General features: G+C 75.4%; 76 protein-coding genes and 2 pseudogenes (1 of these 78 running past the window's edge). 34 read left to right on the top strand and 44 right to left on the bottom strand.

The window, feature by feature from the left end:
* From ACWEFJ_RS09445 to ACWEFJ_RS09405, 9 genes are all read left to right on the top strand, one after another.
* Positions 1-10,756, top strand: partial view of an amino acid adenylation domain-containing protein gene (locus ACWEFJ_RS09445; protein ID WP_449713436.1) — the 3' portion only. Its footprint begins 428 nt before the window's first position; only the last 10,756 of its 11,184 coding nucleotides appear in the window; the start codon falls outside the window, past its left edge; its stop codon occupies positions 10,754-10,756.
* Entirely contained in the window at positions 10,753-21,894 is an 11,142-nt protein-coding gene (locus tag ACWEFJ_RS09440; protein ID WP_449713435.1) for an amino acid adenylation domain-containing protein, read from the top strand. The genes ACWEFJ_RS09445 and ACWEFJ_RS09440 overlap by 4 nt, the downstream gene beginning before the upstream one ends.
* Positions 21,891-25,790: an amino acid adenylation domain-containing protein gene (locus ACWEFJ_RS09435; protein ID WP_449713434.1), complete on the top strand. Its 3,900-nt coding sequence runs from the start codon at positions 21,891-21,893 to the stop codon at positions 25,788-25,790. The genes ACWEFJ_RS09440 and ACWEFJ_RS09435 overlap by 4 nt, the downstream gene beginning before the upstream one ends.
* Positions 25,787-25,999 carry an MbtH family protein gene (locus tag ACWEFJ_RS09430; protein WP_378087360.1) on the top strand — a complete coding sequence of 71 codons (213 nt, stop codon included), beginning with the start codon at positions 25,787-25,789 and terminating at the stop codon, positions 25,997-25,999. Before ACWEFJ_RS09435 ends, ACWEFJ_RS09430 begins: the two co-directional genes overlap by 4 nt.
* 29 nt (positions 26,000-26,028) lie before the next feature.
* Positions 26,029-26,802 carry a thioesterase II family protein gene (locus tag ACWEFJ_RS09425; RefSeq protein ID WP_449713433.1) on the top strand — a complete coding sequence of 258 codons (774 nt, stop codon included), beginning with the start codon at positions 26,029-26,031 and terminating at the stop codon, positions 26,800-26,802.
* 11 nt (positions 26,803-26,813) lie between these two features.
* Positions 26,814-27,794: a TauD/TfdA family dioxygenase gene (locus tag ACWEFJ_RS09420; protein ID WP_449713432.1), complete on the top strand. Its 981-nt coding sequence runs from the start codon at positions 26,814-26,816 to the stop codon at positions 27,792-27,794.
* A gap of 3 nt (positions 27,795-27,797) precedes the next feature.
* On the top strand, positions 27,798-28,619 hold the full coding sequence (gene fabI, locus ACWEFJ_RS09415; protein WP_378087366.1) for an enoyl-ACP reductase FabI: 822 nt from the start codon (positions 27,798-27,800) through the stop codon (positions 28,617-28,619).
* 119 nt (positions 28,620-28,738) lie between these two features.
* Entirely contained in the window at positions 28,739-29,695 is a 957-nt protein-coding gene (locus tag ACWEFJ_RS09410; protein ID WP_378087368.1) for an ATP-binding cassette domain-containing protein, read from the top strand.
* Positions 29,692-30,492 carry an ABC transporter permease gene (locus ACWEFJ_RS09405; RefSeq protein WP_378087370.1) on the top strand — a complete coding sequence of 267 codons (801 nt, stop codon included), beginning with the start codon at positions 29,692-29,694 and terminating at the stop codon, positions 30,490-30,492. Before ACWEFJ_RS09410 ends, ACWEFJ_RS09405 begins: the two co-directional genes overlap by 4 nt.
* A gap of 76 nt (positions 30,493-30,568) precedes the next feature.
* Here ACWEFJ_RS09405 and ACWEFJ_RS09400 read toward each other — a convergent pair whose 3' ends face one another.
* A complete protein-coding gene (locus ACWEFJ_RS09400; protein ID WP_378087372.1) occupies positions 30,569-30,778 on the bottom strand; it encodes a hypothetical protein in 210 nt (69 codons plus the stop codon).
* 30 nt (positions 30,779-30,808) lie between these two features.
* Positions 30,809-31,270, bottom strand: coding sequence for a hypothetical protein (locus ACWEFJ_RS09395; RefSeq protein ID WP_449713431.1), 462 nt, complete (start codon positions 31,268-31,270; stop codon positions 30,809-30,811).
* A gap of 46 nt (positions 31,271-31,316) precedes the next feature.
* Between ACWEFJ_RS09395 and ACWEFJ_RS09390 the strand changes: the two genes are divergently transcribed.
* Entirely contained in the window at positions 31,317-32,492 is a 1,176-nt protein-coding gene (locus ACWEFJ_RS09390; protein WP_449713430.1) for a sensor histidine kinase, read from the top strand.
* Entirely contained in the window at positions 32,489-33,136 is a 648-nt protein-coding gene (locus ACWEFJ_RS09385; RefSeq protein ID WP_449713429.1) for a response regulator, read from the top strand. The genes ACWEFJ_RS09390 and ACWEFJ_RS09385 overlap by 4 nt, the downstream gene beginning before the upstream one ends.
* Positions 33,137-33,140: 4 nt before the next feature.
* On the opposite strand, the gene ACWEFJ_RS09380 is transcribed toward ACWEFJ_RS09385, so the two are convergent.
* The 10 genes from ACWEFJ_RS09380 to ACWEFJ_RS09335 all read right to left on the bottom strand — a co-directional run bounded on the left by ACWEFJ_RS09380 (position 33,141) and on the right by ACWEFJ_RS09335 (position 44,867).
* Positions 33,141-33,851, bottom strand: coding sequence for an SDR family oxidoreductase (locus ACWEFJ_RS09380; protein ID WP_449713428.1), 711 nt, complete (start codon positions 33,849-33,851; stop codon positions 33,141-33,143).
* A gap of 121 nt (positions 33,852-33,972) precedes the next feature.
* Positions 33,973-34,380, bottom strand: a complete 408-nt coding sequence (locus ACWEFJ_RS09375; RefSeq protein ID WP_378087382.1) for a MaoC/PaaZ C-terminal domain-containing protein — start codon at positions 34,378-34,380, stop codon at positions 33,973-33,975.
* On the bottom strand, positions 34,377-34,823 hold the full coding sequence (locus tag ACWEFJ_RS09370) for an FAS1-like dehydratase domain-containing protein (RefSeq protein WP_449713427.1): 447 nt from the start codon (positions 34,821-34,823) through the stop codon (positions 34,377-34,379). Before ACWEFJ_RS09370 ends, ACWEFJ_RS09375 begins: the two co-directional genes overlap by 4 nt.
* A 102-nt stretch (positions 34,824-34,925) precedes the next feature.
* Positions 34,926-36,491, bottom strand: a complete 1,566-nt coding sequence (locus ACWEFJ_RS09365) for a thiopeptide-type bacteriocin biosynthesis protein (protein WP_449713426.1) — start codon at positions 36,489-36,491, stop codon at positions 34,926-34,928.
* Entirely contained in the window at positions 36,488-37,600 is a 1,113-nt protein-coding gene (locus tag ACWEFJ_RS09360) for a hypothetical protein (protein WP_449713425.1), read from the bottom strand. The genes ACWEFJ_RS09365 and ACWEFJ_RS09360 overlap by 4 nt, the downstream gene beginning before the upstream one ends.
* A gap of 296 nt (positions 37,601-37,896) precedes the next feature.
* Entirely contained in the window at positions 37,897-39,579 is a 1,683-nt protein-coding gene (locus ACWEFJ_RS09355; protein WP_449713424.1) for a TOMM precursor leader peptide-binding protein, read from the bottom strand.
* Entirely contained in the window at positions 39,576-41,123 is a 1,548-nt protein-coding gene (locus ACWEFJ_RS09350; protein WP_449713423.1) for a hypothetical protein, read from the bottom strand. The genes ACWEFJ_RS09355 and ACWEFJ_RS09350 overlap by 4 nt, the downstream gene beginning before the upstream one ends.
* Positions 41,120-42,196 (bottom strand): lantibiotic dehydratase C-terminal domain-containing protein, encoded by a 1,077-nt coding sequence (locus ACWEFJ_RS09345; RefSeq protein WP_449713422.1) that lies wholly within the window; start codon positions 42,194-42,196, stop codon positions 41,120-41,122. Before ACWEFJ_RS09345 ends, ACWEFJ_RS09350 begins: the two co-directional genes overlap by 4 nt.
* Positions 42,193-44,634: a lantibiotic dehydratase gene (locus ACWEFJ_RS09340; RefSeq protein WP_449713421.1), complete on the bottom strand. Its 2,442-nt coding sequence runs from the start codon at positions 44,632-44,634 to the stop codon at positions 42,193-42,195. The genes ACWEFJ_RS09345 and ACWEFJ_RS09340 overlap by 4 nt, the downstream gene beginning before the upstream one ends.
* Positions 44,635-44,699: 65 nt before the next feature.
* Entirely contained in the window at positions 44,700-44,867 is a 168-nt protein-coding gene (locus ACWEFJ_RS09335; RefSeq protein WP_449713420.1) for a thiazolylpeptide-type bacteriocin, read from the bottom strand.
* Positions 44,868-45,179: 312 nt separating this feature from the next.
* On the opposite strand from ACWEFJ_RS09335, the gene ACWEFJ_RS09330 reads away from it, so the two are divergent.
* Positions 45,180-45,965, top strand: a complete 786-nt coding sequence (locus tag ACWEFJ_RS09330) for an AfsR/SARP family transcriptional regulator (RefSeq protein ID WP_378097721.1) — start codon at positions 45,180-45,182, stop codon at positions 45,963-45,965.
* Position 45,966: 1 nt separating this feature from the next.
* Here ACWEFJ_RS09330 and ACWEFJ_RS09325 read toward each other — a convergent pair whose 3' ends face one another.
* Positions 45,967-47,106, bottom strand: coding sequence for an ROK family transcriptional regulator (locus tag ACWEFJ_RS09325; protein WP_378097718.1), 1,140 nt, complete (start codon positions 47,104-47,106; stop codon positions 45,967-45,969).
* Between the two features lie 210 nt (positions 47,107-47,316).
* Here ACWEFJ_RS09325 and ACWEFJ_RS09320 point away from each other — a divergent pair, with 210 nt between their 5' ends.
* The gene (locus ACWEFJ_RS09320; protein WP_449713419.1) at positions 47,317-48,657 is read left to right on the top strand and encodes a cellulase family glycosylhydrolase; all 1,341 of its coding nucleotides are present in this window, start codon (positions 47,317-47,319) and stop codon (positions 48,655-48,657) included.
* A gap of 22 nt (positions 48,658-48,679) precedes the next feature.
* Here the strand turns inward: ACWEFJ_RS09320 and ACWEFJ_RS09315 are convergent, their stop codons facing one another.
* The gene (locus ACWEFJ_RS09315) at positions 48,680-49,522 is read right to left on the bottom strand and encodes an NYN domain-containing protein (RefSeq protein WP_449713418.1); all 843 of its coding nucleotides are present in this window, start codon (positions 49,520-49,522) and stop codon (positions 48,680-48,682) included.
* Between the two features lie 49 nt (positions 49,523-49,571).
* Here ACWEFJ_RS09315 and ACWEFJ_RS09310 point away from each other — a divergent pair, with 49 nt between their 5' ends.
* Complete coding sequence (locus ACWEFJ_RS09310) at positions 49,572-49,748, top strand: hypothetical protein (RefSeq protein WP_378097710.1); 177 nt, start codon at positions 49,572-49,574, stop codon at positions 49,746-49,748.
* Between the two features lie 219 nt (positions 49,749-49,967).
* On the opposite strand, the gene ACWEFJ_RS09305 is transcribed toward ACWEFJ_RS09310, so the two are convergent.
* Positions 49,968-50,813, bottom strand: a complete 846-nt coding sequence (locus tag ACWEFJ_RS09305; protein ID WP_449713417.1) for a hypothetical protein — start codon at positions 50,811-50,813, stop codon at positions 49,968-49,970.
* 132 nt (positions 50,814-50,945) lie between these two features.
* Here ACWEFJ_RS09305 and ACWEFJ_RS09300 point away from each other — a divergent pair, with 132 nt between their 5' ends.
* The gene (locus tag ACWEFJ_RS09300) at positions 50,946-51,842 is read left to right on the top strand and encodes a S1 family peptidase (protein WP_449713416.1); all 897 of its coding nucleotides are present in this window, start codon (positions 50,946-50,948) and stop codon (positions 51,840-51,842) included.
* A gap of 111 nt (positions 51,843-51,953) precedes the next feature.
* Here ACWEFJ_RS09300 and ACWEFJ_RS09295 read toward each other — a convergent pair whose 3' ends face one another.
* Both ACWEFJ_RS09295 and ACWEFJ_RS09290 read right to left on the bottom strand, forming a co-directional pair.
* On the bottom strand, positions 51,954-53,021 hold the full coding sequence (locus tag ACWEFJ_RS09295; protein WP_449713415.1) for a cellulose binding domain-containing protein: 1,068 nt from the start codon (positions 53,019-53,021) through the stop codon (positions 51,954-51,956).
* A gap of 535 nt (positions 53,022-53,556) precedes the next feature.
* Entirely contained in the window at positions 53,557-54,057 is a 501-nt protein-coding gene (locus ACWEFJ_RS09290) for a flavin reductase family protein (RefSeq protein WP_449713414.1), read from the bottom strand.
* A gap of 1,141 nt (positions 54,058-55,198) precedes the next feature.
* On the opposite strand from ACWEFJ_RS09290, the gene ACWEFJ_RS09285 reads away from it, so the two are divergent.
* Together ACWEFJ_RS09285 and ACWEFJ_RS09280 are read left to right on the top strand one after the other, a co-directional pair.
* On the top strand, positions 55,199-55,909 hold the full coding sequence (locus ACWEFJ_RS09285) for a hypothetical protein (protein ID WP_449713413.1): 711 nt from the start codon (positions 55,199-55,201) through the stop codon (positions 55,907-55,909).
* Positions 55,910-56,017: 108 nt separating this feature from the next.
* Positions 56,018-58,933 (top strand): tetratricopeptide repeat protein, encoded by a 2,916-nt coding sequence (locus ACWEFJ_RS09280; protein ID WP_449713412.1) that lies wholly within the window; start codon positions 56,018-56,020, stop codon positions 58,931-58,933.
* Between the two features lie 141 nt (positions 58,934-59,074).
* On the opposite strand, the gene ACWEFJ_RS09275 is transcribed toward ACWEFJ_RS09280, so the two are convergent.
* Together ACWEFJ_RS09275 and ACWEFJ_RS09270 are read right to left on the bottom strand one after the other, a co-directional pair.
* A complete protein-coding gene (locus ACWEFJ_RS09275; RefSeq protein WP_449713411.1) occupies positions 59,075-59,827 on the bottom strand; it encodes a class I SAM-dependent methyltransferase in 753 nt (250 codons plus the stop codon).
* Positions 59,731-60,039 (bottom strand): annotated as a pseudogene (locus ACWEFJ_RS09270) (transposase); the annotation flags it as partial. The gene ACWEFJ_RS09275 and the pseudogene ACWEFJ_RS09270, both read right to left, overlap by 97 nt.
* Before the next feature lie 103 nt (positions 60,040-60,142).
* Here ACWEFJ_RS09270 and ACWEFJ_RS09265 point away from each other — a divergent pair.
* On the top strand, positions 60,143-61,492 hold the full coding sequence (locus tag ACWEFJ_RS09265) for an alpha/beta hydrolase (RefSeq protein ID WP_449713410.1): 1,350 nt from the start codon (positions 60,143-60,145) through the stop codon (positions 61,490-61,492).
* A gap of 6 nt (positions 61,493-61,498) precedes the next feature.
* On the opposite strand, the gene ACWEFJ_RS09260 is transcribed toward ACWEFJ_RS09265, so the two are convergent.
* From ACWEFJ_RS09260 to ACWEFJ_RS09230, 7 genes are all read right to left on the bottom strand, one after another.
* A complete protein-coding gene (locus ACWEFJ_RS09260) occupies positions 61,499-61,732 on the bottom strand; it encodes a hypothetical protein (RefSeq protein ID WP_449713409.1) in 234 nt (77 codons plus the stop codon).
* Between the two features lie 119 nt (positions 61,733-61,851).
* On the bottom strand, positions 61,852-63,138 hold the full coding sequence (locus ACWEFJ_RS09255) for a cation:proton antiporter domain-containing protein (protein WP_449713408.1): 1,287 nt from the start codon (positions 63,136-63,138) through the stop codon (positions 61,852-61,854).
* Positions 63,135-64,529, bottom strand: coding sequence for a cytochrome P450 (locus ACWEFJ_RS09250; protein WP_449713407.1), 1,395 nt, complete (start codon positions 64,527-64,529; stop codon positions 63,135-63,137). Before ACWEFJ_RS09250 ends, ACWEFJ_RS09255 begins: the two co-directional genes overlap by 4 nt.
* Entirely contained in the window at positions 64,526-65,617 is a 1,092-nt protein-coding gene (locus ACWEFJ_RS09245; RefSeq protein WP_449713406.1) for an alpha-hydroxy acid oxidase, read from the bottom strand. The genes ACWEFJ_RS09250 and ACWEFJ_RS09245 overlap by 4 nt, the downstream gene beginning before the upstream one ends.
* Positions 65,614-67,197: an NAD(P)-binding domain-containing protein gene (locus ACWEFJ_RS09240; RefSeq protein ID WP_378093330.1), complete on the bottom strand. Its 1,584-nt coding sequence runs from the start codon at positions 67,195-67,197 to the stop codon at positions 65,614-65,616. Before ACWEFJ_RS09240 ends, ACWEFJ_RS09245 begins: the two co-directional genes overlap by 4 nt.
* 16 nt (positions 67,198-67,213) lie before the next feature.
* Complete coding sequence (locus ACWEFJ_RS09235; RefSeq protein WP_449713405.1) at positions 67,214-68,662, bottom strand: class I adenylate-forming enzyme family protein; 1,449 nt, start codon at positions 68,660-68,662, stop codon at positions 67,214-67,216.
* Complete coding sequence (locus ACWEFJ_RS09230) at positions 68,649-70,199, bottom strand: NAD(P)-binding domain-containing protein (protein ID WP_449713404.1); 1,551 nt, start codon at positions 70,197-70,199, stop codon at positions 68,649-68,651. Before ACWEFJ_RS09230 ends, ACWEFJ_RS09235 begins: the two co-directional genes overlap by 14 nt.
* Positions 70,200-70,262: 63 nt before the next feature.
* On the opposite strand from ACWEFJ_RS09230, the gene ACWEFJ_RS09225 reads away from it, so the two are divergent.
* The gene (locus ACWEFJ_RS09225) at positions 70,263-71,741 is read left to right on the top strand and encodes an aromatic amino acid ammonia-lyase (RefSeq protein ID WP_449713403.1); all 1,479 of its coding nucleotides are present in this window, start codon (positions 70,263-70,265) and stop codon (positions 71,739-71,741) included.
* Positions 71,742-71,939: 198 nt separating this feature from the next.
* Here ACWEFJ_RS09225 and ACWEFJ_RS09220 read toward each other — a convergent pair whose 3' ends face one another.
* Together ACWEFJ_RS09220 and ACWEFJ_RS09215 are read right to left on the bottom strand one after the other, a co-directional pair.
* Complete coding sequence (locus ACWEFJ_RS09220) at positions 71,940-73,214, bottom strand: sensor histidine kinase (RefSeq protein ID WP_378093338.1); 1,275 nt, start codon at positions 73,212-73,214, stop codon at positions 71,940-71,942.
* Positions 73,211-73,900, bottom strand: coding sequence for a response regulator transcription factor (locus tag ACWEFJ_RS09215; protein ID WP_449713402.1), 690 nt, complete (start codon positions 73,898-73,900; stop codon positions 73,211-73,213). Before ACWEFJ_RS09215 ends, ACWEFJ_RS09220 begins: the two co-directional genes overlap by 4 nt.
* A 269-nt stretch (positions 73,901-74,169) precedes the next feature.
* Between ACWEFJ_RS09215 and ACWEFJ_RS09210 the strand changes: the two genes are divergently transcribed.
* The 7 genes from ACWEFJ_RS09210 (at position 74,170) to ACWEFJ_RS09180 (ending at position 85,079) form a co-directional block, all read left to right on the top strand.
* Entirely contained in the window at positions 74,170-75,972 is a 1,803-nt protein-coding gene (locus tag ACWEFJ_RS09210) for a hypothetical protein (RefSeq protein WP_449713401.1), read from the top strand.
* Between the two features lie 436 nt (positions 75,973-76,408).
* The gene (locus ACWEFJ_RS09205) at positions 76,409-78,244 is read left to right on the top strand and encodes a TOMM precursor leader peptide-binding protein (RefSeq protein ID WP_449713400.1); all 1,836 of its coding nucleotides are present in this window, start codon (positions 76,409-76,411) and stop codon (positions 78,242-78,244) included.
* Between the two features lie 16 nt (positions 78,245-78,260).
* Positions 78,261-79,718, top strand: coding sequence for a SagB family peptide dehydrogenase (locus tag ACWEFJ_RS09200; protein WP_449713399.1), 1,458 nt, complete (start codon positions 78,261-78,263; stop codon positions 79,716-79,718).
* A gap of 222 nt (positions 79,719-79,940) precedes the next feature.
* On the top strand, positions 79,941-80,120 hold the full coding sequence (locus ACWEFJ_RS09195) for a hypothetical protein (protein WP_378093350.1): 180 nt from the start codon (positions 79,941-79,943) through the stop codon (positions 80,118-80,120).
* 81 nt (positions 80,121-80,201) lie between these two features.
* Complete coding sequence (locus ACWEFJ_RS09190; RefSeq protein WP_449713398.1) at positions 80,202-82,682, top strand: lantibiotic dehydratase; 2,481 nt, start codon at positions 80,202-80,204, stop codon at positions 82,680-82,682.
* Entirely contained in the window at positions 82,675-83,955 is a 1,281-nt protein-coding gene (locus tag ACWEFJ_RS09185; RefSeq protein WP_449713397.1) for a lantibiotic dehydratase C-terminal domain-containing protein, read from the top strand. Before ACWEFJ_RS09190 ends, ACWEFJ_RS09185 begins: the two co-directional genes overlap by 8 nt.
* Positions 83,952-85,079, top strand: a complete 1,128-nt coding sequence (locus ACWEFJ_RS09180) for a thiopeptide maturation pyridine synthase (RefSeq protein WP_449713396.1) — start codon at positions 83,952-83,954, stop codon at positions 85,077-85,079. Before ACWEFJ_RS09185 ends, ACWEFJ_RS09180 begins: the two co-directional genes overlap by 4 nt.
* 79 nt (positions 85,080-85,158) lie before the next feature.
* On the opposite strand, the gene ACWEFJ_RS09175 is transcribed toward ACWEFJ_RS09180, so the two are convergent.
* Positions 85,159-85,920: a zf-HC2 domain-containing protein gene (locus ACWEFJ_RS09175; RefSeq protein ID WP_449713395.1), complete on the bottom strand. Its 762-nt coding sequence runs from the start codon at positions 85,918-85,920 to the stop codon at positions 85,159-85,161.
* Positions 85,921-86,263: 343 nt separating this feature from the next.
* The gene (locus ACWEFJ_RS09170) at positions 86,264-86,818 is read right to left on the bottom strand and encodes a sigma-70 family RNA polymerase sigma factor (protein WP_378093362.1); all 555 of its coding nucleotides are present in this window, start codon (positions 86,816-86,818) and stop codon (positions 86,264-86,266) included.
* Between the two features lie 197 nt (positions 86,819-87,015).
* On the opposite strand from ACWEFJ_RS09170, the gene ACWEFJ_RS09165 reads away from it, so the two are divergent.
* Complete coding sequence (locus tag ACWEFJ_RS09165; protein WP_449713394.1) at positions 87,016-87,753, top strand: DsbA family protein; 738 nt, start codon at positions 87,016-87,018, stop codon at positions 87,751-87,753.
* Complete coding sequence (locus ACWEFJ_RS09160; protein WP_378093366.1) at positions 87,750-88,295, top strand: vitamin K epoxide reductase family protein; 546 nt, start codon at positions 87,750-87,752, stop codon at positions 88,293-88,295. The genes ACWEFJ_RS09165 and ACWEFJ_RS09160 overlap by 4 nt, the downstream gene beginning before the upstream one ends.
* Here the strand turns inward: ACWEFJ_RS09160 and ACWEFJ_RS09155 are convergent.
* The 13 genes from ACWEFJ_RS09155 to ACWEFJ_RS09095 all read right to left on the bottom strand — a co-directional run bounded on the left by ACWEFJ_RS09155 (position 88,274) and on the right by ACWEFJ_RS09095 (position 103,635).
* Positions 88,274-89,350: a pyridoxal-phosphate dependent enzyme gene (locus ACWEFJ_RS09155; protein ID WP_449713393.1), complete on the bottom strand. Its 1,077-nt coding sequence runs from the start codon at positions 89,348-89,350 to the stop codon at positions 88,274-88,276. The two genes, ACWEFJ_RS09160 and ACWEFJ_RS09155, sit on opposite strands and share 22 nt — an antisense overlap.
* 437 nt (positions 89,351-89,787) lie before the next feature.
* A complete protein-coding gene (locus ACWEFJ_RS09150) occupies positions 89,788-90,450 on the bottom strand; it encodes an ABC transporter ATP-binding protein (RefSeq protein WP_449713392.1) in 663 nt (220 codons plus the stop codon).
* Positions 90,432-91,370: an ABC transporter ATP-binding protein gene (locus ACWEFJ_RS09145; protein WP_449713391.1), complete on the bottom strand. Its 939-nt coding sequence runs from the start codon at positions 91,368-91,370 to the stop codon at positions 90,432-90,434. Before ACWEFJ_RS09145 ends, ACWEFJ_RS09150 begins: the two co-directional genes overlap by 19 nt.
* Positions 91,364-92,251, bottom strand: a complete 888-nt coding sequence (locus ACWEFJ_RS09140) for an ABC transporter permease (protein ID WP_378097303.1) — start codon at positions 92,249-92,251, stop codon at positions 91,364-91,366. Before ACWEFJ_RS09140 ends, ACWEFJ_RS09145 begins: the two co-directional genes overlap by 7 nt.
* Positions 92,244-93,272: an ABC transporter permease gene (locus ACWEFJ_RS09135; RefSeq protein ID WP_378097300.1), complete on the bottom strand. Its 1,029-nt coding sequence runs from the start codon at positions 93,270-93,272 to the stop codon at positions 92,244-92,246. The genes ACWEFJ_RS09140 and ACWEFJ_RS09135 overlap by 8 nt, the downstream gene beginning before the upstream one ends.
* Positions 93,269-94,846: an ABC transporter substrate-binding protein gene (locus ACWEFJ_RS09130; protein WP_449713390.1), complete on the bottom strand. Its 1,578-nt coding sequence runs from the start codon at positions 94,844-94,846 to the stop codon at positions 93,269-93,271. The genes ACWEFJ_RS09135 and ACWEFJ_RS09130 overlap by 4 nt, the downstream gene beginning before the upstream one ends.
* Before the next feature lie 304 nt (positions 94,847-95,150).
* A complete protein-coding gene (locus tag ACWEFJ_RS09125; protein WP_449713389.1) occupies positions 95,151-96,260 on the bottom strand; it encodes a glycoside hydrolase family 53 protein in 1,110 nt (369 codons plus the stop codon).
* Positions 96,261-96,417: 157 nt separating this feature from the next.
* Complete coding sequence (locus tag ACWEFJ_RS09120) at positions 96,418-97,650, bottom strand: MFS transporter (protein ID WP_378097291.1); 1,233 nt, start codon at positions 97,648-97,650, stop codon at positions 96,418-96,420.
* Positions 97,651-97,655: 5 nt separating this feature from the next.
* A complete protein-coding gene (locus ACWEFJ_RS09115; protein ID WP_378097288.1) occupies positions 97,656-98,915 on the bottom strand; it encodes a GGDEF domain-containing protein in 1,260 nt (419 codons plus the stop codon).
* A 431-nt stretch (positions 98,916-99,346) separates the two neighbouring features.
* Positions 99,347-99,634, bottom strand: coding sequence for a chorismate mutase (locus tag ACWEFJ_RS09110; protein WP_449713388.1), 288 nt, complete (start codon positions 99,632-99,634; stop codon positions 99,347-99,349).
* A gap of 71 nt (positions 99,635-99,705) precedes the next feature.
* A complete protein-coding gene (locus ACWEFJ_RS09105) occupies positions 99,706-100,476 on the bottom strand; it encodes an AfsA-related hotdog domain-containing protein (protein WP_449713387.1) in 771 nt (256 codons plus the stop codon).
* 296 nt (positions 100,477-100,772) lie between these two features.
* Positions 100,773-102,224: a glycoside hydrolase family 43 protein gene (locus ACWEFJ_RS09100; protein ID WP_449713386.1), complete on the bottom strand. Its 1,452-nt coding sequence runs from the start codon at positions 102,222-102,224 to the stop codon at positions 100,773-100,775.
* Between the two features lie 16 nt (positions 102,225-102,240).
* Positions 102,241-103,635, bottom strand: coding sequence for a family 43 glycosylhydrolase (locus ACWEFJ_RS09095; protein ID WP_449713385.1), 1,395 nt, complete (start codon positions 103,633-103,635; stop codon positions 102,241-102,243).
* Between the two features lie 517 nt (positions 103,636-104,152).
* Between ACWEFJ_RS09095 and ACWEFJ_RS09090 the strand changes: the two genes are divergently transcribed.
* Together ACWEFJ_RS09090 and ACWEFJ_RS09085 are read left to right on the top strand one after the other, a co-directional pair.
* Positions 104,153-104,527 carry a PadR family transcriptional regulator gene (locus ACWEFJ_RS09090; protein ID WP_378095707.1) on the top strand — a complete coding sequence of 125 codons (375 nt, stop codon included), beginning with the start codon at positions 104,153-104,155 and terminating at the stop codon, positions 104,525-104,527.
* Entirely contained in the window at positions 104,524-105,888 is a 1,365-nt protein-coding gene (locus ACWEFJ_RS09085; protein ID WP_449713384.1) for a permease prefix domain 1-containing protein, read from the top strand. The genes ACWEFJ_RS09090 and ACWEFJ_RS09085 overlap by 4 nt, the downstream gene beginning before the upstream one ends.
* Before the next feature lie 4,253 nt (positions 105,889-110,141).
* On the opposite strand, the pseudogene ACWEFJ_RS09080 reads toward ACWEFJ_RS09085, so the two are convergent.
* Positions 110,142-110,666: pseudogene (locus tag ACWEFJ_RS09080) on the bottom strand (NACHT domain-containing protein); the annotation flags it as partial.
* A 619-nt stretch (positions 110,667-111,285) separates the two neighbouring features.
* On the opposite strand from ACWEFJ_RS09080, the gene ACWEFJ_RS09075 reads away from it, so the two are divergent.
* From ACWEFJ_RS09075 to ACWEFJ_RS09060, 4 genes are all read left to right on the top strand, one after another.
* Positions 111,286-112,413 (top strand): inositol-3-phosphate synthase, encoded by a 1,128-nt coding sequence (locus ACWEFJ_RS09075; RefSeq protein WP_449713383.1) that lies wholly within the window; start codon positions 111,286-111,288, stop codon positions 112,411-112,413.
* Entirely contained in the window at positions 112,410-113,558 is a 1,149-nt protein-coding gene (locus ACWEFJ_RS09070; RefSeq protein ID WP_449713382.1) for an SCO3242 family prenyltransferase, read from the top strand. Before ACWEFJ_RS09075 ends, ACWEFJ_RS09070 begins: the two co-directional genes overlap by 4 nt.
* A complete protein-coding gene (locus ACWEFJ_RS09065) occupies positions 113,555-114,940 on the top strand; it encodes an EboA domain-containing protein (RefSeq protein ID WP_449713381.1) in 1,386 nt (461 codons plus the stop codon). Before ACWEFJ_RS09070 ends, ACWEFJ_RS09065 begins: the two co-directional genes overlap by 4 nt.
* Positions 114,937-115,343, top strand: a 407-nt coding sequence (locus ACWEFJ_RS09060) for a TatD family hydrolase (protein WP_449713380.1), incomplete at its 3' end; no start/stop codon positions are given. The genes ACWEFJ_RS09065 and ACWEFJ_RS09060, both read left to right, overlap by 4 nt.

Genomic DNA, 115,343 nt, shown 5'->3' with positions numbered 1-115,343 from the left:
CGGGCGCATCTTCACCGACCGCCTGGCCGCGGTGTACTCGGCGCTCGTCGCGGGCGAGGAGCCGCCGCCCACCCCGTTCGCCACCCTCCAGCAGTACCTCGACGACGACGCCGCCTACCGCGCGTCCGACGCCTACCGGCGCGACCGGGAGCACTGGCGGACCCGCCTGGCCGACCGGCCCGCGCCCGTCGGCCTCACCTCCGGCGTCGCGCCCGCCAGCGCCCGGCCCGCCCGCGCCACCGCGCACGTCGACCCGGCGCTGATGGACCGGATGAAGGAGCTGACCCGGGCCAACGCCTCCACCTGGCCGATGGCGCTCACCGCCGCCACCGCCGTCTACCTGCACCTGGTCACCGGGGCCCGCACCACGCCCGTCGGCTTCCCGGTGATGGCGCGCAAGAGCAAGCTGCTGCGCGAGACGCCCGGCATGGTCAGCAACATCCTCGCGCTGTTCGTGGACCTCGACCCGGCCGCCACGTTCCTCGACGTGCTGCGCCGCACCACCGCGGAAGCCCGCGCCACGCTCAAGCACCAGCGGTACCGGCAGGAGGACGTGCTGCGCGACCTCGGCCTGGTGCGCGGCGCGGGCCAGCTCGCCAACGTCGTGGTCAACATCATGCCGTTCGACTACAACGTCACCTTCGGCGGGCACCGCGTCACCGCGCACAACCTGTCCAACGGCGTGATCGACGACGTGGAGATCACCGCCTACGACCGGTCCGACGGCAAGCCCGTGCGGATCGACCTGGACGGCAACGAGTTCCTCTACACCGAGCCCGAGGTGGCCGGGCACCTGGACCGGCTGCTGCGGCTGCTGGACCGGCTGCTGGCCGACCCGGAGGCCCCGCTGGCGTCGTTCGACCTGCTCGACGCCGCCGAACGGGAGCAGGCGCTGGTCGGGTGGAACCGCACCGACGCGCCGCTGGACGACGCCGACGGCGTGGTGCGCCGGGTGCGGGAGCACGCCCGCCTCACGCCGGACGCGGTGGCCGTGGTGGACGACGACGGACCGACCACCTACGCCGAGCTGGCCGGGCGCGCGGGCGCGTTGACCCGCCGGCTGTGGGACGCCGGTGTCGGCCGCGGGGACCTGGTGGCGCTGCCCACCGCGCCCGGCCGCGACTTCGTGGTGTCCGTGCTGGCGGTGTTCGGCGCGGGCGCGGCCTACGTGCCGGTGGACTCCGACGCGCCGATCGCCCGCGGTCGCGCGCTGCTGGCCGACAGCGGCGCGCGGTTGGTGCTCGCCTCGCCCGCCGTCGCGCCCTTCGCGACGGCGCTGGCCGGGGGCGTGGACCTGCCGGTGGGCGGTGCGGTGGGCGACGAGCCGGCCGCAGCCACCGCCTTGCCGGTGGTGGGCGGCGACGTGCGTGAATCCGCCGGAGGCGCGGCCGTGCCGGTGGGCGACGAGCCGAGCGGAGCCACCGCCTTGCCTGCGGTGGGTGGCGACGTGCGCGAGTCCGCCGGAGGCGCGGCCGTGCCGGCGGGCGACGAGCGGCACGGGCCGGCCGGGAGCGTGGGCCTGCTCCTGGTCGGCGACGAGGTGGCCGACGAGCTGCCCGAGCCGGTGGGCGCGGGGGACGACCTGGCGTACGTGCTGTTCACGTCCGGGTCCACCGGCAAGCCCAAGGGGGCCATGGTCACCCACCGGGGCATGGTCAACCACCTGCTGGCCAAGGTGGAGGACTGCGTCCTGTCCGAAGAGGACACGGTGGTGCAGAACGCGCCGCTGACGTTCGACATCTCCATCTGGCAGATGCTCGCCCCGCTGGTGGCGGGCGGCACGGCGCGCGTGGTCACCCGCGAGCTGGCCGCCGACCCGCGCGGCCTGTTCGACCGGACCGACGCCGAGCGCGTGGCCGTGCTGGAGGTCGTGCCGTCGCTGCTGCGCGCCGCGCTGGACCTGTGGGACGCCGACGGCGGCCGCCCGGCGCTGCGCTCGCTGCGGCTGCTCGTCGCCACGGGGGAGGCGCTGCCCGCCGACCTGTGCGAGCGGTGGCTGGCCGCGTTCCCCGGCATCCCGCTGATGAACGCCTACGGCCCCACCGAGTGCGCCGACGACGTGACCCACGCGTTCATCACCGCGCCCGAGGACGTGGCCGACGGCGTGCCGATCGGCAGCGCGCTGCGCAACACCCGCCTGTACGTGCTGGACGACCGGCTGCGGCCGGTGCCCGTCGGCACGCCCGGCGAGCTGTACGTGGGCGGCGAGGGCGTCGGCCGCGGCTACCTCGACGACCCGCGCCGCACGGCCGTCGTGTTCGTCGCCGACCCGTTCGCGCCGCGTCCGGGCCGCCGCATGTACCGCACCGGCGACTACGTGGTGCGCCGCGCGGACGGCTCGCTGGTGTTCCTGGAGCGCCGCGACCACCAGGTGAAGGTCCGCGGCCACCGCATCGAGCTGGGCGAGGTCGAAGCCGCCCTCGCGGGGCACGGCGGTGTCGGCGCGCTCGCCGTCGTCGTCCGCGAGGACCGGCCCGGCGACAAGCGGCTCGTCGCGTACGTGACGCCCGCCGACGTGGACCTGGCCGCGCTGCGGGCGTCGGCCGAGTCCCGGTTGCCGGGCTACATGGTGCCGTCGGCGTTCGTGGCCCTCGACGCGCTGCCGTTGACGCCCAACGGGAAGCTCGACCGGCACGCCCTGCCCGCACCCGAGGCGGGCGCGGCCGGACGCGCGCCGCGCAACCCGCTGGAGGAGCTGCTCGTCGCCGTGTTCGCCGACGTGCTCGGCGTCGAGCGGGTCGGCGTGGACGAGGGCTTCTTCGACCTCGGCGGGCACTCCCTGCTCGCCACCCGCCTGATCAGCAAGGTGCGGGCCGCGCTCGGCGTGGAGCTGTCGCTGCGGTCGGTGTTCGACCACCCCACGCCCGCCGGGCTCGCGCTCGTCGTGGCCGGCGCGGACGCCGCGCGCTCCCGGCCCACCGCCCGCCCGCGCCCCGACGTCGTGCCCCTGTCGTCCGCCCAGCGCCGGCTGTGGTTCCTGCACGGCCTGGACGAGACCGGCGGCACCTACAACGTGCCGCTGCCGCTGCGCCTGACCGGACCGCTCGACCGCGCCGCGCTGCTGGCCGCGCTCGGCGACGTGGTGACCCGCCACGAGCCGCTGCGCACCCGCTACCCCGAGGTCGACGGCGAACCGTCCCAGCTCGTCCTGGACCCCGCCGAGGCGCTGCGCCTGCTGCCCGACCAGGTGGAGACCGCGGCCGTCGCCGACCCGGCGGAGGAGCTGACCGCCGCCACCGGCCACCGGTTCGACCTGACCCACGGCCTGCCGTGGCGGTTGTGGCTGTTCGAGACCGCGCCGGACGAGCACGTGCTGCTGCTGGTCGTGCACCACATCGCCGCCGACGGTTGGTCGCTCGCGCCCCTGCTGCGCGACCTGGGGGCCGCCTACCGGGCGCGGCACGCGGGCGTCGCGCCGGAGTTCGCGCCGCTGCCGCTGCAGTACGCGGACTTCGCGCTGTGGCAGCGCGACGCGCTCGGCGACGAGGACGACCCGGACGGCGCGCTCGCCCGCCAGGTCCGGTTCTGGCGCGACCGGCTCGCCGGGCTGCCCGAGGTGCTGGAGCTGCCCGCGGACCGGCCGCGACCCGCCGTGCCGTCGCACCGGGGCGCACGCGTGCCGCTGACCGTGGACGGCGAGCTGTACGCGCGGCTGGCCGACCTCGCCCGCGAGACCCGCACCAGCGTGTTCATGGTCCTGCACGCCGCCGTCGCCGCGCTGCTGACGCGGTTGGGCGCGGGTACGGACGTCCCGCTGGGCACGGCGGTGGCCGGGCGTTCGGACGAGGTGCTGGACGACCTGGTCGGGTTCTTCGTGAACACGTTGGTGCTGCGGACCGACACGTCCGGGGATCCGACGTTCAAGGAGCTGCTGGAGCGGGTGCGGCAGACGGACCTGGCCGCGCTGGCGCACCAGGACGTGCCGTTCGAGCGCCTGGTGGAGGAGCTGAACCCGCGCCGTTCGTTGGCGCGGCACCCGCTGTTCCAGGTCATGCTCGTGCTCCAGAACACGCCCGACCCGGACGTGGCGCTGCCCGGCCTCGACGTCGCCGTGGCGGACCTGCGCACCGCCGTCGCCAAGTTCGACCTGTGGTTCGACCTGTACGAGACCCGGGACGACGGCGGCGCGGTGACCGGCGTGGCCGGCGCGCTGGAGTACGCCCTCGACCTGTTCGACGAGGCCACCGCGCGCCACCTGGTCACCCGCCTGGGCACGCTGCTCGCCGCCGTCGCGGCCGACCCCGGCACGCCGGTCGCCCGCCTCGACCTGCTCACCCCCGAGGAGCGGCACGCCGAGCTGGTCACCTGGAACGACACCGCCCGCCGCGTCGGCGGCACGTCCCTGGCCGCCCGCTTCGAGGCCCAGGCCGCCGCCACGCCCGACGCGCCCGCCGTGGCGTTCGACGGCGGCACGCTCACCTACGGCCGGCTCGACGCCGAGGCGAACCGGTGGGCGCACCGCCTCGCCGCCGCGGGCGTCACCACCGAGACGCCCGTCGCGCTGCTGCTGGACCGGTCGCCCGACCTGGTCGTGCTGATCCTCGCGGTGCTCAAGGCGGGCGGCTACTACGTGCCGCTGCACGAGTCGTACCCGGTGGAGCGCCTGGACTTCGTGCTCGCCGACCTCGGCGCGCCCGTCCTGGTCACCGACCGCGCGGAGCTGCCCGAGGGCCTGACCGCGCCGGTGCACGTGGTGCGCACCGACGAGCGGCCGCCCGCCGCGGGCCCGCTGCACCGGCGGGCGCACCCCGACCAGCTCGCCTACGTCATGCACACCTCCGGCTCCACGGGCGTGCCCAAGGGCGTCGCGGTGACCCACGCCAACGTCGTGGAGCTGGCCACCGACCGGCTGTTCACCACGCCCGCGCACGCCCGCGTGCTGCTGCACTCCTCGCACGCCTTCGACGCGGCCACCTACGAGCTGTGGGCGCCGCTGCTGTCCGGCGGCACGGTCGTCGTCGCCCCGGCCGGCGTGCTGGACATCGCCACCCTCGGCCGGGTCGTCGCGGACCACCGCGTCACCGCGCTGTGGCTCACGGCCGGGTTGTTCCGGCTGGTCGCCGAGGAGGCGCCGGCCTGCCTGGCGGGCGTGCGGGAGGTGTGGACCGGCGGTGACGTGGTGCCGGCCGCCGCAGTGGCGCGGGTCCGCGCGCACTGCCCGGACCTGACCGTGGTGGACGGCTACGGCCCGACCGAGACCACGACGTTCGCCACCCGCCACCCCCTCCGGCCCGGCGAACCCGACCCGGAGGTCATGCCCATCGGCCTGCCGATGGACAACACCCGCGTGCACGTGCTCGACGCCGACCTGAACCTCACCCCGCCCGGCGCGGTCGGCGAGCTGTACGTGGCGGGCGCCGGCCTGGCCCGCGGCTACCTCGGTCGCCCCGGGCTCACCGCGGAGCGGTTCGTGGCGAACCCGTACGGGCCTCCCGGCGACCGCATGTACCGCACCGGCGACCTGGTCCGCCGCCGCCCGGACGGCCGGCTCGCGTTCCACGGCCGGGCCGACGACCAGGTGAAGCTGCGCGGGTTCCGGATCGAGCCCGGCGAGATCGAGGCCGTGCTGGCCCGGCGCCCCGACGTCGCGCACGCGGTGGTCGCCGTCCGCGCCGACCACCGCGGCGAACGCCGCCTCGTGGCCTACGTCGTGCCCGCCGAGGGCGCGACCGCGGACCCGGCGGCGTTGCGCGCCCACGTCGGCGAGGCGCTGCCCGCGTACATGGTGCCGTCGGTGGTGGTGGAGCTGGACGCGTTGCCGCTCAACGGCAACGGCAAGGTCGACCGGCACGCCCTGCCCGCGCCCGCCACCCCCGTCACGTCCGCGGCCCGTGCGGCGCACGGCGCGGAGCAGGTGCTGTGCGGCCTGTTCGCCGACGTGCTCGGGGTCGGCGAGGTCGGCGTGGACGACGGCTTCTTCGACCTCGGCGGCCACTCGCTGCTCGCGATGCGGCTGATCAGCCGGGTGCGCGCGGTGCTGGGCGTGGAGGCGCCCATCCGCGCGGTGTTCGAGCACCCGACCCCCGCCGGGCTGGCCCGCGCCCTGCGCGACGCAGCGCCCGCCCGCGCCCGGGTGACCGCGCGCCCCCGACCCGACGTGGTGCCGCTGTCCGCCGCCCAGCAACGCCTGTGGTTCCTGGACCGGCTCGACGAGGCCGGCGGCATGTACTCGGTGCCGGTGGCGGTGCGGCTCACCGGCGCGCTGGACGACGCGGCGCTGCTCGCCGCTGTGGCCGACGTGGTCGGCCGGCACGAGGTGCTGCGGACCGTGTTCCCCGAGGTCGACGGCGCGCCGCGACAGGCGGTGCTGGACCCGGCCGCGGCCGCGGCCCTGCTCAGCGCCGCCACCCGGCGGGTCGACACGACCGGGGACGCGCTGACCGCCGAGCTAGCCGAGGCGGTGCGGCACAAGTTCGCCCTCGCCGACGACCTGCCCGTGGCCGTCCGCCTGTACCGGCTCGCCGACGACCACCACGTGCTGCTCCTGCTGCTGCACCACGTCGCCGCCGACGGCTGGTCGCTCGCGCCGCTGCTGCGCGACCTCGGCGTGGCCTACCGCGCCCGGCACGCGGGCGTCGCACCGGAGTTCACGCCGCTGCCCGTGCAGTACGCGGACTACACGGTGTGGCAGCACGACGTGCTCGGCTCGGACGACGACGAGCGCAGCGCGTTGCGGGCCCAGCTCGGCTACTGGCGCGCGCGCCTGGCCGACCTGCCCGACGCGCTGGACCTGCCGACCGACCGGCCGCGCCCGAGCCGGCCGGAGAACGCGGGCGGCTCCGTGCCGCTGAGCCTGGACGCCGACGTGCACGCCCGCGTGGCGCGGCTGGCCGCCGAGCACGGCGCGAGCCCGTTCATGGTGCTGCACGCCGCGCTCGCCGCGCTGCTGACGCGGCTCGGCGCGGGGTCGGACATCCCGGTCGGCACGCCCGTGGCGGGCCGGCGGGACGAGGCGCTGGACGACCTGGTCGGGTTCTTCGTCAACACGCTCGTGCTGCGGGTGGACACGTCCGGCGAGCCCGCGTTCGCCGACCTGCTCGACCGGGTCCGCGACGTGGACCTGGCCGCGTTCGCCAACCAGGACGTGCCGTTCGACCGGCTGGTGGAGGAGCTGGCGCCGCAGCGGTCGCTGGCCCGGCACCCGCTGTTCCAGGTGCTGCTGGCGCTGCAGAACAACGCCGACCCGGACCTGGACCTGCCCGGCGTGACGCCCGAGGTGGTGGACCTGCCCGCCGGCCCGGCCAAGTTCGACCTGTCGTTCACCCTGGCCGAGCGGCACGACGCCGACGGCGCGCCGGCGGGCCTGCACGGCGAGCTGGAGTACAGCCGGGACCTGTTCGACGCCGACACCGCGCACCGCGTGGCCGGCTGGTTCGCCCGCGTCCTCGACCAGGCCACGGCCGAGCCGTCCCGGCGGGTCGGCGAGCTGGACCTGCTCGCCCCCGGCGAGGCCGAGCACCTGGCCCGCGGCGCGGTCGGACCCGTCGGCCCGGTGCCGGACCCGACCGTGCTCGCCGAGTTCGAGCGGTTCGCCGCGATCCGCTGCGACCAGCGCGTCCTGGTGGCGGGCGACGTGCGGCTCACCGCGGCCGAGGTGGAGCGGCGCGCCAACCGGCTCGCGCACTCCCTGCTGCGCCGCGGCACGGCGGTCGGCGACGTGGTGGCCGTGGAGCTGCCCCGCTCGGTCGACACGGTCGTGGCGCTGCTGGCCGTGCTCAAGGCGGGCGCGGTGTACCTGCCGCTGGACCCCGACCACCCGGCGGAACGCCTGCGCGCCATCCTCGCCGACGCCCGCCCGGCCCTGGTGATCCGGGACTCGGTCGCCGACCACACCGACCCCGACGCCCCGGACACCGCGCCCGTCGACGCTGACCGCACCCGGCCCCTGACCGCCCGGGACGCGGCCTACGTCATCTACACCTCCGGCTCGACCGGGCAGCCCAAGGGCGTGGTGGTCGAGCACGGCTCGCTGGCGAACCTGCTGCGCCACCACCAGGAGCACGTGTTCTCGGTCGTCGCCCGACGCCTCGGCCAGGACCGGCTGCGCGCCGCGCTGACCGCGCCCGTGGCGTTCGACGCGTCCTGGGACCCGGTGCTGTGGATGCTCGCCGGCCACGAGCTGCACGTCATCGGCGACGACGCCCGCCGCGACCCGGACGCCCTCGTCGCGCACCTGCGCCGGGAGCGGATCGACGTCGTCGAGACGACGCCGTCCTACGTGGACCACCTGGTCGCGCACGGCCTGCTGGACGGCGACGAGCGCTTCCCGGCCGTCGTCCTGCTCGGCGGCGAGGCGGTGCCCGCGCACCTGTGGGAGCGGCTGCGCGGCACGCCCGGCCTGGTGGCGTTCAACTTCTACGGCCCCACCGAGTCCACCGTGGACTCGATGATCGCCGACCTGGCCGACCACCCGGCGCCGGTCATCGGCACGCCGGTGCTCAACAGCCGGGCCCACGTGCTCGACGCCTGGCTGCGGCCGGCGCCCGTCGGCGTGCCGGGCGAGCTGTACCTGGCCGGCCCGAACGTCGCGCGCGGTTACCTCGACCGGCCCGCGCTCACCGCGCACCGGTTCGTCCCGGACCCGTACGGCGCGCCCGGCGAGCGCATGTACCGCACCGGCGACCTTGCCCGCCGCCTGCCCGACGGGCACGTGGAGTTCCTGGGCCGGGTCGACAGCCAGGTCAAGGTGCGCGGCTTCCGGGTCGAGCCCGGCGAGGTGGAGGCCGCGTTGCGCCGCCACGACGGCGTGGACGCCTGCACCGTGCTGCTGCGCGCCGACCACGCCGGCACGCCGCGCCTGGTCGCCTACGTCACCGCGGCGGCGGGCGCGGAGCTGGACACCGCGGCCCTGCGGTCCGCGCTGCGCGCCGAGCTGCCCGACTACATGGTGCCGTCCGCGGTGGTGGTGCTGGACGAGCTGCCGCTGAGCCGCAACGGCAAGCTCGACCACGCCGGGCTGCCCGCGCCCGCCGCGCCCGACCCGACCCCGCACGCCGGCGGCGCCCGCACGGCCCGCGAGGCGGTGCTGTGCGGCGTGTTCGCGGACGTGCTCGGCCTGCCCGACGTGGGCGTGGAGGACAGCTTCTTCGACCTCGGCGGCGACAGTATTGGCTCGATCCAGCTCGTCAGCCGCGCCCGCCGGGCCGGCCTGGTGTTCACCCCGCGCGACGTGTTCGAGCGCAAGACCGTCGCCGAGCTGGCCCTGGTGGCGGTCGAACCCGCCGACGCGCGGCTCGTGCCCGACGCCACCGGCAGCGGCCCCGCCGTGCTCACGCCGGTCGTGCGCTGGTTCCTCGACAGCGGCGGCACGCTCGACGGGTTCAACCAGGCGCAGCTCGTCGCCGTGCCGGCCGAACTCGGCCGGGACCGGCTGCTGGGCGCGCTGGACGCGCTGCTGGACCACCACGACGCGCTGCGCTCGCGCCTGGCCCGCGACGACGAGGGGGAGTGGGTCTACGAGATCGCCGAACGCGGGTCCGTCCGCGCCGCCGACCTCACCCGCCGCGTCGACGTGACGGGGCTGGCCGAGGCCGAGCGCGCCGCGGTCGTCCGGGCCGAGGCCGACACCGCGTGGCGACGCCTCGACCCGGCCCGCGGCCTGCTCGTGCAGGCGGTGTGGTTCGACGCGGGTCCCGCGCACCCCGGCGACCTGCTCCTGGTCGTGCACCACCTGGCCGTGGACGGCGTGTCGTGGCGCATCCTGCTGCCCGACCTGGCCCAGGCGTGGCACGCCCTGGCGGCCGGCCGCGAGCCGGAGCTGGAACCGGTGTGGACGTCGTGGCGGCGCTGGTCGCATCTGCTGCACGACGCCGCGCACGACCCGACCCGCGCCGACCAGCTGCCGTACTGGACCGCCGTGCTCGACGGACCGGACCCGCTGCTGGGCGCGCGTCCGCTCGACCCGGCCCGGGACACGGTCGGCGTCGCCCGCACCGCCGAGGTGGTCCTCACCCCGGAGGAGACGACGCCGCTGCTCACCGAGGTGCCGGCGGCGTTCCACGCGGGCGTGGACGACGTGCTGCTGACCGCGCTGGCCCTGGCCGTCGCCCGGTGGCGGGAACGGCGCGGGCGCGGCGCGGAGACCTCCGTGCTGCTCCAGGTCGAGGGCCACGGCCGCGAGGACGTGGTGCCGGACGTCGAGCTGTCCCGCACGGTGGGCTGGTTCACCAGCGTGCACCCGGTGCGGCTGGACCCCGGTCGCGTCGGCTGGCCCGAGCTGCTGGCCGGCGGACCGGCCGCGGGCGCCGCCCTCAAGCGGGTCAAGGAGCAGCTGCGCGAGCTGCCGGAGAAGGGCGTCGGCTACGGCCTGCTGCGCCACCTCAACGCCGACACCGCGGGCAAGCTCGCGGGCCTGGGCGCGCCGCAGATCGCGTTCAACTACCTCGGCCGCGTCGACACCGCCGCACCCGGCGGCGACCGGCTGTGGCTGCCCGCGCCCGGATTCACCGCGCCCGTCGGGCACGACGACCTGCCGTTCGTGCACGCCGTGGAGATCACGGCGGTCACCGAGGACACCGCCGACGGCCCGCGCCTGGCCGCCACCCTCGCGTGGCCCGCGGACCTGCTCGCCGACGCCGAGGCGGCCGACCTCGGCACGGCGTGGCGCGAGGCGCTGCGCGGGCTGGTCGAGCACGTCCGGACCACCGCGTCCGGCGGGCTCACCCCGTCCGACGTGGACCTGGTCCCGCTCAGCCAGGACGAGCTGGACCTGCTGGAAGACGACGAGTTCGACGAGAGCGAGGACCTGGACCGATGAGCAAGAAGTCCGCAGTCGAGGACGTCCTGCCGCTGTCGTCGTTGCAGGAGGGGTTCCTCTTCCACGCCCTGTACGACCGCGACGGCCTGGACGTCTACACCGTCCAGATGGCCACCGAGCTGACCGGCCCGGTGGACGTGGTCGCGCTGCGCGCCGCCGCCGACGCGCTGCTGCGCCGCCACGCCAACCTGCGCGTCGGCTTCCGGCACAAGGGCCTCGACCGCCCGGTGCAGGTGGTGCGCCGCGAGGTGCGCGCGCCGTGGCGGGACGTCGACCTGACCGGCAGCGCCGACCCCGAGGCCGAGTACGCGGCGCTGGTGGACGAGGAACGCGCCCGCCGGTTCGACATGGCCCGCGCGCCGCTGCTGCGGTTCGTGCTGGTCGTGCTGCCCGGCCGGGTGCACCGGCTGCTGCTGACCATGCACCACATCCTGATGGACGGCTGGTCCACGCCGGTGTTCCTGGACGAGCTGTTCACCCTCTACGAGCACGCGGGCGACGACTCGGCGATGCCCCGCGTCACCCCCTACCGCGACTACCTGGGCTGGCTCAACCGCCAGGACACCGAGGGCGCGCTGGCCGCCTACGACGAGGTGCTCGCCGGCCTGGACGGGCCGACGCTCGTCGGGGCCGCCGCCGACAACGCCTCCGTCGTGCCGGACGGGGTGCTGGTCGAGCTGGACGACGAGCTGACCGACGCCCTCACCCGCACCTCTCGCGCCCGCGGCTGGACCATGAACACCCTCGCCCAGGGCGCGTGGGGCGTGGTGCTCGGCCGCTACCTCGGCCGCCGCGACGTGGTGTTCGGCGGCACGGTGTCCGGCCGGCCCGCCGAGCTGCCCGGCGTGGAGACCATGCTGGGCCTGTTCATCAACACGCTGCCGGTGCGCGTCACGTGGCACGCCGGGCAGTCGCTGGGCGACCTGCTGGCCGCCGTGCAGGACCGCCAGGCCGGGCTCATCGCGCACCAGCACGTCGGCCTCGCCGACGTGCAGCGCCGCACCGGCCACGGCGAGCTGTTCGACACCACGATGGTGTTCGAGAACTACCCCGTCGACATCGACACCGCGCCCGTGCTGGGCAACGGCGTGCGGATCACCGACTTCCAGGCCCGCGACGCCACGCACTACCCGATCAGCCTTGTCGGCCTGCCCGGCGAGCGGCTGGCGTTCCGCCTCGACTACCGGCCCGACGTGCTCACCCGCGCCACCGTGGCGCGGATGGGGGAGTGGCTGCGGACCGTGCTGCGGGCCATCGCGGCCGACCCGGACCGGCCGGTCAACGCGGTCGACCTGCTCGACGCCGACGAGCGCGACCGCATCCTGGTCGACTGGAACGCCACCGACCACCCGGTGGAACCGGTGCACCTGACCGCCCTGCTCGACCGCCAGGCCGCCGCTACCCCCGACGCGACCGCCGTGGTGCACGGCGCGGACCACCGCACCTACGCGGAGCTGCACGCCGACGCCAACCGCCTGGCCCGCCTGCTGGTCGAGCACGGCGCGGGACCGGAGAGCCTGGTCGCGGTGGCGCTCCCGCGCGGCACGCGCCTGGTCACGACGCTGCTCGCGGTGCTCAAGACCGGCGCGGGCTACCTGCCGCTCGACCCGGACCAGCCTGCCGAACGGCTCGCCGACATGCTCGGCGAGACCCGGCCCGCGGCGCTGCTCACCGACGCCGCCCTCGCGCCCCGCCTGGCCGGGCTCGACGTGCCGCGGCTCGTCCTGGACGACCTCGACGTGTCGTCCCGGTCCGGCGAGCCGCTGACCGACGCCGACCGGCGCTCGCCGTTGCGGCTGGAGCACGCCGCGTACGTCATCTACACCTCCGGCTCCACCGGCCGCCCCAAGGGCACGCTGGTCGAGCACCGCGCGGCGGTGAACTACCTCCAGTGGTCCGTCGACGCCTACCCGTCCGTGCGGTCCGGCGCGTTCCTGCACTCGCCCGTCACGTTCGACCTCACCGTCACCGGCCTGTACGCGCCGCTGATCTCCGGCGGCGCGGTGCACCTCGGCGACCTCGCCGACGACGGCATCGACCCGGCGAGCCCCACCGCGGCCGGTTTCGCGTTCCTCAAGGGCACGCCCAGCCACCTCTCCGTGCTGGACGTGCTGCCGGACGGCTACTCGCCCACCGCGGAACTGGTGCTGGGCGGCGAGCCGCTGCCCGGCGCGCAGCTCGACGTGTGGCGCAAGCGCCACCCCGGCGCGCGGGTGGTCAACGAGTACGGCCCCACCGAGACCACGGTCGGCTGCACGTCGCTGGCGATCGAGCCGGACGACGAGATCCCCGCCGAGGTGCTGTCGCTGGGCCGTCCGCTGTGGAACACGCAGGCGTACGTGCTGGACGACGCGCTGCGCCCGGTGCCGCCCGGCGTCGTCGGCGAGCTGTACATCGCGGGCGAGAACCTGGCCCGCGGCTACGTCGCCCGGCCCGGCCTGACCTCGGGCCGGTTCGTCGCCAACCCGTACGGCCCCGCCGGGTCGCGCATGTACCGCACCGGCGACCTGGCGCGCTGGGGCGAGAACGGCGACCTGCTGTTCGCCGGACGTGCCGACGACCAGGTGAAGATCCGCGGCTACCGGGTCGAGCTGGGCGAGATCGAGTCCGTGCTGTCGCGCCACCCCGCCACCGGCCCGGTCGGCGTGGTCGTGCGCGAGGACCAGCCCGGCGACCAGCGGCTCGTGGCCTACGTCGTGCCCGCCGAGGGCCACGACTTCGACCCGGTCGCGCTGCACGCCCACGTCGCCGCCGCGGTGCCCGACTACATGGTGCCGTCGGCGTTCGTGCGGCTGGACGCGTTGCCGTTGACCACGAACGGCAAGCTCGACCGCCGCGCCCTGCCCGCGCCCGACGTGGTCGGCGGCACCGCCGCCACCGGCCGCGCGCCGCGCAACTTCACCGAGGAAGTGCTGGTCGGCGTGTTCGCCACGGTGCTGAACCTGCCCTCGGTCGGCGTGGAGGACAGCTTCTTCGACCTCGGCGGCCACTCGCTGCTCGCCACCCGCCTGGTCAGCCGCGTCCGGTCCGTGCTGGACGTGGAGCTGTCCATCCGCTCGGTGTTCGAGGCGCCCACGCCCGCCGCGCTGGCCGCCCTGGCCGAACGCGCCCGCGGCACCCGCCGCGACGTCGAGGTGCTGCCCCGCCCGGACGTGCTGCCCCTGTCGTACGCCCAGCGGCGGCTGTGGTTCCTCGACCGCCTGGAGGAGGCGGCGGGCATGTACAACGTGCCGCTGCCGCTGCGCCTGACCGGGCGGCTGGACCGCGACGCGCTGGTCGCCGCGTTCGGCGACGTCGCGGCGCGGCACGAGTCGTTGCGCACCACGTTCCCGGAGGTGGGCGGCGAACCGCGCCAGCACGTGCTGGACGCGGTGGCCGTGCCGGTGGCGCACGTGGAGCTGGACGAGGACGACCTGCCCGCCGCCCTGGCCGAGGCGATGGCGCACCGGTTCGACCTGGCCGCCGAGCCGCCGTTCCGGGTGTGGTTGTTCGAACTCGCGCCGGACGAGCACGTGGTGCTGTTCCTGGTGCACCACATCGCCGGCGACGGCTGGTCCCTGACGCCGCTGCTGCGCGACCTCGGCACCGCCTACCGCGCCCGCCTGGCCGGCGCGGCCCCGGACCTGCCGCCGTTGCCGTTGCAGTACGCGGACTACACGCTGTGGCAGCGGCGCGTGCTCGGGTCCGACGAGGAGGAGGGCAGCGAACTCGCCGCCCAGGTGGAGTACTGGCGCACGCGGCTGGCCGGGCTGCCCGAGGTGCTGGAGCTGCCGACGGACCGGCCGCGCCCGGCCTTGGCGTCGTACCGGGGCGGGCGCGTGCCGGTGCGGCTGGACGCCGACACGCACGCCAGGCTCGTGGCCCTGGCCCGGCAGACCCGCACGACCGTGTTCATGGTGTTGCAGGCCGCGGTGGCGGCGTTGCTGACCCGGTTGGGCGCGGGCACGGACGTCCCGCTGGGCACGGCGGTGGCCGGGCGTTCGGACGAGGTGCTGGACGACCTGGTCGGGTTCTTCGTGAACACGTTGGTGCTGCGGACCGACACGTCCGGGGACCCGACGTTCAAGGAGTTGCTGGAGCGGGTTCGGCAGACGGACCTGGCGGCGTTGGCGCACCAGGACGTGCCGTTCGAGCGGCTGGTGGAGGTGCTGAACCCGCGTCGGTCGCTGGCGCGGCACCCGCTGTTCCAGGTGATGCTCGTGCTCCAGAACACGCCCGAGGCGGACCTGGACCTGCCCGACCTTGCCATCGACCTCGAAGAGGTGCCCGGCGGCGCGGCGAAGTTCGACCTGCTGCTCGACCTGCGCGAGACCCACGACCAGGCGGGCCGCCCGGCCGGCGTGGAAGGCGACCTCGAACACGCCCTCGACCTGTTCGACGCGCCGACCGCCCGCGCCCTCGCGCGCCGCCTGGTGCGGTTGCTGGAGACCGTGGTCGCGGACCCGGCGGTCCGCCTCGGCGAGGTGGACGTGCTGGACCCCGCGGAGCGGGAACGCGTGTTGCGCACGTGGAACGACACGGCGCGGGACGTGCCCGGCGTGTTCGTGGAGCAGCTGGTCGCGCGGCAGGCGGCCCGCACGCCGGACGCGGTGGCGGTGGTCGGCCCGGACCGGACGCTGACCTACGCGGAGCTGGACGCGCGGGCCGACCGGCTCGCGGTGCTGCTGGTGGAGCGGGGGGTGCGGCCGGAGACCCTGGTCGCCGTCTCGCTGCCGCGCACGACCGACGCGGTGGTGGCGTTGCTCGCGGTGCTGCGGGCGGGCGGCGCGTACGTGCCGCTCGACCCGGGGCACCCGGCGGAGCGGGTGGCGTTCGTGCTGGACGACACGCGCCCGGTGTGCGTGCTGGCCGACAGCACGACGGCGGACCGCCTGACCACCGCCCTGTCCCGCCTGGACCCGGCCCCGGCCGACGGGATGGCCGCCAACGGGAGCGCCGCCAACGGATTCGCGGTCAACGGGATCGCCGCCGAGGGCAGCCCGGCCGACCACGAGATCGGCACCGCCGCCGCTCTCGCCACCGAGCCCGCCGCCCACCACGGCGCCGCCGCCGGGTCCGGCCGGGCGGGCGGTCTGCTCGCCGGGCGGCTCGTGCTGCTGGACGACCCCGCCGTCGCCGAACGCCTCGCCTGGCCCGTCACGCCCCCGACCCCGGAGGTGCACGGAGGGTCGCTCGCCTACGTCATCCACACCTCGGGCTCCACGGGCCGGCCCAAGGGCGTGGCCGTCACCCGGCACGGCATGGCGAACCTCGTCGCCTGGGCCGCCGACCACTTCACCGCCGAAGAACTCTCCTCGGTCCTCCTGGCCACCTCCCTCAACTTCGACGTGTCCGTCTTCGAGCTGTTCACCCCGCTCGTCGTGGGCGGCCGGGTGGAGGTCGTGGAGAACCTCACCACGCTGGTCGAGCGCGGCGGGTGGACGGGCGGGCTCGTCAGCGGCGTGCCGTCGGTCTTCGCCCAGGTCCTCGCGGCGGGCGTCGAGCTGGACGCCCGCGCCGTCGTGCTGGCCGGCGAAGGGCTGCCCGCGAGCGTCTACAACGACGTCCGCGCCGCCCTGCCCACCGCCCGGATCGACAACATCTACGGCCCGACCGAGGCCACCGTCTACACGCTCCAGTGGGGCACCACCTCGCCCGAGCCCCTCGACGGGCCCGCGCCCACCGGTCGTCCACTGTGGAACACCCGGGCGTACGTCCTCGACGCCGCGCTGCGGCCCGTGCCGCCCGGCACGCCCGGCGAGCTGTACCTGGCGGGCGAGAGCCTGGCCCGCGGCTACGTCGGGCGGGCGGCGCTGACCGCCGAGCGGTTCGTCGCCGACCCGTTCGGCCGGGGCGGGCGGCTCTACCGCACCGGCGACCTGGTGCGCTGGAGCGCGGACGGGCAGCTCGACTACCTCGGCCGCTCGGACGACCAGGTGAAGCTGCGCGGCTTCCGGATCGAGCTGGGCGAGGTCGAGGCCGCGCTGACCCGGCACGCCGACGTGGACCGCGCCGCCGTCGTCGTCCGCGAGGACCGGCCGGGGGACAAGCGCCTGGTCGGCTACGTCGTGCCGGTGACCGGCCGCGCCGTCGACCCGGCCGCCGTGCTCGACGCGGCGCGGACGACCCTGCCCGCCTACATGGTGCCCGCCGCGCTCGTCGTGCTCGACGCGTTCCCGTTGAACGCCAACGGCAAGCTCGACCGCCGGGCCCTGCCCGCGCCGGACGTCGCGGCGGTCGGCGACGCCGCGCCCCGCACCCCCGCCGAGGAGGTGCTGTGCGCGGTGTTCGCGGACGTGCTCGGCCTGGAGCGGGTCGGCGTGGACGACGGGTTCTTCGACCTGGGCGGCCACTCGCTGCTCGCCACCCGGCTGGTCAGCCAGGTGCGCGAGGCGATGGGCGTGGAACTGCCGCTGCGCGCGGTGTTCGAGGCGCCGACGCCCGCGCTGCTGGCCGCCCGCGCCACCGCCGCCGGCGCCGCGCGCCGGGGCGTCACCCGCGCCGAACGGCCCGAGGTGGTGCCGCTGTCGTTCGCCCAGCGTCGGCTGTGGTTCCTCGACCGGCTGGAGGACGCGGGCGGGATGTACAACATCCCGATCGCGCTGCGATTGTCCGGCGACCTGGACGTGACCGCGCTGCGCGCGGCGCTCGGCGACGTGCTGGCCCGCCACGAGTCGCTGCGCACGGTGTTCCCCGACGCCGACGGCACGCCGCGCCAGCTCGTGATCCCGGCCGCCGAGGCCGACGAGATGCTGACCCGCGCGTTCAGCACCCGCACCACCGGGGCCGACGTGCTGCGGGACCGCCTGGACGAGGCGGCGGCGTGCACCTTCGACCTGTCCCGCGAGCTGCCGCTGAAGGTCTGGCTGTTCGAGCTGTCGCCCTCCGAGCACGTGCTGCTGCTCGTGCTGCACCACATCGCGGGCGACGGCTGGTCGTTCACGCCGCTGACCCGCGACCTCGGCCACGCCTACCGCGCCCGCCTCGCCGGGCAGGCGCCCGAGCTGCCGGAACTGCCCGTGCAGTACGCGGACTACGCGTTGTGGCAGACCGACGTGCTGGGCGAGGACGACGACCCGGACTCGGCCGGCGCGGCGCAGCTCGCGTACTGGCGGCAGCAGCTCGACGGCATCCCCGACGCGCTCGCGCTGCCCGCCGACCGGCGGCGGCCCGCCGTCGCCTCGCACCGGGGCGGCCTGGTGCCGTGGCGCGTGGACGCCGACCTGCACGCCGACCTCCTCGCGCTGGCCCGCCGGTCCGGCACGAGCCTGTTCATGGTGCTCCAGGCGGCGATCTCGGCGTTGCTGACCCGGATGGGCGCGGGCGAGGACGTGGTCCTCGGCACGGCCGTCGCGGGCCGCACCGACGCCGCGCTGGAGGACCTGGTCGGGTTCTTCGTGAACACGCTCGTGCTGCGCACGGACACCTCCGGCGACCCGGCGTTCGAGGAGCTGCTGGGCCGGGTGCGGCAGACCGACCTGGCCGCGTTCGCGCACCAGGACCTGCCGTTCGACCGGCTCGTGGACGCGCTCAACCCGGAGCGCTCGGTGGCGCGGCACCCGCTGTTCCAGGTGATGCTGGTGCTCCAGAACGCGCCCGAGGCGGACCTGGAGCTGCCCGGCCTGCGGCTCGACCTCGTGGAACTCGGCGAGGGGCCCGCGAAGTTCGACCTGTCGTTCGACCTCGGCGAGGCGCACCGGGACGGCGGGCCCGCGGGTCTGGAGGGCACGATCCAGTTCGCCACCGACCTGTTCGACCGCGCCACGGTCGAGGCGTTGGGCGCGCGGCTCACCCGCGTGCTGCGGGCCGTGGCCGCGGACGCCGCCACGCCGGTCAGCGCCCTGCCGGTGCTCGGCGACGACGAGCGCCGCCTGGTCCTGGACGAGTGGGGACGGCGGCCCGCGCCGGGGGAGCGGGACACCGTCGTGGACCGGTTCCGGGCGCAGGTGGCGCGGGCGCCGCGGGCCGTGGCGCTGGTCGACGGCGACCGCGAGCTGACCTACGCCGAGGTGGACGCCCGCGCCGCGGCGCTCGCCCACCACCTGGTCGCGGTCGGCGTGCGGCCCGAGACCCGGGTCGCCGTGCTCGCCCGGCGCTCCGCCGAGCGGGTCGTGGCCACCCTCGCCGTGCTGTACGCCGGGGGCGCGTACGTGCCGCTGCACGACGGCAACCCCGCCGAGCGGCACAACCTGATCCTCGCCGACACCTCGGCCGCGGTCCTGCTCACCGACCGCGCCGACCTGCCGGCGGGCCTGGCCGCGCCCGCGCACGTGGTGGACCTCGCCGCCCCGCTGCCGCCCGCGCCGGCCGCCGACCTGCCGGCGCCGCACCCCGACCGGCTCGCCTACGTGATCCACACCTCGGGCTCGACCGGCGTGCCGAAGGGCGCGGCGGTCACCCACGCCAACGTGGTGGAGCTGGCCACCGACCCGATCTTCACCACGGGCGCGCACCACCGCGTCCTCGTGCACTCGTCCTCCGCGTTCGACGCCAGCACCTACGAGATGTGGGTGCCGCTGCTCAACGGCGGCACCGCGGTCGTGGACTCGCCGGACGAGCTGGACATCGCCGGCCTGGCCGCGGCGATCCGCCGGCACGGCGTGACCGCGCTGTGGCTCACCGCCGGCCTGTTCCGGGTGGTCGCGGAGGAGGCGCCGGAGTCGCTGGCCGGCCTGCGCGAGGTGTGGGCGGGCGGTGACGTGGTGCCCGAGCACGCCGTGGCGGCCGTGCGCCGGGCGTGCCCGGACCTGGTGCTGGTCAACGGCTACGGCCCCACCGAGACCACCACGTTCGCGTCGCGCCACGCGGTGCTGCCCGGCGACGTGGTCGCGGGTCCGCTGCCGATCGGCGGCCCGATGGCGGGCACCGCGCTGCGCGTGCTGGACGAAAGGTTGCGGCCCGTGCCGCCGGGCGTGACGGGCGAGCTGTACGTGGCGGGCGGCAAGGTGTCGCGCGGCTACCTGGACCGACCGGGCCTGACCGCCGAGCGGTTCGTGCCCGACCCGCACGGCGCGCCCGGCGACCGCCTGTACCGCACGGGCGACCTCGCCCGCTGGTCCCGGGACGGCCGGCTGGAGTTCGTCGGCCGCACCGACGGCCAGGTGAAGCTGCGCGGCTTCCGCATCGAGCCGGGCGAGGTCGAGGCCGCGCTGACCGGGCGGGCGGGCGTGCGGGACGCGGCCGTCGTGCTGCGGGAGGACCGGCCCGGCGAACGCCGCCTGGTCGCCTACCTCGTCGGCGACGACGTGGACGTGGCCGCCGCGCGGGCCGCCGCCGTCGCCGCGCTGCCGGACTACTCGGTCCCGTCGGCGTTCGTGGTGCTGCCCGAGCTGCCGCTGACGGTCAACGGCAAGCTCGACCGCCGCGCCCTGCCCGCGCCGCGCCGGGACGCCGCGCCGGTCGCCGCCGTGCCGCGCACGGCCGTGGAGGAGGCCCTGGCGGCCGTGTTCGCCGACGTGCTCGGCGTGGACCGGGTCGGCCTGGACGACGGGTTCTTCGACCTGGGCGGCGACAGCATCATGTCGATCCAGCTCGTCAGCCGCGCCCGCACGGCCGGCTGGGTGTTCACCCCGCGCGACGTCTTCGAGCTGAAGTCCGTCCGCCGCCTCGCCGAGGTCGCCACCCCGCTCGCCGAGCAGGCCGACGACGACGTGGCCGACCGCGACGGCGTCGGGCCGGTGCCGCTGATGCCGATCGTGGAGTGGCTGCGGGCGGGCGGCGGCCCGGTGGACGGGTTCAACCAGTCGCACCTGGTCGCCACGCCCGCCGGGCTCACCACCCGGCACCTGGTGGACGCGCTGGCGGCCGTGCTCGACCACCACGACGCCCTGCGCGCCCGGCTGCGCCGCGACGGGGCCGCGTGGTCGCTGGAGGTCCTGCCGCACGGCGCGGTGCGGGCCGAGGAGCACGTGGCACGCGTGGACGTCGCCGGCCTGGCCGACGACGCGCTCGCGGCCGTGGTCGCCGAGCGCACCGAGGCCGCCCGGCGCGCCCTGCGCCCGGACGACGCGGTCATGGTGCGCCTGGTCTGGTTCGACGCCGGGCCGGACGCGCCGGGCCGGCTGCTCGTGCTGGCGCACCACCTGGTCGTGGACGGCGTGTCGTGGCGGGTCCTGCTGCCCGACCTCGCCTCCGCCGCGACCGCGGCACGCCTGGGCGTGGCGCCCGAGTTGCCGCCGGTGCGCACGTCGTGGCGGCGCTGGGCCACCCGCCTCGCCGAGGCCGCGACCGAGCCGCGCTGGGCCGAGCAGATGCCGCACTGGCTGGCCACCGCCGACACGGCCCAGCCCGCGCTGTCGGCCCGGCCGCTCGACCCCCGCCGCGACACGCTCGCCACCGCGCGCACGACCGTGGTCGAGATCGACCCGGACGTGACCGCGGCGCTGCTGACGACCGCGCCCGCCGCGTTCCGCGTCAGCGTGGACGACGTGCTGCTCACCGGGTTCGGCCTGGCCGTCCGCGAGTGGCTGACCCGGCGCGGCGAACGGCTGCCGGACGCGCTGCTGGTGGACCGCGAGGGCCACGGCCGGCACGAGGACGCCGTCGCGCCCGGCCTGGACCTGTCCCGCACGGTCGGCTGGTTCACCAACCTCTACCCGGTGCGGGTGGACGTGCCGCCGCTGCCGTGGGCCGACGTGGTCGCGGCGGGCGAACCGGTCGGCGCGGCGCTCAAGCGGGTCAAGGAAGGGCTGCGCGCGGTGCCCGACCACGGTCTGGGCTACGGCCTGCTGCGCCACCTCAACCCGGACACCGCGGGCAAGCTCGCCGCCTGCCCGGCGCCGCAGATCGGGTTCAACTACCTCGGTCGCACGAGCGTCGGCGCGACCGGCCGGGACTGGACCCCGCTGAGCGACGCCGGCGGCGCGGTCGGCGACGACGGCCTGCCCTTCGCGCACGTGCTGGAGGTCAACGCCTTCACCGAGGACCGGGCCGACGGGCCGCGGCTGGTCGCCGCGCTGTCCTGGCCCGCCGCCCTGCTGGACGAGCCGGACGTGGCCGTGCTCGGGCGCCTGTGGCGGGACGCGCTGGCCGCGCTCGCCGCGCACGCCCGCGACCCGCGCGCCGGCGGCCTCACGCCCTCCGACGTGGCGCTGGTCCCCCTGTCGCAGAAGAACATCGACCGCTTGGAGGCCATGATGAGGAAGGCAGGCCGGTCATGAGTGGACGGCTCGTGGGCGAACCCCGCATCGAGGACATCCTCCCGCTGGCCCCGTTGCAGCAGGGCCTGCTGTTCCACGCCCTGCACGACACCGACGGCCTCGACTTCTACACCGTCCAGGTGGCCGTGGACCTCTACGGCGAGCTGGGCGTGGACGCGCTGCGCGACGCCGTGGAGGCGCTCGTGCGGCGGCACGCGGGGCTGCGGTCGGTGTTCGTCCACGAAGGACTCGACCAGCCCGTGCAGGTCGTGCTCGACCACGTCGAGGTGCCGTGGGAGGTGGTGGACTGCTCCGCGCTGACCGTCGCCGAGGCGGAGGCGCGGTTCGCCGCCCGCTACGACGCCGACCGGCTGCGCCGCTTCGCGCTGCACGAGGACGTGCTCCTGCGGTGCGTGCTGTTCAAGATGCCGTTCAAGGACTTCCGGCTCGGCCTCACCCTGCACCACATCGTGGTCGACGGCTGGTCGCTGCCGGTGCTGCTGGACGAGCTGTTCGAGCTGTACGACCGGCACGGCGACGAGACCGGCATGCCGGCCGTCGCGCCGTACCGCGACTACCTGACCTGGCTGGACGCGCGCGACCACGAGGTGTCGCGCAAGGCGTGGGACGCGGTGCTGCACGGCGTGGTGGAGCCGACGCTGGTCGGTGGTCCGGGCCGGCCGGGGGAGCAGGCCCCGCCGGCGCAGCTGCGGGTGAAGCTCGGCGAGGAGCTGACGGGCCGGCTGTCCGACCTGGCCCGCGACCGCGGCTGGACGGTCAACACCGTCGTGCAGGCCGCGTGGGGACTCGTGCTCGGCGCCCACACCGGCCGCACCGACGTGCTGTTCGGCGGCACGGTGTCCGGCCGCCCGCCGGAGCTGCCCGGCGTGGAGCGCATGATCGGCCTGTTCATCAACACGCTGCCGGTGCGGGTGGGCTGGTCGCCCGACGACACCGCCGCCGAGCTGCTCGACGCGCTGCAGTCGCAGCAGACCGGCCTGATGGAGCACCAGCACGTCGGCCTGGCCGACCTCCAGGGCCGGGTCGGGCGCGGACCGCTGTTCGACACGACCCTGGTGTTCGAGAACTACCCGGCGGGCGACGACGACAACACCGAGCTGGCCGGCGGCGCGTTCCTGATCGACGTCGAGGCTCGCGACGCCACGCACTACCCCGTGACGCTGATCGGCGTGCCCGGCCCGAACCTCGCGTTCCGGCTGGACCACCGGCCCGACCTGGTGGACGCGGCCACGGCCCGCCGCCTGTCCACCTGGCTGGTGCGCGTGCTGACCGGGCTGGTCGAGCACCCCGACCGGCCCCTGGCCGCCCTCACGCCGCTGGACGACGCCGACCGCGAGCGCGTGCTGCGCACGTGGAACGACACCGCCGCGCCGGTCGAGGACGTCACCCTGACCGACCTGCTGGACCGGCAGGCGGCCGGCTCGCCGCACGCCACCGCCGTCGTCGACCACGACCGGACCCTGGACTACGCCGCGCTGCACGCCGACGCCGACCACCTGGCCCGCCGCCTCGTGGCGGCCGGCGCGGGACCGGACGCGCTGGTGGCCGTGTCGCTGCCGCGGTCGGCCGACCTGGTCGTGGCGCTGCTGGCGGTGCTCAAGTCCGGCGCGGCCTACCTGCCGCTGGACACCGACCTCCCGGCCCGCCGCCGCGAGGTGCTGCTGGCCGGCGCGCGGCCGGTGTGCGTGGTGACCGACGACCCCGCGGCGTTCCCCGACCTGCCGGCCCTGGCCGTGCGCGACGCGGGTCCGGCGCCGGACGTGACCGCGCGCCGGGCCGCGCCGGGCGACCTGGCCTACGTCATCCACACCTCCGGCTCCACCGGCACGCCCAAGGGCGTCGGCGTGCCGCACCGCGGCATCGTGAACCGGCTGCTGTGGATGCAGGACCGCTACCGCCTCGACGCCGACGACCGCGTGCTGCTCAAGACGCCCTACACGTTCGACGTGTCGGTCTGGGAATTCTTCTGGCCGCTGATCACCGGCGCCGCGATCGTGGTCGCCAAGCCGGACGGCCACCGCGACCCCGCGTACCTCGCGCGCACGATCAACGACCACGGCGTGACGACCGTCCACTTCGTGCCGTCCATGTTGGACGTCTTCCTGGCCGAGCCGACCGCGTCCGCGTGCCCGACCCTGCGGCGGGTGGTGTGCAGCGGCGAGGCGCTGCTCCCGGCGACCCGGGACCGGTTCCTGGCCACGCACGCCGCCGAGCTGCACAACCTCTACGGCCCCACCGAGGCGTCGGTGGACGTCACGTCGTGGCAGTGCGACGCGGACGACCCGCGCGTGCCCATCGGCAGGCCGGTCTGGAACACCCGCGCGTACGTGCTGGACGCCCGGCTCGCGCCGGTGCCGCCCGGCGCGCCCGGCGAGCTGTACCTGGCGGGCGTGCAGCTGGCGCGGGGCTACATCGGCCGGCCCGACATCACCGCGACCCGGTTCGTCGCCGACCCGTACGGTCCTCCCGGCTCGCGCCTGTACCGCACCGGCGACCTGGCGCGCTGGGACGACGACGGCGCGCTGGTGTACCTCGGACGCGCGGACGACCAGGTGAAGCTGCGCGGCGTCCGGGTGGAGCTGGGCGAGGTGGAGGCCGCCGTCGCCCGGTGCGCGGGCGTGGCGCACGCGGCCGTCGCGGTGCGCGAGGACGTGCCCGGCGACCAGCGGCTCGCCGCGTACTACGTGCCCGGGGCCGGCGCCGAGCCGGACCCGGACGCGCTGCGCGACCAGGTCGCCGCCGAGCTGCCCGCGCACCTCGTGCCCGGCACGTTCACCGCGCTGTCCGCGCTGCCGCTCAACGCCAACGGCAAGCTCGACCGCCGCGCCCTGCCCGCGCCCCGGACCGCCGCGACCGCCGGACGCGCGCCGCGCAGCCTCACCGAGGACCTGCTGTGCCGCCTGTTCGCCGAGGTGCTGCGGGTGGACGCGTTCGACCCCGACCGCGGGTTCTTCGCGGCCGGCGGCCACTCGCTGCTCGCGGTCACGCTCGCCGACCGGGTGCGCGCCCGGTTCGGGGCCGACGTGACCGTGCGGACGCTGTTCGAGTCGCCGAGCCCCGCCGAACTGGCCCGCCGCCTCGACGGCGACCCCCGCGCGGACGGCGTGGACGCGCTGGGCCCGCTGCTGCCGCTGCGCGCCGGCGGTGACGCGCCGCCGCTGTTCTGCCTGCACCCGGCGTCGGGCCTGTCCTGGTGCTACACCGGGCTGCTCGGCGCGCTGGACCCCGACGTGCCGCTCTACGGCCTCCAGGCCGACCTCGCCGTCGGCGACCCGGGCACGATCACCCAGCAGGCCGCCCGGTTCGTCGGCCACATCCGCTCGGTCGCGCCGCACGGCCCGTACCGGCTGCTCGGCTGGTCGATGGGCGGGCACCTCGCGCACGAGGCCGCCGTCCTGCTCCAGGACGAGGGCGAGCAGGTCGAGCTGCTGGCCGTGCTGGACTCCTACCCCCGCGCGCGCACGGCCCCGATGACCACCGAAGAGGTGTTCGCCGACGCGTTCGCCGGCACCGGCCTGAGCCCGGACGACCTCGCCACCCCCGAGGGCCACGCCCGCGCCGTCGCCGTGGTGCGCGGCGAGCTGGGCGGCTACGACGAGACCACCGACGACCTCGCCCGCGCCGTCCTGGACACCTACCTGGCCAACGGGCGCGCCCTGTCCGCCCACACCCCGCGCCGCTTCGCCGGCGACCTGCTGTTCTTCCGCGCCGCCGACGCCGCCGACCACCCGGACCGCGACCCGGACCGGTGGCGGCCGCACGTCACCGGCGCGATCCGCGTGCACGACGTGCCCGCACCCCACGAGGAGATGACTCGTCAAGACGTCCTTGACGAGGTCGCCAAGGCGGTCGACGCCGCCCTGGCGACGCCGCGAACCGAAGGAGACCCGCGATGAGCACCAACCCGTTCGAGGACGAGAACGGCACCTACTTCGTGCTGGTCAACGACGAGAACCAGCACTCGCTGTGGCCCCACTTCATCCCCGTGCCCGACGGCTGGCGCGTGGTGTTCGGCGAGGCGGGCCGCCAGGAGTGCCTCGACCACGTGGAGGCCAACTGGACCGACATGCGCCCCAAGAGCCTCGTCGACGCCATGGGCGCCTGAGCAGACCCGTCTACCACAAGGAGGTGCGGATGGCGGCCACGACCACCGCCGACCGCTGGCTGCGCACGCGCACGCCCCGGCCGTCGGCCGCCGTGACGCTCGTGTGCCTGCCCCACGCGGGCGGGTCGGCGAGCTACTACCGCGACTGGGGGGCACGGCTGCCCGCCTCGGTCGAGGTGCGCGTGGTGCAGTACCCGGGCCGGGAGGAACGCCTGGTCGACGCGCCGATCGACGACATGGCGGCCATGGCCGACGTGCTGGCCGACGTGCTCGCGCCGCTGTTCGACCGGCCCGTGGTGCTGTTCGGGCACAGCATGGGCGCGGCCATCGCCTACGAGGTGACCCGGCGCTGCGAGGACCGCGGCCGGCCGCCGGCGCTGCTCGTGGCCTCCGGGTTCGCCGCACCGCACCGCCGCACGCCGCGCGACCTGCACGCGCGGGACGACGACGCGCTGGTCGCCGAGATCACCCGCGTGTCCGGCGACGACGCCGCCGCGCTGGCCGACCCGGACCTGCGGGAGCTGCTGCTGCCGACGATCCGCGCCGACTACCGGCTCATCGAGCGGTACGCGCCCGCCGCGCCCACGCCCGTGGCCACGCCGCTCGTGGTCTACCGCGGCGACGCCGACCCCGACGTCGACCACGACCGCGGCGAGGCGTGGCGCGACCTGGCCGCCTCCGGGGCGGTGCGCGAGCACCGCGCGTTCCCCGGCGGCCACTTCTACTTCCGGCACGACCCGACCGCCCTGCTCGGGGCGATCTCCGCACACCTCGGGCGGGTCCGCCCGGTGACGACCCACTAAGGGTGAGTGACATGTTGTTGGTGAAGGACGACACGCTGACCACCGCCACGCTCGACGCCGACGAGCACGCGTGGCTCGACCGGATCGCCCGCGACCTGCTGGACGTGGCGGGCGGGCGCGTGGACAGCCCCGAGTGGGTGGCCGCCGCGCGCCGGGCCTGGGAGGACGCGCCCGCGAGCCTGCGGCACACGCTCAAGGAGTTCCGCCGCGACTCCGGCACCGGCGGCGCGCTGCTGCTGCGCAACCTGCCGGTGGACGAGGAGAACCTGCCGGAGACGCCGAAGGCCGAGGGGTCGGTGGTGCGCGAGGCGACGGTCTCCGCCGCCGTCCTCGTGCTCGTGGCGCACGGGCTGGGCGATCCCGGCGCGTTCCGGGCGGAGAAGTCCGGCGCGCTCGTGCAGAACGTGGTGCCCGTGCCCGGCAAGGAGGAGGTGCAGGGCAACGTCGGCTCGGTGCACCTGACCTTCCACACCGAGAACGCCTTCCACCAGCACCGGCCCGACTTCGTGCTGCTGGTGTGCGTGCGCCCGGACCACGAGCGGGTGGCCGAGCTGCGGCTGGTCTGCTCGCGGCAGGTGCTGCCGAAGCTCGGCGAGCAGGCCCGCGCGGCGCTGTCGTCGGCCGAGTTCGTCACCGCGCCCCCGCCCTCCTTCGGCACGACGTCGGAGGAGGTGCCGCCGCGCGCCGTGCTGCACGGCGACCCGGACGACCCCGACCTGTGCGTAGACCAGGCGGCCACCAAGCCCGTCACCGAGCGGGCGGTCGCCGCGATGGCCGAGCTGGGCGAGCTGTTCGACAACTCGTTCAACGGGCTGCGGCTGGCCGCGGGCGACCTGGCGATCGTGGACAACCGGGTCACCGTGCACGGCCGGTCGGCGTTCACCCCGCGCTACGACGGCGCGGACCGCTGGTTGCAGCGCACCTTCGTGTTCGCCGACCTGCGCCGCTCCCGGGGCCACCGCCCCGGCGACGGCTACGTGCTGGAGAGCTGAGCCGTGGACCTGCTGAAGGGCAAGACCCTGCTCGTCACCGGCGTCCTCACGCCGACGTCCATCGCCTACCACGTGGCGCGCCTGGCGCAGGAGGAGGGCGCGCACGTCGTCCTCACCGCCTACGGCCGGGTGCGCCTCGTGGAACGGCTCGCGCAGCGGCTGCCGTCGCCCGCGCCCGTGGTCGAGCTGGACGTCACGGACGCCGACCACCTCGCCTCGCTGCCCGAGCGCGTCGGCGCGCACGCCGACCACATCGACGGCGTGCTGCACTCCGTCGCCTACGCGCCGGCCGGCGCGCTCGGCGGCAACTTCCTCACCGCGGCGTGGGACGACGTGGCGCCCGCGCTGCACGTCTCCGCCTACTCCTTGCAGTCCCTCGTGCGGGCCGTGCGGCCGATGATGGGCCGGGGCGGCTCGGTGGTGGGCCTGGACTTCGACGCCTCGCAGGCGTACGCCGAGTACGACTGGATGGGCGTGGCGAAGGCCGCGCTGGAGTCCTGCTCCCGCTACCTCGCGTCCTACCTGGGCCGCGACGGCATCCGGGTCAACCTGGTCGCCGCCGGGCCGCTGCGCACCACCGCCGCCATCGCCATCGGGCCGGGCGGCGACGAGGCCGCCCGCCGGGAAGGGCTGCGGTGGCACGGCAAGGCCCCGCTCGGGTGGGACGACCAGGAGTTCACCCCCGTGGCGCGGGCGTGCGTGGCGTTGCTGTCGGACTGGTTCCCCGCGACCACCGGCGAGATCGTCCACGTCGACGGCGGCGCGCACGTGATCGGGGACCGGCCCGGCGTCCCCGTCGCGGCGCCGCCGCCGGCGGGGTCGTGACCGTGGCCGGCCGCGGCGCGGAACGGGTCGTCCCGGGGACTCCCGGTGCGGGCGGCGCGTTCGATCCTGTTCCCGCCCCGAACCCCGGTCGGGGCGGACGACCGCACGGAGGAGCAACGGTGACCGCAGCCGTCGAGGCGCGTGGCGTCGTCAAGTCGTACCAGGCGCACCGCGCCCTCGACGGCGTGGACCTGACCGTCCCCACCGGGACGGTGCTCGGGCTGTTGGGCCCGAACGGCGCCGGCAAGACCACCATGGTCCGGGTGTTGACGACGCTGTTGCGGCCGGACGCGGGCGACATCCGCGTCGCCGGCTACGACGTCGTCGCCCAGTCGGCCGACGTGCGCCGCTCGATCGGCCTGTCCGGGCAGTACGCGGCCGTGGACGAGAGCCTGACCGGGTACGAGAACCTGTACCTGGTCGGCAGGCTGTACGGCTTCAAGGCCGCCGCCGCGCGGGCCCGCGCCCGGGAGCTGCTGGCGCTGTTCCGGCTGGAGCACGCCGCGTCGCGGCTGCTGCGCACCTACTCCGGCGGCATGCGCCGCCGGCTGGACCTGGCGGGCGCGCTGGTCGCCCGGCCGCCGGTCGTCGTGCTGGACGAGCCGACCACGGGCCTGGACCCGCGGTCCCGGTTGGACACCTGGGAGATGGTCCGGCGGCTGGTGGACGACGGCGCGTCCGTGCTGCTCACCACGCAGTACCTGGAGGAGGCCGACCAGCTCGCCGACTCGATCGTGGTGATCGACCGCGGCCGGGTGGTCGAGCGCGGCACGTCGGACGAGCTGAAGGCCCGCGTCGGCAGCGAGCGGCTGGAGATCGTCGTCGCCGAGCGCGCCGACCTGCCGGAGCTGACCCGCGTGCTGACCGAGGTCGGCGCGGCCGAGCCGGTGGTGGACGACCACCTGCGACGGGCCCACGTGCTCGTGCACGTCGGCCCGAAGACGCTGGTGGAGGCGTTGAAGCGGCTCGACGCGGCGGACGTGCGGGTGCTCGACGTGTCGCTGCACCGGCCCAAGCTGGACGACGTGTTCCTGATGCTGACCGAGCGCGGCGCCGACGACCGGGAGGACTCGTGACCGTGGTGGCCAAGGTTGCCGTCGACGGCTGGATGATCGCCTGGCGCAACCTGCTGCACGTGCGGCGCAGCGTCGACTGGGCGTTCGCCGCGGTGGTGCAGCCGGTGATGTTCGTGCTGCTGTTCGGGTTCGTCTTCGGCGGCCTGCTCGGCGGCGCGGCGTACCGCGAGTACCTGCTGGCGGGCATCCTGGTGCAGACGCTGGCGTTCAACTCCGCGTTCACCGTGCTCGGCCTGGCGACGGACCTGCGCAAGGGGTTCATCGACCGGCTGCGGTCCCTGCCGATGTCCGGGGTGTCGGTGCTGGTCGGCCGCACGCTGTCGGACCTCGCGGTGAGCGGTGTCGCTATGCTGGTGACGTGCCTGTGCGGCCTGCTCATCGGCTGGCGGGTGCGGGGCAGCTTCCTCGACGCGGTGCTCGCGTTCCTGGTGCTGCTGGTGTTCGCGTTCGCCATGTCGTGGATCGGGGCGCTGATCGGGCTGATCTCGCCGAGCCCGGAGGCCGCGCAGAGCGCCGGCCTGATCTGGCTGACCCCGCTGACGTTCGTGTCCTCCGGCTTCGTGCCCGAGGAGTCCATGCCCGGACCGCTGCGGGTGATCGCCGAGTGGAACCCGCTGACCGCCGTCATCAACGCGGTGCGGGAGCTGTTCGGCAACACCGTGCCGGGCCTGAACGTGGTGTCCGGCTCCTGGCCCGACGACCACGCGCTGGCGTACGCGTGGCTGGCGTCCCTGCTCATCGTGGCGGTGTTCGTGCCGCTGAGCATGCGGGCCTACCGCCGGGTGGCGTCCCGGTGACCAGGGGTAGGTGGGACGGGCGCCCGTCCCACCTACCGCGCGGCGGCCAGGGGAGGCCGCCGTGTCCCGGTCGACGTCACCGCCGCCGGGTGGCGAACATCGACCGGTACACCGCCGTGATGACGAAGATCAGCGCACCGACCATCGCCACCGTGATCGCGACGTTCACGACGTCGGACACCTTGCCGCCGATGAAGTACTGCTTGATCAGGTTGGCGCCGACGATCAGGACCACGTACACCCACCACGGGGCCCACCGACCGTCGTTGACCTTGCCCTCAGCCACTTGTCCTCCTCGCCGGGCGCGGGCACACCCTCAGCACAGTTCCTTGATTTTCGCGGCGCCCTCGGAGATGTCCTGGGCGTTGTCCGACAACAGCTGCCGAGCCGCGGTCAACACCTTGCCGGCACGCGACGATTCGTCCATGTTCCCGGCGATGTCGTCGATGACGCCCGCCAATGTCTTCGCCGCTTCGCTCTTCCCGTCCGGACCGGCGGCCACCCACCCGTTCGCGACGTGGCACAACAATGTCGTCCTGCCGTCGTCGGTGGTGTTGTCCGCGGAGGTCGGCTCGGCTCCCGGCCGGCACGCGACCAACGCGAAGGCCGACACCACCGCCAGTGCTACCGCCACGCTTTTCATGGTGACATCCGCTCCTTTCGGTGTGGTCGGCGGGCCGCGCGCCTGCCGTGACACCATCGTCGCGAACACGCCGGGTCGGCGGCATCGGCGGTCGGAGCGATCATGGATCATCACTTCGGCCGATGCGGGGCGCACGGTGCTGTGCTGTGATCGCGCGGTGCACGCCGGAATAAGCCGCGTCGTGTCCGGCCTGCGGAAGCTGCCGGACTGGCAGCACGACGCGCTCATCGTGATCAGCTCCCTGCTGGTCGGCTCGGTGTTGTTCGCGACCGGCCTGTACCCGTTGTTCAACTTCGACGACCGGGTGCCGATGTGGGTGCGGCTGCTGCTGTTCGGCGGCATCTGCGCGGTGGAGGGCTTCCGCCGCCGCGCGCCCGGCACCTCGCTGGCCGTGGGCACCGCGTTCCTGCTGGTGGACTGCGTCATCGGGGTCAGCACGCCGACGCTGGTCGTGTACGCCGACCTGCTCTACGCGGCCACCCTCTACGGGCCGCGCCGGCTCAGCCGCGACATGGTGCCCATCGCCGTGCTGACCTCGATCAGCACGATCACCGCCACCGTGCTGCTGGTGCCCGGCTGGCGCGCCACCGTGCTGGCCGCGTTCGCCGTGCTGCCGTTCCTGCTGATCCCGGTGTGGTGGGCGACGAACGTCCGGCAGCACCAGCGGATGGCCGAGGTGGAGCGCGCGAACGCCCGGCAGCTCGCCAAGATCGCGCAGCTCGACCGGACCGCGGCGGTGGCCGCCGAACGCGCCCACATGGCCCGTGACCTGCACGACGTGATCGCCGGGCACCTGTCCGCGATCGCCATCCAGGCCGAGGCCGCGCTGTCGTTGAAGGACGACGACCCGATGACGCGAGTGGTCCTCAAATCCGTGCGCGAGAACAGCGTCAGCGCGCTGGAGGAGATGCGTGCCATGATCAACCTGCTGCGCGCGGACGTGACCGACCCGGACGAGCCCACCGCGCCCGCCCGGCTCGCCCAGCTGTCCAAGCTCATCGAGTCGGCGCAGGCCGGCGGGATGAGCTTGGACGTGCGGGTGGACTACGACGACACCGAACCGCTGCCCGCGGCCGTGGACCTGACCGCGTACCGGATCGCCCAGGAGGCGCTGACCAACGCCATGAAGCACGCACCCCGCACGAACGTCGTCCTGGACCTGCGCCGCACCGACACCGAGCTGGTGCTGGAGGTGGTGAACGAGCTGCGGCAGGGCGCCGCCGGGGAGGGGCTGGGCACCGGCCTGCTCAACATGCAGGAACGCGTCGCCGCCGTCGGCGGCACGCTCACCGCGGGACCGTCGGACGGCGCGTGGCGGGTCCGCGCGGTGCTGCCGCTGCCCGAGGTGGAGCGGTGAGCACCCGGGTGCTGGTGGTGGACGACCACGCGGCCGTCCGCGCGGGCCTGGTGCTGATCCTGGGCAACGCCGAGGGCATCGAGGTGGTCGGCGAGGCGGGTGACGGCGCGACCGCCATCCGGCAGGCGAAGGCGCTGCGCCCGGACGTGGTGCTGATGGACATCCGCATGCCCGGACTGGACGGCATCGCCGCGACCAAGGCGCTGCACGGCGACGGCGTGGCCCAGGTGCTCGTGCTGACCACGTTCGACCTGGACGAGTACGTGTTCGCCGCGCTGCGCGCCGGCGCCGCGGGCTTCCTGCTGAAGTCGGTGGACGCGCCGCGGCTGGTGGAGGCGGTGCGGCTGGTCGCGGCGGGCGAGAACGTGCTGGGCCCGGAGATCACCCGCAAGCTGATCAAGGCGTACGCGGAGGCGCCGGCGAAGGTGCAGCCGGCCGTCGACAGCCGGCTGGAGCAGCTGACCGAGCGGGAGCTGGACGTGCTGCGCTGCCTCGGGCGCGGGCTGTCGAACGCGCAGATCGCGGAGGAGCTGTTCATCAGCGGCGCGACCGCGAAGACCCACGTGTCGCGCATCCTCACCAAGCTGGAGCTGCGCTCGCGCGTGCAGGCCGCGATCTACGCCCAGGAGAACGACCTGGTGTGACCGCTCACCAGCCCAGCGCGCCGCCGCCGGTGACGGGGATGGTCGCGCCGGTCACGTAGGTCGAGCCCGCGACCCAGCGCACCACCTCGGCGATCTCCTCCGGCCGGGCGAGGCGGCCCAGCGGCACCTGGTCGACCAGCGCCTGCCGCTGCCGGTCGGTCAGCACGGCCACCATGTCGGTGTCCACGGGACCGGGCGCGACGACGTTGATCCGCACCCCGCGCCGCCCGTACTCCAGCGCCACCGACCGCGCGAACCCCTCCAACGCCGCCTTGGCCGCCGCGTAGTTCGCCTGACCGGGGGAGCCGGCCCGCGCGGAGGCGGACGAGACGAGCACGATCGACCCGGTGCGCGCCTTGGCCATGGCGGGCAGGACCCGCTGCACGACGCGGAACGTGCCGAGCTGCGTGACCTCGATGATCTCGCGGTAGTGCTCCTCGGGCATGCGGGCGAGCAGCCCGTCCCGGGTGAGGCCCGCGTTCAGCACGACGACCTCCGGCGCGCCCTGGTGCTCGGTCACCTCGGCGACCGCGTCCGCGACCCGGCCCGCGTCGGGGTCGGCGAGGTCGAGCTTGACCGGGAGCACGCCGTCGACGGGCACGCCGGAACCGCGGTGCGTGCCCGCCACCCGGTCGCCGGCCCGCAGGAACTCCCGCGCCACCGCCGCCCCGATGCCCCGGCTCGCGCCCACGACGAGCACCGATCGTCCGGTCACACCGCCACCTCCGCCCACGCTCCCAGGTGTTGCGCTGATGCCGTGCCCCGCGGCCCGACCGCCGGTTCCGCCGCGGCCCCGGGTCGACCGCCACCACCACTCGTGGTCCCGGGTCGCCCGCTCATGCCGCCAGCTCCACCACGGCCTCGCCGCGCGCCACCGCGACGCCGTCGTCCCGGGTCGCCACGACCTGCACCTTCGCGCACGGCGTGCCGTCGACCACGGTCACCGACGTCACCTTCCCGGTGCACGTGACCCGCGCCCCGAGCGGCGTCGGCGCGGTGAACCGCGTCTTGAACGACCGCAGCGGCCCCGCCGCGGGCCACGCCGTGACCAGCCGGCCCAGGTGCGCCATGACGAGCATCCCGTGCGCCACGACCCCGTCCAGCCCGCCCCGCCGCGCCGCCGCGTCGTCCAGGTGCACCGGGTTGTCGTCACCCGACGCGGCCGCGAAGTCCCGGAGCCCTTCGGCGGTGATCGGGGGCACCTCGGCCGCCGGCAGCCGGTCCCCGACCGCGACCCCGTTCACGCGACCTCCTTGTCCTCGATCACGAGCACCTGGCGCAAATCCACCACGTGCTCGTCACCGCGGCGCACGACGCTGTCCTGCACGATGAACTCCAACCGCCCGTTCATCCTCCGGTAGACGTCGGCGACCACGCCCTCGAAGCGCAACTCCTCACCGGCGTGCACGTTCCGGTGATAGGTGAAGGACTGTTCGGCGTGCAGCACGCGCAACGGGTCGAGCCCCATGTCGAGCAACAATTTCTCGCCGCGCGCCTCGAGTTCCAACCCGAACAGCATCGTCGGCGGCAGCACCACGTCCGGAAAACCGGCCGCGCGTGCCGCGTCGACGTCCACGTGCACGGCCCGGTTCTCGCCGATGGCCCGCGCGAATGCGATCACCCGTTCCCGCGGCACCCGCAGCACGACCGGGTCGAGCTTTTTTCCCACGAACTCCGGATCCACCACCGGGAAACCGTACCCACGCGCGCCGCGGCCCGGCGAGGGCGCGCGGGAAAACCGCAGCGGTTTCCCGAAATCTATATTTCCGCTGTATTCCGGTCGACCCGCTCAGGCGCCGGACGCCACGGGCATCAGGTAGACCAACGCGTCGTCCACGCCGTCCAGGCACAGCACGTCGTGCGCCATGTCGTCGTAGAACCCGCCGAGCACGCCCAGCGCGAGCCCCGTCGAGGCGGCCACCAGGGCGAGGTTCTGCGCCAGGTGCCCGGCCTCGGTGAACGCCAACCGCAGGGCCCGCAGCCCGTACGCCTTCCGCAGCGCCCCTACCCGCACGTAGAGCGCCAGCAGCGCGGGCGTCGTGGTCGGGTCGACCCGGTCCGCGCCCCGGCCGAACCACATCGAGGTCGCCGCCACGTCCTCGGCCGGCGGCGCGGGCGCGACGTGCGCCAGCGTCCGCCGCGCTTCGTCCACTTCGTACACACCCGGCTCCAGCCCGGTCACCCGCCACGCCAGCACGCGCAACCGCGCGCTGTGCCGGGCGCCGGCGCTCGGGTACGGCCGGCGGCCGTCCGGCAGCGCGCCCTGCGCGGTCCACAGCAGGGTGGCGAGCTGCGCGGCGTCGAGCGGCCCGGCCAGCTCCGCGCCGCGCGCGGTGTGCCGGGTGGACAGCGCCTCGACCAACGAGCCGGACGGGGGCGCGACCTCCGGCAGCGGCACGTCCCGCCACCACGGCGGCGTCGGCGCGGGCGGGGTCGCGGCGGGCAGCGGTCCCTGGTCCGGCACGCCCGAGTGGAACCGGCTGGCCGCCAGGTAGCGCCGGTCCGGCGCGGTCGCGCCGTCCTCGTGGAACGGCACGGGCCCGTCCGGGTCCTCGGCCGTCATCGCGACCAGCCGGCACACCGTCCGCTCCGCCTCCGGGTCGAGGCCCAGCCGGTTGCACAGCATGTGGAGTTGCGACGCCCAGGCGTAGCGCGGCAGGTCCGCGCCGCGCACCTGCTCGGCCCAGTACGCCACCACGCCCGTGGCGTGCTCCTCCAACCGGTCCCAACGCGCGGCGAGCCGGGTCGCCCGTGCCGCGTGCAGCGTCCGGGCGGCGACGTGGGACCCGAGCGAGGGCGTGCCCACCGGTTCGCGCGCCTGACGCCAGCCCGTCGCCAGGGACCGCAGCCACGACGCCGCCCCGACCCGGTCGAGGCGCAACGCGCTCGTCGTGGCCATCACCAGCTCCACGGCGGCGGTGATCTTCGCGCCGGGCGTGCGGGCCGACCGCAGCACCGCGACCGCCACGTCCGTGCTGCGGCAGAACACCTCCTCCGCGAGCGGCAGGGCCTGCGGGCCGCCGTACCGCTCGACCTCGGGCTCGTACGGAACCTCCCGCACGTCGCCGTGCGGCAGCCGGTCGTCCTCGGCGGGGAAGGCCGCCGGGTCCGCGTCCAGCACGGGGTGGCCGGCCGCGGCGACCAGCTCGCGCAGCCGGTCGGCCAGGTCCACCCGGGCGTCGCGCAGCCGGACGCGCAGGTGCGGCCCGGTCCGCCAGTACCGCACGTAGAACCAGTCGGCGAGGCGTCCGGCCGCGCGGTGCGCGGTCAGCTCGGGGGCGAGGACGTCGGCGATGAACGCGTCCACGTGCCCGACCTCCCACGACAGCCGGACGTGCAGGCTGGTCCACGTCATCGCGCCTCCAAGGGGGTGAGGTCGTAGGCGAAACCCGCGCCGCGCGGCCGGCCGAGCAGGAGCAGGTACAGCAGGCTGTGCGACGCGGGCGCGCCGGCCAGGGCCTCCAGCGGGCCGTCGTGGGTGCTGCGCGCCGGGCGGCAGAACGCGCCCGCGTGCGCGGCGGCCGTGCACACGTGCTGGGCGGTCGCGCCGGCCGCGCGCAGCAGCGCCCGGTAGCCGTCCGGACCGTCGCCCGCCACCGCGGCCGCCGGGTCGCCGGTGGTCACCAGGGCGAGGTTCATCGAGGCGAGGTGGATCGTCCCGGGCGGGTGGCCGAACACGGCCTGGAGGCTCGGCACCGCCGGACCCGGCTCGACCAGCCGCAGGCCGCCGGTGACGGCGTACCAGCCGTCGGCGACGCCCTCGACGTTGCGCACGGCCAGCCGGTGCCGCAGGTCGTCGCGCACCGGCGACCCGGCCGGCGGGTGGTTGACGGCCCGCACCACGGCGTCGAGCGTGCCGCGGGGCAGCGGTCGCGGGTCGGCCGCGATGCCGCGCGGACCCGACCCCGAGCTGCGGCGCGCCAGCGGGGGCGGTTCGGCGGGGCCCGCGAACGCCAGCGAGACGGTCAACCCCTCGGCACGGGCGACGAGCCCGACCTGGGCCGCCCGCTCGACCAGCGCCGCGGCGACGTGCCCCACCTCCAGCTCGGTCAGCACGTCGCCGAACTCGCGGTAGCCGGGGGAGAGGCGGTCGCGGCGGCGGACCAGCTCGACGCGGACGGGACCGTCGAGCGCGGGCAGCCGGTCGCCGACCAGCGCCCGGCGCACGGGGTCCAGCGGCCACCGCCGCGCCCCGACCGCCAGCACGAGGTCCACGGTGGCGGCCGCCCGCGCGGACGGGTACGCCCGGTGGTCGTTGTACTGGTTCCACGGCTCCCAGCGCAGCGGTGTCGCCACGTCGACCAGCAGCCGCGCCACCGCCGCGCCGAACCGGCCGGGCAACGCCGTGAGCGGCACGCGCGGACCCTCCGCCGCCGGCGTGCGCGGCGACTCCCCGGGCTCCACCAGCCGTCCCGGCCCGTGGGTGTAGGCGGCGGCGAGCGCCGCCGCCGCCCCCGCGGTCACGGGGACGGGGTGCGCGGCGGGTGTCACCGGCTCGGTGGTGACGGGAACGGGGTGCGCGCCGGGTGGTGCGGTCTCGGTGACGGGAGCGGGTGGGGCGGCGGGTGCTGTGGTCGCGGGGACGGGTGGGGCGGCGGGCTCTGTGGTCGCGGGGACGGGTGGGGCGGCGGGTGCTGCGGTCGCGGGGACGGGTGGGGCGGCGGGCTCTGCGGTCGCGGGGACGGGTGAGGCGGCGGGTGCTGCGGGCTCTGCGGTCATGGCAACCGAGGGGGTGGCGGCGGGCGCCGCGGGTTCGGGGGTCACGGGAACGGGTGGGGCAGCGGCGGGCCGGCGAGGCGCAGCCGGGGCAGGCCCTGCGTGCGCCGGTTGGCCTCGCCGAACGTCATCGGCACGGTGCCCGGCACGATCACCTTGGCCGAGTGCAGGCCGAGCCGTTCGCGCACCACCGGGTCGCTCTGGTCGACCGCGATCACCTCCAGGTCCAGCCGCTCCCACGCGCGCACGTAGTGCTCCAGCAACGCGTCGAGGTCGTCGCGCGGCACGTCGGGGACGGCGAGGTCGTCCTCCGGGCCGGGCCGCAGGAAGTCGTACCGCGGCGCGGCCTCCGGCAGGCCGTTGACGTTGACGTGGTCGTCCATGGTGCGGATCCGGCGCGGGTCGCGCAGCAGCGCGCGCAGCCGGTCCGGGTCGAAGTCGCCGGGATCGGTGCGGTAGCGCTTCGCGCCCGCCTCCACGTCCATCACCACCTCGGCCGTCGCCGACCGCATCGCCGCGTCCGGGTCCAGGCCGGCCCCCGCGGCGAAGAACGCCTGCGGCAGACCGGGTCTCGTGGCGCGGGCGAGGGAGAGCACGGCCGGCACGCCCAGGTCGTTCGTGGCGTCGTACAGCTCCAGCCGGTAGCCGAGCTGGTCGAGCCGGTCCGCGAGGTGCGTGGCGACCTCGTCGCGCACGCGCAGCCGGGGGAGCGGGCGGCGGCCGTACCAGGCGGTCAGGAACGCGTCCCGCTCGGCGACCTCGAACAGCCCGTACAGCACCGCCTCGGTGAGGCTGTTGCCGGCGCCGCAGCCGTTGGACGTCTCGTCGACGAACCGGGGCCCGGTCGCCGGGCCCCAGTAGGCCACGTGCTCGGGCACCGCCACCGGCCGGCCCCGGGTGTAGGACCAGCCGTGCACCCACCGGGTCCGCACGTCCGGGCGGTACGGCACGACGTGCGGCGACTCGTGGTCGGGCAGCCCGAGGCGGGTCGGGTCGAGCGCGCGGTCGCCGAGTTCGGCGTAGGACGCCTCCAGCACGGTGGTCACGCGCCGCGGCGCCAGGCCGGCGTGCCGTTCGACCGCTTCGTACAGCGCGACCCGCTCGGCGTCGGCGTAGTCGGCGGTGCGGCCGAACCCGGCCTGACCGCCGCCCAGCTCGGCGCTCACGGCCGCCACGGTCAGGTCGCCGATGCGGTGCATCCCGCCGACCGGGCCGTGCCGCAGGTCGAACAGCTCCCGGCGCAGCGCGTCGCCCGCGGTGCGCGGGTTCGCGCCGCGCAGCGTGCCCGCCACCACCGGGACGGGTTCGCGGACCACCGTCGCGGCCTCCGCCGAGTCCTCCGGCAGCGGACCGCACGCGGGGCAGCCGCCGGGCCTGGGCCGGACCCGGTGCTCGCCCACCGTCGCGAGGTCGGTCCGCAACGCCAGGACGCGGTCCCGGTGCGCGTCCGGGTCGGCCAGCACGCGGTCCACCAGCAGCGCGAGCAACGGCCGGAGCGTGACCGACGCCAGCCCGCCCAGCCTCATCGCGGCGTCGCCGCGCGGCACGGACCCGCCGAGCGCGGCGAGCCGGGCGTCCTCGGCGCACGCCACGCACACCCCGCCCGACACCGGCCCGATCAGCACCAGCGCGCCGTCGAACCGCACCGGCAGCACCGCGCCGTCACCGCCGATGCCCGCCAGGTCGCCGATGGCGTAGTCCCGCAGTTCCACCACCCGCACGGTCATCGCGCCACCTCCGCCACCGCGAACGCCGCCAGCCCGGCCGCCTCCAGCACGGGACCGAGGGGCACGGCCTTCACCTCGACCGCGAGGGCGCGCAACGCGTCCTGCAACGCCCCCTCGCCGTCCCGCACCCCGTACGGCCAGTGCCAGTCCCGGTCGGTCCACGGCGCGGCCGCGCCGGCGGGTTCCGCGACCGGCGCGGCCCCGCAGAGCACGACCGGCCCGGCGACGCCGGCCTGGGCCTTCCCGGCCGCGGCGAGGGCGGCGAAGGCCACGGCGTCGGCCGGCTCCGCCTCGACCGCCCAGGACAGCTCCTCGCCGTCCGCCCGCACCACCGCCCGCACCACGCCGGGGGCGAGCCTGGTCACCTCCAGCTCGGCGGGCAGCGCGAACCGGAGCGTCACGGCCTTCCACCACCGGCGGGCGGTGGCGTTGCCGGCCCACTCGGTCTCCGCGACCGGCGTGCCCGCCCGGTGCCGGACGGCGGTGCGCAGGGCCAGGCCCGCCGCGTGCACTTCGTCCACGCCGAGGACCGCGCCGGCCGGCGCCAACCGGGTCGCCGCGCGGACCAGCGCGTCCAGCCGGGCGGAGTGCTCGGTCGCGCCGAAACCGACCACGTCACCGGACGCGGCCAGCTTGACCGGCAGCTGCGGCAGGTCGCCGGGCAGCGGCGTGGGCACCGGCCCCAGCTCCCGGTCGCCCAGCACCTCCAACGGCGTGCCGCCGCCCTCGCGCGGCCGGACCGCGGACAGCCACGGGTGGTACTCGGCGTGCAGCGGGTCGACCCGCGCCACGAGCACGGCCTGGTGCGGCGGCCCGGTCGGCGGCACGTCGCTCCACATGTCCACCACCTCGGTGGACGGGTCGGGCAGCCCGCCCACCGCGCACACGAGCCGGTGCGCGGCGGCCGAACCGACCAGCGCGGCCAGCACCTCCGGCGGCGTGCCGGGCGTGCCGGCCAGCCGGTCCGCCACCGCGGCCGCGTCGGCCTCCACGTCGGCGAGCGCGCCCGGCTCGACCACGAACCCGACGTCCGCCGCGCACCCGGCCGCGACCGCGTGCCCCTCGGCCGCCAGCACCAGGCCCGCGCCGGGCCGCACGGCGGCCACGTCGAGCCCCGCGGCGACCAGCGCCCGGTGGGCGGCGGCGGCCAACGCGCCCTCGCCGGTCACCGCCACGGTCGCCGACCGCAGCCGCCGCCACGCCGCCCGGGGGGACGGGGCCACGGAGTCCAGCCAGCCCGCGATGTCGTCGGGCGGCGCGTCCTCACCCCAGTCGACCGGCGACTCGACCAGCATGTCGTGCTCGCGGAGCTGGCCGATCAGCAGCTCCAGCGCCCGCGCCACGGCCGGTGACGCGGTCGCCGGCACCGCCAGCCGCTCGGGCGGCACGCCGTCGGCCAGCGGGCCCGCCAGGCGCTCCCAGATCGTCCAGAGGCCCTTGCCGCCGTCGAGGGTGAAGCTGGACCGCCAACCCCGCACGTGCAGACCGGTCGCGGTGGGCGTCGCGTGCACGACCGGCCGCAGCCGCAGCACCACCCCGCTCACCGCGACACCTTCGCCATCCGCGCGACGTGCGCGGGCCAGTCCAGCCCGGTGATCCGCTGCACCGCCCGCACCACCAGGCTCGCCGCGAGGTAGCGCTCGACCGGCGTCACGTCGCACACGGCCAGCAGCTGGTAGAGCATGTTCGTCCCGAAGCGGTAGACGGTGACCGGCCGTTGGTAGTCGGGGTGGTCGAAGTCGACCTCGCGCAGCCGGAGGTGGTACTCGCCGACCCGGTCGACGTGGTCGCGGTGCCAGCGCCGGATCGCCTGCTCCTCGCCCAGCCGGACGGCCCGCTCGCCGAGGTGCCCGGAGTATGCCGTGGGCAGCTCGCCCCGGTCGAACGCCTCCTCCACCACCGCGCGGGTGGCGTCGGTCCACGCGATCCAGGGCGTTCCCGTCGTCCCGGCGGCGACGCGCTCCACCATGTCCGCCGTCTGCTCCGCGTTGCGCTCCCAGACACCGTCGAACCGGGCGCGCAGCACGCCGTCGGGGTCGTCGTGCAGCAGGAAGCCCTCCAGGTGGGACAGGAACGAGTGGTAGCCGTTCACCAGGCCCGCCGGGAACCGGCTCGCGTGCGCGGTCATCGCGACCACGGCCAGCCGGACCCGGGACCGGCTCGTGCCGTCGACCGCCACCGCGTCGGCGATCGCGGGCACGCCGAGCCGCAGGCATCGGGACCGGAGGTCCACCAACGCGTCCGACCCGAGCAGCTCGCGGAGCGCCGTGAGGTCGGTCGGCTCCACAAGCACCGTGTTGTCCGGGTGGATCGGCTCGTACGGCGGCGGCACCAACTCGGCCGTACCGTACTGCTTCGACCGCGCCAGCAGCACTTCCGGTGAGACGTCCGATGTGGACGGACGCTCGGCCAGGTACGCGCGCAGGCGGGACGCGACGAGTTCGGCGGCGTCGTCCGGACCGTCCAGCCGCACCCGCACGTGCGGCCCGTGCAGCCAGTGCCGCTCCACGTGCCCGGTCGCGCCACCCGCCTCCGCCTCCGCCAGCGCGGGCAGCACGGCGTCGCGGAGCAGCGCCGCCTTCACCGGGTCGTGGTAGTAGCAGACGACGTCGGTCACGAAGCCCTCCAGTACGTTTCCGCGATCAGTTCGACCACCCGTCCTCCCTCGCCCGGCACGGGCAGCGCCTCGGTCAGCCGCACGCCGTCGGGGAACCGCGCCAGCAGGCGCGGCAGGCACCGCAGGTGCAGCGGGTCGCCCAGGTCGGCGTACTGCGGTTTGCCCACCGTCAGCGCGCGCAGGTAGGCGTCGGCCGACGCCGGTCCGCCGTCCGGGCCGACGAACACGTGCTCCGGCAGCCCGTGCCGGGCGCGCAACCGGGCCACGTCGAGCGCGGCCCGGTCCTCCGCGCCGACCTCCGGCGGCGCGGGGAAGTCCCAGGACCGGCGCGCCAGCACCACGTCGCCGTACGACAGCGATCCCCAGGCGGTCACGCCGCCGTCGGTCGTCACGGTCCGCAGCGGGTCGAGGTCCACCCAGCCGCAGCTGAGGTCGGAGTACAGCGGCACCTGCCGGTCCGGCAGCGCGAGCGGGATCAGGAAACCCAAGTACAGCACGTCGAGCGGGACGCCGCGGTGCGTCACCCGGACCTCGTCGGCGACCGGGTCGTGCCGCACCTCCACCTCGTCCGCGACCAGGTCGGCCCACCGCGCGTCCTCGCCGACCTCACGCGCGCCGAGCAGCGGGTGGAGGTTGGCGTTGAACCCGCGCACCGGGCGGAACTGCACCGGGTCCGCGGTGTGGCGGAGCACCTGCCGGGTCACCGCGTCCCGCGCGCCGGGCAGCAGGTCCAGGAACCGGCTGGTGAACTTGCCGAACCCGGCGTACACGCGGTTCACCACGAGCCGCCCGTCGGGGGCCGGCTGGGCGAAGACGGCGTACGAGCCGGGGCGGCGGGTCGCCCAGGCGGGCAGCAGGTCGGCGGCGGAGGCGAGGACGTCGTCGGTGACCACGCCGTCGAGGACCTGGCCGGCCAGCTTCCCGCGCAGCGCCAGGACGGCGTGGACGTCGGGGTCGTCCAGCTCGGCCGCGCGCAGGGAGTCCTGCCACGCCCGCGCGAGCGGCGCGGAGGAGTCGGCCGGGGTGGCGACCCCGCCCTCGCCGAAGCGCTCGACGAACCGGGTCCGGATCAGCCGGCGGAGCAGCACGTGCTGGTCGAACGCCACGAACAGCGGCGTGAGGCGGGTCAGCGCGGGCGCCGCGCCGGGCGGCACCGGCACGGGTTCGGGCAGGACGACGTCCTCGACCACCGGGACGACACCGGTCAGGTCCGCGCCGACCCGCTCGCCGAGTTCGCGCCAGCGGTCGGACAGCTCCGTCAGCAGCGCCGCCCGGGTGGGCGGGTCGGCGGTGGCGAACGCCGCGGTGGTGGCGGAGATGTCGGCCAGCCGGCGCGCGGCGTCCCGGGCGGGTTCCGGCCCCCGATCCGCCTGCCCGGGTGCGAGCAGCCAGGAGGCCAGCGCGGTCACCGCGTCGGGCTCCTGCGGGTGGATCGGGGACACCGGCACCAGCAGCCCCAGCTCGCGCGTCCTCGCCACGAACGCCCGCGCCGCGCGCGGCGGGTCCGCCACCGTCAGCTGCGCCGCCAGCGCCTCGGCGATCCGCTCCAACGCCACCCCGTCCGGCCCGGCCGCCCGCACGAGGTCCACCACGAACCGCAACGGCCGGGTCGCGGCGGCGTCCACCTCCTCCTCCCGCACCACGGCGGCACGTCCGATGCCCTCCGCCGGCACGTCGCGCCGGAACAGCAACCGCCCGTCGCGTTCCCGCAGACCCGGCGCGAGGCGGTGCGGCAGCCGCGGACCGAGGGCGTCGACCAGCCTGTCCACCAGCAGGCGGTGCGCCGCCGGGTGCGACACCGGCTCCGCCGCGGGCCACGGCCCGTCGCCCCACGTGCCCCAGCCGACGTGCGTGTACCAGGACAGCGGGCTCGTCTTCGCGGTCGCCCGCAACGCGTACCGCAGCACCGTGGGCTCGGCCTTGCGCGCCTTGCGGTCCGGCTCGCCGCCGCCGCGGGCGGTGCGGTCCAGGCCGTGCAGCAGGTCCGCGCCCGTCAGCACGCTCGCGCGGCGCAGCTCGTCGGCCGCGCACACCTCCGCGAGCCACGCCCGGGACTCCGCCAGCGCCCGCGGCCACGCGTCCAGCGCCGCCTCGACGGCCCGGTCCAGCTCGGCGTGCGCGGCCAGCCAGTCCGCGAGCGCCGGCACCCGCCGCGGGAGCGTGCCCAGGTCCGACGAGGGGCGCGGGGGACGGTCGTTGTGCACGTCGCGCCGCAGCGGCAGCACCACCCGCCGGTGGAACCCGGCCGAGTGGCCGTTCGCGCTGTCGTGCAACGCGTCGGCCAGACCGTCGGCCGCGGCCGCGATCCGCCGCCGGGCCGCGACGACCGCGGCCAGCGCGGCCCGGAACGGCGTGGGCGCCGGTCGGGGGTGCGCCAACGCGGCCACCCGGACCAGCGCGTACGGCGCGAGTTCGGTGGTGGTGCGGTCGGTGGCCATCCGGTGCTCCCGTCACGGTGTCGCGGCCGGGAGCGCCCGCGCGGGCGCTCCCGGTCCGGCTCGACTCAGCCCTGGCTCGGCAGCTCCGGCTGCTGACAGCAGCAGCACGAGGTGCTGCTGCACGAGCACGCCGCCGCCGAAGCGCCGGTCTCGGGCAGCGCGACGGCGTCGCGCATGGCGGTGACGGCGAGGTCACCGAGGTCGAGTTCCGAGTCGTCGAAGGTGAGGTCCATCGGTCACGTCCTTTCCGCTTGAGGTGCGTCCGGTAGTGGTGGTGATCGACCCGTCCGGGCTCGGCGCCGGAACCCTCCCCGCCGCGGGGGACCGCGTGCTCGTGGCCTTGCGGTTCCCCGAATCGGGATCGTGCCGGGCGACCGGCCGCCGCACCGCGGCGCGGGCGTCGAGGGGGCACGCTCCCACCTGCCGGTATACGTCCGGTATGTGGTGCGGACACCGATGTTTCCCCGCCTTCGGGCCGCCGTCGCGCGTCGGGGGCACGACCTACCGTGTGGGTGTCCGATCGGGTTCGGCAGGGGGAGATCCGGGTGTCCATCTGTTCGACCTCGCGCGTGCCGCGGGAGCTGGACGTCCGGCTGCTCGGCGGTCCGGCGGTGGGCGGCCCGAACGTGGCGCGCGTGGTGCCCGGCGGCGTGAAGACGCGGACGCTGCTGGCGGCCCTCGCGCTGGACGCGGGGTCGGCCGTGTCCACCGAACGCCTGATGGACTACCTGTGGGAACGCGAACCGCCGCGCAGCGCGGTCAAGAACCTCCAGCTCTACGCGTCCCGCCTGCGCCGCTGCCTCGACACCGCGAACCCCGGGCTCTCCCGCCTGCTCGTCCACGTCGGCCACGGCTACCGGCTCGACGTGCCCGCCGAGGCCGTGGACGTGCTGTGCGCGGGCGGGCTGCTCCGGTGCGGCGCGACCGCGTTGCGGGAGGGCGACCCGCGCCGGGCGGTCGTCGCGCTGACCGCCGCGCTGGCGGACTGGCCGGTGGACGGGCTGGCCGGGCTGGTGCCGTCCGGGCCGGCCACCGCCGTGGCGGCGCTGTGGCGCGAGCGGCGGCTGACCGCCGTCGAGCACCTGGCCACCGCGAAGATCGTGCTGGGCGCGCCGCGCGAGGCGGCCGACCTGCTGGCGCCGCACGCGTCGGCGCACGTCACCCGCGAGTCGTTGCAGGTGCTGCTGATGCGCGCGTTGGCCCGCTCGGGCGACCGGGTCGGCGCGATCGAGGTCTACCGCAGGCTGTGGCGCGTGCTCGACGCCGACCTCGGCATCAGGCCCGGCGGTGAGGCGCGGGCGGTGTTGGACGAGCTGTACAGCACCGCGTAGCTCAACGGCCCCCGGCGATCGCGCCCGTGATGGTGGCCTTGATCGCGAGGGCCGCGCCGGAGCGCGCCCACCGGCTGAAGTCGAACGGCCGCACGTCCAGGTCGATCAGGTCCGGGTCGTCCTCGTAGGTGTCCTCGATACCGTCGTGCACCAGGGGCGACGCCACCTCGTACAGCGGCAGGCCGTCGCCGGTCAGCAGCACCTTCTGCGGGTCGAAGGCGTTGGCGACGGTGCCGATGAGCACGCCGAGGGCGTAGCCCGCCTCGTCGAAGACCCGGCGGGCGAGCGGGTCGCCCGCGTGGACGCGCTCCAGCGCCTCGTCGTAGGTCGGCCGGCCCGCCAGCCGCCGCAGCATCACGTGGGTCATGAGGTAGCTGGAGATGCAGCCGCGACGGCCGCAGCCGCACAGCGGGCCCTTGCCGTCGACCAGCGTGTGGCTGAAGTGCGGCGGCAGGCCGTGCGCGCCGGCCAGCAGCCGCCCGTCCACGATCATCCCGGTGCCGACGCCCGCGCCGACGGTGATCACCGCCATCGACGTCAGGCCCGCGCCCGGACCGAACCAGTGCTCGGCGGCGGTGAGCGCCTGGACGTCGTTGTCGACCGCGGTCGGCACGCCCGTCAACCGGGTCACCTCGGCCTTGAGCGGCACGTCGGTCCAGCCCAGGAACTCGTGGCGGGCGACCAGGCCGTCCAGCACGATCCCGCCCACGGTCACGCCGATCGCCGTGAGGCCGGGGAACCGGGCCGCGACGTCCGCGATCTGGCCGGCCACCGCGTCGGGGTCGTGCGACCGCAGGGGCTCCTCCGCGGTCGCCAGCGGCGTGGCGGTCAGGTCGGTCAGGGTGGCGAAGAGGCGTTCGGCGGTCAGCTTCACGCCGAGGAACCGGTGGGCCGCGGCGCGCACGTGCAGCGTCTCGGAGGGTCGGCCGACCGTCGGGCGCGGCTTCGTGTCGCCCTCCACCAGCAGGCCCTCGGCGACCAACGTCCTGGTCACGCGGGTGAGGGTCGGGCGGGACAGCCGCAGCCGGTCGGCCAGCCCGGCGCGCGACCGGGGGCCGTGGATCAGCACCTCCAGCAGCACGTCCCGCGCCACCGGCGGCAGCGTCGGCCACGGCGCGGTGGCACGGGCGGTCGAGGTCACCGGTCGAACATAGCGGCCTGCGGGGACGCGGTGAACAGTGGCGGATCTTGACGCCACGTCGGCTCCTCTCGTAGCGTGGACGCTTAAGTTCCACTCGGAAACTAATCATGCCCATGTCGGTGGCGCCGGCCGACAGCCCGTCTGGGAGCGCTCCCGGAGCGATCCGGGCGGGTGGGCGTCACAGTCGTCGACTCAAAGGGGTGTCGAGGGATGAGGACAACGTTCGCCCTGCTCGGTGCCGCGCTGCTCGTCGTGGCGGGCATCGGGCCGACCGCGCAGCCGCAGGCCCGCGCCGCGACCGGGCTGCACGTCAGCGGGACGAAGATCGTCGAGGCCAACGGTCAGCCGTTCGTGATGCGGGGCGTCAACCACCCGCACGTCTGGTTCACCGGGCGCACCAGCTCGTTCGCCGACGTCAAGGCGCTGGGCGCGAACACGGTCCGCGTGGTGCTGGGCAGCGGCAAGCGGTGGGGACCGTCCACGGACACCGCCGCGGTGATCGGGTTGTGCAAGCAGAACCGGCTGATCTGCGTCCTGGAGGTGCACGACACCACCGGCTACGGCGAGGAGGGCGCGGCGGCGTCGCTGGACGAGGCGGTCGACTACTGGATCGGCCAGAAGGGCGCGCTGGTCGGCCAGGAGAACCACGTCGTGATCAACATCGGCAACGAGCCGATCGGCAACACCAACGCCGCGCAGTGGACCGACGCCACCGTGGACGCGATCGAGAAGATGCGGGCCAACGGGTTCCGGCACCTGCTGATGGTGGACGGGCCGAACTGGGGCCAGGACTGGCAGTACGTCATGCGGGACAACGCCCAGAAGGTCCTCGACGCCGACACGCAGCGCAACACCGTGCTGTCCATCCACATGTACTCGGTGTTCAACACCGCCTCCGGCATCGTGGACTACCTCGACCGCTTCCAGGCCAACAACTGGCCGCTGGTCATCGGCGAGTTCGGGTGGCGGTTCGCGGCGAACGAGGTCGACCACGAGACGATCCTGAGCGAGGCGCAGGAGCGCGGCCTGGGCTACCTGGCGTGGTCGTGGAGCGGCAACAGCGACCCGATCCTGGACATGGCCACCGACTTCGACCCGGCCCGGCTGACGACCTGGGGTCAGCGCATCTTCCACGGGGCCAACGGCATCAAGGCCACGGCCAAGGAAGCGAGCATCTACAGCGGCACCCAACCCACGAGCACCACGACCACCACCACGACCACGACGACCACCACCACGCCGGGTGGCGGGCCGGGCTGCACCGCCGCCTACCGGGTGACGAACCAGTGGCCGGGCGGCTTCCAGGGCGAGGTCCGCGTCACCGCCGGGTCGTCGGCCATCAGGGGCTGGACGGTCACCTGGACGTTCGCCGACGGGCAGGCCGTGACCAACGCCTGGAACGCGACCGTGACCATCAGCGGCTCGACCGTGACGGCGCGCAACGCGGGCTACAACGGCTCGCTCGCGGCCGGCACGAGCACCACGTTCGGCTTCACCGCCACGTCCCGCACGGCCAACGGCGCGCCGACCGCGTCCTGCACCGCGAGCTGACCGCCGACCGGGGCCGCCGGTGTCACTCGACCACGATCCGGATCGACTGCGCCCTCGGGTACTTCCGGCCCGGCAACGGCGTGGGCGACCCGGTGAACGACACCGGCGTCCCGGTCGGCAGCATGGCCAGCCCCACCGGCAGGTCGTCCCGCGACGCGAACCACGACCCGCCGCGCGTGTCCGTGATGAACCCGTGCTTCTGCCCGGCCCGCCACCCGGTCACCGTCCCCAGCCGGCGGCCGCGCGGCGTGCCGACCGGGGACGCCGCGACCCCGCCGGACCGCACGAACGGGCTCCGCAGCGGGTAGTCGGCACGGTCGGCGGGCGCGAACAGCTCGTCGAACGAGGGCGTCCGCGTCGCCGCCGCGCGCAACGGCGCGGCGGTGCGCGGCGTCCAGGCGGGCGGCGGCGTGCCGGACGGGAGCCGGACGTCGACCACCGGCACGATCACGCCCACCCCGCGCGCGGCGAGCCGCGCGGCCAGCGGGGTGAAGTCGGCGTCGCCGGTGACCAGCACCACCCAGTCCAGGGGCGCGGTGGTGGCGCGCTCCCACGCTTCGAGCGCGAAGTGGACGTCGACGCCCTTCTCCTTGCCGCCGTGCAGCGGGAGGTCGTGCCGGGTGATGCCGGCGGCGGCCAGCGCGGCGTCGAACGACGCGGCCGGCGTGTCGATGCGGCCGCGCACGTAGTGCGCCTCGTGCAGCACGCACTCGTCGAGGGGCCGCCCGGTCACGGTGTGGACGTACCAGCGCACCGCGTCGTGGAAGCCGTCCAACGCGACGCGAGCCGCCCGCGGGTGGGCGGTGGCGTGGAAATCGCTCAGGTAGGCGAACCACGTCCCGTCGTAGAACACACCGATGCGCACGAGCTCCCCTGCTGGTTTCGGGCCGTCAGCGAAGGGATACACCACTGCGGTGACCACACCCGAACCCGACCCCGTCACCGCGTCCTCGATGGAGGACGAGCCGGACTTCGCCGCCGAGCACTCCCGGCCGACGTTCGCCGACGAGCAGCGGGGCTCGGCCAACACCGCGCCGGACGAGTCGACGCCCGAGGGCGAGGCCGGCGCGGGCGGCATGGACCCGAACTGAGCACCCGCCCGGTCGGCGCGCCTTCGCCGCCGGGAGGGAACCCGGGCGTTCGAGCGGTCGGTGGCCGGCCCGTTGTCGTCGTTCGCGCGGCGGTGCCGACCAGCGGTCGGGCCGGACGACGGGCCGACGCGTTCACCCTGATGTCGTCGTTGGCCCGGCGGCTCGAACCAGTGGTCGGTTCGGCCGAGGCGTCCGAGCCGCCGGCGGGTCCGCTCGCGGTCAACTCGCGGTCGTCGCCGGGTCGGTGGCCTGAGCCGCCAGCCGGCGGCGGTGGAAGCGGGCGATCGCGGCGATCCCGGTCAGCGACACGACGGCGCTCGAGACCAGCACGACCAGCGTGCCGCCGGCCGCGCCCGGCGTCTCGTCCAGCAGCACCATCCCGATCCACGCCGCGACGATCGGGTTCAGCACGGTCTGGCCCGCCACCACCAGGTCCGCCGGCCCGCTCGCGTACCCCAGCTGGATGAGCGACGCGCCGACCACGAACGCCACCGCCAGCCCGGCGAACGGCACCCACGGCACCTCCGGCAGCGACGTCGTCACGTCCCGCACCAGCACCGCCACCAACCCGTACGCCGCCCCGGCGCCGGCCGCCAGCGCGAGCGCCCGGGACGTCCCGCTCCGGAACGCCCCGACCAGCACGAACCCGCACACCACGGCGGCGACCACCTGGATCGCCCGCAACGCCGCCGCCGGCTCCACGTCCGTGGTCACCGCCGACCGGGCCGCGACCGCGACGAACGTCGCCACCCCGCCCGTCGCCGCCACCACGGCCACCCCGAACCCCGGCGTCACGCGCCGGACGCCGAGGGCCGCGACCACCGGCAACGACAGCACGGCCAGCGGTGCGACGACCGTGACCGGCGCCAGGGCCAGCGCGAGGACCTGCAGGACCGCCGCGACGAACAGCACCGAGAACCCGAGCAGCCACCTCCGGTTGGACGCCAACCGGGTGAACCGGCGCACGGTGAGGTCGCCGACGTCCCGCACCCCGGCGTGCTGCAACGCGGCGCCGAGCGCGCTCAGCACCGCGCCCGTCACCGCGCACAGGATCGCGATCGCCACCTGACCAGGGTAGGTGCCGTCCCCGCTCCACGAGGTGACGCTCGGGTGTCACTGCGTGACCGCCGGCCACGAACGGCCGCTATCCCGCCACGCCGGTGACGTCTACCGTCGCGGTTCTGGAGGGAGAAGACCATGACCTTCGCTGACGTCGTGCGCCGGGCGGGGGCGGCCGTGCTCGCGGTCGGTCTCGCGCTCACCGCGGCCGGTCCGGTGTCGGCGACGCCGGACCGCGTCGCGCCGGACCTCGCCCGCGAGCGGCTGGACCGCGCCGCCGCGACCCGGCCCGCCGCGGTCACCGGCTGGTACCTCGACCCGGCGACGAACGCGCTGGTCGTGACGGTGCACGGAGCCGCCGATGGGGTCGCGCGGTGGGCGGACCGGGTCGGCGCCGGGCCGGTCTCGGTCGACCACGTCGCCGAAGCGCCCCGCCCGGTGTGGGACCTCGTCTCCGGCCAGGCGCTCTACAGCGGTGCCACCCGGTGCACGCTGGGGTTCAACGCCCGCATCGGCACCACGCGGTACGTCCTGTCCGCCGGGCACTGCGTCGGCGCGGGCAGCTCGTGGTCCGGCGTCGGCGGCCCCGTCGGCACGTCGGCCGGCTCGTCGTTCCCGGGCAACGACTACGGCCTGATCCGGGTGACGTCCTCCGCCGCCGCGTCCACCCCGCTGGTGGACCGCCACGACGCCGGACCCGACGTCACGATCGTCGGCTTCGGCACTCCGGCGGTCGGCTCGTCGGTGTGCTACTCGAGCCCGGTCGGGGGCTGGCGGTGCGGCGGCGTCGCCGGTCTCAACCAGACCGTGTGCTACGCGCAGGGCTGTGTCAGCCAACTCGTCCGGGTGAACGTGTGCGTCGAGCCGGGCGCTTCCGGCGCGCCGGTGGTCACGGACCCGGGTTCGGGGACCACCGTCCGGGCGCTGGGCGTGGTCTCGGGCGGGTCGGGCAACTGCACCACGGGCGGGACGATGTACTACCAGCCGATCGCCGAACCGATCTCGGCGTACGGGCTGACGCTCTACACCGGCTGACGAGTCGTTCGGCGACCCGACCACCGGGGTGTCGTCAAGCCGCAGCCGGGGCGGGAGCGGTGTCCGGGGGCGCCGCCGCCCGTTCGGCCGGCGGCGCCCCCGGAGCCGTCGTCACGGGCTGGTGCAGCTCACCTCGCCCGGCGCGGTGGCGTTCGGCGCGTTGGCCACGAACCCGAACGTCGTGGACGCGCCGCCGCCCAGCGAGCCGTTGTACGGGGCGTTGCGGACCGCCACCGCCCCGCTCGTGCCGGTGTTCACGCCGCCCCAGAGGTTGCTGACGGTGTGGCCCGACGGCAGGGTCATCCGGACCGTCCAGCCGTTGACCGCGGCGGTGCCGGTGTTCGCGACCTTCACCTCGGCCTGGTAGCCGCCGCCCCAGCTGTTCACCACGCGGTACGTCGCGGAGCAGGCCGCGCCGCCGGGCTGAGTGGTCGTGGTGGTGGTGGTTGTGGTCGTGGTCGTCGTCGTGGTGGTGGTCGTGGTCCCGGGATCGCCGACGCTGCCGGGCACGGACAGCAGCGCGTTGTACCAGGCGGTGGCCATCTTCGAGTAGCCGCCCGCGTTGGGGTGCACGCCGTCGGCGAGGTCGGACGTCGTCAGCGCCCGGTACATGTCCACCAGGTGCACGCGCTTGCCCGCGTTGACCTTGCTCTGCACCATCGCGGGGATCGTCGCGTTGAACGACCGGACGGCCGAGTCGAACGACGACAGCGGCGTGATCGTGGCGACGAACAGGTCCGCGTTCGGCGCGAGGGTGGTGATCCGGTCGACCAGGTTCGACAGCCGTTGCGGCGCGCCGGCCGGGTCGTTGCCGTACATGTCGTTCGTGCCGATGTGCAGCAGGATGGTGCGCGGGGTGTAGGTGTTCAGCCAGGTAGTGACGTTGTTGTGGATCTGGGCGATGGTCCAGCCCGAGTGGCCCTCGTGGTTGCGGTCGCCGAGGCTGCTCGGGCCGTTGGCCATGGACCCGACGAAGTCGACCGTGTGGCCGCCCGCGACGAGCTTCTGCCACAGGTCGATGCGGTAGCCGCCGGGCACGTTGAAGCCGTCGGTGATCGAGTCGCCGAGCGGCATGACCTTCACGCCGCTGTCGGCCTGCGCCGTGCCGACCGCGAACACCGTGGCGGCGACCAGCGCCAGCGCGGCGACCGCGCCGGCGAGCGTGTGCTTTCGTGTCATCTGACCGGACCTTTCGGGAGGTGGGCGTGGTGCGCCGGCCGCCGCCCGCACGAGCCCGGCGGCCGCCAGTGCCTCGCACGACGCCACACCCCTTGAGCCCCGACGGGCGCTCCGCCCGCGCCACCGCAGGCAGGAGCCGCCCTCGCGCCCGACGTCGGTGTCCGGCACTGAAACGTTCAGGAGTGTGTGCCGGAACGTTTCCCTTGGCAAGGCAATCGAGACGCGCCGCGCCCCGGTCACGGTCCGTCGCATGCCGCCGTTCGCCGGTGCGGCTCCCGGCCGCCGGCGGGCTCCGCCCCCGCCCTCACCCCGTCGCTCCCGCTCGCGCTGAACTGCGCGATCGACCCGTTCGACGGCCGGCGTGCCCGCCCCCGCGACGGGGGTCCGCCGGCCGCGGGGGCTGCGCTGTTCGGGCTATCCCGCCGGCCGGCTGGGCGGTCCGGGACCCGGCGTCTCGTTTCGGCGTTTCAGCACAATGGAGGAGGTGGCGCGGTCCCCGTCCGGGGTTCGGCCCGGTCCGATGTGGACGCGGACGTCACGGTCGCGGCACGTCGTCGCGGATGGTCCGGTAGCGGCCGTCGTGGTAGAGCAGGGGAGCGGTGCCCTCGCGCAGGTCGCCCGCGGTGACCAGGGCGAGCACGAGGTGGTGGTCGCCCACCGGGATGAGCGTGCGGACCTCGGCCCGCAGCCAGCCCGCCGTGCCGTCGAGGACGGGCTCGCCGCCGTCGAGGCGGCTCCACCGCGTCGGCGCGGCGAACCGGTCGATGCCGCTGGTGGCGAAGCGCCGCGCCACCTCCTCCTGGTGCGCGCCCAGGAAGTTCACGACGATGCTGCGCGCGTCGCGCACGTGCGGCCAGCTCGAAGAACCGGTGGACACGCCGAACGAGATCAGCGGCGGCTCGGCGCACACGGAGGTCAGGGACGTCGCGGTGAACCCGGCCGGGTTGCGCCCGTCGTCGGCGGTGATCACCACCACGCCCGCCGGGTGGCGGCGGAACGCCCGGCGCAGGGTGTCGCCCGACAGCGTGGCCGTCATCGGCCGGCCCCGGCGGTGCGCTCGGTCCGGGGAACCGATCCTTCCAGCATTGCGGCCATGAGTCCTTCCTCCGGGCGTGCGAGATCAGACGTGCGAAGTCGGGGGTTTCCCCAGTGCGACGACCACGGGGTTGTCGCGCCGGTCGTCGGGGGTCGATTTCGTGGATGTGGGCGAACAGGTCGGCACCGAGGACGGGCGTGGATTTCGCGCGTCATCCCCCTTCCCCGGCGCGAGGCCGCCGGCGGTCCGATGTGGACTGTTAGGCGACCGACGCGCAGCGCGCGCTCACCTGCCGACGGTGGTCGACGTGGCGGCGCGGGCGGGGCGCGGGAACGTGGGGCACGAGATCGATGCTGGCATTCGCGTCCCGGTCCGGCCAAGGAGGCTCACGATGTGGGAAGGGCTTGTCACGCGCCCGTGACCGGAGGTGTCCGGGCGGTCGACGGGAAGCCGGGCGGCGTGCCGGCCGGTGGACCACATGCCCGTGACGCGGCGTGCCGGCCGGTGGACGGGAAGCCCGTGAGGCGGTGCGCCGGGCGGTGGACGGGAAGCCCGTGACGCGGTGCGCTGCGCGGTGGGTCGGGACTTGGCCCGGGCCTGTGGCGCGGCGTGCTGGGCCCGCGAGGTCCTGCCGGGGTGCGATGGCCGCTGAACGCCACCGGACCTCCCGACCGGGCGATCCGACCCGGTCGGGAGGTCCGGTCCTGGCGACCGCGCTGTGGACGGGCGCGCGCCCGCAGCGCGGAACCGGGCCGTCGGGGTGGCCCGGCCGGCAGACGACGGCGATCGCCGCGCTGCTGGACCTACCCGACCCGGAGGAGGGTTCGCCCCCGGGCGGGAGCTCGACGTGGTGGTAGGACACCGTGGCGTGGTGGATCGGCTCGTCCGGGCACAGGTCCTCGGCCGAGGACCGGACCGTGTCGTGCCCCGGCTCGGTGTGACCGCGGCCGAGGGCGGTCGGGTGCCGGCCGTGCCACGGCCGCCAGGACGAGGGAGGTGGCATACCTTGGTCGGGGACGTCTGATCGACATCGTGCGGCGGTGCCTCCCTCGACGGGGGAACGAGTGGGCACGACCCACCGTGGCCGCCGTGTCTGGACGCCCACTGGACGGGTTCTGGACACCACCGGATCGGAGTGCGCATGGCGTCGAACGACCGCATCGAGCCCTCCGGCGAGGTGTGGGAGGCCGACTGGGTGCGGCCGCGGTTGCGCCGGTTCGGGTCCGCGGTGGCCGCGGTCGTGCCGGACGGCTTCCCCGCCTACGCCCGGGTCCTGCACCCCGCGGTCGCGCCGGACGGCCGGTTCGCGCGCTGGGCGGAGGTCGCCGCCCGGACCGGCCGCCGCGTGCACCCGTTGGCGCAGTTCGCCGCCGTCGCCCGCCCGGCCGGCGGCGGGGCCGCCTGGCCCGGCCGGGAACCGGAGACCGGCGCCCTGCCCGCGGACGCGTTCCGCGAGCTGTGCGCGGTGCTCGCCCGGCACACCGACGCGGCCGACCGGTGCCGGTTCTGCCTCTGGGAGGGCTACGGCCGGCTCTACCCGGCGACCCCTCGCCGCGGGCCGCGGGTCCGCCTGCCCGGCCGCGACCACCTGCTGTTCACCGGCCCGCTGGCGGCCGCCGCCGGACCCGGGTGGTGGCTGCCCCACGACGGCGGGGCGCACCAGACGCCGAACCTGTTCTGGCCGGCCGACCGCGCCTGGTGCGTCGCCTCGGAGATCGACCTGCACTGCACGTTCGTGGGCGGTTCCGCCGCCCTGGTCGAGGAGGTCCTGGCCGCGCCCGGCCTGGAGGCGTGGCCCGTGCGCCCCGGCGACCCCGTCGCCCACGACAGCGATCACGTCAACACCCCTTGAGCCGCCGGGCGAATCGTCTGGATGGGCGGTGGAACGGCCCCGGACCCCGTGCCAGCATGGGACGGCGGGGCCGTCCCGCCGCGGTGATCGGCGTGATGGGGGTCGTGGGTGCTGGCCGTGCGGGTGCTCGGTCCCCTCGGGGCCTGGCGCGACGGCACGGCGGTGGCGCTCGGCCCGGCCGGTCGCAAGGCCGTGTTCGGCCTGCTCACCCTCGCCGACGGCAAACCGGTCACCCGCGCCGAGCTGGTCGACGCCCTGTGGGGCGAACGGCCGCCGCCCAGCGCCACCAACGTGATCCACACCCACGTCAAGCACCTGCGCCGGCAGCTCGAACCCGGCCGCGGCGCCCGTTCGCCGAGCGCGACCCTGCCCACCGTCGGCGACGGGTACGCGTTGAGCCTGCCCCGCGACGGGGTGGACGTGGTCCGGTTCCGCTCGCTGGTGGCCCGCGCCGACGCCGTGCTGCGCGGCGACGAGCCGCGGCACGCCGCGGACCTGCTCGGCCGGGCCCTGCGGCTGTGGCACGGACCGCCGCTGGCGGACGTGCCGTTGCTCGCCGGCCACCCGGCCGTGGTGACGTTGGCGGGCGAGCACCGCGCCGCGCTCGCCCGGTACGCCGAGGTCATGATCGCGACCGGCGCGGCCCGCGACGTGCTGCCGCTGCTCGTGGAGGACGTCGCCGACCACCAGCTGGACGAGTCGGCGCACGCGTTGCTGGTGCGGGCGTACACCGCGGCCGGGCAGCGCGACCGGGCGTTCGCCACCTACGACTCGGTGCGCCGCCGGCTCACCGAGGAACTCGGCGTGGGGCCGGGACCGGAGCTGACCGCCGCCTACCTCGACGCGCTGGACGAGACGCCCGTCGACCACGCGGCCCCACCTCCGCCCGCGCCGCCCGCCGTGAACCAGCTGCCCGGTGACGTGGTCGCGTTCACCGGTCGCGGGGCGGAACTGGCCGAACTGGACCGGGTGCCGGCGTCCGGGCGGACCGGGGTGCCGATCGTGGTCGTGTGCGGCACGGCGGGCGTGGGCAAGACGGCGCTCGCGCTGCACTGGGCGCACCGCGCCCGGTGGGACTACCCGCACGGGCAGCTCTACGTCGACCTGCGCGGCTACGACCCGCGGTCGCCGCTCACGCCGGCCGACGCGTTGGGCCGGCTGCTCGACGGGCTCGGCGTCACGGGCCCCGACGTCCCGCTCGACGCCGACCGCCGGGCCGCCCGGTACCGCGCCGAACTCGCCGACCGGCGCGTGCTGGTCGTGCTCGACAACGCCTCGTCGGTCGACCAGGTGCGCCCGCTGCTGCCGGGCACGCCGGGCTGCCTGGTCGTGGTCACCAGCCGCAACAGCCTGGCGGGGCTCGTCGCGCTGCACGGCGCGCACCGGCTCGACCTGGCCCCGCTGCCCGCGACGGACTCCCTGGCGCTGCTGCGCGCGCTGGTCGGCGACCGGGTGGGGCGGGAACCCGCGGCCGCCGCGGCCCTGGTCGAGCAGTGCGGCCGGCTGCCGCTCGTGCTGCGCGTCGCCGCGGAGCTGGCCGCGTCCCGGCCGGGGACCACGCTGGCGGAGCTGGCCGACGAGCTGGCCGACCGCCGCCGGCGGCTGCGCGTGCTGGACGTCGGCGACGACGCCCGGGCCGCCGTGCGGACCGTCTTCTCGTGGTCCTACCTGCAGTTGCGGCCGGAGGTCGCGCGGGCGTTCCGGCGGCTGGGCACGCACCCCGGCCCGGACGTCGAGCCGTACGCGCTCGCCGCGCTCACCGGGACGGACCCCGACGACGCCCGCCTGGCCCTGGACGTGTTGGCGCGCAACCACCTGGTGCAGCCCGCGCGCGGCGGCCGGTTCGCCGTGCACGACCTGCTGCGCGCCTACGCCGAGGAGTTGGCGGTCGAGCACGACCCGGCGGCGGAGCGGTCCGCCGCCGTGGAACGCCTGCTGGCGCACCACCTCGCCACCGCGTCGGCGGCGATGGACCTGCTCTACCCGGTCGACCGCCCGCACCGGCCCGTCATCGACCCGCCGCCGACGCAGCCGCCGCCGTTCACCACCGCCGACGACGCGCGTGCCTGGCTCAACGCGGAACGGCCCACGCTCGTCGCCCTGTGCCGCTTCGCCGAGCGCGACGGACGGCCGCGCTACGCCGTGGACCTGTCCCGCACCCTGTTCCGCCACCTGGAGAGCGGGCACTACGCGGACGCGTCGGGCATCCACGAGAGCGCGTTGCGCGCCGCCCGGCGGTCCGGCGACGACGCCCTGATCGCCGCGTCGCTGACCAACCTCGGCGCCCTGCGCCGGCTCCTCGGCGACTACGGCGACGCGGCCGGGCACCTGCACGAGGCGGTCGAGCTGCACCGGCGCACCGGCGACGGGTACGGCATGGCGCGGGCGTTGTCGAACCTCGGGATCGTGGAGGAGCGGCTGGGGGAGTACGAGGCGGCCGCGGCCCGGCAGCGGGAAGCGCTGGCCGTGCACCGGCGGTTGGGTTACGAGTACGGGGAGGCGGCGGTGCTGCTCAACCTCGGCAACGTCTACAACCGCCCCGGTCACCACCGGCTCGCCGCGGAGCACATGGAGAGCGCGCTGGACCTGTTCGCCCGCCTGGACGACACCGTCGGCCAGGCCAGCGCGTTGTCCAACCTCGGCGACGTGTGCGCGTCGCTGCGGCGCTACCCCGACGCGGCCCGCCACCTCGACCGCGCCCGGGAGCTGTTCCAGCGCCTCAACCACCGCTACGGCGTGGCGGTGACCATGTGCAACCTGGGCAACGTGCACCTCAGGCTGGGCGACTGGGCGCAGGCCCACGGGTGCTACGCGTCGGCCCTGGACACGTTCCGGGACATCGGCCACCGCTACGGGGAGGCGAGCGCCCTCAACGGCGTGGCCGAGGCGCTGCGCGCGGCCGGGCGGATCGGGGAGGCCCGCGACGCGCACGCCGGCGCGCTGCGGATCGCCACCGAGACCGGCGACCACGACGAGCAGGACCGCGCCCGGAAGGGCCTGGCCGACACCTCCGCGCAGGCGTGAATCCCGCGCGACAGACGTGGTTGTCGAACACGTGGACCGTCCCGGACGACGCCACCGCCACACAGCGCCGGCCGGCAGGGCGGCGCTCGCGATCGTCGATTGGTGCTCCAGCCGTGATTCGTGATCAGTAGCTGATCGGCCTCAGACCGGCCCGGGCGCGACATCGTGCACGACGAAGGTGGCGAACCCGAGTTCACGCCGCAAGCCGCCGAGCCAGGTGTCACGGTGCTCGCGGGCGGCGGTGAGCGCCTGGTCGCGGTCCTCGACGGTCGGGGCCGACCGCACGGCCCAGTCGACGAGCGAGCCGGTCCAGCTGAACTCGTAGTCGTCCCATTCGGTCAGTGTGCTGACATGCCCGAAGGACGGCTCGAGGCCGTGCCGGCGGAAAGCCTGCACCAGGCCGGCGAGGTCGGGGACGGAGTCGGCCGGGAGTCCGAGCGCGGCGAGCGCTGCCGCGGACGGGGTCACTTCCCAGATCATCTCGCCGATCAGCGCCTGACCGCCGGGGCGCAGGTGCTGCCGGACGGCGACCAGCATGTCCTCCAACCCGCCGAAGGCGTGCCGGGCGCCGACGCAGAGCACCACGTCGAAGAGCCCGTCGTTCCAGGTGGCGGCGTCGGCCTCGATCCACCGCACCCGGTCCGTCAGCCCGCGTTCGCCGGCGCGCCGGGCGGCCGAGGCCGGCAGCATGTGGTCGATCCCGACGCCTGTCGTCGCGGGATGGTCCAGCAGCACCTGCTGCAGCCACTCGCCCTCACCGCAGCCGAGGTCGACCGCGCGGGAGCCGACGGCGGGGCTCAACCACCCGACCAACTCGCGCACCCGGTCGGGCGCGACCGGTGCCGCGATGGGGTGGCGCAGGTGCGCGATGTCGAAGATCTCCGATCGGTCCACCGAGGCAATGTAATGCCGGTACTCGGGTAATGGATCGCGATTTCCACCGGCCTTGACCGGATCGTCGCCGGTAGTGGGCCTGTCGGGAACACCCCGACCTGGGCGTTCTCGATCCGGCCCGCGGTCCCGGTGTACTGCCTTTGCACACCGACGGTGTGCACGCCCTTCTTCACGTCACCGGTCTCGTCCACGACCAGGATCCCGTCGGCGGTGCCCAAGCGAGATACGTGCATTGTGGTGCGCGATCATCAGGGGCTTGCGCCGGGCGCGGCCGCCTCGCAAGACTGCATCCTTCGCGCACGGTTGGGGGAATCCATGCGGACGTTGCTCGTCACCGCGGTGGCCGCGAGCCTGCTGGTGGTCGCGCCGCCGGCCGAGGCGGCCACGATCGCCTGGCAGCCGTGCCCCGACCAGCCCGCGGCCGAGTGCGGCACGGTCTCCGTGCCGCTGGACTGGGCGGACCCGCGCGGCCCGCGCGTCGACCTGGCGGTGTCGCGGGTCCGCGCCGGCGACCCGGCGCGCCGGATCGGCGTGGTGGTCGTCGACGCGGGCGGTCCCGGCGGCTCCGGCGCGGAGTTCGCCCGCGCGCCGTACCTGAGCGCCGAGGTGCGGGCCCGCTACGACGTCGTCGGCTTCGACCAGTTGGGCACCAACAACAGCTCGGCGATCCGCTGCTCGGCGGACCTGATGGCGCGCAACCCCGGCGACGACCCGGCGGACGAGGCCGCGTTCGCCGCGCTGGCCCGGCACAACGTCGCGGTGCGGGACGACTGCCGCGCCCGCCACCCGGTGTTCGACCACGTCGACACGGCGCGCTCGGCCCGCGACCTGGACGCGGTGCGCCGGGCGCTGGGCGAGCGGCGCATCAGCTTCTACGGCATCTCCTACGGCACGCTGCTCGGACAGCAGTACGCGGAGCGGTTCGGCCCGCGGGTGCGCGCCATGGTGCTGGACGGCGTGATCGACCACAGCGTCGACCTGCGCCGGTTCGTGCTGGACCGGGCGCGGGCCGTGGAGGAGGCGTTCGACGCGTTCACCGCGTGGTGCGCGCAGGACACCGCGTGCGCCCTGCACGGCCGGGACGTCCGCGCGGCCTGGGAGCGGGCCCTCGCCGCCGCGGACGGGATCGGGCTCGGTCGGGACGACCTGATCCACTGGGCGTACTCGGAGCTGCGCGGCGGTGCGTACGAGAGCCTGGCGTCGCTCATCGCCGACGTCGGCGGCGGCGCGCGGGTGCTCGACTTCGAACCGAACTACGACTCGCTGCGCTACGCCGTGGTGTGCCAGGACTTCGCGTTGCGGTTCCGGGACTTCGAAGAGTACCGGGCGCTGCGCCGGGCCGAGCTGCGGGCCGCGCCCACGTTGCGCGGCACGGTCATCGGCCACCAGGAAGCCGCGACGTGCATCGGCTACACCGATCGGCCGAGCAACCCGCCGCACCGCCTCGACGTGGCCGACGCGCCGCCGCTGCTCCTGCTGACCAGCCGCTACGACGTGGCCACGCCGTACGCGTGGGCGCGCAACGTGCAGCGGCAGGCCAAGGGCTCGCGGCTGGTCACGTTCGACGGGCCGGGCCACGGGGTCTACCACGCCAACGACTGCACGCGTGCCGCCGCCGACGCTTACCTGCTCGGCGCCGCGCCGGCGCGCGACACCACCTGCTGACGGGCGTCAGCCCTCGACGTCGTAGGCGCGGTCCAGGATCGACGTGGTCACGGCGACGCACCGGTGCCGCCCCGGCAGGGCCTCCTCCACCGCCTCGTCGTCCAGCGGCTGCCGGTCGTGGACCGGGAACGGGGTGGTGACCGGACAGGCGCGGGGTTCGGCCTCCTCGCCGGGCGGCGGCTGCCCGGCTCCGAGCCGGCGCCGGGACACCCATGAGGTCGCGCGGTGCTCCCAGGCCACCGGCTCCCGCAGGGGGTGACGCGGTCCGACCGCGGGGTGACGACGATGCCGCCGACGTCACACCGCGGTCGGACCTCCCTCGCCCGGCGGGCGTCCCCGCCCGGCTCGGCCCTCCTCCCTCAGGACCCGGCCCGGGACGCGGCGGGCGCCGGCGGGACCGCTCCGGCGCGGTCCATGTCGTCGGGCAGCGACGCGCGGTAGATCGGCAGCGCGGCGGCCGTGGTCACGATCGCCACCGCGACGAGGATCGCGAACAGCTCCGGCGTCACCAGCCCGTAGGCGAGCCCGATGTTGATGAAGATCAGGATCATCAACCCGCGCGCGTTCATCAGCCCGCCGACCGCCGACGCGTAACGCCACGGGAAGCCCTGCGCCCGCACCACCAGGGCGCAGCCGAGGTACTTGCCCGCGAACGCGGCCACCATGACCACCGCGAGGGGCCACCACAGCCCGCCGCCCGCGCCGAAGCCGGACACCTGGGTGTTGAGCCCGCTGAACGCGAAGAACACCGGCAGCAGCAGGATCGAGTTCAGGTCCGTGAGCCGGGTCTCCAACTCCCGGCGCACGACCGCCGACTTCGGCATCGCCAGGCCGGTGATGAACCCGCCGAACACCGAGAACACGCCGATGTAGTCGGTGAACCACCCCGCCAGCAGCACCGCCAGCAGGATCACCGCCATCACGTCGCGGCCGACCCGGCCCTCGCGCTCCACCCGCGCGCCGAGCCGGGCGAACAGCGCGCGCCCCACCGTGAGCATCAGCGCCGCGAACACCGCCGCGCCGAGGACGGTGACCAGCGCGTCGGCCGGGCTGCCCGACGCGCCCACCGCGATGATCAGGGCGAGGATCACCCAGGCCGCCGCGTCGTCGATCGCGGCGGCGACCAGGGTCAGGCCGCCGATCGGCGTGTTGGTGATGCCGCGCTCCTGGAGGATCCGCGCCAGCATGGGGAACGCGGTGATCGACAGCGCGCCGCCCACGAACAGCATGAACACCCACACGCTCGACCCCTCGACGCTGAGCGAGCCGAAGAACAGCGCCGCCACCCCCGCGCCGAGCAGGAACGTCGGCACGATCCCGGACACGGCGAGCAGCGCCGCGCGCCGGACGTTCCCGCTCCCGCCGGGACCGTGGTCGAGCGACGACCCGACCAGGAACATGTAGAACGTCAGGCCGATCGTGCTGAGCACGTACAGGGTGTCCTTGACGTCGGCCGGGAACAGCTGGGCCTGCACGCCGGGCGCGACCGCGCCGAACAGGGCCGGGCCGAGCAGCACGCCGGCCACCATCTCGCCGACCACCCTGGGCTGCCTGACCAGCATGGCCAGCCTCCCGCACACGGTCGTCGCGGCGAGCACGACGGCCAGCGCGGCGAACACCCGCAACGCGAACTCGATCTGGTTCACTCGGTCCTCTCCTCCGGGGAAGGCGGGTCGCGCCGCACCGGACGACCCTCGGTGTCGTGCGCGTCGAAGTAGCGGCCGGCCAGGCGCAAGCGGTGGGCGTGCAGGACCATGACCGTGCCGAGCACGAGCTGGACCACGCTGCGCCAGACGTCCTCCCACCGGTCGCGCACGCGCAGGAACGCCCCGATCGCGGCCAGGCGGCGCGGCGGCAGCGGCTCGTCGACGCGGACCAGCAGGCACGGTCCCCGGCTGGGCAGCGACCGGGTGTGGCCGACCGTGGAGTGCAGCGTGACGCGGCGCAGCACCTCGCGGGTCGCCGCCCGCAGGGCGAGCGGGGACAGCCGCCACGCCGGGCACGGCCGGTTCGCGGCGACGCCGAACGGGATGTGGTGCGCCGCGCGGGCCGCCACGCCGTCCCAGCGGTCCGGGTCGAACACCTCCGGCCGCGGGTAGCCGGTCGCGTGGTAGTCGGGGTAGCTGAAGCACAGCACCGACCCCGCGGGCAGCGTGGTGCGCCCGTCCAGCTCGATCTCCGCGGTCGTGATGCGGTGCGCGATGCCGAACAGCGGGTACAGCCGCAGGGTCTCGTCCAGCACGTGGGCGAAGTAGCGGTCGTCGGCCGGGTCGTCCCGGAGCCGGGCCGCCACCTGCGGGTGCCGGGCCAGGGCGAGCAGCAGGTGCGCCATCGCCTCGGACATCTGCACCACGGCGGTGTTGAAGAACGTGCCCTGGAGGTAGTGCACGCGTTCGGCGGGCGACAGGCTCTCCGGCAGCGGCCGCCGCACGTCGCCGGCCGCGACGCGCCGGGCGAGGTACCGGGTCAGCCGCGCCCGCCGCGCGGGGTGGCGCAGGCCGGTGCACTTCAGCGAGGTCACCACGTCGTCGGCGTGGCCCACGATCAGGTCACGCGCCTCGCGGGAGCACGGCTCGCCGAACACCAGCTCGTGGAAGTACTCCGCCCACACCGGCATCATCAGGTCGCGCAGCCGGACCAGCGCCGCCCGCCCGGTGACCACCTCGTCCAGCACCCGCGCGGCGCAGCGGGCCGCGGCCGCCGAGAGCGCGTCGCCCGGCCCGGACAGCAGCAGGCGCGTCGTGCGCGCGACGTCGTCGTAGCGCGGCCCGGCCTCCAGGTGCTCCTGGTGCACCTCCGGGCCGGGGGAGAGCCAGTACCAGAACAGGTCCGACAGGCCCGCGCCCCGGCTGCGCCCGTTCGCGGCCGGGTGGGCGTAGACCTCCTCGAACCGGTCCGGCCCGACCACCGCGTTCGGGAACGTGACGGCGTTGTCCCCGTTGACCTTCTCGAACACCTTGGCGCGCAGCGCCACGACCCGCGCGGGCAGCCAGCGCGGCGCGGTCAGCACCGCCGCGGCGGCGAGCACCCCGGTCACCCACACCGCGCCGTCACCCCCGTGCCGCGGGTGACCACCAGGTCGCGGGTGAGGTCGCCGACGTCGCGCCCGCCGCACAGGGCGAGGGCGTGGTCGAACTCGTCGCGCAGCACGTCGAGCACGCGGGCGACCCCGGCCTCGCCGGCCGCCGCCAGGCCCCACAGCACCGGCCTGCCGACGCCGACGGCCGCCGCGCCCAGCGCCAGCGCCACCGCGACGTCGCCGCCGCCGCGGACACCGCCGTCCAGCAGCACCGGCACCCGACCCGCCACCGCGTCGACCACCGCCGGCAACGCCTCGACCGCCGCCGGCGCCAGGTCGGACTGCCGGCCGCCGTGGTTGGACACCACCACCCCGGCCACCCCGTGCTCGACCGCCAGCACCGCGTCGGCCGGGTGCAGCACGCCCTTGAGCCACAGGGGGAGCGAGGTCAGCCCGCGCAGCCGGTCCAGGTGCGCCCACGACAGCGCGGGCGACATCTCGATGTCCCGCACCCCGCCGGGCGGGCACCCGGGCAGGTCGCGCATGTTCTCCGCGGCGAGGCCCTCGGGCAAATCGTGGAAGCCGTGCTCGGCGTCGCGGCGGTGCCGGCCGAACACCGGCGAGTCGACCGTCACCACCAGGGCCGTGCAGCCCGCGCGTTCCGCCCGCCGCACCAGCGCCTCGGTGACGGCCTCGTCGGGCTGGAGGTAGAGCTGGAACCACACCGCGGCGTCCGACGCCACCTCCCGCGCCGCCCGCACCACGTCGCCGATGGCCACCGTCGACGCCATGCCGGACACGAGCACCGTGCCCGCCGCCGCGGCCGCCCGCGCCGTCGCCCGCTCGCCCTCGGGGTGGGCCAGCCGGTGGAACGCGGTCGGCGCGACCAGCACCGGCGCGGCCAACCGCCCGCCGGGCAGCTCCACGCCCAGGCCGCGGGTCACCCGGCCGCGCAGCACCCGCGGCAGCAGGGCCAACCGGCCGAACGCCGCCTCGTTCTCGCCGAGCACGACCTCGTCGCCGACCCCGCCCGCGTAGTAGTCGTAGTGCACCGGGTCGAGCACCGCACGCGCCTTCCCGTGCAGTTCGGCGAGGCCACCGCTCACGCCGACCCCACCCCGGTCCGGGCGAGCCGGTCGCGCACGAACGCCCGCAGCGGCGCGCGGTGCACCGCCTCGCTGTCCCACTCGTTCTCCAGGTTCTCGGTCACGTGGTGCTCGCCCACGACCCGGCCGGCGCGGAAGTGCCGCACCACCGGGTGCAGGTAGCGGCCGTCGAGCCCGCTGGTGTCCTCCTGGGACGGGCGGCGCGTGCCGATGTCGAACGGGTTGATCTTGTCGTGGTCCGCGCCGTACTCCAGCGTGACCGCGAGGTAGGACTCGACCTCGCCGAAGTCGCCCCGCGCGACGGCCTCGTGCAGGTGCGCCAGCGGCACCTCCTCGACGTAGCGCGGCGCGCCGTCCGGCCCGACCAGCACGGCGTCGGCCATGAACCCGAACAGCTGCCACAGCGCCGACGTGCGGTTCACCCGCTCGATGACGGCGTCGACCACGGCCTCGGGGGTGGCCGCCAGGTCGCGGCTCGGCCAGGGCACACCGTGGTAGCGGTGCTCCAGGACGTGGTGCAGCGCCCGCACCCCGTACCGGAAGCCGTGGATGAACCCGCTGGTGGACTTCTTGAAGTCCCTGGCCTGCGTGATCGTGCCGGCGAAGAACAGGTCGGGCACGTTCACCGACTCCCACGCGGCGGTCTGGTCGGGGAACCGGTCGTTGATCGTCAGCCGCGGCCGGCACTCGGGGGCGAAGATCGACGCGTCGAACCGGAACCCGGTCGCGACGATCACCCGGTCGTAGCGGATCTCCTTCACCACCTCCGCGACCCGCGCGAAGCTGATCCGCGCCAGGTAGCCGTCGCCGTCGCGCCGGATGCCCAGCACGTGCCCGTCCAGCAGCGCGTTCTGCGACTTGAGCTGGTAGGTGTCGAGGAAGTTGTTGTTCACCGCGCGCAGGTGGCCGACGAAGTGCGTCTGCCACGCCAGCTTCAGCGAGTTCGGGCCGGCCAGGTGGATGACGGCCGCCGTCTCGATGAGGTTGTCGGCCGTCTCGAACGCCGAGTTGCCCCGCCCGATGATCAGCACCCGCTGCCCGGTGAACCCCGCGGGGTCCACCGGCACGTCGAAGTACCGCTCGGCCAGCTCCACGCCGTCGATCGGCGGCACGTACGGCTTGGACACGCCGGTGGCCACGATCAGCCGCTTCGCCCGGTACGTGACGCCGTCCCGGTCGGTGACCGCGAAGTCGTCCGGCCTGGCCACCGAGACCACCTCGGTCCCGTACCGGATCGGCAGGTCGTGCTTCGCGGCGAAGTCGGCCAGGTAGCGCAGCATCACCTCGGCGTCGGGGAAGTAGCGCGGCGTGTACGCGGTGAACAGCAGCGACGGGTCGTCGGACAGCAGCGAGTTCCAGTCGGTGCGCAGGTTCAGCTCGGGGTCGTCCCAGCCGGTGATCGGCTTGTTGATGGAGATCAGCGTGCGGTGCCGGGGGAAGCGGGTGAAGAACGCGCCGGGCGCGTCACCGGCCTCCAGCACCAGGTGGTCCCGCCCCGCGCGGGACAGCAGGTAGGACGCCTGCAACCCCGCCGGGCCGGCGCCGATGACGAGACACTCCGTGGAAACCTCGCTGGACACACTCTCTCCTCACGTCTCAGGGGGTCAGCAGGCGCTTGTCCGGCTTGCCGCTCGGCGCGAGCGGCGGCTCCGCGATCGCGGTCACCCGCACCGGCGCGCACGCCGCGCCCAACCGCTCGGTCACCAGCGCGCGCAGCGCGGCGAGGTCGGGCGCACGGCCGCCGGCCGGCACCACGAACGCGTGCACCGCCTCGCCGGTGTCGTCGTCCGGCACGGCGACGACGTACGCCTCGGCGACGTCCGGGTGCTCGGCGATGACCCGTTCGATGGGGCCCGCGTAGTGCAGGTTCGCGTTGACGATCACCACGTCCCTGGTCCGGCCGGTCAGGCGCAGGCAGCCGTCGGCGTCGAGGTGGCCCAGGTCGCGGGTGCGCACCCAGCCGTCCGCCGTGAACACCTCGGCCGACCGCGCCGGATCGCCCCAGTACGACCCGGCCTGGGCCGGGGTGCGGACGAACAGCTCGCCGTCCACGCCCACCGGGACCGGCGCGCCGGCCGGGTCGCGGACCTCCACGTCCACCGCCGCCGGCGGGACGCCCACCGAACCGGGCGGGTCGGCGGGGGTGGCCATCGCGACCATGCCCGTCTCGCTCTGGCCGTAGCCGTGGAACACCACCGGTCCGAGCACGTCCAACGCCTCCCGGTGCCGGTCGGCCGTCAGCGGCGACCCGGACACCATCAGCGCGCGCAGGCTCGACAGGTCGACCGGCGCGCGGCGCTGCGCCGCGACCAGCTTGGCCAGCCGCGGCACGGTGATCACGCAGCCGGAGGCGCGGTGGCGGGTGATCGCGTCGGGCAGCGCGGGCGGGTCGGCGGCGACCAGCGTGCCGCCGGCCGCCAGGGTCAGCACCGCGTACTCGAACATCACCTGGCTCGCCAGCGTCCCGAACACCAGGTAGCGGTCGAGCCGGGACGCCAGCTCGCGGATCGCGGGCGGCCAGGCCGCCGGTCGGGCGGTCCACGCGGCGGTCATCGCGGCGTAGGTCTGCGCGCACGCCTTGGGCGTGCCCGTGCTGCCGCTGGTGTGGATCAACCGGGCGACGTCCCCGGGCCTGCCCGCGAGCCGCACCGGGCGCGGTCGCGACCGGCTCAGCGCGTCCACGGTGAGCGTGCGGCGCCCGTGCCGCCCGGCCGAGTCGGTGACCACCGCGGCGATGTCGAGGCCGAGGACGTGCCGCACCTGCGCGTCGGTCAACCCCGGTCGCAGGCCCACCACCCGAGCGCCGACCACGTGGGCGGCGAGGATCGTGGCGAACGCCTCGGGCGTGACGCCGAGCAGGAGCGCGACGCCGTCACCCGGGCCGAGCCCTTCACCGCGCAACCCGGACGCGATCCGCGCGACGAGGTCGAGCAGCCGCGCGCCCGTCACCACGCGGTCGCCGTGTTCGAACACCGGCCGGTCCGCGGCGGCGTCGAGCGCGTCGAGCACCGCACGCGGGAACGGCTCGGCGTCACCCGCCGGCAAGGCATTCCTTCACGAACACCGCGAGCGGCTGCTGGTGCACCGCCAGCAGGTCCCACTGGTTCTCCAGGTTCTCCGCCAGGTGGTGCGTCGCGGTGAGCGCGCCGTCGCGGTAGTACCGCACCACGGGGTGCAGGTAGCCGGCGTCGTGGGCGTTGGCCGCGTCGTTCTCCGCCACGCGGGGGACCGAGATGTCGAACGGGTCCACGGTGTCGTGGTCGGGTCCGTACTCCAACGTCGCGACGAACCGGTGCTCGGCCGGGCCCAGCCCGCCGTCGGCGAGGTAGGCCACCGGCACCTCCTCCTCGTACCGGGCGCTCCCGCCGGAGACCGTCACCACGTCGCCCATGACCGCGAACTGCTGCCACAGCGCCGACGACCGGTTCACCCTGGCCACGATCGCCTCGCCGATCGCCTCCGGCGACGGCGCGAGGTCCGTCGCGGGCCACGGCACGCCGTGGTGGCGGGCGGAGAGGATGCGGTGCAGGGCGCGGGCGCCGTAGCGGAAGCCGTGGATGAACCCGCTGGTGGACTTCTTGAAGTCCCGCTGCTGCGTCACCGTGCCCGCGAAGTACAGGCCCGGCACCGTGGTCGACTCGAACGCGGACGTCTGCTCGGGGAACCGGTCGTCGATCACCAGGGCCGGCCGGCAGCCCTCGTCGAACACCGAGGCGTCGAACCGGAACCCGGTGCACGCGATGATCCGGTCGTACTCCAGTTCCCGCAGCGACTCCACCGTGCGCGCGTACCGGAACAGGATGCGGAACCCGCCCCCGGGCCGCGGCTCGATGCGCTCGATCGTGCCGTCGAGGACGGCGTTCTCCGACTTGAGCTGGTAGGTGTCGAGGAAGTTGTTGTTCACCGCGCGCAGGTGGCCGACGTAGTGCGTCTGCCAGGCCAGCCGCACCGAGTGCGGGCCCGCCAGGTGGATGACGGCGGCGTGCTCCACGAGCGCGTCGGCGGTCTCGAAGCCGGAGTTGCCCTTGCCGATCACCAGCACCCGTTGGCCGGTGAACGACTCCGGGTCGGTGTCGAAGGTGTCGTAACGCTCGACGTGCCCGATGCCGGGGATCGGCGGCACGTGCAGCTGCGAGACGCCGGTGGCCATGACCACCCGTGCGGCTCGCCACGTGCGGCCGTCGCGGGCGAGCACCGTGAACCCGTCGTCGTCGCGGGAGATCCGCACGACCTCGGTGTCGTAGTGCGCCCGGACGCCGGTGGCCGCGGCGAAGTCGGCCAGGTAGCGGACCAGGTCGTCGGCGGCCGGGAAGTACCGGCCCGTGTAGCGGGTGAACAGCAGTTCCGGGTCGTCGGACAGCAGGGAGTTCCAGTCCATGCGCATCCGCTTCTCCGGGTCCGAGGTCCCGGTGTGCACCTTGTTGATCGAGATGAGCGTGCGGTGCCGGGGGTAGCGGGTGAAGAACGCGCCCGGGGCGCTGCCGCGTTCGAGGACGGCGTAGTCGCGGCCGTCGCGTTCGAGCAGGGAGGCGAGCTGCAACCCGGCCGGTCCCGCGCCGATGATCAGGTAGTCGTGCGCCATGGGCCAGGAAGCTACTGACGCGATCTCAGAACTCTCTGAGATCGCCCGCCTACCGTCCGTGCCGTGACCGATGAGCCTGTCGACCTCGCCGCGCCACTGCGCCCCGCCGACCTCCACCGTGCGGCATCACCGCTCGCGGTGCTCGTCGGCCCCGCCGTCCGGGACCGCGTCGACCGCGGCCGCGAGTACCTGCGCACCGTGCTCGCCGACGACGACCGCCCCGTCTACGGCGCGAAGACCGGGTTCGGCGCGCTGGTGGGGTTCGCCGGCCGCGCGGACGAAGCCGACCAGTGCGACAACACCCTGGCCCACCTCGGCGCGGGCCAGGGACCCGACCTCCCGGCCGACGTCGTGCGGGCCGCGCTGCTCGTGCGGGCGTGGTCGCTCGCCCAAGGGGTGTCGGGGGTGTCCGGGCACGTGGTGGACGGCCTCGCCGCGATGTTCGGCACCACGTTCGTCCCGGCGGTGCCCCGGTACGGCTCGGTCGGGGCGAGCGGCGACCTCATCCCGCTGGCCTACGCGACCCAGGCGCTGCGCGGCCGGGGGCACGCCTACGTCGACGGCGAGCGGCTGCCCGCGGGCGAAGCCCTGCGCCGGACCGGTCTGAGCCCGCTGGCGTTGGACGGCCGTGACGCGTTGGCGCTCGTCAACGGCACGTCCGTGACGACCGCCGCGACCGCCCTGGCGCTCGACCGGGTGCGTGCCGCGCACCGGGCCGTGCAGGACCTCACCTGCCTGCTGGTCGACGTGCTGGGGGCCGACCCGGGCTTCCTCGACCCGCGCCTGATCTCGGCGTACGGCCACCCGGGCGCGGTCACGGTCGCGGAGCGGATGCGCGGGGTTCTGGCGGGCACGGTGCCCAGCGGCGCGCGGGCGCTCCAGGAGCCGTACAGCATCCGCTGCTCGCCGCAGCTGCTCGGCGCGGCCGAGGACGCCTTGCGCTACGTGGACGGCGTCGTCGCCGCGGACCTGGCCGGGGTCAGCGACAACCCGCTGTTCTTCCCCGGTGACGACCTGGTCGCGCACGGCGGCAACTTCTTCGGCCAACCGGCCGCGTTCGCCGCCGACGTGCTCGCCATGGTGACCGCGTCGTTGGGCAACCTCGCGGAGCGGCAACTGGACCTGCTGGTCGACCCGGGCCGCAACACCGGCCTGCCGCCCATGCTGGCGGCCGGGCCGGGGCAGCAGCACGGGCTGCAGGGGGTGCAGTTGGCGACGACCGCGTTCGTGGCCGAGATCCGCCGCAACGCGCTGCCGGCCAGCACCCAGAGCCTGCCGACGAACCTGCACAACCAGGACGTCGTGCCGTTCGGGACGCAGGCCGCGCTGCGGGCGCACGACCTCGCCGGGCTGCTGGAGCTGCTGTGCGGCTCGCTGGCGCTCGGCCTGCGCCAAGCGGCCCACGTCGGCGCGCGCCGACCCACCGCACCCCGCTGCGCCGCCCTGCTCGACACGCTGGCGGACGCGATCGCCCCCATCGACCCCGACCGCCCACTGGACGCCGACGTCCGCCTGGCCGCCACCCTGGTCACCGCCGGCTAGGACCGCCCGCCTCGCCCCTGCCCCTGCCCGCTGCCGCACCGCCGCCGGCCGACTCGACCGCCGCACCCGCCCACCCCGCCCCGCCCACCACCCGTCGCTCGACCACCGCCCCGCCGCGCCCCGCCGCCACCGCGCCCCGCCGCCCCTATCGTCACCGGCCGTCGCTCGGCGCGAACCGTGCCCCGGTCGTCGCGTCGTTCAGCGGGAGCCGGTGCTCAGTTCGCGCGCCGCGCCCACCCCGGCGCCGGCGGCCGCCGGCAGGCGCAGCGTGAACCGCGCCCCCTCTCCCGGGTGGCCGACCGCCTCCACCGTGCCCCCGTGCCGCGTCACCACCTCCCGCACCAGCGCGAGCCCCAGCCCGAACTGCCGCTCCGCCCCGCCCTGCCCCCGGTGGAAGCGGTCGAAGAGGCGGTCCGCCTCGACCGGGTCGAAGCCCGAACCCGTGTCGGTCACGGTCAGCTCGACCGACCCGTCACGCCCCCGCCCCACCCGCACGTCGATCCGCCCGCCGGCCGGGGTGTGGCGCACCGCGTTCGACACCAACTCCGCCACCGCCCGCCGCAACGCCGTCTCCACGCCGCTCACCACCAACGGCCCGGCGGCCCGGTGCGCGGTCAGCGCGATCCGCCGCTCACCGGCCCGCTCGCCCTCCGCCTCCACCGCGGCCTCCGCCACCGCGCCGAGGTCCACCACCCGGCCGTCGAACCCCTCGGACTGCTCGGTCAACCGCGCCGACAGCAGCAGGTCGTCCACCACGTCCCCGAGCACGCGGATCGAGCTGGCCAGCTTGTCCAGCCCGGCGCGGTGGTCGTCCGGCAGGTCGGCGTCCGCCGCCAGCCGCGCCAGCAGCTGCACCCGGGTGTACGCCCGCGCGATCGGCGTGCGCAGCTCGTGGCTCGCGTCCGTGACGAACCGCCGTTGCCTGGCCAGCGCCTCGGCCAGCGGCGCGACCGTGCCCCGGCCCACGGTCAGCCCGGTCACCGCCGCCGCCAGCAGCCCGCAGACCTCCGCGATCGCCAACGCCAGCAACAGGTGCCGCCGGTCGGCCAACTGGTAGCGCTTGTCGAACACCGCCTGCACGGTCGTGCCGTCATCACCCGGTTGGGTGCGCACCAGGTACTCCGTGCCGTTGCGCTCCAGGGCGCGCTCGATCGGCCGGCCGGACTCCCGCACCGCGTCGAGGTCCTCCCGCAGCGGGAACCCCGGCGGCACGGCCAGCAGCCCGTCGTCGAGCACCCCGTCGGCCAGCACGAACAACCACGTGCAGCCGGGCGGCGTGGACGGCGCGGCGTACCGGGCGTTGTACCGCAGCTCGCGCGTCACCTGCTTCTCCTGCGCGTGCGCCATCACGGCGTAGGCGATGCCGCCCACGAACGCGACCAGCACCGTGATCGCCAGCGCCACCAGCACGCTGATCCGCAGGCGCGACCGCCGGATCACCGCGCGCTCCGCCTCGGCCCACGAACGACTCACAACGCCCCCAACCGGTACCCGAGCCCGTGCACCGTGTGCACCACCGAACGGTCGATCTTGCTCCGCAGGTAGTACACGTAAGTGTCCACAATGGATGATGACGGTGCGTCCTGGAACACCGTCCTGCGCAACGACGCGCGCGTGTGCACCTTGCCCGGGTCGGCGGCGAGCACCCGGAGCAGCGCGAACTCCCGCGCGGTGAGCGGCACCCGCGCGCCGTCGGGCAGCACGACCTCCCGCTGCCCGAGGTCGAGGTGCCCCGCGCCGATCCGCAGCACGTCGACCAGCTCCAACGCCCGGCGGCACAGCGCGCGCAGCCGCGCGCTCAGCTCGTCCAGGTCGAACGGTTTCACCAGGTAGTCGTCGGCCCCGGCGTCGAGGCCGTCGATCCGGTCGTGCACGGTGCCCAGCGCGGTGAGCATCAACGCCCGCGCCCGCACCGACCTCGATCGCAGCCGCACCAGCAGTTCCAGCCCGTCGAGCGCGGGCAACCCGCGGTCGATGACCACGACGTCGTACGGACGGGTGAGCGCCAGGTGCAGCCCGCGGTGCCCGTCCAGGGCGACGTCCACGGCGTAGCCCTCGCCCTCCAACGCGTCGGAGAGCAACTCGACCAGCTCCCGGTCGTCCTCGACCAGGAGCAGCCGGAAGGGGTCGGCGGGCCGGGATCGCGAAGTGCCCTGCACGCCTTCAGAATCCCACTTCCGGGTGTTCGGTCAACGTGATGCGCCCACCGACCATCGGAGTTCCGCCGACCGGCCGCTTTCCACCACTGTGGACGTTGCAGTGCCCGAAAGAGTTGCGCCGGCCCCGACGATGCCCGCCCGGGGTGGTGACTCCTCGTCATCACTCAACCGTGGCCGCTTGTCACGCTTCGACACCCGTCCGCGTGGGGTCGCCTCGATTACCTTCGGAACCCGGGCGGGGCGTCGGGCGAGTGCGCGGAGGTGCGGGAATGCGTCCACGGCTGCGTGCCGATGTCCGGTACGCGAGGAGCCCGGACGGGGTGTACGTGCGCGGCTCCGCCGGCGCCTGCACGCTGACCGGCGCCACGAGCTACGAGTGGCTGGACCGGCTGGCCCCGTTCCTCACCGGCGAGCACGCGCTGAGCGACCTGGTCGACCCGCTGTCGGCCGACCAGCGGGCGGCGGTCGAGCACCTGGTCCGCGTGCTGCACGAGCAGCACCTGCTGGTGGACGCGGTGGACGACGAGCCGCACGCGCTCACCGAGGAGGAGCTGCGGGTCTACGAGCCGGAGATCGCGTTCCTCCGGTACGCGACGGACTCGGCCGAGCACCGGTTCGAGCGGTTGCGGTCGGCCCGCGTCACCCTCCGCGGCGGCGGGCCGGTGCTGGCCGCGCTGCTCGCGGCGGGGCTGCGGTCGGGGTGGCGGCGGGTGTCGGTCCGGACGGACGACGACGTGACCGCCCTGCGCGCGGTCGCCCGGGCCGCGACCCGCGACGACGCGCAGCGCGTCGACTTCGACCGGGAAGCCGGGACCGACCTGCTGCTGTGCGTGTCGGACCGCCGTGACGCGCTCGTGGCGGCCGCCCGGGACGGCGCGCGGTGGGACGTGCCGCTCGGGCAGGTGCTGGTGGGCGGCGACGAGGCGTGGGTGACGGCGGTCGGCCCGCCGGACCGGGTCCGCGCCCCGTCCTGCTGGCGCCGGCTCGGTGCCTGGCGTGACCCCGGCCCGGACGAGGGGCTGCTGACCGGCCCGGTGCCGGGCGTGATCGCCGCGCACGTGGCGCTGGCGGCGTTCCGGCACCTGACCGGCTGGGCCGCCGAGGACGAGGAGCCGGTGCTGACGCGGATCGACCTGCGCGACCTGACCTCGCGCGCGCACCGGCCCCGGCCGTACGCCGTGACGGGGCGCGCGGGGCCGGACGCGGCGGCCGACGGGTTCCACGACCGGCTCCGGTGGTTCGTCGACGACCGGGTCGGCGTGCTGGGCCGGTTGGACGAGGACGACCTGCCCCAGGTGCCGCTGGCGGTGTGCCGCGCCTCGGTGTCCGACCCGGCGTCGGCGCTGCCCGCCTGGGCCCCGGCCCCGGAGGTCGCGGGGTGGGGCGGCGACCGGGAGCAGGCCCGGTGGCGGGCCGCGCTGGCCGGCCTGGCGACCTACGCGAGCCTGGTCGACGCGCGGGGCGGGGAGCGGCCGGACCTGCTGACCGGCGGCACGTCCGCGGTCGCGCCGGTCGCGCTCCGGGTGCCGTACCGGGCACCGGTCGGCGTGGCGGCCGGTCGGACGTGGGCCGACGCCGTCACCGCCGGGCTCCGGGCGCACTGCGAGGCGCTGGTCGCCGCGCGGGTGGGGGAGGGGCGGCCGTGCGACCTGCCCACGGCGGTGCGGGTCGTGGGCGACGAGCGGGCCTCGGACCTGTGGCGACTGCTGCGGGCCGCCGCCGTGACCGTGCACGCGGTCGACCTGGGCGGGGTGCTCGGCGTGCCCGCGTTCGCGCTCCGGTTGGCCGGCACGACGATCACCTCGTGCGCCACCACGGCCGCCGAGGCGTTGCGGGACGCGCTCGAACGGGCCGTGCTGCACTGGCAGTGCGACCTGTCGGACGACGTGGCGGTGACCCGGTGGGCCGAGGGCGAGACGGACGCGCCACCCTCCGCCGACCCCCGCTGCCACGCGCTCGCCGCCGCCCTGCGCCGGGCCGGCCGGCTCCTCCTCGCCGTGCCGCTGGTGGCGGACGACGCGGTGCGCGACCTGGTGCCCTGCCTGGTGCGAGTGGTGGCCGATGAGCGCTGACCTGCGGACGAACGCCACCGCACCCGCCACCGCACGCCCGGACGCCACGCGTACCACCACCCGACCACCCACCACCGAACCCGACACCCCGCTCGCCGCCGCCCAACCCGACGCACGGCCCACCACCTCGCCCGCCGCCGCGACACCCACCGCCGCCCCTGCCTCCGGGCCACCCACCGCCGCGCAACCCGCCGCCGCGCAACCCGCCGCCGCGCCGCCTGCCGCTGCACCGCCCGCCGCTGCACTGCCCGCTGCCGCGCCGCCTGCCGTCGGCCCACCCGCCGCCACGCGGCCGGCCCACCCGCCTGCCCCCGGCCCACCTGCCGCCCTGCTCGCCGCCGCATCGCCCGCCGGCCCTCCCACCCCCGGCCCGCCCGCCGACCCACCTGCCGTCCCCCGACCTGGCCCACCGCCTGCCGCCGCCCAACCCGCCACCGTGCACGTGCGCGTGTCCGGCCCGCCGCTGCTCCACGCGACCCTGGCCGCATTCCGCCACGGCGACCCGGAGCCCACCGCGCCGTGGCTGCCGGTCCACGTGGACGGCCCGGTCGTGCTGATCGGCCCCGTGGTCCTGCCCGCCACCCCCGGCTGCGACACCTGCGCACGGCGGCGGCGCGACCACAACCGCGCCGACCGGCTCGGCCTGGCCGCGTGGCGCGCCGAGTTCGGCGACGACCCGCCGACCCCTCTCGTCACGACGGTGTCCGCGCACGCCATCGCCGACGTCGTGGCCGACGAACTGCACCGCCTCACCCGCCCCGGCGGCCGGCCCCGCACCCGGAACGCGGTGCTGCGGTGGTCGCCGCACACCGGCCTGCTCACCCGGCACGCGTTCCTGCCGGATCCGCTGTGCCCCCGGTGCGCCGACCTGCCGGACGACACCGCACAGGCCGCCCGGCTCCACCGCCGGCCACTGCCCAAACCGGACCCCGGCACGTTCCGGACCGCATCCCTGAACGGCCGGTGGACCGAGCTGGAGCGCTCCTATGTGGACCCGGAGACCGGCCTGATCGGCACGTGCGCCAACGGGTCGCCGCACGGCATCCCCACGGCGACCGCCCGCCTCGGCCCACCGCACCTGGAGTCCGCGACCAGGCACGGCTACGGGCGGGCGGCCGATTTCCGCACCGCCCGCCTGACCGCGATCACCGAAGCCCTGGAGCGGTACGGCAACCCGCACCCGCGCGGCCGCCGCACCGCGGTCCTGGCGTCCTACGACCAGGTCGCGGACCGGGCGATCGACCCGCGCGACCTCGGCCTCTACCCGGACGACTGGTACGACCGACCGGGATTCCCGTTCGCCCGCTTCAACCCCGGCGCGGAACTGGCCTGGGTCTGGGCCCACTCGTTCCGGCGCGCGGAACCGGTGCTCGTGCCGCGGAGCCACGCCTACTACGGCCGCCGGCCCGGCGCACCCGACCGCCGCCTGGCCTACGAGTGCTCCAACGGGTGCGCGCTGGGCGGTTCGCCGGAGGAGGCGATCCTCCACGGCCTGTTGGAGATCGCCGAGCGCGACGCGTTCCTGATGACCTGGTACGCCCGGCTGCCGGCGCCCCGGCTCGACCTCGGCTCGGCCCGCGACCGGCGCATCCCGGTGCTCGCCGAGTTCGTCCGCCAACGCCTGGGCTACGCCGTGACGGCCTACTCCACCACGCTGGAACAGCGGGTGCCCGCCGTGCTGGTGCTCGCGGTCGACGCGGAACGGCGGCCGGGCGTGCCCCGGCACGGGTGCGGCGCCGCCGCCCACCCGGACCCGGAACGCGCGCTGCACGCCGCCCTGATCGACGCCGCGGCCGGCGTCGGCCGCCGGATGGCCGGGTTCGACCTCGACCGCGCGGCCCGCCTGCTCGCCGATCCCGACGAGGTCCGGGAGATGCCCGACCACGCCCTGCTCCACGGCCACCCGGGCACCGCGCCGCGACTGTCCTTCCTTGACCACGACCGGCCGCCGATGCCGTTGGCCGACCTCGCCGCGCACGCCGCCTGGCCGCGCCACCACGACCTCGGCGACGACCTGGCCGAGCTGGTCCGCCGCTACCTCGACACCGGGCTCGACGTGCTCGCGGTCGACACCACGACACCGGAGCACCGGGCGTGCGGTTTCGCGTCCGCCAAGGTGATCGTGCCGGGCACGCTGCCGATGACGTTCGGCCACGGGTTCCGCCGCACCCACGGCATCCCCCGCCTGGCCTCGGTGCCGCGCCTGCTGGGCCACCGCGCGACGGACCTGCCGCCGGAGGACGTCAACCCGCACCCCCACCCGTTCCCCTGACCTGCCCGGAGGCGTCGTGTCCGGTTCCCGACTGATCGCACCGGGGTCGCAACCCGCCTTCGCGCCGGGCGAGGCGACCCGCCGCTACCTCGACGCCCTCGCCGCACGCGGCCGGGTGGACGTCGACTGGCGCGTCGCGCCGCCCACCTACAAGCGCTACCGGTCCACCGGACGGGTCGTGCTGCCGTGGCGGGACCCGTCGCCGCCCGGCGACCTGCTGCGCGGCCTGCTCGGCGTGACGAGGGCCGAGTGGTCCGCCGGCGGCACGCCGAGGGTGGTGCTCAAGCGGCCCGCGCCCTCGGGCGGCGGGCTGTACCCGATCGAGGCGTACGTCGCGCTCGCCGAACCCGCCGGGCTCTACCACTACGACGCCGCGCACCACGCCCTCGACCTCGTCCGCCCGGGCGACCACCGGCCGCTGCTGCGGGCGGCGCTGACCCGACCGCCGGAGGACCTGCCGGACGTCGTGGTGGTGCTCACCGCCGTGTTCTGGCGCAACGGGTTCAAGTACGGGGAGTTCGCGTACCGGTTGCAGTGCCAGGAGATCGGCGTGCTCGGGGCGCAGGCGTTGGCCCTGGGCCGGGTGCTCGGCCTCGACACCGCGGTGCACCTGCGGTTCGACGACGCGGCGTGCCAGTGGTTGCTCGGGTTGGACCCGACGCGCGAAGGCGTTCTCGCCGCGTTCACGTGCGCGTCCGGCGCGGCGGTCTCGTCCGGCGCACCGCCGCGCCGGCCCGTGACCGGCGAGGAGGACCCGCCGCCGAGCGTGGTCGACCGGTTGCCGCTCCTGACCGCGCTCCACGCGGCCTGCGCCGCGCCGCAGCCCGGTCTGCTGCCCGAGCCCCCGCCCGAACCCCCCGGCCCGGTCGTGCCGCTGCCCGCGCCCGACGCCGTGCGCGTGGCCGACGGGCTGCGCGGGAGGGCGTCGCCGGTGGCCGGTTTCCTGCCCCGCCCCATCACGGCGGGGGCGTTGGCGGCGATCCTGGCGCACGCCGCCGCCGGTTATCCGGGCGACCTGCCGGGTTGCCACGAGGCCCCGGTGACGGTGACGCCCCACGTGCTCGTCCAGCGGGTCACGGGCGTCCCCGCGGGCGCGTACCGGTACGACCGCCGACGCCACGCGCTCGTCGCGGCCGGTGGCACGGGCGACGCCCGGACCACCGCGCTGCGGACCAACACGCGGTGGGCGTTGCCGGAAGCGGCGGCCGCGGTGGTGCCCGTGGGCGACCAGGCGACCGGCGGCACCACGTTCGGCGACCGCTGGTACCGGCTCCAGCAGGCCGAGGCGGGCCTGGTCGTGCACCGCGCGACGCTCGCCGCGTCCGCGCTCGGCCTGGCCGCGCGCATCCACTCCGACGGCACGAACCCGGCCACCGACGCGGCGCTCGGCGTGCGCGGTCCGCTGCGCGGCCTGTCCTTCCTGCTTCTGGGGACGCCCCGACCCGGCAGCACGGTGACCGGGCCGCTCTGGTGATCGTGCGTGACGCACGACGACGTCGGCGATGCCACGGACAGGTGACGCGCCGCCGCCGTCGTGCGATCGGACGCGGGCCCGGTGTGCGGTCGCGGGACCGGTCGACGTTACCCGCACGTGTGGTTTCGGTCCCGCACCCCGAATCGGCCGTGGTGCACTGGGCGGCGTGCCCGGAAACCGTTCGGGCACAACGATGATCCTCACGACGGGAAGTGATCCGCGATGACTGTGCCGAAGCCTGCGTTGAACCTCGACGACCTGGAGGTCGAGTCGATCGGTGTCGTTCCGGCCGCGGGCCCGGAGCACCTGACGCTGGGGTACGGGGCCACCGAACTCGGCGCGTCCTGTGAAGGCGACTGCGACCTGGGAGGGGGCAGTTGCGACTGCGACGACCTGCGATGAGCTGATCGGCGGGTGCCTGGGGCGCGGGTGCCGGTTCGGCGCCCGCACCCCTCGCCCCGGACGTCCCCAGTGGAGGGAACAGTGCCCGACAACGCTTCCCCGGGCGCGGATCCGGTCCGCGCCCGGGCCGACGTGTTCGGCGTGCGCGTCGGCGGCGCGCCCGTCGCCGACCTCGAAGCGCTGCGGTGCGAGCGCGCGTGGGCCGCGGCGGAGGAGGTCGTGGCGCTGGCGCAGTGGTTGCGGGACGAGGGAACGGCGTTGTCCGACCTCCTGCACGAGGTGATCGGCGACCGCGCGGACGACGACCGGCCGCTGCTGGTCGCGTTGCGGCGGGCCGTGTTCCGGGGCCGGCGGCCCACCGGACGGGTGTGGGCGGCGCGCCGGGCCCTGCCCGGGGACCTCCGGGTCCGCGTGGAGCGGTGGGCCCGTGAGTCCGAGCGCGCGGCGGAGTTGACGGCGCGGGTGCCGTCGCGGTTGGCCGCCGACCGGGCGGCCGCGCGGGAGGCGTTGCGGGTGGCGGCGAGGCGGGACGCGTTCCGGTTCGCCCTGGCGCTGGGCAGCCCCGACCTGTCCGCGGCGGTGCGGCGGTGGCTGGACGACCCGGCCGCGCCGACGCCGCGCGCGCGGACCCTCGCGGGCCTGGCGAAGTACCTCGCCCGCGCGGTGGGCAAACCGACCCCGTACGGGTCGTTCGCGCTGAGCGGGCTGGGGCGGTGGGGGAGCGGGGGACCGCCCGCGCGACTGTCCGGCGACCTCGCCTGGTGCGGCGTGCCGGAGCTGGACCGCGCCGCCGTGCTGGAGCTGTGGTCCGGGCTGACCGGGCCGCTGCGCGAGCACGTGGGGCTGCGGGTCAACCCCTCGGTCGAGCGGGAGGGCGGTCGGCTGCGGTTCCTCGGCGCGGGCGCGGGCGAGCCGGTCGTGTCCGTCGCCGAGTCGGGCGCGACGCGGGAGGTGCTGCACTTCGTGCGCACCGCGCCGGACCCCACCGTCGGGTCGTTGACCCGGCGCCTCGCCGACCCCGGCGCGGACGGGTACGTGGCCGGGCTGCTCGACCTGGGGCTGCTGGAGGCGCTGCGGCCGTTCCCGGACCGGTCGGGCGACCCGCTCGACCACCTCGCGCGGTGGGTCGACGCGCACGCGCCCGGCTCGCCGTGGCCCCGGCGGTTGCGCGACCTGCGGTCGGCGGTGGTCGGCTACGGCGGGTTGACCACGGCGGCGGAACGCGCCGAACGGCTCCGCCAGGTCCGGTCCACCCTGGACGGACTGCTCGTCGACCTGGGCCGGGCGCCGTGGCGGCCACGCCGCGCCGTGCTGCTGGAGAACGCCGTGCTGCCCCGGCCGGTGGTCGAGTGCTCGCGCGACCGGTGGCGGCCGGTGCTGGACGACCTGGAGGCGGTGCGCGGCTTCCTCGGCGCGCTGGACCGCTCGCTGCCGGTCAAGCAGCGGCTGGCCGCGTTCTTCCGCGACCGGTACGACCCCGGCGCGCGGGTGTCGTTCCTGCGGCTGTACCGCGAGTACCGCACGTGCCCCGACCCCGGCGACGCGCCGCCCGCCGACCTCGGGCGCTCGGTCGTCGCCGGGCTGTACGGCGACGACGCGCGGGACACGGTGTCGGTCGACCCGCAGGTGCTCGCGAAGCTCGCCGCGTCCTGGCCCGCGCACGTGCGCGCACCCCGATCGGTGTGCTGCTACGGCCAGGAGCTGCCGGGTCCGGACGGGCCGCGGTTCGTGCTCAACGCCGTGCGCACCGGCTACGGCTGGGGCATCACGCGGATCGAGCACCTGCTCGACGCGGCCGGGCACCCGACGCCGGTCCGCACGCCGGCCGAGGACGGGCCGGACGTCGTGCTCGCCGAGTGCCGGGCCGCCTTCCGCTCACAGCTCAACCAACGCGTCCCCGCAGTGCCGCACGCCATCGACTACCCCGGCGGCGAGCGCCCCGACGGGTGCTCGCTGTCACTGCCCGACCTGCACGTCCGGCACGACCGGACCGGCGATCGGCTCCTGCTGTGCGACGGTCGCGGTCGCGAGGTGCGCCCGCTGGCCCTGGGCCTGCTCGCGGCGGCACTGCTGCCACCGGCGTTGCGGTTCCTGGTGGCGGCGTTCGGCGAACCGCAGACCGCGCTCGCGCCCGTGCCGCACTGGGACGACGTGGGCTGGCGTCCGGCGGTGGACGGCGTGCGGCGCAGGCCGCGGCTGGAGGTGGGCCGGGTGGTGCTGGCCCGTGCCGGGTGGCGCGTGCCCGCCGCCGACGTGCCGTCCCCGGCGAAGGGCCGGTCGGACGCGGACTTCCTGCTCGCGCTCGCCCGGTGGCGGGCTCGGCACGGCATCCCGCGGCGCTGCTTCGTCCGCGCCACCGGTCGGCGCGACCCGGCGCGCAAGCCGGTGTTCGTCGACTTCGCCGACTGGTTCCTGCTGCCGTCCCTGCCCCGGCACGGCGACGCCGACGTCGTGTTCGAGGAAGCCCTGCCCGACCCGGCCGACGCGCCGTGGCACGGGGAGCACGGGCAACGCGTCACCGAGTACGTCTTCGAGCTGACCGCGACGGACCGGCATGGCTGAGCCGACGCGCGACTGGGTGGGCGCGCACGTCTTCCACCGCGGCGACCAGGACCTGCTCGTGACCCGCGCGGTGGCCCCGCTGTGCGAGGAACTGGCCCGCGCCGGGCACGTGGAGGACTGGTTCTTCCTCCGCTACTGGGAAGGCGGACCGCACGTGCGGGTCCGCCTGCGGGCCGCGGCTCCCGCCGGTGCGATCCGGGCGGCCGTGGCGCGCCGGTGCGCGCACCACCTGGTCGACCACCCCTCGCCACGGGACGACTGGTCGCAACGCGAGTACGAGAGCGTCGCGTGGCGACGCGCGGCGGGCGAGCGCCTGACCACGTGGGACCGCCGCCTGCGGCCGGTCGACACGCTGGAGTTCACCGCCTACGAGCCCGAGCACCACGCGTACGGCAGGGGTCGTGCGCTGCACGCGGTCGAACGGCACTTCACCGAGTCCAGCCGCATCGCCGTGCGGCTGCTGAGCGCACCGCCCGACCGCCGCGCTGCCGCCGCGCTCGCCATGCTGACCCTGGCGGTCGCCGCGTGCGAACCGGACCTGGACCGCGCGGCCGCCCGGTTCGCCGCGGCGAACACGTGGCGGCAGTCGACCGGGGAACGCCGGGACGACCTGCTCACCCAAACCCGACGACTGTGGTCCCACGCCTCCGCCGACCCACCACCCCGTCCCGCTCCCGACCTCACACCACCCGACCTCACGCCACCCCGCCTCGCACCACCCGACCTCACGCCACCCCGCCTCGCACCACCCGGCCTCACGGCACCGGCCTCCACGGCACTCGACCGCGCTTCGGCCGAGTCCGGACCACCTGGGGCCGGTCCGGCCGGCCTCGCGCCTCCTGGTTCGCTGCCGCCAGGGTCCGTGCTGCCCGAGCCTCCCGGTTCGCCACCGCCCGGTTCCGCGCCGCCGGAATCCGTGCCGCCGGAATCCGTGCCGCCAGGGTCCGCGCCGGTCGGCTCCGTTCCGGCGCAGCGGGCAGAGCACGCGCCCACCGACCCCCTCGCCGCGTGGTGGGCCTCGATCAGCGCCCTCCACACCACCCTGACCGGCCTGCGGGCGCGCGGGGAGTTCGCGCCCGTGGACGCGTTGTCGCCGTTCAGCGGCCTGGCCCGCGCGCTGCACCCCGACGACCCGGTCGTCGCGCACGTCGTCCTGCGCTGCACGCACCTGCTGTGCAACCGGCTCGGCCTGTCGTCCGCCACCGAAGCGCGGCTGGCCTGGCTCACCGCCCGAACCCTGTCCGGACTCCACGACGAGGTGGCCACGCTGTGACCGTCAAGACCGAACCCGCCGACCCGAACACCGACACCCGCACCGCGTGGCACTGCGTGCACGTCTACTACTACGACCCCGACAAGGACGACCTGATCCTGGACGCCGTCCGCCCCCTCTTCGCCGAGCTGCGCCCCCTGGTGAAGGGCCTCCACCTGGCCCCGCACTGGCGGCGAGGGCCGCACCTGCGCCTGTTCGCCAAGACCGACCGGCGCACGTGGACCGACGTCGTCCTGCCGCGCGTCGAGGCCGTGATCGGCGACTACCTCGCCCGGCACCCCTCCACCGCCGACCTCGACGTCGAACGTCACCTCGCCCAGCACCGGCTCCTCGCCGCACGCGAACGCGAGCACGGGCCGCTCGTCCCGTGGTTCCCCGACAACACCATCCACGAGCAGCCCTGCGACGACCGGTCCCACGTGATCCGCAGCCCGCGAACGGCGGAGCTGATGGCCGAGTTCGCCTCCGACAGCGCGCCGCTGCTGTTCGCGATGCTCGACCGCGTCCGCGCCGGGACCGACGACAAGGAACTGGTCGCGCTGGAACTGATGCTCGCGACCACGGTCACCGCGTGCGGGTCGATCACCCGCGGCTTCGCGTCGTACCGCTCGCACGCCGAGGGGTTCCTGTACTCGTGCAACGACCCGGAAGCCGTCCGCGCGAGGTTCGACGCGCACTACGAGTCCCGCCGCGACGCGCTGCTCGACCGGACGCGGTCCGTGCTGGCCGCGTTGGACGGGACCGGTCACGCGACCCCGTTCGCCCGCCACTGGGCCGCGCTGTGCCGGCAGTACGGCCACCGGGTCGACCCGCTCGTGGCCGAGGGCCTGGTCTTCCCCCCGCTGCCCGCCGACGCGCCCGCCGTGAAGCCGCGCGCGCCGATGCACGCGATGATGTTCGGCAACCGCGCCTACCGCGAGACCGTCTTCCGCCACCCGAACTTCCTGCGCTACCGCTTCCTGCTCAACTGCGCCTACCTGCAGGTGAACCGGCTCGGCCTGACCCCGGTCCAGCGGTTCCGCACCTGCCACGCCGCCGCGAACGCGGTCGAGGAGCTGCACGGCGTCTCCGCCGTCGACCGGATCCGCGCCTTCGTGGAATCCCACCCCGACGACGCCCGGTAGCGCGCCCGCCCGGACACCGGGATGAGCGGCACGACGGCTCGTCCCCGCCGGCCGCCGGGTGCGGTGAACGCCGCGGGGGTCAGGCGGCCCGTCTGCGGCTGACGGGTCGCAGGTGCCGCCAGCCGCCGGGTGTGTCGGTGTCCGGCCCGGCGTCGGTCCCGGTGTCGGTCCCGGCGGAGTCGTGGACGTCGGGCCGGTCCGGCGCGGCGGTGGTGGGTGTGCCGTCGCCGGGGGTGCGGTGGCCGCGGTGGACGAGGACGAGCAGCGCCAGGCCCAGCAGGAGGAACGCGTGCGACGTGATCCGGGAGACCCCGACCGCCCCGGTGAGGAGGTCGTTCACCGAGAACGGCACGAGCACGGCGACGAACGCCGCCGTCACCGGGAGCATGCCCGAGGCGGCCCGGGGGCGCAGCGCGGTCCAGAGCAGACCGAGGCCGAGCGCGAGGTTCCACGCGGTGCTCTCGTTGAACAGGTGCGCCGACACCGGTTCGCCGGCGGGGTGCCCGGCGTGGTCGTCGGCGGTGTTCACGCCGAACACCTGCGCCATGCCGAGGGTGAGCTGGGCGACCGCGACCCCGGCCAGGCCCATCCGCCACGACCAACCGCGGGTCCGCGCCGTAGGCGGGGTGGGCGGCACGGCCGCGAGCACGTCCGCCACGAGGTCGGGGACGTCGGCGGCGGGTCGGACGCGCAGGGCGCGGGTGAGCGCGGCGGCGTCCTCCTGCCACCGGCGGCACTCGGCGCAGGTGGCGAGGTGCGCGTCGGTGTCCTCGGCGGGCACGGGTTCGGCTTCGCCGTCGGCGCGGGCCGAGACGGCTTCGCGGCAGGTGTCGCAGTCCACGTGGAGATTGTCGCCCGCACCCCGCCGAAAGTTCCCGACCACCCGCACCGATCGACCACGCCCGCCGGACCCGGTGGGCGACCCGCTCCCGGTGCCCGGTGGCGGACCCGTCCGCCGGGTCCGCTGATCGACCCCGCCCGCCGATTGACCAGCCCGCCGGGTGCGGTTCCGCACCCGCTCCCGGTGCCCGCCGATCGACCCGGCGGACGGGCCTGGCGATCAACCCCCGCCCGCCGGGATCGGCGATCATCACCGCCCTGCCGGGGGCGCGTGGGCGCGACGGTCCATCGGACGTCGGCCGCCGTTCGTCCCCGGCCGCGTCCGTTCGGGGGTCGGGCCGCGCTCAGCCCACGTCGGTCGCCGTGTCGTCGGCGGTCGCGCGGAGCAGGTCCTCGCGGGCGCGGGCGACGCGGGACCGGATCGTGCCGATCGGGCAGCCGACGACGTCGGCGGCCTCGGCGTAGGACAGGCCCAGCACCTGGGTCAGCACCAACGCCTCCCGGCGGTCCGGGTCCAGGGCGTCGAGCAGCAGGTTCACCGCGACCGCGTCCTCGAACCCGGCGTCCACGGCCTTGCGGTCCGCCTCCCGCGACCAGTCCGCGCCCGGCGACAGCCGGGGCCGCGACCGGGCCATCCGGACCTGGTCGACCACCACCCGGCGGGCGATCACGAGCAGCCACGTCCGCGCCGACGACCGGCCCGCGAACCCGCGCAGGCTCGCCAACGCCCGCGCGTAGGTCTCCTGCGCCAGGTCGTCGGCCACGCCCACGTCGGCGAGGTGCGCGACGAACCGCCACACGTCCCGCTGCGTGGCGCGCACGAACCGCTCCAACGCCTCCCGGTCACCGGACCGGGCCCGCAGCGCCCACCGCGTCACATCGTCGTCCGAGTTCGTCACGATCTTGGATCGTAACCACACCCCACCGGGAACTCGTACGCCGAACGGGCCGACTACTGGGACGTGGAGCACGACCAACGGGTCAGCGGCCTCAACCGGTCGGGTGAACCTGCGCCGCGAGTCGCGATCCACGCCGAAGACCATCCGATTAACTGGTGCACGAGCACGCCACCGAACCAGTAGGGACCACAGCGACCATGTCACCCAGCACCCGCGCCAAGCGCAACCCGATGACCGCCCGCCGCGGACCGTCCCTCAACGCGATCCTCACCGGCGTGGTCGTCCTCGTCGCGGTGCTCGTGATCGGCGGCGTGCTGCTGTTCAACCGCTCCGACGAGGGCGGCACCGCGCCGAAGGAGGCGTTGTTCCCGGCGGGCGCGCACACGCTGTCCAGAGTGGAGGGCGACAAGGTCACGCTGGTGGAGTTCCTGGACTTCCAGTGCCCGGCGTGCGCCTCCTACTACGCCAACATCACCAAGGAGCTGGAGCGCGACTACCAGGGCCGCATCACGTTCGTGACGCGCAACTTCCCGCTGCAGATGCACCCGCTCGCGGTGCCCGCCGCGCGTGCCGCGGAGGCCGCCGGGAAGCAGGGCAAGTTCGCCGAGATGTACCACGCGCTCTACGACGGCTTCGACCAGTGGGCCGTCGACGGCCAGTCCACCAGCGACGACCTCCCCCGCGCCACGGCGAAGTTCGAGGAGTTCGCCACGGCCATCGGCCTCGACCTGGCGCGGTTCCGGGCCGACGTGGCCTCGCCCGAGGTGCAGGAGATCATCGACCGGGACGTCGCCGACGGCCGTGAGCTGGGGGTGAGCAGCACGCCGACGTTCTTCGTCAACGGCGAGAAGTTCCAGCCGGCCGGGGGCACGATCGCCGAGGTCGAGCGCGAGATGCGCGGCAAGCTCGACGCGGCGCTGGCGGCCGCCGGATGAGCCGCCGGCTCGCCTGGCTCCTGGTCGTCGGCGGCGGTTTCGGGCTCGCCGCCGCGGTGGCGCTGACCCTGGAGAAGATCGCCAAGCTGCGCGACCCCTCCTACGTGCCGACCTGCTCGCTCAACCCGGTGGTGTCGTGCGGTTCGGTGATGGACAGCCCGCAGGCCGAGGCGTTCGGGTTCCCCAACCCGCTGCTGGGCATCGCCGCGTTCACCGTCGTGGTCACGACCGGCGTCGCGGTGCTCGCGGGTTTCCGGCCGCCCCGCTGGTACCGGGTCGCGCTCAACGCCGGCGCCCTGCTCGGCGTCGTGTTCGTGCACTGGCTGATCGCGGCCAGCCTGTACGACATCCACGCCCTGTGCCCGTACTGCATGGTGGTCTGGGTCGTGACCATCCCGCTGTTCTGGTACACCGCGCTGGACACCTGGCCCGCCCTCGCCCCGCTGCGCCGCGTGCACAGCGCCGTGCTGGTCCTGTGGTACGCGGTGATCTGCGGCCTGGTGCTCCAGGCGTTCTGGGACTACTGGACGAGCCTCGGGTGATCGACCCGCCGCTCCTGGACCGGCAGGACGGGGCGGCGGGGCCTGCGGGCCCACTCCATGGCGGCCCACGGCGGCGTCAGCTCGTCCAGCGAGGCGATCTCGACCGGCGCGAGCAGCGCCGGGTCGAGGGCCTCGCGGTGCCGGGCGAACACGCGCTCGGTGTAGCGGTGGCCGGTGTCCGCGCCGATCACCACGTGGGTGCGGTCGCCGGCGCGCCTGGCCTCCCACACCGCCACCAGGTGCGACGCGCCGGTGGACAGGCCCGCGAACACGGCGTGGTCGCGCAGCAGGCCCACGGTGGCGGCCATGGCGTGCTGGAAGTCCAGCCAGTGCACGCGGTCGTACAGCTCGTGGCGCACGTTGTCGAAGTGGATGGCGCTGCCGATGCCCGCGATCATCGCGTCCGGGTCGGCGAAGCGCTCGCTGCCGAACGTGACGCTGCCGAACGGCTGCACGCCGACCAGCCGCACGTCCGGGTCGTGCGCCCGCAACGCCGTGGCCAGCCCGCCGGTCGACGCGCCCGTGCCGACGCTGCCCACCACGGTCAGGGTCTCGCCGGGCAGGGCGCGGCGCAGCAGGTCGGCCAGCTCGGCGTACCCGAGGTGGTGCACGGGGTCGTGGTACTGGCGCATCCAGTGCAGCCCGGGGTCGCGGGCCAGCAGCTCCCGCACCCGGGCGACGCGCCGGTCCTGGTCCAGCCGCAGGTCGTCCGACGGCGGCATCCGGTCCACCGTGACGCCCAGGATCTCGAGCTGGGCGAGCATGGTGTCGTTGACCGTGGTGGAGGCGACGATGTGGCAGCGCAGGCCGTACCGGTGGCAGGCCATGGCCAGCGCCAGGGCGTAGATGCCGCTGGAGCTGTCCACGACCGTCTGCCCCGGTCTGATCACCCCGGTGTCCAGCAGGTGGCGCACCGCGCCCAGCGCGGCGTAGACCTTGAGGGTCTCGAACCGGATCAGCACCACGTTCGGCGTGAGCCGCACCAGCGACGGCGTCTTGACCGCGTCGGTGATGTGCTCGTGGACCGGTGGCGCCAGGGTGTCGTGGTCGCGCACGGCGGTCAGCTCCCGGTCGCGCGCGGGCGGGCGGTCGCCGGTAAGGCGACCAGGCGGGTCGGGGTCATGTCGTAGCCCTCCCGGGTCGGGCGGCACGGCTGCCGCGAGCGGTCCCCACCGCTCCGGTACAGAAGTCGTCGGCCGGCCCCGCCTGGTTCCCGGGCGTGCCGATCCGGCCGGCCGGTTCCCGCACGCCGCCGCCCGGCCGTGTTGTTCGGCCGGTTCCCGAATGCGGCCGTGTTGGGCGGGTTCCCGCCCGCCGCCGGTCCGGTCCCCGGCGGGCTCCGGATGCCGCCGCTCGGGCGGGTCGCGGTCGTCGGCGGGTTCTCCGACCGCCACCGCCCGGCCGTTCGCGGACGCCGCCGGTCCGGCCGGCCGGTTCCGGGATGCCGTCGATCCGGCCGGCCGAGGTCGGCGGGTTCCGGGATGCCGCCGAACTAACCGGCCGCGGGGGAGCCCACGGTCACCACGTCGTCGGCCCAGCGGTCCAGCAGCACGGCGTCGTGCGAGACGGCGAGCACGCCCGCGCCGGTCCGCCGCTGGTAGTCGCGGATGACCCCGACGAGTGCCGCGGTGGTGGAGGCGTCGAGCATGGTGGTCATCTCGTCGCACAGCAGGTAGTCGGGGCGCAGCGCGAGGGCGCGGGCCAGGCAGGCGCGTTGGAGCTGGCCGTCGCTGACCTCGTGCGGGCGGCGGAGCAGCAGTTCCGGCGTCAGCATCACCAGGTCGGCCAGTTCCTCCACGGCGTCGACCGGGCGGCCGTTGGCGCGCAGCGGTTCGGCGATGGCCGCCCGCAGCGTCAGCCGCGGGTCGACCGACAGGCGCGGCTGCTGGAACAGGACGCCGATGCGGGTGCGCGTGGCCCGCGGCGCGCGGTGCCGGTAGCCGGTCACGGGCACGCCCTCGAGGCGCACGACCCCGGCGAACGGCCGGTGCAGCAGGGCCAGCACGCGGGCCAGCGTCGACTTGCCGCTGCCGCTCGGACCGGCCAGGCCCACCGTCCGTCCCGGGTGGACGGTCAGGCTGAAGTCCGTGAGCACCGGGTGGCGGCGGTCGTAGCCGGCGGTGATCGCGTCGGCGGTCAGCACGGCAGGTGGCACGCGACGGCGTGCTCGCCGTCGGTGAGGGTCGGGCGCGAGGCACACACGGCGGCCGCCTGCCGGCAGCGCGGCGCGAACGCGCAGCCCGGCGGCAGGTCGGTGAGCAGCGGCGGCTGGCCGGGGACCGGGGTGAACGCGCGGTCGGGCAGGGCGTCGACCAGGCCGCGGCTGTAGTGGTGGCGCGGCGCGTCGAGCACCGCGCCCGCCGGCCCGACCTCGACGACCCGCCCGGCGTACATGACCGCGATCCGGTCGGCGACGCGCTGGGCGGCGGCCAGGTCGTGCGTGATGAGCAGGACGGCGCGGCCGTCGGCGACCATGCGGCGGAACTCCTCGATCAGGCCGTCGACCAGGTGCCGGTCGAGGCCGGTGGTGGGCTCGTCGGCGATCAGCAGCCACGGGTCCCCGACCAGCGCGAGCGCGTTGGCGACGCGTTGCGCCATGCCGCCGGACAGCTCGTGCGGGTACCGGTCGAGGTCGTCGGGGGAGAGGCCGGCGCGGGCGGCGACGCGGTGGGCCCGGTCGCGCGGCGAGGGGTCGTCCGGGTGGTGCACCCGCACCACCTCTTCGAGCTGGGCGCGAGCCGTGCGCACGGGGGTGAGGTGGGCCGCCGGGCTCTGCGGGACCAGGCCGATGCGCCGGCCGCGGACCGTGCGGGCGAGCACCGCGTCGGACGTGCCGAGCAGGTCCAGCGGCGGCCCGTCGCCGGTCAGGGTGGCCGTCCCGGAGGTCTGGGCGTTGCCGGGCAGGAAGCCCAGCAGCGCGTTGGCCAGCACGCTCTTGCCGCAGCCGCTCTCGCCGACGAGCGCGACGCACTCGCCCGGCCGCACCCGCAACGACACGCCGTCCACGGCCGCGACGGTCGCGCCGGGCAGGCGGAACCGCACGGACACCCGGTCGAGCACCAATTCGGTCACCACGACAGCTCCGACCTGCGCCGGGGGTTGAGCCGGTCCCGCCACACCCCGCTCAGCCCGGACACGGCGAGCGTGGCGGCGACGAGGACGACGCCCGGCGCGAGCGACATCCACCAGCCGCCGGAGAGCAGCGACCGCTGCGCGTCGTTGATCATGTTGCCGATGCTGGCGGAGTGCGGCGGCAGCCCCAACCCGAGGAACGACAACGCGGTCTCGTGCCACACCGCGTGCGGCACCATCAACGTGGTGGCGAGCAGCACCTGGGGCGCGATGTTCGGCAGCAGGTGCCGGACGAGCACGCGGGTGCGGGACGAGCCGCCGACGACCGCGGCGTCCACGAACGGGCGGCCGCGGAGCGACAGGATCTCCGAGCGCGCGATCCGTGCCGAGGTCAGCCAGTGCGTCAGGCCGATCGAGATCACCACGGCGGTCAGGCTGGGCCGCAGCACCGCCACGATCACGATCCCGAGCAGCAGGTGCGGCACCGACGCCACCGCGTCGACCAGCCGCATCAGCACGCGGTCCAGCCAACCGCCGACCGCGCCCGCGAGCGCGCCCACGGCCGTGCCGACCACGGACGAGATCAGCGCGGCGAACAACCCGACGCCCAGGGACACCCGCAACGCGTAGACGCAGCGCAACAGCACGTCCCGGCCCAGTTCGTCGGTGCCGAACGGGTGCGCCGGCGACGGCGGCAGGGAGGCCGACGCGAGGTCCACGTGCTGCTGGTTGAGGTCCACCACGAGCGGCACCACCAGCGCCGCCGTGACCAGGACGCCCAGCACGACCGCGGCGGGCACCAGCCGCCGCCGCGGTGACCGGTTCGTGCTCGCGGCGGCGACGCGTGACCGCGGCGCCGGCCGCCACACCCGGCTGTCAACCATCCAGGCCCACCCTCGGATCGGCCAACGCGTACAGCACGTCGGCGAGCAGGTTGCCGAGCAGCACCACCGCCGTGGCCAGCACGGTGAGCGCGCCCAGCAGCGCGAAGTCCACGTCCAGCGCGGCGTCCACGGTCGCGCGGGCGATGCCGGGCCACGAGAACACGGTCTCCACCAGCAGCGCCCCGGTGATCAGCTCGGGCAGCCGCGCGCCCAGCAGGGTCAGGAACGGCAGCAGGGACGTGCGCAACGCGTGCCCGGACACCACCAGGTGGTCGGGCAGGCCGCGCGACCGCGCCCCGATCACGTGGTCCGAGGTGAACGACTCCAGCAGGCCCTGCCGGACGAACAGCACGTACCAGGGCGCGTGCGAGAGCGCGAGCACCGACACCGGCAGCACCAGGTGCCGGGCGACCTGGCCGACGCCGAGTTCCGCGCCGGGGTCGGTGAGCCCGCCGCCGGGCAGCCACCGCAGTTCGAGCGCGAACACGGACAGCGCGGCCAGGCCGAGCCAGAACACCGGCGCGGCCTCCAGCACGTAGGCCACCGCCGTGATCGACCGGTCCAGCCACCCGCCCTGCCGCCACGCCGCCAGCGTGCCGAGCACCAGCCCCAGCAGCAGGGCCAGCGCGAACGCGAGCGAGACCAGGAGCACCGACCAGCCGAGCCGCTCCCCGATCACCTGCGCCACCGGCTGCCGCAGCGACAGCGAGTCGCCGAAGTCGCCGGTGACCGCGTGCCGCAACCACGCCAGGTACTGCTCCACCACCGGCCGGTCGACGCCCCAGCTCTCCCGCACCAGGGCGACCCGTTCCGGCGACGCGCCGATGATCCGCACCCCGAAGTAGCGCTCGACCGGGTCGAACGGCGACGCCTTGGCCAGCACGAACAGCGCGAACCCGACCAGCGGCACCACCAGGACCGCGAACCCGAGCCGGCGCAGCACCAGCAGGCCGACCGCGCGACCGCGGCGGCGCTTCCGCGCGGACTTCGCCGGGGTCGCCGCCACCGGGGTCGTGGTCACGGCTTGGGCGTCCAGCGCTCGAGGTTCCACCACACGGCGTGCACGAGGCCGTGGTCGTGCGGCTCGACCTGCTCGACCTGGCCGTCCCACCGGTCCCGCAGCACGTAGGTGTGGTCGAGGAACACCAGGAACGCCCAGGCCGGGTCGGCGGTGTAGGCGCGCTGGAGGTCGGCGTAGGCCAGCTTGCGCGTGGCCGGGTCCGTGCTCTGCCGCCCGGCGTCCAGCGCCCGGTCCACGGCGGGGTTGCGGTAGAGCGTCATGTTCACGTAGCCGGGCGCGCCGGCGTACCGGGAGTGCAGCAGCGTGTAGGCCGCCGTGTCCGGGTCGTACGGGTCGCCGCCGCCCCAGACGCTCGCCGCCTCCCGCTGCCGCTGCACCATCAGCTCGAACGTCGTCGCCTCGACCGGCGCGTCCACGCCCAGCTTCGCGATGTCGCTCGCGGTCGCCAGCGCCAGCTCCTTGCGCAGCACGTCCGCCGCCGGGTACAGGATCGGCAACCGGGCGGGCTGCCCGTCCTTCGAGCGGGCGCCGTCCGGGCCCTTGCGCCAGCCCGCCTCGTCCAGCAGCCGCCCGGCTTCGGCCGGGTCGTGCGGGAACGTGGCGATCGGGTCGTACCAGTCGGCCAGGTGCGGCGAGATCGGCGTCGCGGCCGGCTTGCCCGCGCCCGCGAGCACGGCGTCGATCATCGCCTGCCGGTCGAGCGCGAGGTTGATCGCCCGCCGCACCCGCGGGTCGGAGGTGAACGGCAGCTCGGACGGCAGGCCGAGGCCGCGGTAGTCGGCGGACGGGTTGCGCACGACCCGGTAGCCCGGCCGGTCGGCGTAGGACTTCACCAGCTTGGGCGGCAGCACCGTGCCGTCGAACTCCCCGGCCGCCATCCGCGTGGCGCGGGCGTTGTCGTCGGGCACGAACACCACGGTCACGGTCTTGATCGCGGGCGCGCCGCCCCAGTAGCCCTCGTTGGCCTCGAGCACGATCCGGTCGCCCTTGCGCCACTCCGCCACGGTGTACGGGCCGGTGCCGATCGGGGCGGTGTTGAACGGCGCGCTGTCGACGTCCACGCCGTCGAACGCCTTGCGCGGGACGATGCCCAGGGTGAGCTGCTGCGCGAAGGGCGCGTACGGGTAGGACAGGCGGAACACCACGGTCCGGTCGTCGGGCGCGGTCACGTCGGCCACGGCGTCGAACCGCGACGCGATGGTGGAGCCGTTGTCGCCGTCCAGCACGGCGCGGTAGGTGAACACCACGTCCTGGGCGGACAGCGGCGTGCCGTCGGTGAACGTGACGCCCTCGCGCAGGGTGGCGGTCCAGGTGAGCCCGTCCGCCGAGACCGTCGGCACCTCCCGCGCGAGGCCGGGCACCAGGTGCAGGCGGGCGTCGCGGGCCACCAGGCCGTCGAAGACCTTCGACGCGCCGTCGGGCGCGTAACCCAGGATCGGGTTCAGGTTCTCCGGCTCGCCGCCCGCCCCGATCACGATCGACCGCCCGTCGTCGCCCGCCCCGCCGCCGTCGGGCGACGTGCACCCGGCGGCCAGCGCGACCGCCACCACGACACCGATCAGCAGCCGTCGCACGCACATCACCTCGGCAGGGAAGGTCAACTATTGCCATTCGCAGCTAACAGCAAGTCAGTTGCAACAGCAAGGCCGATCTTCGCGTTGGCGGTGGTCACGGACATCACACCGGTGGTTCGGCTTGTCGGCCCTTGCCCCGGTGAGCGGCCCTTGCCTCGCCGCCGGGCGGCATCCCGGTGAGCCGCACACGGCCGAGTGGGGGGTGTCCAGCCGCACCGCTCCCGGCGGCCGGCGTCGGGCCGGCTCGTGCGATCGGCGACCGGTTCGGGTGGACGGCGCCACGGCACCGCCCACCCGGGCCGCGTCACGGGGTCCAGCGCACGTGGGGGTTGATCCGACCCGTCCAGTTGAAGATCGCCATGTTGTCCCAGCCGTTGCCGCTGCCGTTGATGTCGGCGGGGTCCCAGCCGTTGCCCGGCACGGCGTACCAGGTGGGCTCCCAGTAGAAGACGCCGATCGCCCCCGCGTTGCGGGCCGTGTTCTGCACGTGGGCGAAGTTCGTGGCCTGGCCCTCCCACGACATCGCGTAACCCGAGCACCCGGTGGTGATGGAGTTGCCCGTGCCGTCGGCGTTGCCGGTGGTGAAGGGGTAGGCGGTCTCGGCCAGCACGACGTCCTTGCCGTACCGGGAGCGCATGTCGGCGATGACGTTGTACAGGTTGCTCAGCGTGCCGTGCCACATGCAGTAGTACGACAGCGCGGTGATGTCCCAGGCGACGCCCTTGGACCTGATGCCGTCGTAGAACCAGCGGGCGTGGTCGAGGCTGTCGGCGTTCGCCGTGTGGATCATGACCTTGGTGCCGCCGTTGCACGCCTTGGTGGCGTTGTACCCCGCCTTGAGCAGGAGGCTGAGGTTGGTGAAGTCGTTGTTGACGACCTTGCCGTCGTTCCACAGCATGCCGACGTTGATCTCGTTGCCGATCTGCACGCTGTCCGGCGTGGTGCCCTGCGCCTTGAGGCTGGTGCACACGTCGTAGGTGTAGTTGTAGACGTCGGTCTGGAGCTGGGCGATGCCGTGGTTGGCCCAGGCCGCCGGCTTGTACTGCTTGCCCGGGTCGGCCCACGTGTCGGAGTAGTGGAAGTCGACCAGCAGCTTGAGGCCCTTGGCCTTCACCGTGCGCGCGTACTGGAGGACCTTGTCCTTGTTGTTGTAGCCGCTGCGCGGGTTGTTCCAGACCCGCAGCCGGACGTAGTTGACGCCGACGCCCTTGAGGATGTCGAGCGGGTCGCGGGCGACGCCGGAGGCGTCGTAGAACTTCGCGCCGAGGTCCAGGGCGCGTTGGGCGGTCGAGACGTCGGCGCCGAGCATGCCGAGCGTGCCGGCCGCGGAGACGGCCGGGGTGAGCGTGGTCAGCGGCAGCACGGCGGCCGCCAGGGCGAGGGCGGTCTGAGCCGCCCGGATGGGTCCGGACATCCGATCTCCTTTGATCGACGGTGCGGTGCCCGCGGCGGACGGACTGTGAACGTGCACAATATGAAAGCGCACCGCGATGGCCGGCTCAAGCCCTGGCTGACACCAAACACTGGGAACGTGCACAAACCCGCGCCGGCCCCGGCGGGGGAAGTGCGGCTCAGCGGGTGGTCGCGTGCCCGGCGCGGGTGGCTCCGCTGCGACGCCACAGGACGGTCACCGCCAGGGCGGCGAGCACGCCGAGCACCCCGCCGCCCGCCACCACGTGGTGCGGCGCCGCCTGCTCGGCGGCGAGCCCGGCGGCGGCCACCCCGAGGCCCTGGGCGATCTTGAGCGCCGTCACGGCCAGGCCGTAGACCTGCCCGCGCGCCGCGTCCGGCGTCCACAGGGCGAAGGTGGGCGAGGCGATGGCGTGGTAGCTGGACGCCGCGCCGGACGCGAACAGGAGCACCACCAGGACCACCAGACCGGGGTCCAGGAAGCCGAGGACCAGCGGCGCGCTCGTGGCCACGGCGAGCGCGGGCAGGGCGCGCAGCTGGGTGGCCTCCGGCAGCGCGGCCACGACCAGGCTCGCCAGGGCGCACCCGGCCGGGAAGGCGGCGAACAGCAGCCCGGCCGCGACCGGGCCGCCGCCGAGCCGGTCCGCCAGCGGCACGGCCAGCGCCTCCCCGCTGATGTAGAACGCCGACAGCGCGGCGAAGGCGACCAGCGCGAGCAGCCGCCGGTCGCGCCACACCAGGACTGCCCCCGCCGTCACCGAACGCCACCACCCCGGCCGCTCCGGCGCGTCGCCACCGGCCGCGGGCCGGGGCCGGACCCACCGCGCCACGATCGCGGCCGACACCGCGAACGACGCGGCGTCCAGCAGGAGCACCCCGCTCGTGCCCACCGCGAGGACGAGCACGCCCCCGGCGGCGAACCCGACCACCTGGGCGGCCTGGCTCACGGTCGACAGCGCGGCGGCGCCGGCGCGGAACGCCGGGCCGGGCAGGATGTGCGGCAGCAGCGCGGTCCGGGCCGGCACCGCGGGCGCGCCCGCCAACTGGAGCAGCACGAGCAGGCCGCACACGGCTGGCCACGGCAGCGCGGGCACGGCCATGAGCGCGACCAGCGCCGCCCGCAGCACGTCCGAGCACACCATCACCGCCCGCCGCGGGTACCGGTCGGCCAGCCCCGCCAGCAGCGGTCCGCCGACCAGGTCGGGCAGGAACGTCAACGCGTAGGTGATCGCCGCCCACGCCGGGGAGCCGGTGTCGCGGAACACCAGCACGGTGAGCGCCACGCGGGCGAACTGGTCGCCCGCCGTGGAGACGACGTGCGCGACGAACAGCGCGCGGTACTCGACCGAGGCGAACACCCGGCGGTAGCCGCGCCCACCGGCCCCCTCCGCCATCCCGGTCAGCCGACGGCGCCGGCCGGGGCGGTCTCGACCCGGTCCCGTCCGTTGTTCTTCGCGCGGTACAGGGCGGTGTCGGCGGCCAGCAGCAGCCGGTCCACGGTGTCGCCGTGCGGCGGGAACGCCGCGACCCCCAGCGACGCGGTGATCCGCAGCTCGCCCCCGTCGTCGAACCCGGCGTCGGGCAGGTCGGTCAGCGGCGTCCGGACCGCGGCGCGGATCCGTTCCGCGACCTGCCGGGCGACGACCGGGTCCGCACCCGGCAGCAGCACCACGAACTCCTCACCGCCCCACCGGCCGACCAGGTCGGCGTCGCGCACCTGGCGGCGCAGCACCGCCGCCACGGCCCGCAGCGCGTGGTCGCCCGCCAGGTGGCCGCGGGTGTTGTTGATGTGGCTGAAGTGGTCCAGGTCGAGCAGGAGCACCGCCATCGGCGTGCCCGTGGCCTTGGCGCGGCCCAGCTCGGCGGCGGCCCGCTCGCTCCACGCCACGGAGGTCAGCGTGCCGGTCTTGCCGTCCACCCGGGCGGCGGCGCGGTAGACCGGGAGCAGCAGCCCCAGGTGCATGCCCAGCATGGTGACGACCAGCACCGGCACCACCCACGGCGCGGTCACCAGCACGACCGCGAGGCCCGTGCCCAGGCCGATCGACGCGGCGATCACCAGCTGCTGGCTCAGCGGGCCGAGCACGTCGCGACCCGGCCGGGCGGGCGTGGACAGCAGGATCGCGCCGACCACCAGCGCGAGGTTCACCAGCCAGTACGCGACCCCGGCCGCCACCAGCGCGCCGAGGTCGACCGGCCCGGTGAGCTGCGCGGCGTGCGGCGTCGTCGGGTCCGGGTGCACGGCCAGCAGGATCGCGCCCGCCGACCAGCACGACAGCAGCACCGTCGCGGCGGAGAAGACCTTGCGGTGCAGCGGGCTGCGCCGGTAGATCCGCACCCACCCGTAGCCGTAGCTCACCACGACCAGCGCGGCCAGCAGCGGCGGCGGGAGCACGAGCACGCCCGCGAACAGCCAGATCGACTGCGGGTGCGCGTACGGGCTGCCCTCCGCCGCGACCTCCCGCACCCGCTCCAGGCCGCGGGCCGCCTCGAAGTGCACGACCGCCGCGCCGGCCAGCAGCCCGAACCACGCCCAGTGCCGTCCGGTCACCGGGGTCAGCGTCGCGACGGCCGCCACCGCGGCCACCGCCACGACCTCCACGGCCAGCACGTAGACCAACACGACGCGCGGCAGCCGCCACAGCGACCAGCCGCACAACCACCCCAGAGGGGATGCGCGCCGTCGTCGTTCGCCAGCGACCATATGGGTGTCACCGCCTCACACAAGGTGATGACACCGTAACCAAGCCCTCACGCACAGTCGAGCACCCCTGGAGACGAGCATGACCACCGTCACGATCACCACCACCGGCCGGCCCAACGACTGGCGCCTCGGTCGCCCGAACGACTGGCGACGCTGAACCCCTCCGGCCCGGCCGTCACCCCCGCTTCGCACGGCCGGGCCGACCAGCGGGAACACCGCCACGACCGGTCGGTCGACCCCGCGCCGCCCCGTCGTGGCGGCCCGCCGCCGGCGCACCCCCGCCGTCACCCTGACAGGTGATCAACTTCCGGGGCACGTCGACCGACACGCGCCGTCACCGGCCCCGGCCCCCCGGCTTCGGGGGTCCGCCGCGCGGCCGAACGCGGTCACGGCACCGGCACCGCGTCCGACGGCAGGTCCACGCCCCGGCACAGGCCGAGCACGGCCGCGGCGACGATCGAGCCGCCCTCGCCCAACCCGTCGAGGTAGCGGCGCACGACCACGCGCTCCCGGGCCGGGTCGCCGGCCGGGCCGCCGCCCGCCACGCGCTCCCGCTGGACCTGCCAGGACAGGTCGCGGCGCAGCGCGAGCAGGTGGATCAGGGCGTGGTCGAGCTGGTCGATCCGGTCGCGGTGCTCCGAGGTGGTGGCGCGGTGGGTCGAGTGGTCGGCCATGGCGACGGGGCTCCCTTCGACGGTCCGCCCGGTCGGGCGGTCGGCGGCTCTGCGGGGCGCGGGACCACCGGTCACGGTGCGCCGGACACGGCCAGGTCGCCGTCGCGCACGTCGACGGCGACGGCGCGGGCCGCGCGGCGCGCCGCGCGGGCGGCCAGCGGTCCGGCGGGGAACGCGGTGGCGCCGACCTCGACCACGGCGACCGGCCGGCCCGCCTGGACGACCTCCGCGGTCGCCCGGAACGACACCTCGCCGGTCCCGGTGTCGTCGCACCGCGTGACGAGCACGCGGATCACGGCCGAGGTCGGGAACAGGAAGTCGCGGAACGTCGTCCGCAGCTCCTCGACCACGAGGTCGTGCGCACCGCGACCGCGTGGTTCGAGGTACCGGCGGCGGACGACGGCGACGAACGCCTGGCGCGCCGCCTCCACCGCGACCGCGCTCCTCAGGTGCGGGCCCGGCCGGTGGTCGAGCAGCAGCTCGTTGTCCCGGTGCAGCCGCAGCCGGGCGGTGTGCAGCCCGGACTCCTCCACCACCGGCTCGGTGACCACGACGTTCTCGTCGCTCTCCTTGCGCACCAGCTCGCGCGGCGCGGGCCGGTCCGCCTCGACGACCAGCCGCACGTCGGCCTTGCCCCACCGGGCCAGCACGTGGCGCAGCACCCGGACCTCCGGGTCGCCCAGCCCCTGTCCCACGTGGACGGCCAGCTCGCCGACCCGGTCGTACCGGCCCGCTTCGAGCGCCCGGACCAGGGACGAGAGGGTCCGGCCGCCCACCACCGCGGCGAAGTCCGCGAAGCGGTCGGCCACGACGTAGACCGCGGTGCTCTCCGGCGACGACATGCGTCCTCCTGCGCTCGGGCGGAGAGGGTCCGCCCGCCGTGGGCACCGTCCGGCGTGGACCCGGTCCAAACGGGATCGTCCTTCGGCGGCAACGGGACTTCCCCGCGTGCCGCAGCGTAGGCGGGCGTGGGAACGGCCGCAATGGCGTCGCGGGCGGGTGGGCTCCCCGGGGCATCACGCGTGGTGATGCGGGTTCCCACCACGGCGTCGTCCTGCGTTCCGGACGGATGACATCGCGGCGCAGGGGTTCCGCGGCGGGGGCGGGCGCGTCGACCACCCGCCCCCGCCGCGGTCGGTCAGCTCGTCAGCCGGAACGTGGCGTCGGCGCGACCCGTCGCGTCCGTGATCGGGTCGAGCCGGAGCTTGTAGTCGTAGTGCCGGATGTACCGATCGGGGTAGTTGTAGGACTGGAACGACGACCACGACGCCGAAGCGAGCCCGGCGACCTGGCGGAACGTCGCGTCGGACTTGAACGTCGCGGTCCCGTCGTCCGGGGCCAGCACGAAGTCGAAGCCGTAGTGCCGCAGGTAGTAGCCGGGGTAGTTGACCGACTGGAACGACACCGTGCCGGAACCCGCCAGGCCGGGCATGACGCGGAACTGGGCGTCCTGCGCCGGGCTGACGTTCGGGTCGATGCGCACGTCGAAGTCGGCGTGCCGCACGTACCGGTCCTGGTGGGTGTAGGCCTGGATGCGGGCGACCGGCGCGGACGTGCCCCACTTGGCCAGCACGCGGCTCTCCTCGGCGGCGGTGAGGTTGAGGATCGACCCGTGGCGCTTGCGGGTGCCGCCGAGCTGGTAGTCGGTGCGGGTGGCGAAGTTGCGCGTGCTGCCCAGGTTCGTGGACGTGACCGGCATGTAGCCGCGGCCGGTGGCGTACTGGTCCAGCCACAGCGCCCACTCGGCGCGCCCGTTGAACTGCATCCACATCGGGCCCTCCACGACGTTGCCGCCGGTGGCGCCGTTGGAGATGCCCATGTGCGACAGGTCGCCGATCCTGGTCCACGTGCCCAGGACGGAGTTGCTCGCCTCGATGGTGATCTGGCCGTCCGCCGACGCGCGGTAGTAGCGGTAACCGCCCGCGCTGCCGGGCGCCTCGACGATCTGGGTGTCGATGATGCCCTGCCCCTGGCCGCGGTCGATGTAGAGCACCGGTGAGCCGACCGACCGGAAGTCCCGGGTGCGCACGTAGTAGATGCGGTGCTTCTTGACGCCGTTCAGCGTCGCGTTCGTGGCCCAGTAGACGACGTAGTCGCCGGACGACGGGTCGTAGATGGCCTCCGGCGCCCAGGCGTTGCCCGCGCCGGAGATGCCGCCCGCCACGTTCAGCAGCCGCGGCGACGACCAGTTCACCAGGTCCGAGGACTCCCACACGACCAGCGACTTGCTGCCGTTGTTCGCCGCGTCGGACCACGACGTGCCGGAGGCGATCCGCAGGTCCGTGGCGATGATCCAGTACCGGTCGCCCGCGGGGGAGCGGACCAGCGCGGGGTCGCGCACGCCGCGCGTGCCGACCGTGGACAGCAGCACGGGCGCGCCGTTGTTCAGGTCGGTCCAGCGCAGGCCGTCGCGGCTGTGGGCGAGGTAGATCTGCTCGCCGTTGGCGTGCTCGCCGGTGAAGTGCGCCATCAGGTAGCCGGTGAACGGCTCCAGCGCCTCCGCCCTCCGGTCGGTCGTCACCGACCAGGACGTGAACAGCAGGACCACGGCGGCCAGCAGCGCGCCGGTCCTCGTCAGTGCTCGGGGCACGGGTGATCTCCTTTGATCACAGGGTGGGGACGATCGGGCTGATGGTGCCGTCGCCGTTGAACGTCATCCGGTCGACGGTCACCTCGCGGTTGGTGCCGTTGCCCGCGGGCACGGCGAAGCGGTGGTAGGCGACGTACCAGGTGTCCGTGCCGGGCGCGCGTACGACCGAGTGGTGGCCGGTGCCCTTGATGCCCAGCTCCAGGCGCTTCTGCAACACCACCCCGCGCTTGGTCCACGGCCCGACCGGCGACGGGCCGGTGGCGTAGGCGACCTGGTAGTTCTCGTCACGGGTGTCGTTCTCCGACCACATGAAGTAGTAGGTGCCGTTGCGCTTGAACACGAACGACGCCTCGCGGTAGCCGGGTGGTGTGATGGTGCGGACCTTCGTCGCGTCGAACGAGACCATGTCCGCGTTGAGCGGCACCACGTACGCGCCGCCGTTGCCCCAGTACAGGTAGGACTGGCCGTCGTCGTCGGTGAACACCATGGGGTCGATGGCCTGGCCGGGGTGGGAGCCGGCCCGCACCAGCGGCCTGCCGAGCGCGTCGCGGAACGGGCCGGTGGGCGAGTCGGACACCGCGACGCCGAGGTGCTTGGCCGTGTCGCCGGACGCCGCCCCGCCGCTGAAGTACAGGTAGTACCGGCCGTTCTTGGCGGCCACGGCGGGCGCCCAGGCGGAGTCGTCCGCCCACGACACGTCCGGCCGCAGGTCGAGCACGACGCCGTGGCTCGTCCAGTTCACCAGGTCGGTCGAGGAGAACGCCTGGTAGTGCGGCGACGCCCAACCCGCGTAGCCGTCCGTGGTCGGGTAGAGGTAGTAGCGGCCGTTGAAGTGCGCGATGTGCGGGTCGGCGAACAACCCCGGGACGACCGGTCCCCTGGTGGTCTTCGGCGTCCACGGCGCGGTGAGCCGGAACGAGCTGTCGTCGCGGAACCGGGCGGTGTCCTGGTAGGGGTCCACCCACAGCTCGTAGTCCCGGTGCCGCAGCCGCCGGTCCGGCGCGTTGACCGGCGCGAGCGACACGGAGCCCGTGACCGAGCCGGGCCCGGCGCAGAACGTCGCGTCCTCGCGGAACTGGGCCGTGCCGGTGTTCGCCTCCAGCCGCAGCCGCCAGTCGCGGTGGCGCAGGAACATCCCGTTGGCCGCCTGGAACGAGGAGCACGACGGCGAGGCGAGGCCCGGGACGACGGTGACCGTCGCGTCCTGCTTGACCTGGGCCGGGCTGCCCGACGTGACGGCGTCGACCCGGCCGAGGTAGTCGAGGTGGCGGACGTAGCGGCCGGGGAGGTCCACCGCCTCCAACGATCGCGCGCCCGAGGGCAGCTCGGCCGCGACCGCCGTCGGCGCGGGGAGGGCCAGGAGGGACAGGGCGAGCGGCAACGCCGCGAGGGCGCTCCTCCGTCGACGCATGGACGGCTCCGATCTTCGTCGGTCGGGGCGGTGCGTGGGGCGGCGGCGGTTGTTAGCGCTAACAGCTAACGGTAGGACGACAGCGTTCGAGGTCGTGCCGCGTGTCCGGAGGTCGTCGTCGTGGCAGCGCGATCCATCTCGGGGTTGGGCGAATGGAGCTGCGATGGCATCACGGCGGACTCCTCGCGTCGTTGCGGTCCAGCGAGGAGTCTGGCACTTGTTTGCGTTAACATCAAGCGCCCGTCGACCGGCACCACGCCAGAGCGCCCCGGCCCGGCGCGCTCTGGCCGAGCTTGCGCGTCGGCTCCTGCTTCACGGTCAAGACCGCCCGCCGGTGCCGGCGCGGCGTGTTCCCGTGCCGGCCGCGGTCGGGCCGGCGGCGGCCTCGAACCGTGGCAGGTGGACGGTGGTCGTCCGGTGTGGACGGTCGGTCGGCCACCCGTCGGGGAGGGCTCCTTGCGGCCGTCGGATACCTAGTACTACTATGCCTCGCAGTTCTAGGGTCACGGGAGGACCGGTGAAAGTCGCGAAGGACCTCGTGGCCGCCTCGGCGACGCCGATGGTGCTCGGCATCCTGGCCGAGGCGGACAGCTACGGCTACGCCATCCTCCGGCGGATCAACGAGCTGTCCGGCGGCGAGCTGGACTGGACCGAAGGGCTGCTCTACCCGCTGCTGCACCGGCTCGAACGCCTCGGGCACGTGGAGTCGAGCTGGCAGTCCGCGGCCGGCGAACGGCGGCGCAAGTACTACCGGATCACGCGCACCGGCCTGGCGGAGCTGGCCGAGCAGCGCCGCCAGTGGGAGACGGTCGTGGACGCGCTCCGGGAGGTGTGGCCGCGCCCCGACGACCAGCGGCCGTTCAGCGCGATCCCGTGGGGAGGTCCGGCGTGACCGGCGGTCCGGACGAGCTGGAGGCCCAGTTCTCCCAGTGGCGGCAGTACGTGCGGCGACGGCGGGAGCTGGCCGGGCCCGACGTCGAGGAGCTGGAAGACCACCTGCGCGGCTCGGTGGACGACCTGCGCGCCGCCGGCCTGCACGCCGACGAGGCGTTCCTGGTCGCGGTCAAGCGCATGGGCAGCCTGGACGACCTGTCCCGCGAGTTCGCCCGCGAGCACTCGGAACGCCTGTGGAAGCAACTGGTGCTGACCGGCGGCGACGGCGCGGCGACCGGCGGTCGGCCCCGGCGCGACCTGCTCGTCCTGGTGCTCTGCGCGGTGGGCGCGGCGGTCTCGGTCAAGGCGCCCGAGCTGTTCGGCCTGGACCCGGAGCACGATCCCGCGTTCTACGGGCCGAACGTCGGCCTGCTCACCCTGCCGTGGCTGGCCGGGTTCCTGGCCTGGCGCCGCCGCGCCGCGCGGGCGGTGGTCGGCGTGCTGCTCGGGTTGTTCGCGCTCGGCGCGGTGGCGGCCAACGCCTTCCCGCTCGCGGACGGCTCCCAGTCGCTCGTGGTGACGAGCGTCCACCTCCCGATCGCGCTGTGGTTCGTCGTGGGCCTGGCGTACGTGTCCGACGACCTGCGCGCCTCGCGCCGCCGCATGGACTTCGTCCGCTTCACCGGCGAGTGGTTCGTGTACTACGTGCTCATCGCGCTGGGCGGCGGCGTGCTGACCGCGTTCGTGTTCGGCACGTTCGAGGCCATCGGGATCTCGCCCGAGACGTTCGTCGGGCGGTGGCTCATCCCGTGCGGCGCGGCGGCGGCGACGGTGGTGGCCGCGTGGCTCGTGGAGGCCAAGCAGAGCGTGGTGGAGAACATCGCGCCGGTGCTCACCCGGCTGTTCACGCCGCTGTTCACCGCGGTGCTGCTGGCGTTCCTGGTGACGTTCGGCGTCACCAGCTCCGGCATCGACGTGGAGCGCGAGGCGTTGATCCTGTTCGACCTGCTGCTGGTCGTGGTGCTCGGGCTGCTGCTCTACTCGATCTCGGCACGCGACCCGCTGGCCCCGCCCGGCCTGTTCGACAAGCTCCAGCTCGCCCTCGTGGTCAGCGCGCTGGTGATCGACGCGCTGGTGCTGTGGGAGATCACCGGCCGCATCACGGAGTACGGCACCACGCCGAACAAGGCGGCGGCGCTGGGGGAGAACGTCATCCTGCTGGCCAACCTCGCGTGGTCGGCGTGGCTGGTGCTGGGCCTGGTCCGCAGGCGCCGGCCGTTCGCCGCGCTCGAACGCTGGCAGACCGCCTACCTGCCGGTGTTCGCGGTGTGGGCCTGGGTGGTGGTCCTGGTCTTCCCGCCGCTGTTCGGCTACGCCTGAGCGAGCAGCGCGCGGGCCTCGTCCCGGCACAGCTCGCTCCACCGGGCCAGGTCGCGGGCGGCCCGGCGGCGGACGTGCCGCGGCACGGACCCGTCCCGGGCCACGGCCCGCACGCCGACGGCCGCCTGCTCCCGGACGTCCCGCGTCAGCTCGACCGCCGCCTCCGCGCACCGCACCCGGGCCGTCGCGGGCACGTCCGCGTCCCGGGCCATCGCGACCAGGTCCAGTGCCGCTTCGACCGGCTCCACCACACCGATCGCCTGGAGGGCTTTGCACCGTCGCAGCGGGTGGGGTGTGCCGACCAGTTCGCGCAGGGCCGTCATCGCCGCTCGGCGGGCCGCCGGCGCGGTGTCGACCAGAGTGTGCGCGGACCGGATGCGCACGGTCGTCGGCACGGTCTCGTCGGCCAGCAGCGCGAGCAGCGCCTCGGTGGCGGGCTCGCGCCCACCGGGTCCGAGCCACGTCAGGTCGTACGCCGCCCGCCGCCGCAATGCCGGGCGCATGGCCGGGTCGGTCGCGATCGAGCGCGCGAGGCGGGCCGCGGCGGCGCGGTCGGCGACGTCGTGCCCGACCAGCCGGAACGCCGCCCACAACCGGACCGCCGGCGGGGTGCGCGGGCTGTCCCGCATCGCCCGCACCGGGTCGAGCCCTTCGTGGTGCCGCAACGCGTACCGGAACGCCAGCCGATCCCGGTCCGACGTGCCCGGCTCGTGGACGACCGCGCGCACGAACTCCACCACGGACTCCGGGAGCCTGGCGGTGATCTCGGTCAGTAAGCGGACCGCTCGGACCCGGTCCCGGCGCGGGAGCGCTTCGTCGGCCACCTGGTCGACCGCGTCGTCCACCACCCGCCGCCACAGCGCCGGTGTCAGCTCGGAGAGGGCCTTGCGCGCGCGGTAGGCGGTGCCCGGCGACGCGGCCAGGGCCTCCAGCTCCCGGACGGCCTCCGGCACGAACGCCGTGGACAACCCGGCCAGCGCCGAGGCCGCCGCCACCCGGTCCTCGGCGGAGGTCTCCGGTGCCGCAAGCGCCTCGCGCACCTCGGCCTCCGCCTCCGCGAACAGCGGCAGGTCGTCCCAGTGGTCCGCCACCGGCACGCGTCGGCGCAGGGACGCGGACCGGTCGGCGAGCAGCACCCGTTCCACGGCGGTGCGCGCTTGCCGGTCCAGGGGAGCGATCAGGCGGCGGTGGGGCGCGTTGATCCGGAACTGCCGGAGCAGCGCGCCGACGACGTGCGCGTACTCGTCCACGTCCCACGGCTCGATGACCATCGACCACTCGGTGGCGGAAGCGCGGTCCTCGGCCACGGCTGTCGGATCGTTGACCTGGTGGCGCAGGAAGGCGCGTGCCGTGGAGGTGTGGTTCCGATCCAGTTCCGCCAGGTGGTAGGCGGCGGTGTGGCGACGGGAAGGGGTTTCCCGGTCGGCGTCGACCACGCCGAGGTGGAACGCGAGCGCCTCGGCGCGCATGCCGGGGTCTCGCTCCGTGAGGAGCTGATATGCCTCACCACGGGTATGGACCTCCAGGAACTCGTCGCGGGCCATACCCCGGAGCACGGCGAGCGCACGGTCCCGTTCGGCCGGCACGAAGTCGTGCACCAGGGTCGCGGCCGTCCGGCGCACGGTGGCGAGGGCGTCGCGGTCCGCCATGACGGCCGCGAGCCCCGGGACGGCCTCGACCGCGATCGGTTCCGCCACGGTCTTCCACGAACGCCGGTCGACCGCCTGTGCGTCCAGGATGTCCGGGACCTCGGCGGGCACGAGCCGGGCCAGCACGACGGCGGCGTCGTACCGGCTCGCCGTCATGATCGGACCGTGGAAGACCACCGACCTCAGCGCGGTCACGACGTCATCGCCGGTGGCGAAGCCGAGGTGGTCCAGCGCCTGCACGACCCGCCAGACCCCGGCGGCCGGGCGGAGGCCCCGGGACAGCACGTCCCGCAGTACCCCGGCCATCGCGGCGCGGTGGCTGCGACCGAGCTGCCGGCAGATCCGCGCCACGTAGGGGAAATCCATCTCCGGCGCGGTGGCCGAGCGCACCAGCTCGCACAGGTGGTCCGCGACGGCCCGGTGGAACGGTCGACCCAGGGAGATCAGGCCCTCGGCCGCCGAGAGCCGGGCCCGGTAGCCGTGCGCGGGATCGGCGAGGATCGGCAGCAGCGCCCGGGCGATCAGGTGGTGGTCCTCGTCCGACCGCGCGTAGGCCGATGCGTGGTCGAACATGTTGGGCAGGTTCCGGTCCGCCGCCCGCGTGCCGTCGAGGAACGCGTCGAGGGCTTGGCCGTGGTAGGCGGTATCGAGGTTGAGCAGCGCTCGCCACGCGTTCAGCGCAGTGTTCCGGTCGGACTGTGTGCGCGTGAGGGCCAGGAGGGCGGACTTGGCCTCGTCGTGGAACTCCGGTCCCGCCTGGAGCACCTGCTCCGCGGCCATGCGCCGCTGCTGCGGTGGCAAGCCGAGGTCGGTGGGCAGGCGCCGCAGGCGCGCCAATGCCCTCGTCCGGTGCGGTTCGCCGAGCTTCGTGAGCTGGGCGAGGGCGATCGCGTGGTCGAACCCGGTGCCGTGCTGGGCGGTGGCGATCTCCCACAACGCGTCGGTGGCCTCCGAGTGGTACCGCGGATCGAGGTCGGCCAGCTCTTTCGCGGCCCAGAGGACGGTGTTCGCGGTCGAACGGCGGTCCGCGATCACGCGTCGCAGGTGGTCGGCCGCCGTCCCGGCGGCTTCCGGTCCCAGGTCGCCCAGCCGTGACGCGCACTGCCACCGGTCGGCCAGGCCGAGACCGGGTTCGGCCAGGACGGCGACCAGGTGGCCGGCCGCCGCGTCGCGGTGCTGCGGGCCCAGCTCACCGAGGATGTGCGCCGCCTGCGAGCGGTCGCCGAGCGGCCGACGCCGGTCGTTGACCAGGGCGGTGAGCGCGTCGGCGGCTTCGGCGGTCGCGTCCGGGCCGAGGGAGGCCAGGCCGAGGGCGGCGTCACGGCGGCCGGTCATGCTGTCCACCGGGTCGCGCAGCACGGCCCGGAACACCTCGGCACCGTGCTCGTAGAACTCCGAGCCGATCTCGACCAGGCCGGTCGCGGCCTCGACCAGGTCGTCCGGCGGGGTCTCGTCGCTCGTGGTCAACGCCTGCAACGCCGTGACCCCGAACGCCCGCTCGGCTCGGCCGAACGCGGCCAGGACCACGGCGGCGGTGCGGCAGGCGTAACCGGACGCCAGCGGGTTGTCCAGCACGGCCCTCAGCCCGCGCGCGGACGCTTCCCGCGCGGTCGCGCCGCACTCCGCCAGCGCCTCACCGGCGGCCAGGCGTTCCGACACCGAGACGGACGGGTGGTCCACCAGCGCGGTCAGGTAGTCGAGGGCTTCCGCCTCGTGCGTGCCGCGCAGCCGGGTGGCCAGCGCCGACGCCGCCTCGGTGCGCGAGTCGGCGGGGGCGTTGCCGGTGCGCATGAGCGCGACCAGCCAGTCCGCGAGACCGGGGTGGTGGGTGGCGCGACCGGCCTGGGCGAGGATCTCGGAGCCGGGGTACTGGCTCGTCATGGCCCAGCCCCAGACCGTGGTCAGGAAGTCGTCCACGACGGCCGTGCTCGCCGGGACCCGCTTGGCCAGCAGGCGGGCGGCGAGCAGGTGGGTCTCGGCGTCGCCCGCGTGCAGCCACCGGACCAGCGGGTCGGCCTCCGTCGGGCGCAGGCGCGTGTAGTGCAGCAGGACCGAGCGGGCGAACCCGCCGCGCTCCTTCGGCCGGGCCGCGTGGACGGTGCGCACGAAGCCGTCGTGCTCCGGGGTGAACCGCTCGGGGAACTCGCGGGCCAGCGAGGTCGCGGCCAGGTGCTCGGCGAAGCTGTGGTGCAGGAACCGCAGGTCGTCGCCGCGCATCACCAGCGGCCCGACCGAGACCAGGAACGTGGTCAGCGCCTCCGGCCAGTCGGCGGGCAGGGTGTGCGGGGGCACCCGGTCGCGGACCCACGACCGGGCCGCCGACACCAGCGACGTGTCGGTTTCCGACCGGGTGCGGCCCAGGTGCTCCAGCAGGTCGTCGCGGTAGGTCTCGAACGGACCGGCGGACGTGCGCGCCGACCGCAGGAACGCCAGGTACGCCTCGTACAGCTCGTACTGGTTGTCCGGCAGCGGCCGGTCGCCCCGCCGGGAGAACACGATCGCGGCGATCGTGGCCAGCAGCGGCACGCGGACCAGCTCGTCCAGGTGCGCCTCGCGGACCTGGCGCAGGAACCGGTCCGCCGTCGGCTCGCCCTCCTCGGCGAACCAGGTGCGGGCGAACGAGCGCAGGGCCTCCTCGTCGAACGGCAGCAGCTCGTAGCGGGCCGCCCCGATGCGGTGCAGCGGGGCCAGCGCCGCGCCCTCCACCGGCCGGGTGGTCACCACGACCCGGTACGGCCCACCGGACGCCCACGCGGCCAGCACGGCGGCCAGCCGGTCGCGGTCGGCCGCCGCCGCCACCTCGTCCACCGCGTCCACCAGCAGCAGCCACCGCGCCCCGGCCACCCGGTCGCCGAACGCGTCCGCGTCGACCGGGCTGCGCAGCAACGCGCCGTACTCGGCTTGCGCGCTCTCCGCCAACGCCTGCGGGAAGGGCAGGTCGAGCCGGGTCGCCAGCTCGCGCGCGGTCAACCGCAGCGGCACGACGGGTTCGGCGATCGGCACGCCTCCCGGCTCGCCGCACCGCCCGGCCGCCAGGTCCGCTGCGAGCCGCAGCGACAGCGTGGACTTGCCCTGGCCCGCGCCGCCCGTGATCAGCAGGTGGTCGTCGCCGTCCAACGCCTCCCGCACGGCCCGCGCGGGCGGCCGCACCGCCACCCTCGGCGCGGGCGGGCGGGGCGCCTCCACCAGCCGCCCGTCGCCGTCCAGGATCGGGGTCGGCCGCGACACCTCGGCGTGCGGCTCCTCCGCGCCCGTGCCGAGGTCCTGCCGCACGTAGACCGCGGCCAGCGACGGTCGCCGCGCCCCCGGCAGCCGGTACGGCAGCTCGTGCGCCGCCCGGACCTGCGCCCGCAGCAACGACAGCACGCCCACCGGCAGCCCGCCGGGGTCCGCCGGCGGCGCCCCGCCGACGTGGACGTGCACGCCGCCGTGGACCACACCGGCCTGCACGCTCGGCCCGAGGACGGGACCGGCGACGACGTTCGAGGTCACCGGCCGGTCGTCCTGTCGCACCGCGCAGCCCCTCCGCCGACGTGCCGAAGCGAGTGGTGATCCACGCTACCGGAGCCGGGACATCGGTCGGTGCGGCTTCGCGGACCTGACGTACCGTGGTCGTTGACGACCTCACTTTCGTCCATTCGAGCATGACTTTTGTCAAATTGCTCCAAAAGTCTTGCTGACTTCAGTCGATCCGAAACAGAATCGGCGTCGCCTCGGCCTGTGAGCCGGACCACATCCAGATCGGGGGATGCTCGTGGAACGAACGGGTCTGTGGTTGATCGGCGCGCGCGGGTCGGTGGCGACCACGGCGGTGTGCGGGCTGCTCGGCCTGCGCGCCGGCCTGGTGCCGCCGACCGGTTGCGTCACCGAACTGCTGGAGGCCGACCTGCCGCCGTGGGACTCGCTGGTGGTCGGCGGGCACGACGTGGTCTCCACACCGCTGGTGAAACGGGCCGAGCAGTTGGCGCGGGCGGGCGTGGTCCCGGCCGAACTCCTCGGTCCGATCGCGGACGGGCTGCGCGAGGCGCAGGCCGAGCTGCGCGACGTGCCGGTGGGCGCGCAGGCCGAGGTCGCGACGCGGCTGGCGGACGACCTGGCGTCGTTCCGGTCGCGGCACGGCCTGGCCCGCGTCGTGGTGGTCAACGTGGCCTCCACCGAGCCGCCGGTCGACCCGCACCCGGCGCACGCGTCCCTGTCGGCCCTGGAGGAGGCGCTGGCGGCGGGGGAGACCGTGCTGCCGCCCAGTTCCCTGGCGGCCTACGCGGCGTTCAGGGCCGGTTGCCCGTTCGTGGACTTCACCCCGTCCACCGGCGTGACGCCGCCCGCGCTGGCGGAGCTGGCCGCCGCCGTCGGCGTCCCGTACGCGGGGCGGGACGGCAAGACGGGGGAGACCCTGGTGCGGACCGTGCTGGCGCCGATGTTCACCGCGCGGGCGCTGCGCGTGCGGTCGTGGGCGGGGACGAACCTGCTCGGCGGTGGCGACGGCTCGACCCTGGAGGACCCGGCGCACGCGTCGAGCAAGCTGCGGACCAAGGCGTCCGGGCTGGCCGCGCTGCTCGGGCACCCGGTGACCGCGCCCCTGCACATCGACAACGTGCCGGAACTGGGCGAGCAGAAGACCGCCTGGGACCACGTGTCGTTCGAGGGGTTCCTCGGGGCGCGGATGTCGTTGCAGTTCACCTGGACCGGGTTGGACTCGGCGCTGGCCGCGCCGCTGGTGCTCGACCTGGCCCGGCTGCTGGCGGCCGCGCACCGGTCCGGCCGTGTCGGCGTGCAGAGCGCGCTCGGGTTCTTCTTCAAGGACCCGTTGGGTTCGGACGAGCACGGGTTCGCCGAGCAGACCAGGGCGCTGGTCGAGTGGGCGGAGGGGCTGTGAACCCCTACCTCAAGCTCGTTCGCGCGCCCGCGGCGTTGACCGTGCTCGGGGACACGGTCGCCGGGGCGGCCGGCGGGTTGCGCGGGAGGCGGCTGCTGCTGCCGGTGGCGTCGGCCGCGTTGTACTGGTCCGGGATGGCGTTGAACGACTGGGCCGACCGCGACGTGGACGCGGTCGAGCGGCCGGAGCGACCCATCCCGTCCGGCCGGGTGAGCCCGGAGCGGGCGTTGGCGGTGGCGGGCGGGCTCGGCGTGCTCGGGCTGGCGCTCGCGGCGGCGGCCGGCGGTCGTCGGGCGCTGGGCACGGCGGCCGCGCTGACGGGTGCGGTGTGGGCGTACGACGTGGTGCTGAAGGACACCCCGGCCGGTCCGTTCGCGATGGCCGCGTGCCGGGGGTTGGACGTGCTGCTCGGCGCGCCGGCGGACGGGGTGCGCGAGGCGCTGCCCGCCGCGTCGGTGATGGCGGCGCACACCCTGGGGGTGACGGTGCTGTCGCGCGGGGAGGTCCACGGGACGTCGCCGGGGGTGGCGCGGGCGGTGCTGGCGGGCACGGCGGCCACCGCGCTCGCGGCCGTGGCGGCGGGCGCGCGAGGGCTGGGTGAGGCGGGGTCCGGTGGGTCGGCCGGCGTGCGCGACCGGCTTTCGGCGGGTCCGCACGGAGGGCAGCTCGCGGGCGAGCGGCCGGCTGCCGGTGCGCACGGGGGGTCGGCGGCAGGTGCGCACGGAGGACCGGCCGCTGATGCGCACCGAGGACCGGCCGCTGACGCGCACCGAGGACCCGCCGCTGATGCGCGCGGGCGGCGGTCGGCCGGCGCGTTCGGAAGGCGGTCGGCCGGCGTGCGCGACCGGCCGGCAGCCGGTGACCCGGGCCGGTCGCGGGATCGGCGGCCGGTGGGCGCGCGGTCCGCGGTGTGGTCGGCCGTGGGCGCGGCGGTGTACGCGGGCCTGGTGGGACGGGCGCAGTTGGCCGCCGTCCGGTCCGGCGGCGGCGCGGGCGAGGTGCGGGCGGCGACCGCGGCCGGCATCCACGGCATGGTGCCGTTGCAGGCGGCGCTCGCGGCGCGCGGTTCGGTGTGGTCGGCGTTGGCGGTGGCCGGGGCGTTGCCCTTGGCGCGGAAGTTCGGCCGGAAGGTGGGACCGACATGACGATCAGGCTCGGGTACGGCACGAACGGGTTCGCCAACCACCGGTTGGACGACGCGCTCGCCGTCATCGCGGACCTCGGCTACCGCGGCGTCGCGCTCACCCTCGACCACCACCACCTCGACCCCTACGCGCCCGACCTCGCCCGCCGCGTGGACGCCGTGGCGCGCCGGTTGGCGGAGCTGGGCCTCGGCGTCGTCGTGGAGACCGGCGCGCGCTACCTCCTCGACCCCCACCGCAAGCACCACCCGACCCTGGTGTCCGACGGGCAGGTGCGGCGGATCGACTTCCTCGGCCGCGCCATCGCGATCGCCCACGACCTCGACGCCGAGTGCGTGTCCTTCTGGGCGGGGGTCCGGCCGCCCGACGTGCCGCCCGACGAGGCGTGGTCCCGGCTGACGTCCGGCGTGGCCGAGGTGGTGGACCTCGCCGCGCGGGCCGGGGTGCGGCTCGGCCTGGAACCCGAACCGGGTCACGTCGTGGCGCGGCTCGACCAGGCGCTGACCCTGCGGGCCGAGCTGGGCGACCCGGACGTCCTGGGCATCACGCTCGACGTGGGGCACTGCGTGGCCGTCGAACCGGAGGACGCGGCGGCCTGCGTCGCGCGGGCCGGGGACCTGCTCGTCAACGTGCAGCTGGACGACATGCTGCCCGGCGTGCACGAGCACCTGGAGTTCGGCGAGGGGGCGCTGGACCTGCGCAAGACCCTGGCCGCGTTGGAGGACATCGGCTACCGCGGCCTGGCCGCCGTGGAGCTGCCCCGGCACAGCCACGCCGCGCCCGAGGTCGCCCGCCGCGCGATGGCGGCCCTGCGCGCCGCCACCACCCCCGACTGGCTCAGCGAGGCCGAACGCCGGGTCCGCGCCGACCCGGCGGCCATCCGCGCGCTGTTCCCGGCCGCCGGCCGGGCGGTCGGCCGCGGGCCGGTGCGCGCCGAGGAGGACCCGGACGGCCTGGTGCACGGCACGGTGGACGACGCCGCCCGCGCCCGGCTGGTGGCGGCCCTGCCGGACGCCTCCGAGCTGCCCGACCTCTACCGGTTCGGCGACGACGCGGAACGGCGCGGTGTGCTGCGCGGGCTCACCCCCGACACCGACCCGGACGTCGGCCTGCCGCTGGTGCGCGACGCGTTGCGCGCCAACGACACCCGCCTGGTCGCCGCCGCGCTCGGGCCGTTCGCCGCCGCGCACCTCGACCAGCACGCGTGGCGGCACGGCGTGCTGAAGTGCCTGTTCATGGGCGTGCCGCTGGCCGCCGTGCACGACCTGGACCGCCGCGCCGACGACGAACTGCGCCGCATGACCGCCGACTACGCCGCCGAGCGCGAGGCCGCCGGCCGGCCCGTGCCCGCCGACGCCCTGCGCCTGCTGGGGAGGACACCGTGACGATCTTCGACCCGCACGTCCACATGACCTCGCGCACCACCGACGACTACGAGTCGATGGCCGCCGTCGGCATCACGGCGGTGGTCGAGCCCGCGTTCTGGCTGGGCCAGCCGCGCACGAGCGTCGGCTCGTTCACCGACTACTTCGACTCGCTGCTGGGTTGGGAGAGGTTCCGGGCCGCGCAGTTCGGCATCCGGCACCACTGCGCCATCGCGTTGAACCCCAAGGAGGCCAACGACCCCCGGTGCGTCGGCGTGCTCGACGTGCTGCCGCGCTACCTCGCCAAGGACGGGGTGGTGGCGGTGGGTGAGGTGGGTTACGACTCGATGACGCCGGAGGAGGATGTGGCGTTCGCGCGGCAGTTGGAGTTGGCGGTGGATCACGATCTGCCGGTGTTGGTGCA

Source organism: Actinosynnema sp. NPDC004786 (assembly GCF_053601135.1).
Note: the sequence above shows the minus strand (reverse complement) of the source record. Positions and strands in the feature narration are given on the sequence as shown.

Coding starts and splice junctions, on each gene's coding strand:
- ACWEFJ_RS09440 (WP_449713435.1), top strand. CDS start 10,753: ATGAGCAAGAAGTCCGCAGTCGAGGACGTCCTGCCGCTGTCGTCGTTG.
- ACWEFJ_RS09435 (WP_449713434.1), top strand. CDS start 21,891: ATGAGTGGACGGCTCGTGGGCGAACCCCGCATCGAGGACATCCTCCCG.
- ACWEFJ_RS09430 (WP_378087360.1), top strand. CDS start 25,787: ATGAGCACCAACCCGTTCGAGGACGAGAACGGCACCTACTTCGTGCTG.
- ACWEFJ_RS09425 (WP_449713433.1), top strand. CDS start 26,029: ATGGCGGCCACGACCACCGCCGACCGCTGGCTGCGCACGCGCACGCCC.
- ACWEFJ_RS09420 (WP_449713432.1), top strand. CDS start 26,814: ATGTTGTTGGTGAAGGACGACACGCTGACCACCGCCACGCTCGACGCC.
- ACWEFJ_RS09365 (WP_449713426.1), bottom strand. CDS start 36,491: ATGACGTGGACCAGCCTGCACGTCCGGCTGTCGTGGGAGGTCGGGCAC.
- ACWEFJ_RS09355 (WP_449713424.1), bottom strand. CDS start 39,579: ATGACCGTGCGGGTGGTGGAACTGCGGGACTACGCCATCGGCGACCTG.
- ACWEFJ_RS09340 (WP_449713421.1), bottom strand. CDS start 44,634: ATGGCCACCGACCGCACCACCACCGAACTCGCGCCGTACGCGCTGGTC.
- ACWEFJ_RS09335 (WP_449713420.1), bottom strand. CDS start 44,867: ATGGACCTCACCTTCGACGACTCGGAACTCGACCTCGGTGACCTCGCC.
- ACWEFJ_RS09320 (WP_449713419.1), top strand. CDS start 47,317: ATGAGGACAACGTTCGCCCTGCTCGGTGCCGCGCTGCTCGTCGTGGCG.
- ACWEFJ_RS09300 (WP_449713416.1), top strand. CDS start 50,946: ATGACCTTCGCTGACGTCGTGCGCCGGGCGGGGGCGGCCGTGCTCGCG.
- ACWEFJ_RS09295 (WP_449713415.1), bottom strand. CDS start 53,021: ATGACACGAAAGCACACGCTCGCCGGCGCGGTCGCCGCGCTGGCGCTG.
- ACWEFJ_RS09290 (WP_449713414.1), bottom strand. CDS start 54,057: ATGACGGCCACGCTGTCGGGCGACACCCTGCGCCGGGCGTTCCGCCGC.
- ACWEFJ_RS09285 (WP_449713413.1), top strand. CDS start 55,199: ATGGCGTCGAACGACCGCATCGAGCCCTCCGGCGAGGTGTGGGAGGCC.
- ACWEFJ_RS09265 (WP_449713410.1), top strand. CDS start 60,143: ATGCGGACGTTGCTCGTCACCGCGGTGGCCGCGAGCCTGCTGGTGGTC.
- ACWEFJ_RS09230 (WP_449713404.1), bottom strand. CDS start 70,199: ATGGCGCACGACTACCTGATCATCGGCGCGGGACCGGCCGGGTTGCAG.
- ACWEFJ_RS09210 (WP_449713401.1), top strand. CDS start 74,170: ATGCGTCCACGGCTGCGTGCCGATGTCCGGTACGCGAGGAGCCCGGAC.
- ACWEFJ_RS09195 (WP_378093350.1), top strand. CDS start 79,941: ATGACTGTGCCGAAGCCTGCGTTGAACCTCGACGACCTGGAGGTCGAG.
- ACWEFJ_RS09185 (WP_449713397.1), top strand. CDS start 82,675: ATGGCTGAGCCGACGCGCGACTGGGTGGGCGCGCACGTCTTCCACCGC.
- ACWEFJ_RS09165 (WP_449713394.1), top strand. CDS start 87,016: ATGTCACCCAGCACCCGCGCCAAGCGCAACCCGATGACCGCCCGCCGC.
- ACWEFJ_RS09160 (WP_378093366.1), top strand. CDS start 87,750: ATGAGCCGCCGGCTCGCCTGGCTCCTGGTCGTCGGCGGCGGTTTCGGG.
- ACWEFJ_RS09140 (WP_378097303.1), bottom strand. CDS start 92,251: ATGGTTGACAGCCGGGTGTGGCGGCCGGCGCCGCGGTCACGCGTCGCC.
- ACWEFJ_RS09125 (WP_449713389.1), bottom strand. CDS start 96,260: ATGTCCGGACCCATCCGGGCGGCTCAGACCGCCCTCGCCCTGGCGGCC.
- ACWEFJ_RS09120 (WP_378097291.1), bottom strand. CDS start 97,650: ATGGCGGAGGGGGCCGGTGGGCGCGGCTACCGCCGGGTGTTCGCCTCG.
- ACWEFJ_RS09110 (WP_449713388.1), bottom strand. CDS start 99,634: ATGGCCGACCACTCGACCCACCGCGCCACCACCTCGGAGCACCGCGAC.
- ACWEFJ_RS09105 (WP_449713387.1), bottom strand. CDS start 100,476: ATGTCGTCGCCGGAGAGCACCGCGGTCTACGTCGTGGCCGACCGCTTC.
- ACWEFJ_RS09095 (WP_449713385.1), bottom strand. CDS start 103,635: ATGCGTCGACGGAGGAGCGCCCTCGCGGCGTTGCCGCTCGCCCTGTCC.
- ACWEFJ_RS09075 (WP_449713383.1), top strand. CDS start 111,286: ATGCTCGTGGAACGAACGGGTCTGTGGTTGATCGGCGCGCGCGGGTCG.
- ACWEFJ_RS09065 (WP_449713381.1), top strand. CDS start 113,555: ATGACGATCAGGCTCGGGTACGGCACGAACGGGTTCGCCAACCACCGG.